The sequence below is a fragment of the Niabella ginsenosidivorans genome, from assembly GCF_001654455.1.
Taxonomy (GTDB): Bacteria; Bacteroidota; Bacteroidia; order Chitinophagales; family Chitinophagaceae; genus Niabella; species Niabella ginsenosidivorans.
Window position 1 is genome coordinate 4,498,075 of record NZ_CP015772.1, and the last position, 115,343, is coordinate 4,613,417.

The 115,343-nt window shown below is 44.4% G+C and carries 91 protein-coding genes (2 of these 91 only partly in view); 37 read left to right on the top strand and 54 right to left on the bottom strand.

Annotated features, from left to right (window positions below; translation table 11 throughout):
* The 6 genes from A8C56_RS19030 to A8C56_RS19055 all read left to right on the top strand — a co-directional run.
* On the top strand, positions 1 to 111 hold the end of the coding sequence (locus tag A8C56_RS19030) for a sulfate adenylyltransferase subunit 1 (RefSeq protein ID WP_067759594.1). The gene continues 1,131 nt to the left of window position 1, outside the view; the window shows 111 of its 1,242 coding nt (coding positions 1,132-1,242); its start codon lies off the left edge, out of view; the stop codon is at positions 109 to 111.
* A 116-nt stretch (positions 112 to 227) separates the two neighbouring features.
* Positions 228 to 1,103 (top strand): uroporphyrinogen-III C-methyltransferase, encoded by an 876-nt coding sequence (gene cobA / locus A8C56_RS19035; protein ID WP_067759597.1) that lies wholly within the window; start codon positions 228 to 230, stop codon positions 1,101 to 1,103.
* Positions 1,093 to 2,793 (top strand): diflavin oxidoreductase, encoded by a 1,701-nt coding sequence (locus tag A8C56_RS19040; RefSeq protein ID WP_067759599.1) that lies wholly within the window; start codon positions 1,093 to 1,095, stop codon positions 2,791 to 2,793. The genes cobA and A8C56_RS19040 overlap by 11 nt, the downstream gene beginning before the upstream one ends.
* 73 nt (positions 2,794 to 2,866) lie before the next feature.
* Positions 2,867 to 4,543, top strand: coding sequence for an assimilatory sulfite reductase (NADPH) hemoprotein subunit (cysI, locus tag A8C56_RS19045; protein WP_067759601.1), 1,677 nt, complete (start codon positions 2,867 to 2,869; stop codon positions 4,541 to 4,543).
* Between the two features lie 41 nt (positions 4,544 to 4,584).
* Positions 4,585 to 5,430, top strand: a complete 846-nt coding sequence (gene epsC, locus A8C56_RS19050; RefSeq protein WP_067762279.1) for a serine O-acetyltransferase EpsC — start codon at positions 4,585 to 4,587, stop codon at positions 5,428 to 5,430.
* Between the two features lie 20 nt (positions 5,431 to 5,450).
* Positions 5,451 to 7,025, top strand: coding sequence for a TSUP family transporter (locus tag A8C56_RS19055; RefSeq protein ID WP_067759604.1), 1,575 nt, complete (start codon positions 5,451 to 5,453; stop codon positions 7,023 to 7,025).
* Positions 7,026 to 7,419: 394 nt separating this feature from the next.
* On the opposite strand, the gene A8C56_RS19060 is transcribed toward A8C56_RS19055, so the two are convergent.
* Positions 7,420 to 7,611 carry a hypothetical protein gene (locus A8C56_RS19060; protein WP_067759606.1) on the bottom strand — a complete coding sequence of 64 codons (192 nt, stop codon included), beginning with the start codon at positions 7,609 to 7,611 and terminating at the stop codon, positions 7,420 to 7,422.
* A gap of 354 nt (positions 7,612 to 7,965) precedes the next feature.
* On the opposite strand from A8C56_RS19060, the gene A8C56_RS19065 reads away from it, so the two are divergent.
* From A8C56_RS19065 to A8C56_RS19075, 3 genes are all read left to right on the top strand, one after another.
* Positions 7,966 to 10,539: a TonB-dependent receptor gene (locus A8C56_RS19065; protein WP_067759608.1), complete on the top strand. Its 2,574-nt coding sequence runs from the start codon at positions 7,966 to 7,968 to the stop codon at positions 10,537 to 10,539.
* Between the two features lie 166 nt (positions 10,540 to 10,705).
* A complete protein-coding gene (locus A8C56_RS19070; protein ID WP_067759611.1) occupies positions 10,706 to 11,962 on the top strand; it encodes a 6-bladed beta-propeller in 1,257 nt (418 codons plus the stop codon).
* Positions 11,959 to 14,850, top strand: coding sequence for an outer membrane beta-barrel protein (locus A8C56_RS19075; protein WP_067759613.1), 2,892 nt, complete (start codon positions 11,959 to 11,961; stop codon positions 14,848 to 14,850). The genes A8C56_RS19070 and A8C56_RS19075 overlap by 4 nt, the downstream gene beginning before the upstream one ends.
* Positions 14,851 to 14,893: 43 nt before the next feature.
* Here the strand turns inward: A8C56_RS19075 and prfA are convergent, their stop codons facing one another.
* On the bottom strand, positions 14,894 to 15,958 hold the full coding sequence (prfA, locus tag A8C56_RS19080; protein WP_067759616.1) for a peptide chain release factor 1: 1,065 nt from the start codon (positions 15,956 to 15,958) through the stop codon (positions 14,894 to 14,896).
* A gap of 260 nt (positions 15,959 to 16,218) precedes the next feature.
* Between prfA and A8C56_RS19085 the strand changes: the two genes are divergently transcribed.
* Positions 16,219 to 17,415, top strand: a complete 1,197-nt coding sequence (locus A8C56_RS19085; RefSeq protein ID WP_245645581.1) for an amidohydrolase family protein — start codon at positions 16,219 to 16,221, stop codon at positions 17,413 to 17,415.
* A 35-nt stretch (positions 17,416 to 17,450) separates the two neighbouring features.
* Here A8C56_RS19085 and recO read toward each other — a convergent pair whose 3' ends face one another.
* On the bottom strand, positions 17,451 to 18,209 hold the full coding sequence (gene recO / locus A8C56_RS19090) for a DNA repair protein RecO (protein WP_067759619.1): 759 nt from the start codon (positions 18,207 to 18,209) through the stop codon (positions 17,451 to 17,453).
* A 214-nt stretch (positions 18,210 to 18,423) separates the two neighbouring features.
* On the opposite strand from recO, the gene A8C56_RS19095 reads away from it, so the two are divergent.
* The gene (locus A8C56_RS19095; RefSeq protein WP_245645583.1) at positions 18,424 to 20,811 is read left to right on the top strand and encodes an efflux RND transporter permease subunit; all 2,388 of its coding nucleotides are present in this window, start codon (positions 18,424 to 18,426) and stop codon (positions 20,809 to 20,811) included.
* 219 nt (positions 20,812 to 21,030) lie between these two features.
* On the opposite strand, the gene A8C56_RS19100 is transcribed toward A8C56_RS19095, so the two are convergent.
* The 4 genes from A8C56_RS19100 to A8C56_RS24770 all read right to left on the bottom strand — a co-directional run bounded on the left by A8C56_RS19100 (position 21,031) and on the right by A8C56_RS24770 (position 31,104).
* On the bottom strand, positions 21,031 to 23,949 hold the full coding sequence (locus A8C56_RS19100; protein WP_067759624.1) for a VIT domain-containing protein: 2,919 nt from the start codon (positions 23,947 to 23,949) through the stop codon (positions 21,031 to 21,033).
* Between the two features lie 538 nt (positions 23,950 to 24,487).
* Positions 24,488 to 26,527: a M13 family metallopeptidase gene (locus A8C56_RS19105; RefSeq protein WP_067759626.1), complete on the bottom strand. Its 2,040-nt coding sequence runs from the start codon at positions 26,525 to 26,527 to the stop codon at positions 24,488 to 24,490.
* A gap of 779 nt (positions 26,528 to 27,306) precedes the next feature.
* Positions 27,307 to 29,925: an MGH1-like glycoside hydrolase domain-containing protein gene (locus tag A8C56_RS19115; protein ID WP_067759631.1), complete on the bottom strand. Its 2,619-nt coding sequence runs from the start codon at positions 29,923 to 29,925 to the stop codon at positions 27,307 to 27,309.
* A gap of 90 nt (positions 29,926 to 30,015) precedes the next feature.
* On the bottom strand, positions 30,016 to 31,104 hold the full coding sequence (locus tag A8C56_RS24770) for an N-acetylmuramoyl-L-alanine amidase (protein WP_245645585.1): 1,089 nt from the start codon (positions 31,102 to 31,104) through the stop codon (positions 30,016 to 30,018).
* Positions 31,105 to 31,249: 145 nt separating this feature from the next.
* Here A8C56_RS24770 and gndA point away from each other — a divergent pair, with 145 nt between their 5' ends.
* The 4 genes from gndA to A8C56_RS19140 all read left to right on the top strand — a co-directional run bounded on the left by gndA (position 31,250) and on the right by A8C56_RS19140 (position 36,046).
* Complete coding sequence (gene gndA / locus A8C56_RS19125) at positions 31,250 to 32,671, top strand: NADP-dependent phosphogluconate dehydrogenase (protein ID WP_067759636.1); 1,422 nt, start codon at positions 31,250 to 31,252, stop codon at positions 32,669 to 32,671.
* A gap of 26 nt (positions 32,672 to 32,697) precedes the next feature.
* The gene (zwf, locus tag A8C56_RS19130; protein ID WP_067759638.1) at positions 32,698 to 34,233 is read left to right on the top strand and encodes a glucose-6-phosphate dehydrogenase; all 1,536 of its coding nucleotides are present in this window, start codon (positions 32,698 to 32,700) and stop codon (positions 34,231 to 34,233) included.
* Positions 34,230 to 34,952 (top strand): 6-phosphogluconolactonase, encoded by a 723-nt coding sequence (pgl, locus tag A8C56_RS19135; protein ID WP_067759641.1) that lies wholly within the window; start codon positions 34,230 to 34,232, stop codon positions 34,950 to 34,952. The genes zwf and pgl overlap by 4 nt, the downstream gene beginning before the upstream one ends.
* Positions 34,953 to 35,101: 149 nt before the next feature.
* Positions 35,102 to 36,046 carry a hypothetical protein gene (locus A8C56_RS19140; protein ID WP_067759644.1) on the top strand — a complete coding sequence of 315 codons (945 nt, stop codon included), beginning with the start codon at positions 35,102 to 35,104 and terminating at the stop codon, positions 36,044 to 36,046.
* Between the two features lie 286 nt (positions 36,047 to 36,332).
* On the opposite strand, the gene A8C56_RS19145 is transcribed toward A8C56_RS19140, so the two are convergent.
* From A8C56_RS19145 to A8C56_RS19185, 10 genes are all read right to left on the bottom strand, one after another.
* Positions 36,333 to 36,989, bottom strand: a complete 657-nt coding sequence (locus A8C56_RS19145; protein ID WP_067759646.1) for a DUF1579 domain-containing protein — start codon at positions 36,987 to 36,989, stop codon at positions 36,333 to 36,335.
* A 59-nt stretch (positions 36,990 to 37,048) separates the two neighbouring features.
* A complete protein-coding gene (locus A8C56_RS19150; RefSeq protein WP_067759649.1) occupies positions 37,049 to 37,399 on the bottom strand; it encodes a Rieske (2Fe-2S) protein in 351 nt (116 codons plus the stop codon).
* Positions 37,396 to 38,256 carry a hypothetical protein gene (locus A8C56_RS19155; RefSeq protein ID WP_067759652.1) on the bottom strand — a complete coding sequence of 287 codons (861 nt, stop codon included), beginning with the start codon at positions 38,254 to 38,256 and terminating at the stop codon, positions 37,396 to 37,398. The genes A8C56_RS19150 and A8C56_RS19155 overlap by 4 nt, the downstream gene beginning before the upstream one ends.
* Positions 38,257 to 38,339: 83 nt before the next feature.
* Complete coding sequence (locus A8C56_RS19160) at positions 38,340 to 38,651, bottom strand: DoxX family protein (protein WP_218917203.1); 312 nt, start codon at positions 38,649 to 38,651, stop codon at positions 38,340 to 38,342.
* A gap of 88 nt (positions 38,652 to 38,739) precedes the next feature.
* Positions 38,740 to 39,927, bottom strand: a complete 1,188-nt coding sequence (gene hflX / locus A8C56_RS19165) for a GTPase HflX (RefSeq protein WP_067759655.1) — start codon at positions 39,925 to 39,927, stop codon at positions 38,740 to 38,742.
* Positions 39,928 to 39,986: 59 nt separating this feature from the next.
* The gene (locus tag A8C56_RS19170) at positions 39,987 to 41,201 is read right to left on the bottom strand and encodes an alanine dehydrogenase (RefSeq protein WP_067759657.1); all 1,215 of its coding nucleotides are present in this window, start codon (positions 41,199 to 41,201) and stop codon (positions 39,987 to 39,989) included.
* A gap of 76 nt (positions 41,202 to 41,277) precedes the next feature.
* A complete protein-coding gene (gene tsaE, locus A8C56_RS19175) occupies positions 41,278 to 41,703 on the bottom strand; it encodes a tRNA (adenosine(37)-N6)-threonylcarbamoyltransferase complex ATPase subunit type 1 TsaE (protein ID WP_067759660.1) in 426 nt (141 codons plus the stop codon).
* Between the two features lie 202 nt (positions 41,704 to 41,905).
* Complete coding sequence (locus tag A8C56_RS19180; protein WP_245645587.1) at positions 41,906 to 43,876, bottom strand: outer membrane beta-barrel family protein; 1,971 nt, start codon at positions 43,874 to 43,876, stop codon at positions 41,906 to 41,908.
* A 23-nt stretch (positions 43,877 to 43,899) separates the two neighbouring features.
* Positions 43,900 to 44,358: a carboxypeptidase-like regulatory domain-containing protein gene (locus A8C56_RS25145; protein ID WP_245645589.1), complete on the bottom strand. Its 459-nt coding sequence runs from the start codon at positions 44,356 to 44,358 to the stop codon at positions 43,900 to 43,902.
* A gap of 157 nt (positions 44,359 to 44,515) precedes the next feature.
* Positions 44,516 to 46,948 (bottom strand): outer membrane beta-barrel family protein, encoded by a 2,433-nt coding sequence (locus A8C56_RS19185; RefSeq protein WP_067759662.1) that lies wholly within the window; start codon positions 46,946 to 46,948, stop codon positions 44,516 to 44,518.
* A 291-nt stretch (positions 46,949 to 47,239) separates the two neighbouring features.
* Between A8C56_RS19185 and gcvH the strand changes: the two genes are divergently transcribed.
* Entirely contained in the window at positions 47,240 to 47,617 is a 378-nt protein-coding gene (gene gcvH, locus A8C56_RS19190) for a glycine cleavage system protein GcvH (protein ID WP_067759665.1), read from the top strand.
* A gap of 84 nt (positions 47,618 to 47,701) precedes the next feature.
* Complete coding sequence (locus A8C56_RS19195; protein WP_067759667.1) at positions 47,702 to 48,091, top strand: VanZ family protein; 390 nt, start codon at positions 47,702 to 47,704, stop codon at positions 48,089 to 48,091.
* A gap of 272 nt (positions 48,092 to 48,363) precedes the next feature.
* Here A8C56_RS19195 and A8C56_RS19200 read toward each other — a convergent pair whose 3' ends face one another.
* The 3 genes from A8C56_RS19200 to typA all read right to left on the bottom strand — a co-directional run bounded on the left by A8C56_RS19200 (position 48,364) and on the right by typA (position 51,713).
* A complete protein-coding gene (locus tag A8C56_RS19200) occupies positions 48,364 to 48,585 on the bottom strand; it encodes a hypothetical protein (protein ID WP_067759670.1) in 222 nt (73 codons plus the stop codon).
* Between the two features lie 29 nt (positions 48,586 to 48,614).
* Positions 48,615 to 49,646 carry an ATP-binding protein gene (locus A8C56_RS19205; RefSeq protein WP_245645591.1) on the bottom strand — a complete coding sequence of 344 codons (1,032 nt, stop codon included), beginning with the start codon at positions 49,644 to 49,646 and terminating at the stop codon, positions 48,615 to 48,617.
* 261 nt (positions 49,647 to 49,907) lie between these two features.
* The gene (typA, locus tag A8C56_RS19210; protein ID WP_218917204.1) at positions 49,908 to 51,713 is read right to left on the bottom strand and encodes a translational GTPase TypA; all 1,806 of its coding nucleotides are present in this window, start codon (positions 51,711 to 51,713) and stop codon (positions 49,908 to 49,910) included.
* 307 nt (positions 51,714 to 52,020) lie between these two features.
* Here typA and A8C56_RS19215 point away from each other — a divergent pair, with 307 nt between their 5' ends.
* From A8C56_RS19215 to A8C56_RS19225, 3 genes are read left to right on the top strand one after another with little or no spacing between them, the layout of a single operon-like run.
* Entirely contained in the window at positions 52,021 to 53,070 is a 1,050-nt protein-coding gene (locus A8C56_RS19215; RefSeq protein WP_067759677.1) for a 3-oxoacyl-ACP synthase III family protein, read from the top strand.
* A gap of 16 nt (positions 53,071 to 53,086) precedes the next feature.
* A complete protein-coding gene (locus A8C56_RS19220) occupies positions 53,087 to 53,992 on the top strand; it encodes a diacylglycerol/lipid kinase family protein (protein WP_067759680.1) in 906 nt (301 codons plus the stop codon).
* Between the two features lie 17 nt (positions 53,993 to 54,009).
* The gene (locus tag A8C56_RS19225) at positions 54,010 to 54,615 is read left to right on the top strand and encodes a ribonuclease HII (protein ID WP_067762283.1); all 606 of its coding nucleotides are present in this window, start codon (positions 54,010 to 54,012) and stop codon (positions 54,613 to 54,615) included.
* Positions 54,616 to 54,715: 100 nt separating this feature from the next.
* Here the strand turns inward: A8C56_RS19225 and A8C56_RS24545 are convergent, their stop codons facing one another.
* Positions 54,716 to 54,955 carry a hypothetical protein gene (locus A8C56_RS24545; protein ID WP_067759682.1) on the bottom strand — a complete coding sequence of 80 codons (240 nt, stop codon included), beginning with the start codon at positions 54,953 to 54,955 and terminating at the stop codon, positions 54,716 to 54,718.
* A 54-nt stretch (positions 54,956 to 55,009) separates the two neighbouring features.
* On the opposite strand from A8C56_RS24545, the gene A8C56_RS19235 reads away from it, so the two are divergent.
* Both A8C56_RS19235 and A8C56_RS19240 read left to right on the top strand, forming a co-directional pair.
* The gene (locus A8C56_RS19235; RefSeq protein WP_067759685.1) at positions 55,010 to 55,480 is read left to right on the top strand and encodes a hypothetical protein; all 471 of its coding nucleotides are present in this window, start codon (positions 55,010 to 55,012) and stop codon (positions 55,478 to 55,480) included.
* Positions 55,481 to 55,539: 59 nt separating this feature from the next.
* A complete protein-coding gene (locus A8C56_RS19240; RefSeq protein WP_067759687.1) occupies positions 55,540 to 57,084 on the top strand; it encodes a sulfatase family protein in 1,545 nt (514 codons plus the stop codon).
* An 85-nt stretch (positions 57,085 to 57,169) separates the two neighbouring features.
* On the opposite strand, the gene A8C56_RS19245 is transcribed toward A8C56_RS19240, so the two are convergent.
* The 8 genes from A8C56_RS19245 to A8C56_RS19280 form a co-directional block, all read right to left on the bottom strand.
* Positions 57,170 to 58,057, bottom strand: coding sequence for an NAD kinase (locus tag A8C56_RS19245; protein ID WP_067759690.1), 888 nt, complete (start codon positions 58,055 to 58,057; stop codon positions 57,170 to 57,172).
* 2 nt (positions 58,058 to 58,059) lie between these two features.
* Positions 58,060 to 59,550: a POTRA domain-containing protein gene (locus A8C56_RS19250; protein WP_084490287.1), complete on the bottom strand. Its 1,491-nt coding sequence runs from the start codon at positions 59,548 to 59,550 to the stop codon at positions 58,060 to 58,062.
* 22 nt (positions 59,551 to 59,572) lie between these two features.
* On the bottom strand, positions 59,573 to 60,232 hold the full coding sequence (locus A8C56_RS19255) for a CBS domain-containing protein (protein WP_067759693.1): 660 nt from the start codon (positions 60,230 to 60,232) through the stop codon (positions 59,573 to 59,575).
* Between the two features lie 28 nt (positions 60,233 to 60,260).
* Positions 60,261 to 61,043, bottom strand: coding sequence for an alpha/beta fold hydrolase (locus tag A8C56_RS19260; protein WP_067759695.1), 783 nt, complete (start codon positions 61,041 to 61,043; stop codon positions 60,261 to 60,263).
* 127 nt (positions 61,044 to 61,170) lie between these two features.
* Positions 61,171 to 61,698 (bottom strand): CvpA family protein, encoded by a 528-nt coding sequence (locus A8C56_RS19265; RefSeq protein ID WP_067759698.1) that lies wholly within the window; start codon positions 61,696 to 61,698, stop codon positions 61,171 to 61,173.
* An 11-nt stretch (positions 61,699 to 61,709) separates the two neighbouring features.
* Positions 61,710 to 62,162: a GatB/YqeY domain-containing protein gene (locus A8C56_RS19270; protein ID WP_067759700.1), complete on the bottom strand. Its 453-nt coding sequence runs from the start codon at positions 62,160 to 62,162 to the stop codon at positions 61,710 to 61,712.
* 81 nt (positions 62,163 to 62,243) lie between these two features.
* On the bottom strand, positions 62,244 to 62,591 hold the full coding sequence (gene gldC, locus A8C56_RS19275; protein WP_067759702.1) for a gliding motility protein GldC: 348 nt from the start codon (positions 62,589 to 62,591) through the stop codon (positions 62,244 to 62,246).
* Positions 62,592 to 62,630: 39 nt separating this feature from the next.
* Positions 62,631 to 63,704, bottom strand: a complete 1,074-nt coding sequence (locus A8C56_RS19280; protein WP_067759704.1) for a glycosyltransferase family protein — start codon at positions 63,702 to 63,704, stop codon at positions 62,631 to 62,633.
* Positions 63,705 to 63,835: 131 nt separating this feature from the next.
* Here A8C56_RS19280 and A8C56_RS19285 point away from each other — a divergent pair, with 131 nt between their 5' ends.
* From A8C56_RS19285 to A8C56_RS19305, 4 genes are all read left to right on the top strand, one after another.
* Complete coding sequence (locus A8C56_RS19285) at positions 63,836 to 64,522, top strand: DUF4290 domain-containing protein (protein ID WP_067759706.1); 687 nt, start codon at positions 63,836 to 63,838, stop codon at positions 64,520 to 64,522.
* Positions 64,523 to 65,126: 604 nt separating this feature from the next.
* A complete protein-coding gene (locus A8C56_RS19295; protein ID WP_067759711.1) occupies positions 65,127 to 65,489 on the top strand; it encodes a hypothetical protein in 363 nt (120 codons plus the stop codon).
* A 248-nt stretch (positions 65,490 to 65,737) separates the two neighbouring features.
* Positions 65,738 to 67,093 (top strand): DNA polymerase Y family protein, encoded by a 1,356-nt coding sequence (locus A8C56_RS19300; protein WP_084490288.1) that lies wholly within the window; start codon positions 65,738 to 65,740, stop codon positions 67,091 to 67,093.
* Positions 67,094 to 67,239: 146 nt separating this feature from the next.
* Positions 67,240 to 68,670: an AAA family ATPase gene (locus A8C56_RS19305; protein WP_067759714.1), complete on the top strand. Its 1,431-nt coding sequence runs from the start codon at positions 67,240 to 67,242 to the stop codon at positions 68,668 to 68,670.
* A gap of 262 nt (positions 68,671 to 68,932) precedes the next feature.
* On the opposite strand, the gene tsf is transcribed toward A8C56_RS19305, so the two are convergent.
* From tsf to A8C56_RS19365, 11 genes are all read right to left on the bottom strand, one after another.
* On the bottom strand, positions 68,933 to 69,769 hold the full coding sequence (gene tsf, locus A8C56_RS19310) for a translation elongation factor Ts (RefSeq protein ID WP_067759715.1): 837 nt from the start codon (positions 69,767 to 69,769) through the stop codon (positions 68,933 to 68,935).
* 148 nt (positions 69,770 to 69,917) lie between these two features.
* Positions 69,918 to 70,811, bottom strand: coding sequence for a 30S ribosomal protein S2 (gene rpsB / locus A8C56_RS19315; protein WP_067759716.1), 894 nt, complete (start codon positions 70,809 to 70,811; stop codon positions 69,918 to 69,920).
* A gap of 81 nt (positions 70,812 to 70,892) precedes the next feature.
* Entirely contained in the window at positions 70,893 to 71,282 is a 390-nt protein-coding gene (gene rpsI / locus A8C56_RS19320; RefSeq protein ID WP_067759717.1) for a 30S ribosomal protein S9, read from the bottom strand.
* A gap of 43 nt (positions 71,283 to 71,325) precedes the next feature.
* Positions 71,326 to 71,769 (bottom strand): 50S ribosomal protein L13, encoded by a 444-nt coding sequence (rplM, locus tag A8C56_RS19325; protein ID WP_067759720.1) that lies wholly within the window; start codon positions 71,767 to 71,769, stop codon positions 71,326 to 71,328.
* Positions 71,770 to 71,981: 212 nt separating this feature from the next.
* A complete protein-coding gene (locus tag A8C56_RS19330; RefSeq protein ID WP_084490289.1) occupies positions 71,982 to 73,223 on the bottom strand; it encodes a YdcF family protein in 1,242 nt (413 codons plus the stop codon).
* A 56-nt stretch (positions 73,224 to 73,279) separates the two neighbouring features.
* Positions 73,280 to 74,245: a sugar phosphate isomerase/epimerase family protein gene (locus tag A8C56_RS19335; protein ID WP_067759725.1), complete on the bottom strand. Its 966-nt coding sequence runs from the start codon at positions 74,243 to 74,245 to the stop codon at positions 73,280 to 73,282.
* A 58-nt stretch (positions 74,246 to 74,303) separates the two neighbouring features.
* A complete protein-coding gene (locus A8C56_RS19340) occupies positions 74,304 to 76,421 on the bottom strand; it encodes a phosphodiester glycosidase family protein (RefSeq protein ID WP_084490290.1) in 2,118 nt (705 codons plus the stop codon).
* Positions 76,422 to 76,610: 189 nt separating this feature from the next.
* Positions 76,611 to 78,371 (bottom strand): RagB/SusD family nutrient uptake outer membrane protein, encoded by a 1,761-nt coding sequence (locus A8C56_RS19350; RefSeq protein WP_067759733.1) that lies wholly within the window; start codon positions 78,369 to 78,371, stop codon positions 76,611 to 76,613.
* Between the two features lie 29 nt (positions 78,372 to 78,400).
* The gene (locus A8C56_RS19355; RefSeq protein WP_084490458.1) at positions 78,401 to 81,907 is read right to left on the bottom strand and encodes a TonB-dependent receptor; all 3,507 of its coding nucleotides are present in this window, start codon (positions 81,905 to 81,907) and stop codon (positions 78,401 to 78,403) included.
* Positions 81,908 to 82,125: 218 nt separating this feature from the next.
* Positions 82,126 to 83,367: a FecR family protein gene (locus A8C56_RS19360; protein WP_067759735.1), complete on the bottom strand. Its 1,242-nt coding sequence runs from the start codon at positions 83,365 to 83,367 to the stop codon at positions 82,126 to 82,128.
* A 110-nt stretch (positions 83,368 to 83,477) separates the two neighbouring features.
* Positions 83,478 to 84,089 carry an RNA polymerase sigma factor gene (locus tag A8C56_RS19365; RefSeq protein ID WP_067759738.1) on the bottom strand — a complete coding sequence of 204 codons (612 nt, stop codon included), beginning with the start codon at positions 84,087 to 84,089 and terminating at the stop codon, positions 83,478 to 83,480.
* Between the two features lie 300 nt (positions 84,090 to 84,389).
* Between A8C56_RS19365 and A8C56_RS19370 the strand changes: the two genes are divergently transcribed.
* Positions 84,390 to 84,929, top strand: a complete 540-nt coding sequence (locus A8C56_RS19370) for a Uma2 family endonuclease (protein ID WP_067759740.1) — start codon at positions 84,390 to 84,392, stop codon at positions 84,927 to 84,929.
* 26 nt (positions 84,930 to 84,955) lie between these two features.
* On the opposite strand, the gene A8C56_RS19375 is transcribed toward A8C56_RS19370, so the two are convergent.
* From A8C56_RS19375 to A8C56_RS19400, 5 genes are all read right to left on the bottom strand, one after another.
* A complete protein-coding gene (locus A8C56_RS19375) occupies positions 84,956 to 85,261 on the bottom strand; it encodes a protease inhibitor I42 family protein (protein ID WP_067759742.1) in 306 nt (101 codons plus the stop codon).
* An 81-nt stretch (positions 85,262 to 85,342) separates the two neighbouring features.
* Positions 85,343 to 85,711: a hypothetical protein gene (locus A8C56_RS19380; RefSeq protein ID WP_067759745.1), complete on the bottom strand. Its 369-nt coding sequence runs from the start codon at positions 85,709 to 85,711 to the stop codon at positions 85,343 to 85,345.
* 26 nt (positions 85,712 to 85,737) lie between these two features.
* Positions 85,738 to 86,856 (bottom strand): C1 family peptidase, encoded by a 1,119-nt coding sequence (locus A8C56_RS19385; RefSeq protein ID WP_067759747.1) that lies wholly within the window; start codon positions 86,854 to 86,856, stop codon positions 85,738 to 85,740.
* Between the two features lie 277 nt (positions 86,857 to 87,133).
* A complete protein-coding gene (locus tag A8C56_RS19395; RefSeq protein WP_067759752.1) occupies positions 87,134 to 87,910 on the bottom strand; it encodes a C1 family peptidase in 777 nt (258 codons plus the stop codon).
* A gap of 128 nt (positions 87,911 to 88,038) precedes the next feature.
* Positions 88,039 to 88,896, bottom strand: a complete 858-nt coding sequence (locus tag A8C56_RS19400) for an AraC family transcriptional regulator (protein WP_067759755.1) — start codon at positions 88,894 to 88,896, stop codon at positions 88,039 to 88,041.
* 130 nt (positions 88,897 to 89,026) lie between these two features.
* Between A8C56_RS19400 and A8C56_RS19405 the strand changes: the two genes are divergently transcribed.
* Both A8C56_RS19405 and A8C56_RS19410 read left to right on the top strand, forming a co-directional pair.
* Complete coding sequence (locus A8C56_RS19405; RefSeq protein WP_067759757.1) at positions 89,027 to 89,860, top strand: phytanoyl-CoA dioxygenase family protein; 834 nt, start codon at positions 89,027 to 89,029, stop codon at positions 89,858 to 89,860.
* A 7-nt stretch (positions 89,861 to 89,867) separates the two neighbouring features.
* Complete coding sequence (locus tag A8C56_RS19410) at positions 89,868 to 90,704, top strand: hypothetical protein (RefSeq protein WP_067759760.1); 837 nt, start codon at positions 89,868 to 89,870, stop codon at positions 90,702 to 90,704.
* A 7-nt stretch (positions 90,705 to 90,711) separates the two neighbouring features.
* On the opposite strand, the gene A8C56_RS19415 is transcribed toward A8C56_RS19410, so the two are convergent.
* The 5 genes from A8C56_RS19415 to A8C56_RS19435 all read right to left on the bottom strand — a co-directional run bounded on the left by A8C56_RS19415 (position 90,712) and on the right by A8C56_RS19435 (position 99,352).
* Positions 90,712 to 92,637: a beta-L-arabinofuranosidase domain-containing protein gene (locus A8C56_RS19415; protein ID WP_067759762.1), complete on the bottom strand. Its 1,926-nt coding sequence runs from the start codon at positions 92,635 to 92,637 to the stop codon at positions 90,712 to 90,714.
* A gap of 256 nt (positions 92,638 to 92,893) precedes the next feature.
* Positions 92,894 to 93,898, bottom strand: a complete 1,005-nt coding sequence (locus A8C56_RS19420; RefSeq protein ID WP_067759764.1) for a SusE domain-containing protein — start codon at positions 93,896 to 93,898, stop codon at positions 92,894 to 92,896.
* A 17-nt stretch (positions 93,899 to 93,915) separates the two neighbouring features.
* A complete protein-coding gene (locus tag A8C56_RS19425; RefSeq protein ID WP_067759767.1) occupies positions 93,916 to 95,493 on the bottom strand; it encodes a RagB/SusD family nutrient uptake outer membrane protein in 1,578 nt (525 codons plus the stop codon).
* Positions 95,494 to 95,532: 39 nt separating this feature from the next.
* Positions 95,533 to 98,532, bottom strand: a complete 3,000-nt coding sequence (locus A8C56_RS19430; RefSeq protein ID WP_067759769.1) for a SusC/RagA family TonB-linked outer membrane protein — start codon at positions 98,530 to 98,532, stop codon at positions 95,533 to 95,535.
* Positions 98,533 to 98,653: 121 nt separating this feature from the next.
* Complete coding sequence (locus tag A8C56_RS19435; RefSeq protein WP_067759771.1) at positions 98,654 to 99,352, bottom strand: NUDIX hydrolase; 699 nt, start codon at positions 99,350 to 99,352, stop codon at positions 98,654 to 98,656.
* A gap of 264 nt (positions 99,353 to 99,616) precedes the next feature.
* Here A8C56_RS19435 and ligA point away from each other — a divergent pair, with 264 nt between their 5' ends.
* The 3 genes from ligA to A8C56_RS19450 all read left to right on the top strand — a co-directional run bounded on the left by ligA (position 99,617) and on the right by A8C56_RS19450 (position 104,534).
* A complete protein-coding gene (gene ligA / locus A8C56_RS19440; RefSeq protein WP_245645592.1) occupies positions 99,617 to 101,722 on the top strand; it encodes an NAD-dependent DNA ligase LigA in 2,106 nt (701 codons plus the stop codon).
* Between the two features lie 216 nt (positions 101,723 to 101,938).
* Positions 101,939 to 102,607 (top strand): DUF2461 domain-containing protein, encoded by a 669-nt coding sequence (locus A8C56_RS19445; RefSeq protein WP_067759773.1) that lies wholly within the window; start codon positions 101,939 to 101,941, stop codon positions 102,605 to 102,607.
* A gap of 79 nt (positions 102,608 to 102,686) precedes the next feature.
* Positions 102,687 to 104,534: an amidophosphoribosyltransferase gene (locus tag A8C56_RS19450; RefSeq protein ID WP_067759775.1), complete on the top strand. Its 1,848-nt coding sequence runs from the start codon at positions 102,687 to 102,689 to the stop codon at positions 104,532 to 104,534.
* Positions 104,535 to 104,848: 314 nt separating this feature from the next.
* On the opposite strand, the gene ispG is transcribed toward A8C56_RS19450, so the two are convergent.
* The gene (gene ispG, locus A8C56_RS19455; protein WP_067762290.1) at positions 104,849 to 106,903 is read right to left on the bottom strand and encodes a (E)-4-hydroxy-3-methylbut-2-enyl-diphosphate synthase; all 2,055 of its coding nucleotides are present in this window, start codon (positions 106,901 to 106,903) and stop codon (positions 104,849 to 104,851) included.
* 255 nt (positions 106,904 to 107,158) lie between these two features.
* On the opposite strand from ispG, the gene A8C56_RS19460 reads away from it, so the two are divergent.
* Positions 107,159 to 107,845 carry a lysoplasmalogenase gene (locus tag A8C56_RS19460; protein ID WP_067759776.1) on the top strand — a complete coding sequence of 229 codons (687 nt, stop codon included), beginning with the start codon at positions 107,159 to 107,161 and terminating at the stop codon, positions 107,843 to 107,845.
* Between the two features lie 30 nt (positions 107,846 to 107,875).
* Here A8C56_RS19460 and A8C56_RS19465 read toward each other — a convergent pair whose 3' ends face one another.
* Positions 107,876 to 108,220 carry a hypothetical protein gene (locus A8C56_RS19465; RefSeq protein ID WP_067759778.1) on the bottom strand — a complete coding sequence of 115 codons (345 nt, stop codon included), beginning with the start codon at positions 108,218 to 108,220 and terminating at the stop codon, positions 107,876 to 107,878.
* Between the two features lie 358 nt (positions 108,221 to 108,578).
* On the opposite strand from A8C56_RS19465, the gene nadB reads away from it, so the two are divergent.
* From nadB to A8C56_RS19485, 4 genes are all read left to right on the top strand, one after another.
* Complete coding sequence (nadB, locus tag A8C56_RS19475) at positions 108,579 to 110,195, top strand: L-aspartate oxidase (protein ID WP_067759783.1); 1,617 nt, start codon at positions 108,579 to 108,581, stop codon at positions 110,193 to 110,195.
* Between the two features lie 122 nt (positions 110,196 to 110,317).
* Positions 110,318 to 110,545: a DUF433 domain-containing protein gene (locus A8C56_RS19480; RefSeq protein WP_067759785.1), complete on the top strand. Its 228-nt coding sequence runs from the start codon at positions 110,318 to 110,320 to the stop codon at positions 110,543 to 110,545.
* Positions 110,546 to 110,647: 102 nt separating this feature from the next.
* Positions 110,648 to 110,869 (top strand): hypothetical protein, encoded by a 222-nt coding sequence (locus A8C56_RS25555; protein WP_394330804.1) that lies wholly within the window; start codon positions 110,648 to 110,650, stop codon positions 110,867 to 110,869.
* Positions 110,870 to 110,881: 12 nt separating this feature from the next.
* Positions 110,882 to 111,772, top strand: coding sequence for a lysophospholipid acyltransferase family protein (locus tag A8C56_RS19485; RefSeq protein WP_067759788.1), 891 nt, complete (start codon positions 110,882 to 110,884; stop codon positions 111,770 to 111,772).
* Positions 111,773 to 112,314: 542 nt separating this feature from the next.
* Here A8C56_RS19485 and A8C56_RS19490 read toward each other — a convergent pair.
* Both A8C56_RS19490 and A8C56_RS19495 read right to left on the bottom strand, forming a co-directional pair.
* Positions 112,315 to 113,640 carry a polysaccharide lyase 6 family protein gene (locus tag A8C56_RS19490; protein WP_067759790.1) on the bottom strand — a complete coding sequence of 442 codons (1,326 nt, stop codon included), beginning with the start codon at positions 113,638 to 113,640 and terminating at the stop codon, positions 112,315 to 112,317.
* Between the two features lie 10 nt (positions 113,641 to 113,650).
* On the bottom strand, positions 113,651 to 115,343 hold the 3' portion of the coding sequence (locus tag A8C56_RS19495) for a chondroitinase-B domain-containing protein (RefSeq protein ID WP_067759792.1). It continues 641 nt past the right edge of the window; the window shows 1,693 of its 2,334 coding nt (coding positions 642-2,334); the start codon falls outside the window, past its right edge; the stop codon is at positions 113,651 to 113,653.

Genomic DNA, 115,343 nt, shown 5'->3' on the forward strand with positions numbered 1-115,343 from the left:
ACAGCGGCACCGCTGGTATACGACGACTTTGTTGCATTACGTGATTATGGCAATGCCATTCTGGTAGATGAGACCAGCAACAGCACGGTGGCAGCAGTATTATTAAACTGATATAAAAAAACTTCAGGAACTGCCTGAAATACAGGACTCCTTTTTAAGCAGCTCCGTGGAATAAGATCATTTTTTATTAATAAGTCTACTTTTAAGTAGAATAGAAAATACAGAGGATGCTTCTTCAACATTCGCCGTCCACAAAAAAACAGCCAGGCAGAAATACCGGTAAAGTGATCCTTGCCGGTGCAGGGCCCGGAGACCCGGATCTGATCACGGTAAAAGCAGCAGACGCTTTACGAAAAGCGGACGTAGTGCTCACAGACCGCCTGGTGAGCGAAGTGATCCTGCACCGCTACGTTCCTGCCACTGCTGAAATCGTGTATGTAGGTAAGGAATGCAGCAAAAAAAGATCGGTACCGCAAAAAACCATCAATGAGCTGCTGGTGCATTATGCGTTGCAGGGAAAGGGAGTGGTTCGGTTAAAAGGAGGAGACGCGTCTATATTCTCCAATATCCTGGATGAGCTGCAAACACTTACAGAACATGCCATTTCCTATGAGATCATTCCGGGTGTGACAGCTGCACTGGGCGCTGCAGCCTGTGCCGGAATGCCTCTGACCGCAAGGGGGTACGCAACAGCCGTACGGTTCCTTACGTATTATAAATCGGATATGGTTACCGATGCTTACTGGAAAGAACTGGCCGGCACAGAAGATACGCTTGTATTTTATATGTCATCCGGAACACTGGATCAGGCCGTGCAGAAATTAATACAGTTCCGTATTTCAAAGGAAAAGCACCTGGCAGTTATTGAGCAGGCTACCACCTGCTTTCAGCAGGTGCATACCTGCAGCCTGTATGATTATGCCACTACATTAAAGGGCATAACCTTTGCATCGCCAAGCCTGGTGGTCATTGGAAAAGTAGTAGCGCTCCACCAGCAATTCAAATGGCTGGCAAACAGCCATAACCGGCAGTTGTATTTTAAACCGGTAACAGAAGAAATGATCAATGTTCATCAACAAAATAATTTAAAACATGCTATCTGATGTTAAATTAGGGGCCCTCAAAAGTCTTACGCCTACGCTTACACGGGATGAGCTGCTTTGGGCAAGCGGATATTTTGCCGGCCTGGCGCAGGGAATTGCAGGTGGGCAGGAGCCAATCGCAGCTGCACCGGCAGCCGTAAAAAAAATAGCACTGGTGTATGGCACAGAAACGGGGAACGCCAAAAAACTGGCTACACAATTAGCCGGCATTGCAAAGAAGAAAGGAATTACAGTAAAGCTTACCGGCCTGGATCAGTACCGGTTTGCCGATCTTCCGAAAGAAGAATATTTTTTTGTAGTGATCAGCACCCAGGGTGAAGGCGAACCGCCGGTTCAGGCAAAAAAATTTTATGAACATATTCATGAGAACCAGATCGACCTGAGCAAATTAAAATTTGGTGTACTGGGGCTGGGAGACAGTTCTTATCCGGAGTTTTGCAAAACCGGTGAAGACGTGGATGCACGGCTGGAAGCATTGGGTGGCCACCGGCTGCTGCCTTTAAAAAAATGTGATGTAGATTACGAGGAAGATGCGCTGCACTGGCTTGAAAATGTGATTGCAGTATTGCAGACGAGCGCTGCACATGCAGCTCCCATACCATCCCTGCCTACTGAAAAGAAGCCTTCCGGTAAAAAATATTACAACGGAAAGGTGATCACCAATATCAATTTAAACGACCGCGGCTCCAGGAAACAGACCTTTCATATTGAAATTGTAACGGAAGAGCCCATAGATTATGAGCCGGGAGATGCGCTGGGAATTGTACCTTCCAATAAACAGGATATGATCAATAAGATCATTGGCATTACAGGCATCGATCCTGATAAAGAAATTAAAACAGAAAAAATAACCGCCACTGTCCGCGATCTCTTAAGCCAGCATTTAAATATCTGCTACCTGCTAAAAGCTACCGTAAAGAAATTTGCAGAGCTTACGGGGCAGCAGATCCCGGATACCCGCATGAGCCTTTACGACCTTTTGCGCATTTATCCCGTAAAAGACGCAGCGCAATTTGAAGAGGTCATCAAAATATTAACAGCACAGTCGCCACGGCTGTATTCCATTTCTTCCTCCCCCAATGCGCACGGAGAAAATGAGATTCATATAACTGTTTCCAAAAACCAGTTCACCGTTGAAGATGAAGAACGGTATGGGGTATGCAGTGAATTCCTGTCAGACCTTGATGAAGGGCATGAGATCGAGTTTTTTATCCAGAAGGCCAGGCATTTTAAACTGCCGGAAGAAAGTAAGGATGTGATCATGATCGGACCCGGTACCGGCATAGCACCGTTCCGATCCTTCCTGGCCGAGCGCGATGCCACCGGCGCAAGCGGTAAGAACTGGCTTTTCTTCGGAGAACAGCATTTTGTGACCGACTTCCTGTACCAGACAGAGATACAGAGTTACCTGGCAACAGGCGTATTAAACAACATCGACCTGGCTTTTTCCCGGGACACTGATCAGAAAATATATGTACAACATCGCATAAAAGAAAAAGGGGACGAACTGATCCGCTGGCTGAATGACGGCGCCTATCTTTACATCTGTGGTGCAAAAGACCCTATGTGCAGTGATGTGGAGGCCACCTTTATTGAGCTGCTTCAGTCAAAAGGAAAATCAAAAGAAGAAGCACGCAGCTTTTTAACACAGCTGGAGGAAGAAGGAAGATATTCAAAGGATGTATATTAGTTAATAGCATATGGTTCATGGCTCATAGGGATACTATGAACTATGAACTATCAACCATGAACCCAATTAGATCATGAGCGGTAAAAATAATTTATCAGGAACAGAAAAAATTAAATTGGCCAGCCAGGGCCTGCGGGGCACTTTAAAGGAAAGCCTTAAAGATGACTATACAGGAGCCATCAGGGAAGACGATCAGGCACTGGTCAAATTCCATGGCATGTACATGCAGGACGACAGGGATCGCCGTGAGGAACGGAGCCGCAAAAAGCTGGAACCTCTTTATTCCTTTATGATCCGTTTACGTTTACCCGGTGGTCTTATGACGCCGGAGCAGTGGATAGGGCTATACCACATTGCAGGAAAGTATTCCACCGGCACTATAAAAATCACCACAAGGCAAACCATTCAGCTGCATGGCATTCTGAAATCGCATACCAAACCCACCATCAGTGCATTTAACACCCTGCACCTGGATTCCATTGCCGCCTGCGGCGATGTGAACAGGAATGTCACCTGCGCATCGCATCCAAAAGAATCTCCGTTACATGAAGAGATCTATCAGTTTGCCCGGGAAATCAGTGCTTATCATCTTCCCAAAACCCGCGGCTATTATGAAATATGGATGGATGCAGAGAAATTAGCAGAAACTACGGAAGAAGATCCGTTATACCAGGATCGCTACCTGCCCAGGAAATTCAAGATCGGTATTGCCATTCCTCCCAATAATGATATAGATGTATTTATCAACGATCTGGGACTGATTGCTATTATAGAGGACGGTATCCTGAAAGGGTACAACTTTGCTGCCGGAGGCGGGCTTGGTTCAACACACGGCAATCCGGCCACTTACGCACGCCTGGGGAGTATGCTGGGTTATGTGCCCAGGGAAAAGGCTTTAAAAGCCATTTATGAAGTGATAACAGTGCAACGCGACTTTGGAAACAGAAGCGACCGCAAACAGGCCCGTTTAAAATATACGATCGACAAAATGGGCGTTGATCAATACCGGGAAGAAGTGGAAAAACGCTGCGGCTTTCAGTTTGAGCCGGCCCGCCCCTATACATTTACCAGTCGCAAGGACGCCTATGGCTGGTCGCAAAACCATGAAGGAAAATGGTACTATACTCTGTTCGTTGAAAACGGGCGCGTGCTGGATGAAAAAGGATATCCTTTAAAAACCGGTTTATTAAAAGTAGCCGAAACCGGCAAGGCAAATTTCAGGTTCACCTGTAACCAGAATCTGATCCTCAGCGATATTGCGGATGAAGATAAAGCAGCAATAACGGATATTTTAACAGCGCACGGCATTATACAAAGCACCAGCGGGGCCAGCGCCATCCGCAAAAATGCAATGGCCTGTGTAGCTTTGAATACCTGCGGTCTTGCCCTGGCTGAAGCGCAGCGTTATTTGCCTACTCTTATCACAAAGCTGGAACCCGTTTTACAGAAGCACCAGCTGCAGGATGAAGATATTATTGTACGAATGACAGGCTGCCCTAACGGCTGCGGACGTTCGCCCAATGCTGAGATCGGGTTTGTAGGTACCGCTTTGGGCAAATACAATCTGCACCTGGGCGGCGACCGTTTAGGCAGCAGGCTGAACACAAAATATAAGGAAAGCCTCGATGAAAGGCAGATCATTGATACGCTGGATGAGCTCTTTGGCATTTATGTAAAAGAAAGGATGCCGGAAGAAACCTTTGGCGACTTTTCACAACGAAAATGGATCGACCCAACCCCAAACCTATAAGATTTATAAAACCTTATAGGTTTGTTCAAAAACAGAAAACAATGACCGAAAAAGATTTTTTGAGCCTGCTCCAGAAACACAATAAAAAGCACACAGGAAATATTCCTGATAAAGCTTTAAGCCACCAGTTCATCGACGACATTTTCGGGTTCCTTTTTGTGCCCAAAACAGGCGTTAACCAAAAGGAAAGTGATCTCGAAAAAGGATGGTATTCCTTAAAAAGTCATTTAACCACTCTTATTTACGATGTGGTGAACGACGGTGCAAAAGCGCAAAACCTGTCTGATAAATTCTTCAAGGAATTGCCCGGCATCTATGATACATTGCAAAAGGATGCTTCTTTTTTTATAGCCAATGATCCGGCTGCCTTAAATAAAGAAGAAGTGCTGCATGCATACCCCGGCTTTTATACAATTGCTGTTTACCGAATTTCCAATGAGCTGTGGAAGCTGGGCATACGCGTGCTGCCCCGCATCTTTACAGAATATGCGCATAGCAAAACCGGGATTGATATTCATCCCGGTGCCACCATTGGCGCTTCCTTTTTTATTGATCATGGTACAGGAGTTGTGATCGGCGAAACAGCAGTGATCGGCGAAAAAGTAAAGATCTATCAGGGGGTGACCATTGGCGCATTAAATTCCGCCAAATCAAGAAAAGACCAGCAAAGACATCCGACCATTGAAGACAATGTGGTTATCTATTCCGGGGCCACCATTTTAGGAGGCGATACCATTATTGGAAAAGACAGTATTATTGGCGGCAATGCCTGGATCACCTTCAGCGTACCGCCGGCTTCGCTGGTTTATCACAAAAGCGAAGTGATTGCCAAACAGCATTTTTCTTATAAGGATTCAGTAGAGCAAATACTGGAAAAGAAAAAATAAATACCCAGAATTCCCCCTGCATGAAAGAGCAACAAGCTATAGCCGGCACCAATGCTTCAAAAGATGTGAACCCGTTGTTTCCCGTTTTTCTGAAGCTGGAACAATTACGGCTATTGATCATCGGTGGCGGAAAAGTAGCCCTGGAAAAGCTGGAAGCTGTTTTGGGCAATGCACCGGGAACCTCCGTTACGCTTGTGGCAAAAGAAGTGGCACAGGACATTAAAACACTGGCATCAGCATACGCCGGCCTCCATATTGAAGAAAGAGGCTATGTTGCTGATGATATCCGTAACGCTGATCTGGTCATTGCAGCCGTGAACAATATAGCAACGGCCCAGGAAATAAGAGCCGTTGCTCTAAAAGAAAAAAAGCTGATCAATGTAGCGGATAAACCGGAATTATGCGATTTTTATCTGGGATCGATCGTAAAAAAAGGGCATCTGAAAATTGCCATTTCTACCAACGGTAAATCACCCACCATAGCAAAGCGCCTGCGCGAAACACTCAGCGCATCCATACCGGAAGAAATGGATGACCTGCTGAATAATATGCAGCACATCCGCAACCAGCTAACGGGAAGCTTTGACCAAAAAGTAAAAGTGCTGAACCAGATCACCAAAGAACTCGCGGTAAAAAGTGCTGACAGCAATGCTGCATTGCATCTGCAAACCCGGCCGGAAAATGAAATGATGGAAAGCTCCGTTTTAGTAGCCAGTGCAACAAGACGTAGCAAGCCTTACTTAATAGGCATTGGATTGTTCCTTATCATTGCCTTTGCCATATATATTATTTATGCTTTCGGGCTATCAGGAGATATTCTTCATTTCCTGAACAAAGATCATCACCTGTTCTACTGGATGCTGCTGATAGGCTTTCTGGCAGAGATCGTAGCAGGATCTATGGGAATGGGCTATGGTGTTATCTGCACCTCAATACTGCTGATGCTGAACGTGGCGCCTGCCGTGGTAAGTGCCAGTATCCATTCAGCAGAGTCCTTTACTACTGCTGCAGGAAGCATCAGTCATTTCAAATTAGGGAACGTTAATAAAAAGCTCACAAAAGCACTGGCCATCCCGGCCATTATTGGTGCCATTATCGGTGCTATCTCTCTTTCTTATCTTGGAGAAAAGGATGCCAAACTGCTGAAACCTTTTATTGGTGCTTACACCTTATACCTGGGAGTACGCATATTAATGAACGTCTTTAAGAAAAAGAACGTAAAGATCAAACCAAAATCCACCCGGTTAACCCCGTTAGGGCTTATTGGCGGCTTTATTGATTCCTTTGGCGGCGGGGGCTGGGGACCGTTGGTTACCGGTACACTGATTAAGAACGGGCGCACTCCCCGTTATGTGATCGGAAGCTCTACTGTTGCCAAATTCATTCTTACCCTTACAAGCGCTATTACTTTTGTATTTACCCTGGGCGTTCAGCACTGGAATATTGTATTGGGACTGCTGATAGGCGGGATTGTTACAGCGCCTTTTTCGGCCATGCTTACCTCTAAATTACCGGCAAAAAAGATGTTTGTAGTAGTAGGAGCGCTGGTCATTATTATGAGCCTTGTTACCATTTACAAAGCACTGTTTTTATAACATACTCCGGCAAATTTCCTGACATACCTGTTATAGGACGCCTGTTTTAAGCGCTTTAATGAGAATGGGAAAGTTGCAACGAATCAGACACAGAATAATTGGTAAAAGAATCAATAGTACCTCAAAATGGGCACTTTGATGAAAAAAAAGTAATCTGCAACCAGCAAATCTTCCTGAAACGAATATCTGCCTGTATTTTATATTATCGGGAAAATCCCGGATAAACAGGAATCCTTTAACTAAAAAAAAACACCCTCTTCCGCATTTTACGCGTTCCAAAGTTTCGCGGAACTGCGGGAAACCCAGAGCAATAACGGCAGCTGTTGCCGGGTTGAATCAACGTATACCTTCCCCCTTTATTGAAACACGGTCTGACGGCTATTACACAGGCAACTCACTCCTTCTGCTCCTCTTCATTCTCTTTATGCCCTTTTTCAGCGCCCTTTTCTTCAATAATTTCCTTTCCTCTCTGAAGCAGGGAGGAAACAGGCCCTTCCATTGTATCCTGGGGATCAGTAGTCTTTGGATCCGGCTCCGGTTGCGTTGGCTCCTTATCTTGTTTTTGTTGTTCTTTATCCGTTATCATAATCTGTTATTTATTAATTAATGGGGTCTGTTTTTAACTTAACAAGAATTATGCCCTTACTTAACCGAAAAACTAAAGGTTTCGTAATATGCAGAATCCCTGCATTGCTGAATACAGGTAATTGCTTTTAAATTTATTATTCTACTTTTTTGGTAGACTAATAAATTATACTATTTTTGCCGACTGAAAATATTCTTATGCGTATTGATCGATCTCTGCATGTACCCGTTAAAGCAAACGGTATTAATCCCGAAATTGAATTCCGATGTTGCTGCTTTTCTTACCTGTAAAAACAGTGTATTTTTTTAAACATATTCTCTATAAAATTAGTAGACTAAAAACCAGATAGATATAATGAGACTTCAAATCGCCTCTTATAGGCTTATTCTTACAGGTACTGTATGGCTGCTTTCCCACTCCTTAAGAGCGCAGCTGGCAGGACGTGTTATTAACGAGCAAAATGAAGGGATCCCCAATGCCAGTATTCAGGTAAAAGGAAAGGATATCGGAACTACTGCTGACGATGCCGGCATCTTTACACTGGATAATATACCTAAAATACCCTTTACCATAACAGTAACCTCTGTTAATTATGACCCCAGGAATATTGTTGTACGAACTACCCATGATTCACTGATCGTAAAGCTTTCAGTAACCTATCACCTGGATACGATTGTGGTTACCTCCCGCCGGCGGAACGAGCTGCTCCAGGAAGTGCCCATTGCTGTTTCCGTGATCGGCGGTGCTAAAATTGCTGAAGCAGGCGCCTTTAATGTAAACCGCATTAAGGAACTGGTGCCCTCTCTCCAATTATATACTTCCAACCCCAGGAACACCGGTGTGAATATACGAGGCCTCGGTTCTCCCTTTGGGCTTACGAACGACGGGCTGGACCCCGGTGTGGGTTATTATATTGATGGCGTTTATTATGCCCGGCCCGCTGCGGCTGTTCTGGACTTTATTGATGTAGACCATATAGAAGTGCTCCGGGGGCCGCAGGGAACATTGTTCGGGAAGAACACAACTGCAGGTGCCATTAATATCATCTCCAGGAAACCCAGCTTTCATCCAGGAGGAACCATAGAAGCCAGCTTTGGTAATTACGGCTATATACAGGCCAAGGCCTCCATTACAGGACCGCTTTCCAAACGGATTGCAGGAAGATTGTCCTTCTCCGGTACCCAGCGGGACGGGTTAATTTATAATACCCGTACCCAGCAGCATGTAAATGATATCAATAACCTGGGGTTCCGGGCTCAGCTGCTGTACAATGTTTCAGACAACACCGCTATCACCCTGAGCGGGGATGTGTCTTCCCAGAAACCCGTTGGATATGCCCAGGTCATTGCCGGCATTGTTAAAACAGAAAGGCCCGATTACCGGCAATTTGATGCCATCATTGCCGATCTGAATTATAAACTGCCTTCCTTAAACGCATTTGACCGGGTTATAGACCATGATACTCCGTGGAAATCGGACAATGAATTGGGCGGCGCATCGCTGAATATTGACAGCAAGATAGGTCCGGGCACATTCACTTCAACCACTGCCTGGCGGTATTGGAACTGGAATCCTTCCAATGACCGCGACTTTACAGGGCTGGAAGCGCTTTCCAAATCACAGAATCCATCTGAACATAAAAGCTTTTCACAGGAATTCCGGTACGCAGGTGATATTAACGACCGCCTCAGTGGTGTAGTAGGCCTGTTCTTTATTGACCAGGATGTGAAAACGCATGGAACAGAAGAATCCGGCAAAGATCAGTGGCGCTTTGCACAAAGTTCTACAAGCGAGCTGTGGAAAACTCCGGGCCTGCTTGACGGGTATGGGATCAAAACCGAATCCTCTATAAAATCGTTAAGCGCAGCAGCATTCGCTAATGTAGACTGGGAGTTTGTGGACCATTTCCATTTTTTACCCGGTATTCGTCTGAACTATGATGAAAAAAGCGCTGTTTACGACCGGAAAGCCTATGGTGGCCTGCAAACAGATGATCCGGATCTGCTTGCATTAAAAAATGCTGTCTATTCAAGCCAGTTCTATGAATCCAGCGCAGCAGAGCGTAATTTTACTTATCAGCTTACCCTGGCATACAAACCTTCCAGGCGTATTAATTCTTTTGCCACTTATTCCACCAGCTTTAAGCCCGTAGGGGTAAATGTGGCCGGTATTCCAACCGTTTCCGGGAAACCAGCTATTGACCTGGCTGTAATACGCCCGGAATATACCAAACATGAGGAAGTAGGAATTAAGACCAACCCGACCAACGACCTTACATTAAATTTAACCTTCCATAATTCTGACATCAGGGATTACCAGACCAACGTTCAAAGCCCGGAACTGGGAGTAAACCGCGGGTACATTGCCAATGCTGATAAAGTGAATGTTAAAGGCGTTGAATTTGACGGAAGCTTTCGTGCCAACACCCATTTTAATTTTAACGGGTCTTTTGCATATACAGATGGTAAATATGTGAAGTTTACCAATGCGCCCCTGCCTTTAGAAGAAACCGGCCATACCGAAAATGGCGTTCAGGTCGCATTTAAAGACATCTCCGGCAGTCAATTGCCGGGCATTTCCAAATGGGCCGGTTCATTAGGAGGTGAATACAGCACAGCAGCAGCGCTTTTTGGCAGACCCGGTCAGTTCTTTATTGCGCTTGACGGTTTCTATCGCTCTTCTTTTTCCTCAAGCCCCACTCCTTCCAGATATTTAAATATAGATGGTTACACCCTGGTTAATGGCCGGTTGGGCTTCCGGGCGCAGAAAGGACTGACCGCTTATATATGGAGCCGCAATATCCTGAACAAAGATTATTACGAGCAACTGCTGGTAGCCGGAGGCAATTCCGGTCAGTATGCCGCTGTGCTGGGTGATCAGCGAACATATGGCATAACACTCAGCTATACCTTCAACAGCCATAATTAGATTGGCAACATAGACGCAGAGAGACTCATCCATACAGAGCAATCAAACAAGCCCCGCCGTTTTTACGGTGGGGCATTTTTTAACAGCCGTTTATCATTAATATTAAACCTTATGCAGTTTTCCCCATCTAATATTTGTATTTTTGACAATACTGTTTGGATCGGCAATGAGGAAATTATTAGTTGTTTGCGGGGTAATGATCGGATGGCTTACTGCTTACGGCCAGTCCAAAACCCTGTACATTGATCCTGATAAAACAACAGGCGCCCCTGCTTCCCGCGTATTTGAAGAGATGCAGTTCATTCCTTTACAAACAACAAAAAAAAGCATTTTTGGCGCTATTAGGCAATTGGTGGTCACTAAGGATTATTTTGTTGTACTGGACGGAGATACGGATGCGTTGTATTTCTTCAGCAAAAAAGGAGCCTTCATCTACAAATACAAAATAAAAAGGTTTCGTATACAGAATATTCAGTTGGATCATTCAAAAAATGCGCTTCTCATTTTCAGTCAGAATAAAAATTACACAATTCCTTCTGTTAAAATACAGCAATACCTGGAACCGGATTCAAAAAAAGACGTATCCCGGTATGTGAAAGCAACCTATTTCTTCCTGGACAATGTACCCGCTGCAAAGACACAGGACATTAAAAACTTCCGGTATGCCTTTACCAACCCTGTTTTATTTGATACAGACAGGTTTGCCACCAGCTTTATAAAGGCAAAAAAAAACAGCAGGGACACACTGGACTATCAGCTGAAGATCATTAACCAAACAACACAGCTGCATAGCTATTTTCCTTATAACAAGCAATCCGAATCTGCTTTTTATTTTGCCGGAGCGGCCCAGTGCACCATTATGCCAACACACAATGACTCCGTATTATTTGTTACACGCCCCTTCCGTTACCAGATCTATACGCTTACACCTTCTGTGTTAAAAGAGAGTTATAAGCTTATATTGCCAATAGAGAACGCTATACCGGCTTCCTTTTTTTCAGCCAACTTCCAAAGCCGTGGAGAAATGGATACTTATAAAATGGAACATGCCTCTTATGCCAGCCAGATTGATAATGTGATCCGTTTCAACAACCTGATCTTCTTTAATCTCCGCCTGTTCAATGGGTACAAGCGGTACATTTTCAACAGCAAGCTGGATCTTATTTATGATTATAACAAAATATCCACGGACAGCGCTACCTGTTACCTGCCCCTGTATGGCACTACCATAAAAGGATTTGATGAAAACTATATTTACCTGAGCCTTTCTGCAAAAAGCGTATTGAACGCTAAAAAGAATATTCAGAACAGAACACCCCAATGCACCAACGGGGCATTGAATCAATTTCTGCAAACCGGTAAAGGAACGGACAATCCGGTATTGATCCGTTTAAAACCCAAAAAAGACCAGCAAGGCGAATGAACAAACGGTTACTGATCATACTATTCCTGATACCTGTTTTTGCATTTGCTCAAAAAGGGAACATAAAAGGATGGGTAGAAGACTCCCTGCATAAATACGCTCTGCAATCGGCTACCGTTACAGTTTATCAAAAAGCAGATTCAACGCTGCTCAATTATCAGATCACTAATGCCCAGGGAGAATTCAACATCGGAGACCTGCCCGTAAATACAGGAATGTTCGTTTCCATCAGTTTTTCGGGCTATATCAGTTTTTCAAAGGAAATACGGTTGGATTCTGCCAGCAAATTATACGACTTTAAAAAAATATACCTTCAAAGAGATACTGCTAAAAATTTAGAAGAAATTGTTGTAAAAGCAGTGGTGCCCGTTAAAATGAATGAGGATACATTGGAGATCAACCCGCGTGCGTTTAAGCTGGATTCTTCAGCAGTTGTGGAAGACATGCTGCTAAGAGTGCCCGGTGTTACCATGTGGAGCGATGGAACCATTACCGTCAACGGTAAGAAAGTAGATAACGTTTTTGTTGACGGCAAGCCTTTTTTTGGCGGAAGCCCGGAAATGGCAACGCAAAACCTGCCCAAAACAGCCATTGACAAGATCCAGGTTTACCAGGAAAAGGATTACAGCAAACAGGAAATAACCAATACGGACCTGGATTCTACGCTTACAATGAACATCAAACTACAGCCCGATAAAAAGAAAGGCTATTTTGGCAAGGCAACGGCAGGCATCGGATCCGATCACCGTTATGAAGGCGATCTTTCGTTGCAGGGTTATAATAAGACCTCAAAGCTGGGCGTTGTAGGCAACATCAATAATATCAACAAATCGATCGACAATGTACAATCGGCGCTTCAGAACAATACCTTCCGGTCCTATAACAGAAGGAACTACGGAGCACCGGACCTGAGCAGCTCCGGCGTAAACACTGTCCATTATTTCGGAGCAACCTTCCAGCATAACTTTAATGCATCAACCAGTACGCGCTTTGATAATTCCATTAACGGCACCTACGACTGGCGACAAACCAATAATGACCTGGTTACGGACCGCGTCAATGTGCAGAACCTTGAAGACACCTTAGGAGTTGCCTACAAGTTAACAACCTCTTCCAATAATACCAGCAATTCCAATGGTATTTATCAGTCCGCCAACGCAACCTATCAGAACCGGAAAAGAGCAAGATCCTTCAGCCTGAATACTGCCTATAACTGGAATGATGTCAACAGCGTTTCTCAGGGAAACTCAACTACCTATAAAAATGATACGCTGCTGGCCAGTAAAGGCGCCAATAGCTCGGAATCCCATTCAAAGTCAAATAACCTTAACCTGAGCGGGTATTTTAATAACAATGACTACGACGAAGGCATCAATAAGAAAAGCTTCTCCACTAACTACTCCTTATTGTATAACAGTGCCGAAAGCGATAGTAAACGCACCAGTGATTATGAATCATTTGTTGACAGTCTTTATACCCAAAAATACGACCGCAGGTATCATAATGAAAGCTCCAACCTCACCGCCAATGTAGGCCTGAATTATAACGGGCTGCGGTCATTGCTGTTTGGCAATTATAATTTCTGGAACATCAATATCGGGCTCAGAAACAACATTACCGTTAACAAATCGGATCTGCAGGCCAACGTTCAGGAACTGGATACCCTTACAAATACTTATAAAATCAATGAGCAGCTCACAAACACCAACTCTGTTATCAATATTCAGAATCGCCCCGGGATCAGCTTTTTTAAAACGTTTACCAAAATGCTTACAGACCGGTACTATCAATCACTTGTTGTAAGAACCGATCTGCAGGAGCAGATGCTTTATCAGAAAAATACGTCCACCTTAAGCTACAGGAATGTAGAGCGCTCGTATAATTTCTTTACGCCCGCCTCTTCTGTCAATTATAACTACAACCGGTTCAACAAGTATAATCTGAACCTGGGCCTGGCGCACAGCAGTTCAGCTACTGCACCTACCATTGACCAGTTATATCCCATAAAAGACAGCATTAATATATATAACGTTGTGGTAGGAAACCCCAATCTGAAGTCAGCTTTTGGAAACAGTTTTACTTTCAATGCAAATTACAACAGCCAGAAGTTCAGCGCCAACAACAGCTACAATGCAGGGTTAACCCTTACTTATAATACAATGAAGAACGGAATTTCGGATAGCAGCATTTACAGTGGAGGTGGCGGCCGTACCGCATACCTCATCAATATTGACCATACAAAATCCTTTAGCGGCAACTTCAATGCCAATGCTTCATTTAAACTTAAGAAAAACATGCTGCAGGTAGGATACAGGGGCGGTTATACCTCCGCTAATGCACCGCAGTATATAAACAGCCGTCTTTCTTCTTACAAAAATCACAGCCTCAACAACGCTGTAACCGCTTTTTACAGTATGCTGGATATTTTTAATATCACCCTTACCCAATCGGTTTCCAATACCGTTACCGAACAATCGGGGCAGGAGGACCAGCAACCGACGAAATCAAAAACCTACAGCACCCGCGCCAATTTTAATTTGACCGTGCCCAAAGATTTTATAGTAAGCAGTAATATTAATTTACTCAATAATACTTCCGCAAACGATCAATCCGTAAGCGCCGCCATCTGGAACGCTTCTGTCACCTATCGCTTTACAAAACAAAAACAGGCTGAAATAAAATTTTCTGCTTTTGATATTCTCCATCAGAACAAAAACATACAGAACACGGTTACGGCCAACTCCAACACCACCACCATTACCAATGGACTGCAGCAGTTTTATATGCTGACCCTGTCTTACTATCCAAGAAAATTTGGTGGTAAAGGGCGTGGCTCCGGCGGACATAACAGAACAGGCTCAGGACAAGGCAGAGGCAACAGGTCTTAGTTTTTGTTATTCCGGCAATTCCTGTTTTTGCCGCCGCCATTTCTTATTCCTGCCTGGCCAGCTTTTCTGAGTTTTCTGCAAATTGCAACTGATCAATAAACTCCTGTATATCCCCGTTCATAAAGGCGTCCAGGTTATAAGATGTCAAATTGATGCGGTGGTCCGTAACCCTTCCCTGGGGATAATTGTAGGTTCGGATCTTTGCACTCCGGTCGCCTGAGCTTACCAGGCTTTTGCGGTGACGGGAAATTTCTTCCTCCTGTTTGCGCACCTGCTCTTCATACAGCTTTGTACGCAACATCTGCATCGCTTTTTCCCGGTTGCCCAGCTGGGTGCGTTCTGTCTGGCAAATGACCACGGTGCCCGTTGGAATATGTGTCAGCATTACCTTGGTTTCCACTTTGTTTACGTTCTGCCCTCCGGCACCACCGCTTCGCGCGGTTTCCATTTTCACATCACTTTCCCGCAGCTCAAAATCAATTTCATCGGCTTCCGGCATTACCGCAACAGTTGCGGCAGAGGTATGCACACGGCCCTGCGTTTCCGTATCCGGCACCCGCTGTACCCGGTGCACACCACTTTCAAATTTCAGGGTACCATATACATCATCGCCGGTTACCTCTAACTGCACCTCCTTATAACCGCCTACAGTTCCCTCACTTTCGCTAAGCACGGCTGTTTTAAAACCATGCCGTTCACAGTATTTTATATACATGCGCAGCAGGTCGCCGGCAAACAGGCTTGCCTCATCACCACCGGTGCCTGCACGGATTTCCATAATCACATTCTTTTCATCCTGCGGGTCTTTGGGAATCAGCAACTGGCGGATATGTGCTTCTATTTTTTCTTTCTGTTCTTCCAGGCCGTCCAGCTCTTCCTTGGCCAGCTCACGCAATTCCTCATCATCCCCGTTCAGCGCTTCTTTATTAAATTCCAAATCATCCAGCAATCTTTTGTAATCGTTATAGGCATTAACAATCTTTTCAAGACTACGGTATTCTTTACTGGTTGCAGCAAATTTTTTATTATCACCCACGATCTCCGGGTTGGTCAATGCCACTGCCAGCTGGTCATATTTGGCTTTTATAGCCTCCAATTTATCTAACATCAGAAAAGTTTATTTTTTGATAAACAGGGCGCAAAGTTAACTAAATTGGCGGTATGGCACCCCCTGTAATTTTAACGCGGATATATCTCCTTTTACAACCGGATGCCCGTTTTTCTAAGTTAGAGCCTCAAACTGCTATTGTATGCCGGCGATGGACCCGCTATTCTTTTCTTCAACTAATAAACGGAGTTCTGTGTCACCACTCATAGCCACGGGGCATAAATGCGCATGAAAAAAATAACGTACTTTAGCGCGCGGCCATGGGGTCCGTTATTGTTATTATGACCACCATATCTCCCAAAAACCAAATAAAGATAAAACCCACACAGTTATTTGACGGGTATCGTATAACTGAAGAGGACGTTTTGATCCTGACGCAGGAAGGCACGGTTGAAGCTGTTGTGCACCAATCCGAAGCGGGCGACGATATTAAAAAGGTGGACGGCCTTCTTTCACCGGGCTTTATCAATTGTCATTGTCACCTGGAGCTCAGTCATATGCAGGGGATGATTCCGGAGCACACCGGGTTATTGCAATTTGTAAACCAGGTGGTGCGGCAAAGGGATGCCCCTGCTGATGAGATCGCTGCTGCCATTGAAAAAGCCGAAGCAGCAATGATCAAAAACGGAATCGTAGCCGTGGGGGACATCTGCAATACCGCTGACACGCTTTTTCAAAAGGAAAAAAACAACCTTTATTATCACAATTTTATAGAGGTCATCGGGTTTGAGCCGGGGCTTGCGGATGAAGCTTTTAAAACCTATAAAATGGTTTATGACGGGTATCAAAAGGTATTCCCGCCCCAACAGCTTTCCCTGACCCCGCATGCCCCCTATTCTGTTTCCACACCCCTGTGGAAATTACTGGCACAGTTTCCCGGAAATCATTTACTGAGCATTCACAACCAGGAAACACCTGATGAAAATGAATGGTTTATAAATGGCGGTGGTGGCTTTAAAGCATTATATGAACGGTTGCAGCTAAAGCAGAGCCCCATTGCCCCAACCGGTAAAACCAGTATTCAGACCTATGCTGACTATTTACAAAAAGAACAGCAGTTGCTGCTGATTCATAATACCTGTACGGATGCGGAGGATGTCCGGTATATCCAGGACCGTTTCCCTTTGGTCTTCTGGTGCCTTTGTCCTAACGCCAATTATTATATCAGCAACCGGTTACCGGATATTCCCATGATGCTGGAGCAGAACGCACAGCTTGTTTTGGGTACGGACAGCCTGGCTTCTAACTACGGGCTAAGCATCCGGGGTGAAATGCAGCGTATTCAGCAACATTTTCCGCAGATCACCGTTGAGCAAATGCTACCCTGGGCAACGCTTAATGGCGCCAGGGCATTGCAGATCGATGACCTGTACGGGAGTTTTGAAAAAGGCAAGAGGCCGGGTGCCGTGCTGATCAGTGGCGATACCGTTATGCTTCTTAGTAAAAGCAATGTATAGCCCTCGGAAGCACTGTGCATTAATGACCCTTTGTTTTATCGTAAGATTTCCTTTAAGACCGGCAGCGATTTCAGCCTGCCAAAATCCTGGATATGAAGGGAATAATACTGCTCCATGGCCTCCAGTATCTTTGAGCGCGCATGGGCGTTCGACTGTATTTCAGCCAGTTCACCGGGGTGCCGTACGCGTAATAACTCATCTACAACCCGGGCGTACCGGGCTTCCAGATAAAACGGATGAGCCGGCAGGTCTGCTGTAAAAATGCCTTCCTGCAGATCCAGCAGCAGCGCTCCTTCTTCATGATGACCGGCTACCGGGTATTTGGGCACAAACCCAAAAAAAACAGGCAAATGCACCGCAAAGAAAACAGGAAAATTTGCCATCACAGAATCCGTGCAATCATTTAAATGCTGCCAGCTGTCCTCAATAAATGCAAACAAGTCCGGGTTATTTTCGGGCTCTTTCAAACACCGGGTCAGCAATTCTGTCATATACAGCGTTACCCCGTTTTTCAGCACATCAGTAAGCAAATTAGAATGGATCACAGCCCATTTATATTCCTTAATACGGTTCAGCTGTTTAAACTCATTATGATAAACTACCAGCTCCAGCAGGGCCCCGGGCTGAAAGAAGCCGGCTTTGGAGCCTCCTTTTTTAGAAACCGAACGCACTCCGTTTACCAGGTAAGATTGCAGCCCCAATAATTCTGTATATATGGATACAATAACGCTCGTTTCCCGGTATTTTACCGTTTTCAGCACCAACCCTTTTGTTTTATGTAATAAATCTGCCAATTGTACAACCTGCCTGGTTGCAAGGTATGTTTTTTACAAATAATGGTTATTAACTTTTCAATAGTTAGTTTTGCACTGCATGAGAATGATCAAACAGCGTAATACAGGCCTGCATATTAACAGGCTCCTGCTGCCGGTAATTTACTGATTGATAAACGGCAATCCGGAACACCCTGTTTTTCGTTTCTTTGCAATCATTTAAACCTATCCAAAGATGATGTGGAAGCAAACCGGCCGTTTTATTCTTAAATACAGGGTCTTCTTATTAGTTATAACAGCCTTATTAACCACTGTTGCCGCTTATTGGGCAAGTAAGGTGGGTCTAAGCTATGAATTCTCCAGGGCCATACCTACCAATCATCCCGTAAATATTGCTTACCAGCAATTTAAAAAGAAATATGGAGAAGACGGGAATATGCTGGTCATTGGTATACGAACAGATCAGCTTTTTTCAGAAAAAATGTTCAACAGCTACCGTCAGCTCCAGGATGGCTTAAAAAAAATACCGGGAGTGGAAGATGTGATCAGCGTGCCAACAGCCATTAATCTTGTAAAGGATGCTACTTCAGAAAAACTTACGGTAAAAAGAATATTTCCTGATGAAGCAATGAACCAAACCCGGATCGATTCAGGCGCGGCTGTTTTTCAGCAGCTTCCCTTTTACCAGGGCTTACTGTACAACCCCCGAACCCATGCGTATCTGATGGGATTGCGCATGAACAAGGAAGTCATTAACTCCGCCAAAAGGGATGCCGCCATTGCTGCAGTAAAAAGAGAAGTAGCCGCTTTCCAGTCGGCCACAGGAATAGACGTAAAGCTGAGCGGACTGCCTTATATCCGTACGGTACTGGCTGCCCGCATTGCCCATGAAATGAGGTATTTCCTGGCAGCATCCATACTGCTCTCCGCGTTCATCCTCATCCTGTTCTTCCGTTCATTCAGTTCCATGCTGTTATCGCTATCCGTGGTGATCATTGGCGTGCTATTCAGCATGGGCACCATGCACCTGTTTGGATATAGCATTACCCTGCTCACAGCCTTAATTCCCCCTTTGATCGTAGTGATCGGTATCCCCAACTGCATTTATTTTCTGAACAAATTCCATACAAGCTGGAATGAGCTTACAGAGGGGCTTACAGAAGACATCGTCAAAGTGCGAAGCGCTGAGCTGAAACGACAGGCTTTGGAGCATATGGTAAGTAAAATGGGGGTTGTAACACTGTTTTGCAATCTTGCCGCCGCCGTTGGTTTTGCGGTATTTGCTTTTACCAGGAGCGAGATATTACAGGAGTTTGGTGCCGTTGCAGGCATTAATATTATGCTGCTGTTCTTTATTTCCCTGGTCCTCATCCCCTCCGTATTAAGTTTTTTACCACCGCCCAAACCCAAGCACACCAGATACCTGGATAACGCCCGGCTAAACCGCTGGTTAGACCGGTTGGAAAAGTGGTCTATGAACCACCGCAATGCTATTTATAGTGCCACCCTGGTCATCGTAGCCATAGCTGTTGCCGGTATTTTCCGGTTACAGGGCAATGCGCATATGGTAGATGATGTGCCGCACAATGATAAAATCTACACAGACCTTAAATTCTTTGAGAAGAATTTCAAAGGAGTAATGCCGCTGGAAATCTTAGTAAATACGAAAAAAAAATATGGCGTTACCCGTAACTTCGGCAACCTGGTTAAGATCGATTCCTTATCGCAATACCTTGCTGCAAAAAAAGAGATCGCCCGCCCACTGAGCATTACAGAAGGTTTAAAATTTGCAAAGCAGGCCTTTTACGAAGGCGATAGCAGCAACTACTCCATGCCTTCTGAATTTGACCTGCCCGGGCTGTCGCAATATCTTAATATGGGCAGCAGCCAGGACACAGCCGGGAAAGGCGCATCCACCTTTACCAGATTACTGTCCAGCTTTATGGACAGTGCAAAGCAGGAAGCGCGCATCAGCGTAAATATGGCCGATGTAGGATCGCACCAACTGCCGGCACTGATGAACGGCATTCAAAAAAGGATTCATGAACTGTTCCCGGCAAAAGATTATGACGTAACGCTTACGGGTACAACCATTACCTTCCTGGAAGGCGGGCAGTTTATTATTAACGGGCTTAAAGAAAGTATTTTCTGGGCCTTTTTATTGATCGCGTTGTGCATGCTCTACCTGTTCCGGTCGCTTCGCATCTTATTATGCTCACTGATCCCGAACATTATTCCGCTGGTGATTACCGCCGGGGTCATGGGTTGGGCAGGTATACCGCTGAAACCCAGTACGGTCCTCATTTTCAGCGTTGCTCTTGGTATTGCCATAGACATTACCATACGATTCCTGGTCAATTATAAACAGGAGCTGCCCGGTCATGATAATGAAGTAGCACCCACCGTTGTGCAAACCATCCATAGCACGGGCATCAGCATCCTCTATACTTCAATGGTATTGATTGCGGGGTTTGTCATTTTCTGTTTTAGTAATTTTGGCGGTACCCAGGCATTAGGATGGCTGACCTCTCTTACGCTCATTACGGCAACCTTTACCAACCTTATTTTACTACCGGCATTACTGATCAGTTTTTCTAAAAAGAAAACAAAAAAAAACAGATAGTCGTACGATACCGGGGCGAATGTAACATATAGAAATTCGCTAAATAAACATTAATGCCGCAAATGCACGAATAAGGTGTTATGCGAAGTTTCCGGTCAAAACAATACCCATAATATACCTTTAGCCCTATTCGCGTATCATTTATAATGATTTAATTGATTAGTGTATTCGTGACAGATCTACGCTGCATAGAACTGTTTTTGTTCCGGAAACCCTATCCTAAAACTCAAATTCGGCTATAAGCGTTTGGCCATCGGCGCTGTTTGCATTGCTTCCTTTTGCATCCTGGAATACAACGATCCTGCGTTCCTCCTCCCCGGTAGCGTATCGCAGGAATACTTCTGCCATCAATGTGGGAGGACCAGGATCTGTTAAGCTGCGTCCACCAAAAAAATTGGTTTTGATCTGGTATTTTCCTTTCACTGCTTTTTTTAACAGGAACTGCTCAGGGCCAAAACCATCTGTAAAATCATCGCTGAGGCGGCCTCCGATGGCGGTCTGTTTATTTTGATAATAGCACTCTTCCTTAAGCGGGTCAATGATATGCAGGTCCATATCCATGTTATCCCTGTTCCAGTTCAGCACTACGCGGATATCTACCGGCAGCCGGTATAAGAGCGCTTTATCTATTTTTACAGTATTCACCTGTGCATTATGCCGGCTGGCGATCTGATTGATCTCCATAAGCAATACTTCTTCAATACCATTATCGCGGTTGCGGCTTTCTTCTGTATACGGATGTGTTAATGCAGTGTACAGCGTATCCAGGGCTTCCTGGTATTTCCCGTTGTCCTGCAATGCCAGTGCATAATCGCGGTAACTTTGCGGATCCATAGGCCGCCAGTCCAGCACCCTTTTTGTAATGATCAGCTCTTTTTGATAGCTGCCATATTTCTTTAACAGGTAAGCCACAGTTTTGTATAGCGTTGCATCCTCCAATTCTAACTCCACCAGGTTGCTCAGGATGGTTACTGCCAATGCCTGTTCTTTATGATCATAGAACCAGTTCGCCACATCAAAATAAAATGACGGGGTAGTTGAGTAGGTTGCGCGCAGGCGTAAATAAATTTTATAGGCATCAGCGGAGGTAATGCTTTTCCCGAACTGCTGCATATATGCCGCATCGCTCCGGATATTGATCGTTTTTACTTTTCCGCGAGGGGCCATATCTGTTACTACTACTTCTTCCAGTTGCGGGTTACTTATAGCTAATCCTGCAACCCTTCCCTGTAGTGAGATAGCAGGCATGGCTGCAACCTCACGGTCTTCTTCCATTGTTGAAGATCCTAAAGATCGATCTCTGCCAAACCCCGTTCCCGTTATAAATATCTCACGCGTCCTTTGTTTTTTAGGAAGTTTTGAAAAATCGGTATTCCACCATTCCTTCAGCTCCCTGATCTGTTCCTTTGCTGCTGCAAGATAATTGCCCCAGGCAGCATCCTGTTCCTCTTTTTTTTGTTTTACAAGCATCCTGTATTCCTGCATCAGATCCGGAGGCGGTGTAATTTCATACTTTGCATAATCTGCCGCATTTTCCAGAACAAGGAGGCTGGTATTCCTTGTGGCAATGCCCATTCTTTTACCCAGGCGGGCAATGGCCTCTTTGTTCTGCTCATAAAACACCTCAAGCGCTGCAATTTTCTGTTGCGCCCAAAAGGTTTCAATATTCCAATCGATGGCCATTTCATTTGTATTCAGCTGCACAGGTATTTCTTTTTCCACTTTGTCCCCAAATCCGAACTGTAAGGTAACGGTAGCCGGCAGTTTATGGGCAATGCCCGTAACCAGCAGGTTACCGTTTACAGCAACAGGGTTTACCGGGTAAACCTCTGTTATATCATAGAGGTATTTGATGCCGAGGAACCGGTAAGGGCTTGTGGTCATCCGCTTCACAGCATCATCTATAGTTACCCGGTTCAGGTCAATCAATTGCCCACCGGTTATATTGCTGATGAATTGCAGCTTACTGTAATCTGCCACAGGTGTAGCAACCACTGTGTACACGGCCACTTTTGGCAGCCGGCTCCATTCGCCAAAATTAGAAAGCCCGTCTGTAAAGAACAGCACTTCCCCGTTACCGGTTATATCATCCGGAATTGTGCTGTAATCCGTGGCGCCATCGTAAACCAACGCATCAATTGCTTTCAATACCTTTTCGATGGCGCCATTGGAAATGGTGTAATCTCCTATTTTTTGTGTGGTGGTAGCAACGGCATACAGGGTTACATCTATTTTATTTTTGGTTGCAAGCAATTTTTGAAGCAATCCGGTTTCTTTACGGTGATCTCTTTTCTGACCACTGAGAGAACGATCCCAAAGAATAGTAATATGGTTGATTGTTTTTTTGACCGGATTAGGAGGGGTTATATGGATATTCGTAAGGAAATAATAGCCTCCCTCATTGTTCTTCTTTACCAGGGTTTCCGGCATTTCATCCGTTTGCGGAAACGCTATTGTTAACGGACTTCCGGGCATAAAGTCAGACCGGCGAAGGGATGCCTGCCATACATTGCCTTTCTGCTCAAACTCAAAGCTTCCGTCTGGTTTTTCCGTTAACTGCGGTACCGATACTTTATCATAAACACTCGCCGTTAATGTAAATGCCTTTATCCGTTCACTGGCCAGGGGCAGGTGGTAGATCAGTTTTCCTTTATCAGGCACCAGCTGCTGATTATACACAATTTCAATCGTTCTGATCCCGTGAGGATTTAAGGGATATACACGTGTTCTGAAATTGTTGCCTTCTGTTTTTTCTAACAGGCCCGGGTCTATAGTACGCCTTTCCACGCTTTCAAAAACAGCCGTAGCCTTCTCTTTTTCAACCGGAACCGCTTTGCGCATATACCCGTTTATATCCAGCGCAAAACCGCTTACACTTACATCTTCCGGCAGGGGGAAGGTCAACCGCCCTTCTTTAAGACGCCCGGAATTATTATAAAAACTTACACGCAGAGTTGTGGTAGCTACAAGGCCTATGATCTTAACATCGGCTGAAAGCTGCTGCAGTATTATGGTCTGATCCTTTTTATACTGACCTTTTTCGTGAATTTCCATAACGGGCACCTGAGCTGTGATCGTTATTGTAAGCAACAGTAACAGTGGTGTTATTACATACCGGTAAATTTGTTTTATACACATCTTATTGGGTTCATTTGGATTTAAGATGCAGAAACAAAAAGATTACACAAATGATCTGAAATTATTTTAAGCAGCTGATATATATATGTTTTCTTCAGGGAAAGATGATCGGCAATATTAAAATCATACGGTACCATAGCAGCATTGCTGTTACTTAATTGCAGGCTTTTAATTTATTTTACAGAAGTTGGTTACAATAACGGGGCCCTTAAGTCATCACCGTGAGCAGTCATAAAGGAGCAATTCAGTTTTTTGGAAGGATCAATAAAGGAGCGTCATGCTGCGGAACGGAGTACAGCCGAAGCATTTTTGAAAAATCGGTTAGCCATAATAATCGGAAGCTCCTTTTTCCGATAGTTATCGGAACGTGGGTTTTCTAACTTTTGCAGAAATTACTTTCGGTAAAATAGCGCTTCTTCTTGCACCAGCCTCCCGGCCGGTGCATAACCGTTACTTTATTGTTGCAACAACTTCACAAAAAAAGAGGCTGTTCTTTAAAAACAGCCTCTTTTTATTTTATGCCTGCCGGATATAAACCTTACCAGATGCGGATCCGGTCTTCCGGCTTCTTGTACAGTTTATCTCCGGGCTGTACATTAAAGGCCTTATACCATGCATCCATGTTTACAATGGGCCCGATGGTCCTGTACGGCCCGGGAGAGTGCGGGTCCGTTAAAATGGATTGCGCGGCAAACTCCGGCAAAATATTTCCACGCCAAACCTGTGCCCATGAAAGGAAGAAACGCTGATCCGGGGTAAACCCGTCTATTTTTTCATCAGACTGCCCCTCTTTGGTCATTTTAAAGGCCTCATAGGCTACATTTAATCCGCCAAGATCTCCTATGTTTTCTCCAAGTGTCAGCTTACCATTTACATGGATCGTATCCAAGACAGTGTAGCCGTCATATTGCTTTGCCAGCGCTGCTGTTTTGGCATCAAAATTCTTCCGGTCTTCATCCGTCCACCAGTTCCGTAATGTTCCGTCAGCGTCGTATTTGCTTCCGTTATCATCAAAGCCATGCGACATTTCATGCCCGATCACAGCGCCGATGCCCCCATAGTTCACCGCATCATCTGCATTCGGGTCAAAGAAGGGGAACTGTAAGATCCCCGCAGGGAACACAATTTCATTCAGTGTGGCATTATAGTAGGCATTCACAGTAGGCGGTGTCATACCCCAGCGGGTTCTGTCAACAGGCTTACCCAGCCGGCTGATCATAAAATTATATTTCCATGCATCAACATTCCTCACATTCTGAAAGAACGCATTCCGGCGGATCACCAGCCCGTCATAGTTTTCCCATTTATCCGGATAGGCGATCTTGGGATGAAAGGCTGCCAGCTTTGCCAGCGCTTTTTGCTTGGTAGAGTCCGACATCCAGTCCAGGTTCTTTATTCTTGCAGCAAACGCTTTTCTTAAATTCGCTACTAATTCTTCCATACGGGCCTTTGCAGCCGGTTTAAAATATTCTTTTACATACAGCTGGCCCAGTAATTCGCCAATGTTGTTATCTGTTAAGGAAGACATCCGCTGCCAGCGGGGCGTTTGAATCTTTTGTCCTGTAAGCGCCCGGGTGAATGCAAAATTTGCATTTACAAAGGGAGTGCTCAGATAAGCGGCTGAATTCTTCAGCACATTCCATTTTAAATAGACTTTCCAGTCTTTTAAGGGAACAGATTTTAACAGCTCAGACACTGTTACAAAAAATGCCGGGTTGTTTACCAATATACTGTCCTGCCCCTTTACATTCAGCGCTTCCAGGATGGTTCTCCAATCCAGCCCCGGTGTGGTTTTGGAAAAATCATCAATAAAAAACTTATTATAGGTTTTATAGGCATCGCGCATCTCAACACGACTCAACTGCGCTGTTGCCAGTTGCTTTTCAATGTTAAAGATGGTGGCTGCATTTGCAGCAGCGTCTGCTTCCTTTGAGCCGGTAAGACTGAAAAGTGTGCTAATATAACGGGCATAAGCATCTCTTATAGCTACGGACCGTTTATCTTCTTTTAAATAATTATCCCTGTCCGGAAGAGAGGTGCCACCCTGTGATAATTGCGGGATCATTACTTCCACATTCTTCCGGTCCTGTCCTACATAAAAACCATACAGCGGAGCGGCAATACCATTGCTTCTTAAATAGCTGATCTTCCTTAAAAGATCCGGAACCGACCGGATGGCATCAATAGCCGCCAGGTCAGCTTTTATGGGCATGTAGCCCGCTTTTTCAATAGCCACGCTGTCCATGCCCGCAGCATAAAAATCGCCTACGCGCTTTTCCACCGATCCGGCCGGTGCATGCTGATCTGCTGCGGCCTTTTCCAGGATCGATTTTACTGCGTTGATATTAAAATCGCGCAGTACATTAAAACTACCCCAGCGGGTTTCTTTTGCCGGCACCGGGTTGTTTTTAACCCAGGTACCGCTGGCATACTCATAAAAGTCATCGCCTGGTTTTACTGAAAGATCCATATTGGCGGGGTCAATAAAACGCTGCTGCTGTTGCGCAAATAACGTTGTGTTAAGCAATAGCAGGCAGGCCCCGGCACCCAACAGGCCTGTTTTTGACAATTTTTTCATTTTTACGACTTAATTTAGCATAAAAATAAATAATTTTTAATACAGAATCCATTGCTCTTTTTAAAATATCAAAATATGCCGGTTCTTTTCAACGGGATGGCGCTGGATCTTGTCTCCGATGTGCATTTTGTTGTTAATATATGAGGGTAAAATGTGATTTACGGTGGATAACTGCCCAAACCTGTGGATGAGCCTGTTTACAACAACTGTATAACAACCAGCCCGGAAATTTGGAAAAGGAGCTTTTCAAATAGTATCTTCAAATTGCAATTGATAAGAGCAACTATATTTTCTTAAATGATGGTATTGGAGTTTTTTTCAAAAATGCATTGACAGTTTCTTTGAAAAATTGATTTTCAAACACAATTATACCAGGTAAAGCGGTAAAACGTGGCGCCGGGTGTTGTTGTTGAACTTCAGAAACAGAGGGCTGTCTCCGCTTAACAAGGAAAGAAAAGATAGCCTTCCAAAAAGGGAATTGCCGGAATACAGCAATGTATGAGGCGCTCCGTTTGAGGAATGGCCAATCATCTGGAATTTTAAGCAACAGCGGAAGCCTTGCCAGTTGCTGTGAGTTGTGTAACATTATAAAGTACCGATCTTATTGAGAGCGGTGCCGGTGTTGCCCGATTAGAGCGGCGACAATGCAGAAGCTAATTAAAAAAGCATCGGGTTAGCAAGTAAAAAAAGGGAAACCGGATTTTACCCAGGAAACGCGATGCTTTTTTTTATGCCATAGGCACAATCATATTTTACGGCGCAAATTATGCGCCGGCTGGCTATTCCTTCTCTGTTAGTTCGCTGATCATTTCCGCAACCAGTGCAGACCAGCCTGTTTGATGACTTGCCCCAAGGCCACGACCTGAATCGCCGTTATAATATTCATAAAACAGGATGAGATCCTGGTTCTCCGGCAAACTGAAAAACCAGTTATATTCCCCGTAAATAGAGCGATTGCCTTTTTCATCTTTCCGGAAAAGACTAATGACCCTTTTTGACAACTCAGTGGAAATATTGAACAGGTTCATTTCGTTCCCGGAGCCCGTGGGGTATTCCATAAGGAACGAATCATGATAAAATTTGCCCAGCCGCCTTATCGACTGTATAATGATGAAATTAATTGGGATCCACACAGGACCTCTCCAGTTGGAATTACCACCAAACATATCGGAAGTGGAATCGCCCGGATCATATTGAATCGTATTTACCTCACCATTAATAGTAACAGAATAAGGATGCGCTTCATGATATTTTGACAAGGCCCTGATGCCCCCGTCTGACAGGAACTCGGTCTCGTCCAGTAATCTTGTCAGCAGGGCCTTTAGCCGGTTGCGTTGCACCAAAGACATCAGCATTTCTTCCCCGTTGCCCTTTTCTTCGTTGGGCCAGAACAGGCCATTCTTCAGCCGGTAATTTTTAAACCAGTCAAAGCGCTTTTTAAAATCAGGCAGCTTTTCAAATACATCCTTACTGATCGTATTTACGGCATACAGGGATGTCAGCCCAACAATAGACCGTATCTTTAGGGGTTGCGGAGGTGCATCGCGCATACAAAGCACATCATAGAAGAACTGGTCTTCATCATTCCATAAAACATGCGCGTTCAGGGCTTCGGCAATCAGCACAAAATGCTCAAAGAATTTCGTTACCATGTCTTCAAACGCCGGATCCACCACTGCAATTTCCAGCGCTATATCCATCATGTTCAGGGCATAAATGCCCATCCAGCTGGTACCGTCTGCCTGTTCCAGTTGTATCTCCCCTTTATCATGATAGCTGCGGTTGAACACGCCAATGTTATCCAGCCCCAGGAACCCGCCTTCAAAGATGTTATCACCTTTCAGATCTTTACGGTTGATCCACCAGGTAAAATTAATGGTCAGCTTGTTGAATACCTTCTTTAAAAAATCAATATCCCCAATGCCCGTTCTCTTCTTTTCGATCTGGTAAATTTCCATAGCTGCCCAGGCCTGCACCGGCGGGTTTACATCACTGAAATTCCATTCATAGGAAGGCAGCTGCCCATCGGGTTTCATAAACCATTCACGCATCAGCAGCAATAACTGGTTCTTGGCAAAAACAGGGTCTACCACGGCCATGGAAATACACTGGAACGACTGGTCCCATGCGGCATACCAGGGATATTCCCATTTTTCAGGCATTGAAATAATGTCCTGGTTTTTCAGGTGCGTCCATTCACTGTTCCTTCCCTGCAGTCTTGCAGGGATAATAGGGGTAATGCCGTCTGATTTTGTCAGCCAGCGCTCCACATCATAATGATAGTATTGTTTGCTCCAGAGCAGGCCTGCCAATGCCTGGCGCTGCACCTTTGCCAGGTGCGGGTCAGTGCCGCTGTGAAAAATATCCTCATAAAAATCATCCGCTTCTTCTTTTCGTTTGCTGAACAGCGTCATAAAAGCCTCATCAAAAGGCGCTTCCAGCTCATAATTAGCCAGCCTGCAATAAATGGAAATGGTTTCTCCGGCACCTACAACCCGCTTAAATACCGGTGCAAAGCGCGTTCCGTGCTTCCTGTTTCTCAGTGCCTCTGTATTTTTTCCGTTAATCACTGCATCATGAAAAGCATCTCTTACAAAAGCACTTTTATTGGGCTGTCCGAATAATTTTTCCATATTGGTTTCATTATCCGTAAACAGGGCATCATCGGCATCCTGAAAATAAAAATAATAATTGCCGATCCTGTTATGGCGGGCAATTACCGTATGATCATTTATAGAGGCAATATCCGGTATATTGGTATTAGAGCCGTTGGCCCACCTGTTATAAAACCATAGCAGCGGTAATACTGTTATGGGCGCAGGCTCATTGTAAAGATTGGTGATGTTGATACGGATCGCTATATCCGTACTGTTTGCTTTTGCATATGTAATATGCACATCAAAATACTTCCGGTTATTAAAAACACCGGTATCCAGCAGCTCATATTCGGTTTCATCTTTTCCTCTTTTGCGGTTCTCTGCTCTTAACTGCTCATAGGGAAACGCCTGCTGCGGGTATTTATACAGGTATTCCATATAATAATGCGTGGGCAGATTATCCAGGTAGAAATACAATTCCTTTACATCCTCACCATGGTTGCCCTCATGATTGCCCAGGCCAAATAAGCGTTCTTTCAGGATCGGGTCCTGTCCGTTCCAGAGCGCTACGGCAAAACACAAATTCTGGAAATAATCGGAAATGCCTGCCAGGCCATCCTCTCCCCACAAGTAAGCACGGCTATGTGCATGATCAAAAGGAAAATAATTCCAGGTATCACCATTCTGACTATAATCTTCCCTTACGGTTCCCCACTGGCGCTCACTCACATAAGGGCCCCACTGCTCCAGAGGGATCGGTTTCCGTGCATTCTCTGCTAAGCGTTTATGTTCTTCTGTCATTCAACTCTTTTATTTAGGCAACAAGCTCCTGTAAAAACAGGGCGATGCAAAAATATCCTTTTCTGTTTAAACGGGTGGTGGAGCCTTTTCTTACTGATAATTCAGGTATACATTATAAAGTATCTTTTTATCATAATCTGTAAGAACAGGTGTGGTATCTGTCTGAACAAAATGCAGTTTAAATGATTTGATCGCGTTTGCGGGGTTGCTGATATCATAGCCGATCACACGCAGCGCCAGCAGCGCATTAAAGTCTGCCGGGGGTTGCTGCAGGTTGGTGGAGTCATACCAGTAACCGAAACCAGCAGTTGCCAGCCGTTTCCAGGGGAAATAGCTGCTGGGGTCATCTTTGCGCCCGGGGGCAATATCGGCATGACCGATAAAATTAGCCTGCGGAATGCCGAATTTATTTTTCAGGTAGGTCAGCAGCTTCAAAAGCGACTGAATCTGTGGTTCTGTAAATGGCTCATTGCCGTTATTATCTATTTCTATTCCCAGGCTGCAGGAGTTCATGTCCGTAATAGCGCCCCACTTGCTTTTGCCGGCATGCCAGGCCCGCATATATTCGTTCAGCAGTTGGTACGCAGTTCCATCTCGCCCGATCACAAAATGAGCGCTGACGCTTGTACGTGCTATAGAAAAAGTAAACAGCGTTTGTTCAGCACTGTTCTGGGCAGTGTGGTGCAGAATTACAAAGTTAGGCTTGCGGGCATCAAAATTTACCGTTGTATACCATTGGGAGTTGATGGCCGGGTTCTGCGGATTGGGCACCACTGCCATTTGCTTAAACAGGTTCTCCGTGGATTTGTAATAGCTTGGTTTTGCTGAAGTACGCTGAATACTGTCCGTAATATATTTGTAATAAGCCGGTGTGCGGTAAGTTGCATTTGCATCAGGCGCCGATGCATTACCGGATACCGGTTCCTGTCTGCGTTCAACAGCCGTATTCAGTTTCTGCCTTTCTTCAGTTTTTGACGGCTGTTTGGTTATTTGCTCCGGTTTGGTAAATACAGTCTGCTCTGATGAATTGGGGTTGGCTGGTTTTTGGCCGGTAGACGGGCGCGTACCTGATAATACATTTCTCCGGGCCGGTTGGGAGGTGCCGCAGGAATACAACACTACCATCAACAATGCCATTTTAAATAATGCTTTGCTGCTAAACATTTCTGATCGTTTCATTCAATGAATCTGATTACTATAGCCGTTTCCTTATGTGAAAGTAACGAAAATCCTCGTAAAATAGGCTGCCCGTATTAAAATTGTGTTATACTGAAATTTCTTTTATGATTTTGTTAATGCCTTATTACCTTTAAGAAAAAATTTTATGGCAGCAAGATTTGGCATGGTGGGTTTAGGAACAATGGGCAGAAACCTGGTCCTGAACATTGCTGATCATGGTTTTGAAGTTTGTGGTTATGACCGTGATGAGCAACAGCGTAAAACAATGGAAGCAGCAGCAAAGGGCAAGCCGGTTACCACAGCGGCCTCCTCTGCTGAACTGATTGCAAAACTGGAATCTCCCAGGATCATTATGCTCCTGGTGCCGGCCGGTAAAATTGTGGATGCAGTGATTAATGAGCTGGTGCCGCAATTGCAAAAAGGCGATATTCTTATTGACGGAGGCAACTCTCATTTCACGGATACGGACAGAAGATACCAGGCGCTTCAGCATTCAGGTATTCATTTTATAGGTATGGGGGTGTCTGGTGGGGAAGACGGCGCACGCTTTGGCCCCAGCATGATGCCGGGTGGTAATATTGAAAGCTATAACCTGGTAAAAGACATACTGGAAGCTATTGCCGCTAAAGCGGAAGGAGAGCCCTGTGTGGCCTATATGGGGCATACCGCTGCAGGCCATTATGTAAAAATGGTGCACAACGGCATTGAATACGCCATTATGCAGTTGATCAGCGAAGTGTATGGCCTGCTGAAAAATGAAGGTATGACGAATACTGAGTTTGCGGAATTATTTGATGAGTGGAATAAAGGGGAGCTGCAATCTTTTCTAGTGGAGATCACTTCCGTTATCTTCAGGGAGAAAGATCCGGAAACGGGCAACGACCTCATTGATATGATCCTTGATAAAGCAGAGCAACTGGGAACAGGCTTGTGGACTTCCCAAAGTGCCCTGGAGCTAAATGTGCTGCTTTCCGTTATTGACATTGCTGTTTCCATGCGTTACCTTTCTTCGTTAAAAGAAAAACGGGTTGCTTATGCAAAGTTGTATGATCATCAAAACAAAAAGACCAACGTTAATATTGAGCAATTAAAAAATACCTGCAGGGATGCCCTGCATTTTGCCTTTATGATGGCCTATGGCCAGGGGCTGGAACTGATGAAAGTAGCATCAGCCCATTACCATTATGACACTGATATAAAAACCGTTGTTAAGGTGTGGAGGGGCGGGTGCATCATTCGCTCTGCACTGTTAAAAGACCTGTTTGAAGCATATGAAAAAGAGCCGGATCTCTCTAATATTATCGGTTCCGCACAGTTTGTAAATGAACTGAAAAATAAAAGGGCGGCTGTAGTTGATTTTCTGAAGACCGCTATGGACGCGGGTATGCCAGCAGCAGCTTTTGCAGCTGTATTAAATTATTTTGACGCTTATACCCTGGCGCAGCTCCCTGCCAACCTGATACAGGCACAGCGCGACCTGTTTGGGGCACATACTTATGAACGCATAGATAAACCGGGGCATTTTCATACCAACTGGAACTATACCCCTCCGGAAGCTAAACAATAACGCCATCCAAAAAAGTAAATACCAATATGAATTTTAAACAAACGCCCGCGAGTATTGTCATTTTCGGCGGCTCGGGCGATCTGTCCTGGAGAAAGCTTTTCCCTGCCTTTTACAATCTTTTTATCTATGATTATATGCCGCAGCAATTCAAAATTTACGCGGTAGACTTCCAGCATTTAAAAGAAACGGAATTTAAAAAACATATACAGGAAGGTATTAACCGTTTTTCCAGGAGCGGCAAAATAAAACCTGCTCAATGGAAGCAATTTTCAGAAAAGCTTCATTTTTTGCAGGGCGACTTTACAAAGGATGACACTTATACCCGGTTAAAAGCGGTTTTGGCACAGAATGATAAAGACTGGGGAAAACGTGCCACAAGGCTGTTTTACTACTCAGTGGCCCCACGCTTTATTGAGATCATTTCGCTGGCTCTTTCAAAATTCAAATTAGCGCCTTTACCCAACCGAGACCGGATCATTGTAGAAAAACCCTTTGGTACCGATCTGGCTTCAGCAAAAGCATTAAATCGTTTGCTGGAAAATAATTTTGAAGAAAAACAAATCTGCCGCATCGATCATTACCTGGGCAAGGAAGTGGTGCAAAATCTTTTAGCCTTCCGTTTTGCCAACTATATTTTTGAACCTTTGTGGAACCATAATTTTATCCAGGATGTTCAGATCACCGTCGCAGAAACCGTAGGTGTGGGCACCCGAGCAGACTATTACGATAAAAGCGGCGCCCTGCGCGATATGATCCAGAACCACCTGATGCAGCTATTGTCTGTAATTGCTATGGAAAGCCCGGTAGGTTTAAATGCAGAAGACCTCCGCGATGAAAAGGTAAAAGTTTTAAAAAGCGTGCGGCCGTTTACATCCAAAACCGTTGAAACAGATGTTGTACGCGGGCAGTACACCGCAGGGATCATTGATTGTGAAGCACAGTGCGGTTATTTGCAGGAGGAGCACATTCCCAAAAATTCAGCAACGGAAACTTATGTTGCCGCAAAAATATATATTGACAATGCCCGCTGGAAAGGCGTGCCCTTTTACCTGCGTACCGGTAAATGCCTGTCCAGGCAAAGCTCCATCATTGTGGTTACCTTTAAAGGCTCACCGCACAAAATATTTAAAGACGATGTAACGCCCAACCAGCTGATCATAAGCATTCAGCCGGAAGAAGAATTTTTATTCTTATTTGAAGGAAAAGTACCCGGTCCTTTTATGAAGTTAAAACCGCTTGAAATGAACTTTACTTATAAAACTGCGTTTGCCGGCACCTTCCCTGAAGCTTATGAAACGCTGCTGCTGGATGCTTTGGAAGGAGATGCTTCACAATTTATGCGGGCAGACCAGGTAGAAACAGCCTGGAGCATTGTTATGCCCGTTTTAGAGCATTGGGCTAAACTTGGAAAAAAAGGGCTGGAAAAATATCCCGCAGGATCCTGGGGGCCTAAAAAAGCTGATCAGCTGTTAAAAAAAGACGGGGTGAATTGGGTATTTTTGCCGGACTCCGGAGAAAAACCCACTCCTTGTTCAGAACGCAGAAAAATTATAGAATTATGAGTAATCCCGTTAAATTAATCTGGAAAGATAAGGAAGCGCTTAGCAGGGCTGCTGCTTATTATTTTGTTGAAGCCTGTGCCAAAAGCATTGCGGCCAGTGATCGTTTTACAGTAGCCTTTTCCGGCGGCAGTACCCCAAAGCGGCTGTTTGAAATACTGACCACGCCGGAGTTCAGTAATAATATTGAATGGAAAAAGGTCTTCATCTTCTGGAGCGATGAACGTTTTGTGCCACACACCAGTGATGACAGTAACTATAAAATGAGCAAACTGGCATTGCTCGATCACATAAAAATTCCAAAGAAAAATATTTTTGCAACGCCTACCAAAGGAGAGCCGGCGGCATGCGCGGCTGAATATGAAGCCGCCGTAAAAACGGTGCTGGGTAAAACGGCATCTTTTGATCTAACCCTGCTAGGCATGGGAGACGATGGCCACACGGCTTCCCTTTTCCCGGGCACTACTATTCTTACAGAAACAAAAAGGCTGGTAAAAGAGGTTTGGGTAGAAAGCAAACAAACCTGGCGTATCAGCTTTACCTACACGCTTATCAATAAAAGTAAAGAAGTGCTGCTGCTGGTAGGCGATGCCAACAAGTATCCCGTGCTAAAAAAGATATTTGCAAAGAACGCAAAGCCCGTTTACCCGGTACAGGGCATAAACCCGCAAAAAGGGCGGATAATCTGGCTGCTGGATGAAGCGGCGGTTACAGGGAAATAATGCCCGGGCCTAAAACTCAATTTTGCATTTTTGACCAAAGGCACATCATTATGGAATTAAGGGAACCAAATAGTACACATTAGCCCGCACTGGCAACAGACCATTTTTGTTTGTTGGATCAAAAGACTGTTAAATATCAATAACAAAATATGAACCGGAGCCGCCAATTGATTTTACTATTTCTACCGGTATTTTTATTACCAGGAGGATCACTGATTGCCCAGGTTGCCGATACATTAAAAAGCAGCAGACAAGATCTTATTGCAAATGGGCCGGTGTATTACAGCCCGGGAGGCACTTACAGTGATTGGTACTTCCCAACCACAGAAAACTATTCAAGCCTGGAATGGACCTTTGTTCCTGTTGCAGACCCGCCACCAAGTTTGGCAAAAGAGGGACTATTGCACTACTATGCCTATAACTTCTCCCTTGTTAATGCATCGAATAATATCGGAGGGGGCTATGCGGGCTTCCAAACAAATGGTATTTTCAAAGATTCGTCCCAGGGCAAAGTGATCAACTTCTCAATCTGGGGCTCTAATGGCGGCAAATCAAAAGGCATGATAAACGCTGCTAATGGAGAAAGCGGCGGTTATCAGATCATGTACAAATACAATTGGGCACCCCGGCAGCAATATAGGTTTGAACTGAAGCCGGGGCCCAGCGGCGAAGACAGCCTTGGTAAATGGTGGGGTTTATGGATAACAAATAAGGCTACAGGTGTTAGCGATTTTGTAGGAGAGCAACGTGTGCCATCGGTAATAAATGGTAAAAGCGCTTTATTCTGGAATGCTCATACCTCGATGTTTGGTGAGGATTTACATTGGTGGAAGTCTTTAAATGGTGCTACAAAATATAAAGACCCTTCCAGCTTTCAGCCTTCTGCAATGGCTGCTATGGACATTACTGCAAACGGTGGCACAGTTAAACCGGCTAAGTTCACCAATTTTGTCAATTCAGGAAAACCTGTGACGGGCAGCAATGGTTTCAAATCCGTAAGTGCCAAAGTTTCTATTTACCAGGATGCCAATTTTAACGTACAACATAATTTAGGGTACTGGGCTTCGCCAGCTCCCAATTTTCTTACTAAATAGCCCTCTGAAAATACTCTGTCTTAAAACAAGCTCCATAAGGGGTAGCCTGTTTTAAGCGCTTTAATGATCAGATAATATTGAAAAGCTTTAACGAATCCGACAAAGACACAATTGATAAAAAACCAGCACTGCCTCAAAATGAGGCATGTTATTGAAAAAAAGCACATTCTGCGATTATTGAATCTTTCTGAAATTGAACACATGCCTACGTTTCCTGTTTTCAGGGAAACATCATTTCAGAGTTACTCCGCATTTAAACAAATGAATCTTCTTCTGGTTACAGTGGCTATTTCTTCCTGGTAAACTTTATTTCCATAGTTTTATAGGATTTGCCTGTTTTAGGATCAGGACCAAACATTTCCATGGTCTGGTGATCCTTATCGGCAAAAGTGTATACTTCCTTCATGTCACACTTGCGGCCGGTAGCCGGGTCGATCATGGAGCCTGTAAGCGTAATGGTCTTTGCAACAGTATCAACAGGGCCTTCCATTTGCATAATACCAGTGCCCATGTTATCGATCCAGTTGCTAACAACCATCTTCTTTGTGTTATCGTACCCCATGGTGCTCATGCCTTCAAATGGCTGGCCCATAAAGCTTCCTTTAAAATTACCAATCTGGTAGCGGCCACCCATAATGGTTTTGTTGCTGGATGAGCCTTTAATGGTCATAGGTGGCGCATCCGGGGCCATCCATTGGGTAATTTCTCCATCCCAATCCCCGTCTGATGCCGCCAGCCATTTATGTACCGGGCCGGGTGTGGCAAAATCCATCCAGGCCTTCATGGCCGTAGCGCTATCCACAGGTACCCATTTTTCTTCTTTTGTTGTAGCAGCATTAGAATCGCTTTGATCAGTACTATCCTTTGCCGTTGTTCCGTTATTTGCAGGGTTATTACAGGCAAAGAGCGCTCCTGCAAGCGCAAGTATAATAATTGGTTTCATCTGGCAGTTTTTTAGTTAAAAAAGTTTACCTCCTAAAGGTAAAACAGTTTCAGATTAATTCAAAACCCCAGCCAGGAGCTTTTTTCAATACCCACATACCATCCGTCTTCCCGCTCCTCAACAGGATAAGTTTTCAAAAAATAGCCCTCCCCTGTAGTATTGCGGCCCGTTTGCAAATTAAATTTATAGCGATGCAGGGGGCAAACAATATCTCCCTGTACATTTACGTAACCACCTGCCAACGATGCAGCCGCATGCGGGCATTTGGCAGCACAAGCAAAAAGCTGGTCATTGAACCGGGCAATACATAAATGTTTTCCTGCTATCTTAATTTCTGCAAGGTCTTCTTCATTAAAATTCAGCTCATTAGGATGTAGGGCCAACAGGTGCCATTCTATCTTTTTGTTCATGAAGCCAAATTAAATCCTTCTATTTCTATGTCTTTCATATTCCAATAGCCGGCATCGTCTTTTATTAACCCCACTGTAAAATTGCCGGAGAAAGTCGTTTTGCTGTTTGCTGACTGTGCAACAGCTTTATAGTTGCCGGTCACACAACAATCATTTTCATTTACAGTACAACTGTTAACAGTACATTCTTCCAGCTCAATTTCATCAAATAACGATTTGAAGCGGTTTATTTTTTCGCTGTAATTTTTAAAAGTATTGTACCAGGTTCCATTGAAGTAAAAGCCTTCTTCTGTGTATTGCATCTCACAAAAAAGATCGTTTGTACTGAATAGGTCACCCAATAAATCCTGTTGCACCAATCTTGAATTATCATATACAGGATCAGGATAAAATTCATCATAAATAAAATTGGTTGTCCACCCTGGCAGGTTTATATCATCCATTTCGTACTCAAATAATTCTTCAATTGTAAAACGATATAATTCCCTTGTTGAAATGTTCGGGCTGCATACAGCAAGGTCAATACCATATTTATTCAAATAATTGCTCAATTCTTCCCAGGCATGCTTTATATCTTTACCGGGTATTGCTGCAACGGGTTTAAAATGCTGCGGACGGTCAATTTTATCAAACACTTTAATGGTCTTATGCTCTTTGGCAAATTGCTCTTCAAGAGCCATTACATTATTCAAAAGCTGGTTTTCCATTTCAGGAGAAAGATCATCGGGGTTGTCACTGATATCGCCGAAATGAGCGCCATGTTCCAGCATCAGCTTCATTTTAAGAAAATCATTTTCCGCCCTGAGCTTTTCATCATCGCTCATTTGTTCAAAGGTGTCCATAGTTTTATTTTTCATCTAAGTTAATACATTTTATCAACTGCCGAAAGCCCAATGAGGTCTTTATCTGGCGCAGAACAGACCTCATAGGTCTGCATATATTAACGGTTCTGTTTTACTGAAAATCCACCCGGGTATATGATCGTTAGCAACACGGCTATCAGCACAATATTATACTCCATACCGTTTCTGCCACCGCCTACTACAAACCACCCTTCCTTAAAGTGAACCATAATGATACCGGCTACCAGGATAAAGATGGTTATGATGGCTGCGGGTTTTACATACTTATTGAGTATAAAAAGCAGGGCGCAGGCTATATGCGATCCCTTTATTGCCCAGGCAAGATATAAACCAAATGGTGTAAAACCGGCAGGGTCAAGATAGTCAACACCAAACGAACATACCGCCATCAAATATTCCAAAAACGCTGTGCGTAAGAAGCACCAGCGCTATGGTGTAACGAAGGATCGCTGTTTGCATCTTGTGTTGGTTTATATATTAGTAAAACATTGTTTTATAGGGATAGCGTACCTGGTATAATTCCTTTACTTTATTCAGGATAGTGGCCCTCAAACCTTCTACATTGCGGCGTTCGGTGGCAGCAACAAATACGGCATTACCCCCGGTTTCGTGGTTCCAGCGATCGTAAAGATCCTGCAGGATCTCTTTTTTGGTATCAGCACCCAACCACTCATCAAACGTATGCTGCTCATAAAGGTCCATTTTGTTGAATACCGTAATAACGGGTTTATCAAAAGCCTTTAATTCCTGCAGCGTCTTATTCACTACCGCCATCTGGTCTTCATACTGTGGGTGTGAAATATCAATTACATGGATCAGTATATCTGCTTCCCGTACCTCATCCAGTGTACTCTTAAAGCTTTCTATCAGGTGATGCGGTAGTTTGCGGATAAACCCGACCGTATCACTTAATAAAAACGGCGTATTTTCAAAAACTACTTTGCTGGTAGTGGTATCCAGCGTGGCAAATAATTTATTTTCGGCAAACACCTCCCGTTTGCTTAACAAATTCATCAAGGTGCTTTTACCCACATTGGTATACCCTACCAATGCCACACGTATAAATTCTCCGCGGTTCTTTCGCTGAGTTGCCGACTGTTTGTCTATTTCCTTTAAACGGTTCCGCAACAGGGAGATCTTTTCACGAACGATACGGCGGTCGGTTTCTATTTCTGTTTCACCGGGGCCTCTTGTACCAATACCACCCCCCAGGCGTTCCAGGTGTTTCCACATCCCGCGCAAACGGGGCAAAATATATTGATATTGAGCCAGCTCTACCTGTGCTTTTGCTTCAGCTGTTTTGGCCCTGCGGGCAAAAATATCCAGGATCAGGTCAGAGCGGTCAATGGTCTTTGTATTCAGTACCTTCTCTATATTATTGATCTGTGCGCCGGAAAGCTCATCATCAAAAATGACCAGGTTGATGCCGTGTGTGATAATATACTGGTTAATTTCTTCCAGCTTTCCTTTACCCACAAAGGTGCGGGTATCCGGGTGCGGTAGTTTCTGGATAAAGCGCTTACGGGTTGTAGCTCCGGCTGTTTCCGCCAGGAAGGCTAATTCATCCAGGTATTCATTTACCTGCTGCTCTGTTTGCTCTTTGGTTACCACGCCAACAATAACGGCTGTCTCCGTTCCCTCTATAACATTCTTTTTATCAAGCATAGCGCAAAGTTAACAAAGACCTATGAGGTTTTATAAAACCTCATAGGTCTTTCCTTTGGCTATCGCTGGCTGGCGATCAGCAGGTTCAGATCCGTATATTTCAAGTCAAAGCGCTGACTCAGGTAAAAATTGGTAAGATGCCCTTTAAATAAGTAGATACCGTTACGCAGGTGCAGCTGGTGCCAGACCAGCTTTTCAATTCCTCCCTCATCACCCGCCTCAACCAAAAGAGGCGTCAATACGTTACTGATAGCCTGGGAAGCTGTGCGGGCAAAGCCGGAAGGGATATTGGGCACACAATAGTGAATGACCCCGTATTTCAGGAAAATGGGGCTTTCATGCGAGGTAACTTCAGAGGTTTCAAAGCAACCGCCCCTGTCAATGGTAGCATCTATAATCACAGAGCCCTGCCGCATGCCGCTTACCATTTCTTCTGTAACCACCAATGGCGTTCTGCCGGATTCATTGGCCAGCGCGCCCACCGCTACCTCACAGGTCTTTAGCTGCTTGGCCAGTAATTTAGGCTCCAGTACGGAAGTCCATAACCGGTGGCCTATGGTATTTTCCAGCCTTTTTAACCTTGACAGGTTGTTATCAAACAACTTTACGGAAGCGCCCAGCGCTAAGGCTGCGCGGGCAGCATATTCCCCAACAATGCCGGCGCCGATAATGATTACTTTAGTAGGGGCAATACCCGTAATACCTCCCAGCAGCACTCCTTTGCCATGATTGGCCGAGCCCAGGTATTGCGCTGCAATCAGCATCACCGCGCTACCGGCAATCTCGCTCATACTACGTACAATAGGGTAAGAATCGCTGTCGTCTTTCAGGTGCTCAAAAGACAAGGCCGTAATTTTTTTCAGCATCATTGCCTTTAGAATATCCCTTTTTAAAACGGATAAATGTAAGGGCGAAATAATGATCTGGTTATATTGCAGCAAAGGAAGGTCTTCTTCTATGACCGGTGCGCTTTTTACCAAAATGGGCGCCTTAAAAACATCTTCCCGGGTGTAAACAATTTTTGCGCCAGCCTCGCTGTATTCTGCATCACGATAATGCGCTGCATCCCCGGCATTGTGCTCTACTACAACGGAATGCCCGTTATTGACCAGCACAGCAACCGCATCCGGTGTTAATGAAACCCTGTTCTCCTGAAAAGCAATTTCCTTGGGAATGCCAATGGTCATGCCGCCACCTTTTACACGAATATCCAATGTTTCCTCCTGGGTTTCATAACTGAAGGAAGTGCTCACTATGGCTTTTACTTTACTCATAAAATGTTTTCAAAAAAACGTCGCCCGTTTCTCCTGATCATTTCAATCCTATGGCCGGGCTGCTGCCAAAATTACCTTATTTCTTTAGTATTTCAATCTTCCGGATTTGCGCATCCACTACAGAAATGGTCACATACAAAGTTTCTTCCGGAAATAACTCCGGCGCTTTTTCCGGCCATTCTACAAAACAATAATGCCCGCTGTACAAACAGTCTTCCACGCCGGCCCTTACAGCCTCTTCTTCATCCTGCAGGCGGTAAAGATCCATATGGTAAACAGAAGCGGGTTTGCCGTTGTTGGTAAACCGGTATTCGTTAATGATGGAAAAGGTAGGACTGCTTACTACATCTTCTACTTCCAGTATCTGGCACAGCGTGTAAATAAAGGTGGTCTTCCCTGCACCCATATCTCCATAAAAAGCAATTATTTTTTTATCATCCAGATTTTCCAGCAGCCAGCTGGCGGTTTGCACAATTTCATTTAATGAGAATAGCTTTTCCATTCTGCAAATATAGGCCCGTTTAAAAGTTTTTGATGGCCATAATTGCTGCTGTCTTTATGGTACTTCGTTGTTCCGAAGAGCCCCTTAAAAAGCAGGTCTGTGGACCAGGTTTACAGTCTATTGCCTATTTTTCATAAAAAAAGTCGCCGGAAAAATTCCGGCAACCTTTTACCTGTTCACTAACAAAACCAAGAACGTTTATTTATTGTCCCGGGGATTTCCCCCCGCCGCTTGCCCGTTTGGTTTCTTCTTCCAGGCCCGTTTTACGCTGGCGGGCAGATTTTACCTGCCGGTTACCAAAATTATAGGTGAAGTTCAGTTTAAACTGGCGACTGTCCCATTTTGCAACAACATTGGTATACACCCCGGCATAATTCATATCTCCTTTAAAACGCATGGTCTTAAAAATATCATCCACACTGGCCTTTATGGTACCGTTACCCTTAAGTATTGTTCTTTGCAGGCCTGCGCTCACAAAACCCATCGATTTTCCCTTGAAGGTTCCGGCCCATATAAATGGCGACAAATACAACCCGGTAACCTCTGCGGTCCATTTTTTGGCAAACTTTAAAGAATGCTGCATGTAGTATTGCAGGTTGAAATTCTTTGCGTTGATCTCTTTTCCTTCACCAAAATCGGCATCATATAATGAATAGTTGGCTGTAAGATTAGAGAAAAAAGTATAGGTTTTATAAGTGTACGGATAGGAAACATTCAGGCTGAAAACATCCTGGTTGGCCAGGTTTTCCGTTGTCTGGTAAGACTTGGTTTTGTCAATTGTATCTACCAGTTGTACAAACATTCCCTTTACATGGCTGTAGCTTAAGGAGGTGTTCAGTTTATATTTGTAGGTATTGGTTAAAGTGACCGAGTTCGTGTATTGCGGGTTCAGGTTTGTATTTCCTTTGCCATACAAATAGTCGTTCAAACGGAACTCAAAGGGGTTCAGATCACTGTAATCCGGGCGGTCGATACGGCGGCTATAACTGATGCTCCATTGGTTCATCGGGTTTTTATTATACGTAATTGACGCGCTCGGGAAAAAGTCGGTATAATCCTTTTTTACTGTGCCTACAAAAGGGGTACTGTAAGACTGGGTCTGGTCATTCCATTGCAGCCCTGTTGAGGTACCATTGGAATGCGTATTCTCTACCCTTAACCCTATCTGATAGGAAAAAGTCTTATAAGCACGGTTATAATTGGCGTATACCGCATTTACGTTCTCCTTATACTTAAAATAGTTATTCTTGGCTGTGTCCAGCACTTCCTGCGACCCGTTTGCATCATAATTGATAAAATTATTACCGGTACTTACAAAATTCAGCTTGCCGCCATACCCCAGCTTACCTTTTAAGAAAGGTTGTTCATAATCTAATTTTAAAGAATAGATATCAATATTAGTACCTGTAACGATCCGGTAAATATTACGGCCAACAGTTGAGCCGTCAGCTATCCGGGTATAAATATTGGGTACAAACTGGTTTCCGGAGATGTCGAAATAACCATAATCAAGGTCGATATTCAATTCCCTTCCTGATGTATCTGCATAGCGATAATTGATATTCCCGTTTATATTGTTTTGATCCCTTAAGGTATTCGTATTTGTATTCAGGTTCCTGTCTGGTGTATTGGTAGGGGCATATGCAATAAGCATATTGCTTGGGCTTTTGAAATTATTATCAGAAACAGTTCCATTAACCATAATCCCTACCGTATTCCTGGAGTCAATAAAATAATCTGCGCCCGCTTTAAAATTGTGGTTCCTGTTATGCATTTTTGTCTCTCCAAACTGGCTAAAGGTGCTGTCTGCCACTTCCCGGAAAATAGATTGTTTATTATAGCGCAATCCCTGGCTGTAATTATAGTTGCCAAAAATGTTCACCTTTTTTGTACGATGATTCAGGTTAAAGCCACCATTATACATTCCATAAGTAGCAGCATTAGCGCCTAAGGTAATATTACCATTGGTGCCAAAGGCTTTGTTTTTCTTTAGGCGGATATTGATGATCCCGGCATTACCCGCCGCTTCATATTTGGCAGACGGATTGGTAATCAGTTCTATGGCCTCAATATCTGAAGACTGCAGGGAACGCAGATAACTGGCAAGATCAGACCCTGTTAAAGGTGAGGGCTTGCCGTCGATATAGATGCGTACTCCGTTCTTACCTGCCATACTGATATTATCATCCTTGTCGATCAGTACCCCGGGGATTTCCGCAGCAGCTCCATTCCATCATTACCGGTAGCGTTAATGGTTCCCTCAACGTTTACCACCATTTTACCGGGCTTTACTTCCACCAATGGTTTTTTAGCTGTTACCACAACGCCGGCCAGTTGAGTGCTGGCTTTCTCCATCAGCAGGTCGTTTACTTTCAGATCACCACCGGCATAATCAAATACCGCTGAATAGGAAGATGCATATCCCACATTCGTTGCCATTATCAAATAAGAACCTGGTGTAATATGATCAAATTTATAAATGCCATTTGCATCTGTAGCATTTAATTTTACAACAGAAGAGTCTTTTGCTTTTAGCAGGGATACGGATGCCTTTTCGAGGGGTCTGGTGCCTTCTTTCACGGTTCCGGAAATCACCTGTGCCTGAGCGGCATTTTGCAGGGCCATGAACAAGGCTGTTGTTATTAATAGTTTCATAAATGTTTTGCTGGTTTGTAATTCAATCTATGCCGCAAATCTATAATCGATGGTTATTGTTACATACGGTATTCCGCCAAACAGCAACTAATACCGGCTAAACGGTTGCTTTTTACGGATAAGCACAGGATCTGGATGGTGTTTTGCATCAAAACGGTTAATTGCCACCGCTTTTTACACGGTTTTGCTCATCGCCGGCACCACTTCTCCGGTTACGTACCGGAGCAATATTGTTTTTGCCAAACTTATAGGTAAAGGAAATATTAAACCGGCGATTATCGCGGGTGTTTTTTATTTCGGTATCTACATTGGCATACCGGGCATACCCGCTGAATACCTGGGTCTTCAGCACATCCCGTACCCCGATTTTCAGCGTTGCTTTTTCTTTAAATAATTTGCGGGATAACGCGGTATTCATGGCGCCCATACTGTTGCCTACAGTTAAGTCATCCAATGATCTTGTACGGTACCAGCCGCTGATTTCAAAAGCCCAGAGCTTTGCAAAGGTCATTGTGGAGGTACCATTACCGGTAAAGGAGGTCATTTGCAGAGAAACGGGATAATTTTGTTGCCCGTCTGTATATAATCCGTCAAATTTATTGTGATATACATTGGTGTAAAGATTCAGGTTCCACCATTTGGTTACAGGGAAGTTTGCAGTAACAGCAATGCCCACCTGTTTCATTTTACTGAAATTTTCACGGGTTTCAAATGTTCGCTCCCCCTCTTGCTTTAAAAGCTGTGTAATAATATCATTGGTTACCGTATAATTCAATGTTGTGGTCAGGAACCGTTTGAAGGTATGGCTCAGCTCAATATTATTGGTAAACTGCGGCTTCAGATACGGGTTCCCTTTACCATAGGTCAGGGAGTCCAGGTAGTATACAAAAGGATTCAGATTATCATAATCGGGCCGTGTGATCCGCTTATTGTAGCTCAGGTTAAACTGGTTGTTATCATTTGCATTAAAGCCAACTGTTACCGTAGGGAACAGGTTGGTATAGCTCCTTTTAAAAACGGAATCTTTTGTGATCAGGTTTCCATCTGAGTTGGTGTTTTCCACACGCAAACCGCCTGTAAACTCCCATTTCTTTACGGATTTGGAAAGCGTGGCATACGCCGCGTTGATATTTTCTTTATAAATAAAATGATTGCTTCTTGATTCATCAACATACCAGCCGGTGGTGGTATCACGCTGGTACTCTACCCGGTTGTTGGTGTTTACAAAGCTGGTTTTCAAACCTGTTTCCAGCTTCGTGGTCTTATTGAACGGATGCACATAATCCATTTTGGCGCTGTAAATATTTATTTCAGAAGGCTGACTGCCCAGTAGGGACACCGTATTTCCTCTTTGAACATCATCGGGAGTATAGGCTCGGGTAACAAGGTCTATATGCCCTTTATTATTATAATAGGCCTGGTCAAGATCTACCGTCAGCTCTCTCCCGGCAGAGTCAAAACTGTGCTTATAGTTAATATTAGTGGTAAGATTGCTGAAATCACCGTTGTTTTTACCTACTGATCCTAATTTATAATTAACGTCTCCCGAAGGATATCTTATATTAGACAAGCCGTCCTGCAGTTCATTCCACTGTCCGAAACCGCCGTTTACAACGATTCCCGCAACATCTTTCTGGGAAAAGTTGTAATCCATGCCCAGTTTTATATTATTATAATTACCATAATTGCGCCGGTTGGTTTCCTGATCTGATGTGCCGGTAAGGTTACCGGTACTGCCGTCAATAAATTTCCGCTGCAGGGAAAGCACTCCAACCCCATCCCAGCGGCCACCTTCATAGCCGCCGAAAAGGTTCACTTTGTTATTACGGTAATTGATATTTAATCCTCCGTTGTAGCGGGGGTAAAAGCCCTGATCATACCCAATATTTGCCGTTCCGTTCATCCCCTTCACAGTTCCCTTCTTGGTTTTTATATTGATGATACCCGAGTTTCCGGCGGCATCATATTTTGCGGGCGGCGCCGTCATGATCTCGATCTGGTCCAGCTGGCTGCTTTGCATACTCCTTAAAAAGTTGGTCAGTTGCTGCCCCGACATATAGGTGGGCTTTCCATCAACAAGAATGACAACACCTCCTTTACCTTTTAAACTAATGTTACCATCATTATCTACAGCAACGCCTGGTGCTTTTTCAAGCAACTCAAGAGCGCTGAGCCCGGAATTAGTAGGTGAAGCATCTACATTCATTACTGTTTTACCCGCCTTTACCTCAAAGGGCGGACGTTTTGCAGTTACCACCACGCCTGCCAGTTGGGTGCTGGTTTTTTCCACCACTATTGAATCAACAAGTATATCCTGCCCTGAAAAACTGACAGGGCCTGCATATTCATTATCATAACCGACACTGGTAGCCAGCAACAGGTAGTTATTATTTGCAGGTTTAACAAACTCAAAAGAGCCATCCTTTCCGGTAGCCTTAATGGTTACTACAGATGAATCTTTTGCTTTTAATAGGGCTACAGAAGCTTTTTCCAATGGTTTATGTGCTGCATCCGTTACCGTTCCCGAAATAGTTTGTGCCTGGGTAAAAAAAGCCCACAGACAAGCCCCTGTTAAAATTATCTTTCTCATATTCTATTACTGTTACGGCAACAAAGCTATTCTTCCCATTTGCTCTTAACCAGCTATTTCCGGTAAATGGGGCAAAACACCCCTTAATTGGGATAAAACGTCATTTAAGCTGTGCCGGGTTCAGCAAAAAAAACAGATACTATCCGATAAAATGCAGTAAGTCGGAAAATCATAAATAATGTTACAGCAGTTAAAAAGCTTTTTGCAGAAATTAACAACTCCGCAAAAATTATTGTCATAAAACTGGAATTCTAAATTCCTTTACTCATATTTGTAATCTAAAATATTGTTATGAGTTATCCTGAAACATTACGTTATACCAAAGATCATGAATGGCTGCGCCTGGAGGGTGATGTGGCAACAATTGGCATTACCGATTTTGCCCAGAGGGAATTAGGCGATATTGTTTATGTGGAGGTAGAAACAATAGGAAAAACCTTAAAGGCCGGTGATGTTTTTGGTACCGTGGAAGCTGTGAAAACAGTATCAGATCTGTTCCTTCCGGTGGATGGCGAAATAACAGAGCTGAATGAAGCGCTGGCAAACGCTCCTGAATTAGTGAATACAGATCCTTATGGTGAAGGCTGGATGATTAAAATGAAAGTGGCTGATCCTGCGGACATTGAGCAGTTAATGACCGCAGCAGCCTATGAAACTTTAGTGGATTAAATAATATTTAACTTTAGTCTTCTTACAGGACATGGCCATTCACCCTGCTGGTGACTGGCTTTTTTGTTTTAAAAAAATCAGATTTTGAAAAAAGGATTTATCTTACTGTTCGCGTTGATCTATTTTATTATTACCCTTGTTCTTTTAACGCTGCCGGGATCAGCTTTTCCAAAAGAACGTTTTCTGGACAAGATCTTCTTTGATAAATGGGTGCATACAGGCATGTTTGCAATTCTTGTATTCCTGTGGAATTTTTGGCTGATCAAAAAACATACAGGCCTGACAGGGATTGCCTCAAAATTTATTATTGTAGGCGTACTGGCACTGGCTTATGGTATAGCAATGGAATTTGTTCAGAAATATTGGGTGCCTTACCGGTCTTTTGATGTTACAGATATGATTGCAGACGGAGCAGGTTGTTTAGCAGGTTTATTCTTAAGTTTTTATGTATACAAAAAAAATAGACCCCTGTAGAAACAGGGGTCGCAACCAAAACTAACTGCTTATGAGAAAATTGACTATCTTTTTTAAAACTCTTTATTTGCTTGTTCTTTCTATTATAAACGCAAGTTCCTTGCCAATATTATTTTCTAACTGTTAAAAAAATTTAAAAGAACCCGTTTTGTACCGATTTGTTTTTCATTAAAAGAACTACTGCATTGATAAAAAAGCAGAAATTATGCCAAACCGCTTTATAACTTAAAAACGATTAAATTTTATTCGCTCATACAACGCAGAAAAACAATTCAGGAATTTTTATTCTCATTACGCCACCAGCGTATACCTAAAAATGCGATCAGGCCCAAAGGCAGAAAGGCCAGATAAAGGATGCCCGTATTAAAACCCCGTGCCGGGCCATCACCCAGTTGCTGGGCTGTTTTAGTACAAATGGAGCACTGCGCAAAACTTTGTACCTCCCCCAAAAACCCCAGAACAAAAAGTGCTGCCATGCATATTTTCCGTTTCATAATGCAAAGATACTTTATTGTTGTTACAGCTATCCAACAATAAAGGAGGGGTAATTGTTTTGGTTCATAACCTCAAACACAGCGGCGGGGTAAGCTTTTGCAAAAGCAACCGGTATCCTAACCTGGGCAGCATTCCATTTAATTTCATATGCTGAAAGAATTCCTGCCTGTTCCTCAATCAGATCAATCTCCTGCTGATCATAAGTGCGCCAGAAATAGCTGTTTACAGAATGCCGGGTATAGGCATTATATTTCATCCGCTCGGATAACAAATAATTCTCCCAAAGCATTCCCACATCCTGCCGCAAGGGCAGTAAACTAAAATTATTAATAAGCGTATTGCGTACCCCGTTATCCGTAAAATACCACCTGCTGCTTTTTACTACTTCTTTGCGCAGGTTTTTACTGTAGCCACTACGCTTATACAGAACAAATACCTTACTTAATAAATCCAGATAGCGCTCAACCGTATTTTTGCTGATCCCTAAACCACGCCCCAGCTCTTCAAAAGACACCTCTCTGCCAATCTGGTAGGCCAGCAACACCAACAGGTCTTTTAGTTTTTGCGGGTTCCTTATGTCTTCAAATACCAAAAGATCTTTCAGCAGATAGGTATTAATCAGTTCTTTAAGATATTCTTCTTTTTCTGTAAGCGATGTAATGCCGAATATTTCCGGGTAACTGCCAAAAACCAATCGTTCCGGAAGATTTTGCCGGGTTGTTAAGCTGTTTTCCATAGGCGCCAGCTCCATTTGGGCTATAGGATACAACTGGCGGGTAATGGTGCGCCCTACTAGCGGCTCTCCGGCTGTTTGCTGCAGATCAAAACTGCTGGAACCCGTAATAATAATATGTAAAGGCTTTATTTCATCGATCATCAATTTTACTTTTCTGCCAATATCCTTAATATACTGGGCCTCATCAATGATCAATAGTTTTTTATTTTGCAGCAGGCGTTTATAATTAGCCACCGTTCTTTCCTCCAGGATGCGTTCCGTATCTTCATCCTCCCCGTTCAGCCAAAGGCATGCATCAGCAAGGTGATTTTTTACCCGAAGCAATAGTTCCGTTTTGCCTACACGCCTCGCACCTACTAGCAGGGTCACTTTCTGCCGCGAACAATCAGCGATTATTTGCTGGTATAACGCCCGGTTTATCATAGTTCAAAAATAATAAAACTGACGGAATTTATATAAATTTAGTCATTATACTGACGGAATTTATATAAATTTAGTCATTATACTGACGGGACTTACATATAGATAACATAAAAAATCCCGGCTTAAACCGGGATATTATGTAACAAATTCATTTATAAATGATTAAACTTCTGCAGCCATTTTCTTGGCAACCTTATTCCGCTCAATTTCGTCCAAAATTACTTTACGCATGCGGATGAAATTAGGCGTTACCTCAATACACTCATCCTGCTGAATGTATTCCATACATTCTTCCAGTGCCATCAGCGTTTTGGGCGCAATGCGGGTAGCATCATCACTGCCGCTGGCACGGTGGTTGGTCAGCTTCTTTTCTTCTGTAGCATTTACCACAAGATCACCAGGTTTAATATTTTCGGCAAGGATCTGGCCGGCATATACTTCCTCACCCGGGTCTACGAAAAACGTTCCGCGATCCTGTAATTTGTCGATAGAATAACCGGTTGTCCGGCCCTGGTTTTTAGAGATGAGCACACCGTTATTCCTGCCGGGAATAGCTCCTTTCCAGGGTTGGTAGGATGAAAAGCGGTGCGCCATAACTGCCTCACCCGTTGTTGCGGTCAGCATCTGCGTGCGCAAGCCGATCAGCCCGCGGGAAGGAATTTCAAATTCCAGGTGCTGCATTTCGCCCTTGGTTTCCATTACCAGCATTTCTCCTTTACGGCGCGTAACCAGGTCTATTACTTTACTGGCAAACTCTTCCGGTACATCAACTACTAATGTTTCAAAGGGCTCATGTTTTTTTCCATCGATCTCTTTGGTAATGACCTGCGGCTGACCAACCGTCAGCTCGTATCCTTCCCGGCGCATGGTTTCGATCAATACGCCCAGATGCAGAATGCCGCGGCCATATACCAGAAAGGCTTCTCCTCCTTCGCTTTCTTCCACGCGCAGCGCAAGGTTTTTTTCGGTTTCTTTTTCCAGGCGGTCGCGCAGGTGGCGGCTGGTCACAAACTTTCCGTCCTTACCAAAAAAAGGAGAATTATTAATGCCAAACAGCATGTTCATAGTAGGCTCATCCACGCTGATCCTTGGCAGTGCTTCGGGGTTTTCCGCATCGGCAATTGTATCTCCGATGTTAAAGTCTTCAATTCCAACCACTGCGCACAGGTCGCCTGCCTGCACTTCTGCTACCCTTTTCTTTCCCATTCCTTCAAACACATATAATTCCTTTACACGGGTTTTCTTAACGCCATCGGACTGCATCAGTGCCACCTGCTGGCCCTCTTTAATGCTGCCACGGCCTACTTTACCTACGGCAATACGGCCAAGGAAGGAAGAATAATCCAGCGATGTAATCTGCATCTGCAGCGGCCCTTCCTCCGCTTTGGGAGCTGGTACATATTTTAAAATGCCATCCAGCAGGGGTTGAATATTATCAATCGGTGTTAAAGAATCATTGAACCAGCCATTCTTGCCTGAACCATAGAAGGTAGGAAAATCCAACTGCTCTTCCGTAGCATCCAGGTTAAAGAAAAGATCAAATACCGCATCATGCACTTCCTCAGGACGGCAGTTGGGTTTATCTACTTTGTTGATTACCACAATAGGTTTTAACCCCAAAGCCAGTGCTTTCTGCAATACAAAACGGGTTTGCGGCATCGGCCCTTCAAACGCATCCACCAGCAGGATCACTCCATCCGCCATTTTTAAAACACGCTCTACCTCACCGCCAAAATCGGCGTGACCAGGCGTGTCGATCACATTAATTTTTGTATCCCTGTAAGTAACTGCTGCATTTTTACTAAAAATGGTAATGCCCCGTTCTCTTTCCAGATCATTATTGTCCATTATCAGCTCCCCGGTTGACTGGTTTTCACGAAAGACCTGGGTTGCATGTAAGATCTTGTCGACCAATGTGGTCTTACCATGGTCTACGTGCGCTATGATGGCTATATTTCTTAAATTCATAATTCTTTGTTGAAATGTTTACAAGTTAATATGCTAACAGGGGTAATACACCGGACCGGAAGTCTGTTGACTGGCAGGTTGTATCCTCATCAATCCCTGTCAAACATATCAGCCTGTTAACTCCTAGCTCTCTAAAAAGAGCGCAAAGGTAAGACAATTCCACGCGGCAGCCTAAATTTTTGAGGATTTTACCCACTGAAATAATCAAAAAATAACAACCTTAGTTAACTATTTTCAACTGTAATTGTTATAAATAACCCGCATTCACTGTAAATAATTAAATTGCTGTCTGCAAGCATCTTGTTTTATGAACAATACAATTATAGCCGGAATAGGCGGCTATGTTCCTGATAATGTAATAACTAATGATACGCTGACCCGATTTATGGACACCAGCGATGCCTGGATCTGGGAACGTACCGGCATCGAAGAAAGACGCTATGTAACGCGGTTTGAACAAACAACAGCTACCATTGGCGCTGAAGCGGCTAAACAGGCTATTGAAAGAGCCGGGATCAGCAAAGAAGAAATCGATTTTATCATTTTTGCCACTTTGAGCCCGGATTATTTCTTTCCCGGCTGTGGTGTATTGGTGCAGCGGATCCTTGGCTTAAAAGATATTGGAGCCCTGGATGTAAGAAACCAGTGCAGCGGATTCCTCTATGGCCTCAGCATTGCAGACCAGTTCATTAAAACCGGCATGTATAAAAACATTCTGCTGATTGGTGCAGAGGTTCATTCTTATGCAATGGACTTTTCTACAAAAGGCAGGAACGTATCTGTGATCTTTGGCGATGGCGCCGGAGCCGTAATACTACAACCATCCAAAGACCCCGCAAGGGGAATATTAAGCACCCACCTGCATAGCGACGGAGCAGATGCGGAAGCCCTGAGCATGCCCAACCCGGGATTTCATTGCGGTGTGCATAATCCTGACTGGAAACCGCCTGTTCCTGAACAAAAATACGGAGGTGTTTTTATTACACCGGATCTTTTGGCCAGAGAAGATTTTTATCCGTATATGGATGGCCAGGCCGTATTTAAAAAAGCGATCATTAAACTGCCGGAAGTGATTATGGAAGCGCTTACGGCCAACCAATACCAGCCGGAGGACCTGCAGCTCCTGATTCCACACCAGGCAAACCTGCGCATAGCGCAACTGGTGCAGCAAACCTTAAAGTTAAGGGATGATCAGGTTTTTAACAATATTCAAAAATACGGAAATACCACGGCTGCTTCTGTTCCCTTAGCTTTGTGCGAAGCCTGGGAAAAGGGAAAGGTGAAAGAAGAAGACCTGATTTGCCTGGCCGCCTTTGGCAGCGGCTTTACCTGGGGCAGTGCTTTATTAAAGTGGTAAAAGAACCAACTTGCTGATGAAAAGGAAAATCTGCTACATTCTTAACCCGATATCCGGTACAGGGTCAAAAGACATGCTTTCCAATGTGGTGGCAAAAGAAACATTGAAAGCGGGCATTGCATTTCAGTTTTTTCCCTCTGTTGCCAGTGGCGACTATTCCTTTTTATTTGATACGATCACGGAAGAAAGGTATACAGATGTGGTCATCATTGGTGGCGATGGCACCGTAAACCAGGTGATCGACAGCCTGAAACATCTTCCGGTGCGTTTTGGGATCATTCCCTCGGGCTCGGGCAATGGCCTTGCATTTGGCGCCGGCATTCCCAAAACGCCTGTAAAAGCGCTGAAGGTCATTTTTAAGAACCGTTGGATGCCTGTTGACGGCTTCCGGGTAAACGGGAAATTTGCCTGTATGCTCTGCGGTTTGGGTTTTGACGCAAAAGTGGCGCATGATTTTGCCAACGCCCCTCAGCGGGGATTAATGACCTATGTAAACCAGGTGTTTAAAAATTTCTTTGGAGCAAAGCCCTACCTGTTCAAAATAAAACTGGCAGAGACGCAGTTTGAAACCGGAGCTTATTTTATCAGTATTGCCAACAGCAACCAGTTTGGAAATCATTTTACCATTGCTCCCAAAGCCAGCCTGAATGACGGCTTGCTGGACGTGGTCATTGTAACCGAGCAATCAAAAATGGCCATGCTTTATAATACGCTGATACAAATAGGGGGAATGAATAAAGTGCAGGCTGTTGAGGCTGTTAGAAAAAAACGAGGCATCATTTATTTTCAAACCTCCTCTATACGTATCAGTAACCGCAATGAAGCACCCATGCATATTGACGGAGAACCGGTGGCTACAGAAAAAAAGCTGAATATTGAAATTGAAAAAAGTTGTTTTAATTTGCTTTCAGATTATTTGTGAAAAAGCAACAGATTAATATGCCCGACTTACTGGTTTCCTTCCAGCAGAAACTGCTGGAAGCGGGATGCGATGAAGCCGGCCGCGGTTGTTACGCAGGCCCGGTCTTTGCTGCCGCTGTAATTTTACCCCGGCATTTCCATCACCCCTTATTAAATGACAGCAAACTGCTGAAACCCTCTGTACGCCTTGAATTAAGAACATATATCGAAGCGCACGCCCTGGCCTTTTCTGTGGCCCAGGTAAGCGTAGAAGAAATTGATACGATCAATATCCTGAAAGCCTCTCAAAAAGCAATGCATATTGCCCTGGCCAGCCTGAAGCTGACACCTGAGTTCATTGCCGTAGACGGCAATTATTTCCTGAATTACAAAACAATACCGCACGCCTGTATTGTTAAAGGAGATGGAAAATTTTCAAATATTGCTGCTGCAAGCATCCTTGCAAAGACCTACAGGGATGAATACATGCAACGGATCCACTCAGAATTCCCTCAATATAACTGGGCATCCAATAAAGGATATGGCACCCAGGAACACAGAGATGCCATTAAAGAAAATGGCATTTGTATATATCATAGAAAAAGTTTTAACATTTTACCAGTTCAGGCAGCTTTATTTGAATAATTAAATGGCATTGATTTTGACTGGTATTGATCAGAGTAAAAAAAATCCGTTAATATGAAAAGAGCATTTCTTCTGGTAATGATCGTCATTTTTGGCGCTATTACTTCCGGCTATGCGCAGCCCCGCCCCCCGAGGCCGCCGCATCCACCCAGACCTTCACATCATCATTACAAAAAAAAGAAACGGCACCATCATGTGGCCCATTACAGGCACAGGAGGCCGGTGCACCCGCCAAGGCCACCAAGAAGACCGCCGCATCCGCCATTGCCACCACACCCGCCATTACCACCACATCCTTAATAAATACCAGAATGTAGGTATGTCTGAATAGAAATTTCATACTTAAATTTGAGATTCCTGTTCAGACATTTTTATTTTAAACAAAAACGTATTTATGAAAAAGCTATTCCTGTTACTGGCATTTTCGGTTGCTTTATACACAGCTCCTGTTTTTGCACAAAGCAAAAAAAAGGCGGATGATGACCAAAAAACCGAAGCAAAAAAAACGGATGCCGGGGAAACTGATAAACCGGAAGATCGTCATGCCCGGGAAAAAGCCTACTGGAAAAAAGTAGGAAATGACCAGAAAGAATTCTGGAAGGAAGAACACGAGCGGCATGTTAAGGGAGAAGGCCCGCGGAAACCGCCGCCACCGCCTAACCCGTTCAAAAGAAAAAAGAAAAAGGATATGGAAGAGGCCACAAACTCTTCAACCGGTGCTGAATCCGGCAGCGACGGCAAAAGCAATGTTCAGGAAGAACGCAGCGGCCCCCGTAAGCCTCCACCACCGCCGAATCCTTTTAAGAAGAAAAAGAAAAAAGATGCAGAAAAGGAGGAAGCAACCTCTGATTCAGGCTCAAAATAAACAACAAAAAATGCTCAAAAGCGCCGGGAGAACCCCGGTGCTTTTTTTATCTTTATTAAATGAAACAGTTCGTTTTTTTTGTTCTTTCTATTTTTATGGCGCATACGGCCTGTGTTGCGCAAACCAGTGAACAGCCTAATATTTTGGTCATTATCTCTGATGATCATGCCTATCAGACCATTGGGGCCTATGGCAGTCCGCTAACCCAGACCCCTGGCATTGACCGCCTTGCAAAAGAAGGCGCTTTATTTACCAATGCCTATGTTACCAACTCTCTTTGCGGGCCCAGCAGGGCCACATTCCTGTCGGGCAGGTACAGCCATATGAATGGTTTTAAAGACAACGATCATTCCACTTTTGATTTCAACCAGGACATTTTTGTAAAGCGCCTTCAGGCCGCAGGATACCAGACCGCCTGGATCGGTAAAATGCACCTGGGAGAAAATACCCCGCAGGGCTTCGATTATTATAATATTCTTCCGGGTCAGGGAGAATATTACAATCCGGATTTTATTGCAACAGGCGGCACCCGCACCCGCCATGAGGGTTATGTAACTAACATCATAACAACTCTGTCAGAAAACTGGCTTGACCAAAGAAACCCATCAAAACCCTTTTGTCTGGTGGTAGGGCATAAGGCCACGCACAGAACCTGGATGCCGGACCTGCAGGACCTTGGAGCTTTCGATAACCAGACTTTTCCCCTTCCGGCTACCTTTTATGATACCTATGCAACCCGGAAGGCTGCACAGCAACAGGATATGACGATTGCTAAAACCCTGCAAATGGATTACGACCTGAAAATATTCCCTTCCAGGGAAGAAGAAAGCAAAATGGGCGCTATTCAGCGGATGACCCCGGAACAAAGAGCTCAATGGGATGCTTATTATGACAATATCAAAAAAGACTTTGAGGCCCGAAAACTGAACGGGAACGCACTTACCGAATGGAAATACCAACGGTATATAAAAGACTATTTAGCTACTGCAAGATCTTTAGACCGGAACATCAGCGCCTTGCTGAAATATCTTGACGACCATGATCTTTCAAAAAATACCATTGTCATTTATATGTCGGACCAGGGATTTTATATGGGAGAGCACGGCTGGTTTGACAAAAGATGGATGTATGAAGAATCCTTCAGGACACCGATGGTAATGCGTTACCCCGGCATTATTAAACCGGGTACAAAAATCAACGACTATATCATGAACCTTGACCTGGCACCTACCCTGTTACAGGCCGGTAAGGCAACAGTACCGGCAGCAATGCAGGGAATGTCTTTTTTGCCCCTGCTAAAGGGGCAGGCTTATACCTCACGGAAGGCGATGTATTATCACTATTATGAAAATACCGTGCACCATGTTTCTCCGCAGTTTGGAATCAAAACCGGCCGTTATAAACTGATCCGCTATTATGAACGGGTGGAAGCCTGGGAGCTTTTTGATTTGCAGAAAGACCCGCAGGAGTTAAAAAACGTCTATCCGGATAAGCAGTATACAAAAATAGTTACCGGTTTAAAACGCCAGCTTCTGCAATTAATAGAGCAGTATAAAGATGCCGATGCCAAAAAGATATTCCTGAGCGCTGTGATTAAGAATTGAGTGCTGGGGTATCTGTTTTTGATGCCGGATACCCGATGTTGGATCAGGAATCGGGTATCAGGGATCCGGTATTCCCGGGCCAGATTCAGGCAGGTGTATTTCTCCTGTCAAGCCCCCATATCAGCTTGGTTTGGAGCGTATGCAAAAAATTGTTTTCCCCAAGGCGGATCAGGGAGATGGTAAAGCGTTCTTTCCGCACCGCCAGCGATACATTTTTGGTAACGATTTCTTTCCTGGAATCCAGGGCACAGATAATATCATCGGCCCGGCTTTCTATTTCAAAGGAAATGATGCTGTTGTCATTAACCACGAGGGATCTTGTATTAAGGTGGTGGGGTGCAACAGGGGTGATCACAAAATTTCCAGAATCCGGGAAAACGATAGGGCCGCCACAGCTAAGTGAATAACCGGTAGAGCCCGTAGGCGTTGATACTACCAGTCCATCAGCCCAGTATACATTTAAAAATTCCCCGTTAATGAAGGTATGTACTTTGATCATGGAAGCAGTGTCCCTTTTATGAATGGCAAATTCATTCAAACCAAAAGGCTTATCGCCAAACATCGGAATATCAGCATCCAGGTGCACCAGTGTTCTCTGTTCGGTAACGTAGGTCCGGAAGGCCAGTGACCGTATGGCCAGCTTTAAATTATCGCTGCCAATGCTGGCCAAAAAACCAAGACGGCCGAAATTGATGCCCATAATAGCAATGGGCTTATCGGAAATCAGCGCAACAGTATCCAGCAAGGTACCATCGCCGCCAAGGCTGATGATGCATTCCACCTCCTTTGAAAGGTCAGCAGTTTCCAGGAAAACACCGGTATCTTCTGCAAGCGGAATATGCTCTTTTATTTCATCAAAGAAGGGCTTAAAAACGATGATCTGAAGATCATAATACTGTACCTCGTTAAAAAATGTTTTTACATCTTCCAACTTCAGCTGGTCAATACCCCGGCTATAAACGGCAATTGTCATTTTTAAAATATATCCTTCTTTTGTAAATATATGCCGTTTTGTCCTAAATGGTTATAGGAAAACTCCACCTTCAAGGTAAAATCGTATGCTGTCAAAATATCGAACCCAACACCATAGCCGATCAGGAAACGGTTGGAGAGGCGATTGGTAGGCCCGGGGTCCGGGTCATAAGCGTATCCTGCATTGGCAAATATTTTACCATAGATTTTTAAGGGAATCGGGATGGGGGAGAACCACTTTGTTCTGGGAACACTAAAGCTGAAATTGGTCAGCTTTGTAGCCAGGGTTGCATTTACAATACCACCGGCAACACCATCCATAACAAAATATTCATACCCATGCAGGAACATGTCGCCATATCCTAAAAGCTGTTTATTATAATAAGGTTGTTTGAAAGGCGCTTTAATGGTTCCGGAAGCGCCCAAACTGTAAAAGGACAGTTTTCCCAGTTGCCAGTATCCCACTCCTTTTGCGGTGAGCTGCCAAACATTCATATCATTATTAAATCCTTGTTTGGACGCATAAATTTCACCGGCATAGCCCCGTGTAGGGTAGGCGTTGTAATCCAGGTTCTGGTACCTTACCCTGTAATAGATAAGCCCGTATTTCAGAAAATGCTGCGGATCGTTCAGGTAGCGCGGGTTCAGTACAAAAACTGTATCTCCAAACCGTACCGACTGGTAACCAATACCGAAGTAATGCGTGGTATAAAATTTCTTCCTGTAGGTAAATTCAAGGTTGGCATTGAAAAAGTTTTTCAGATAGTCATTGGTTTTTACAAACTGCTGCTGATCATTAATTGTGTTGTACATTACTTCATGATTCTTGCCAAGATTGATCTGAAAGTTCATTCCCCATTTCAATCCCTTATCTATATAAGGTCGCTGATAGCCTAATGATAATTGTTTGGTATAACCGGTTATAAAGTAAAACCTTATTTTATCATTGTTACCCGTTACATTGTCATAAAGCATTTTAACACCATAATCAATCCTGGAAACACTTGCTCCTTTTTGAAACAGCCATTGGTTCAGGTTCCTGTCAACCGGCTTAAAATAAGGAAAGGGCCAGATGTACCAGCGCTCCTTAACAGCGATCTTTATGTCTATAAAAGGAGGATCAAATTGCAGAACGGACAGGCTTACAGTATGAAATAAGCTCAGGTTCATCAATTGTGTTTTGCCGATATTAAAAAGCGTGGGAATTTCCTTTATAAGGATAGCATCACCTTCCTTAAAAGGCAATTCTCTGAGCATAATGTTCTCCTTTGTTTTTTTATTCCCTTCAAAAACAATATTACGGATCACAAAGGGGCTGTCCAGGTTATGCGGTAAACTATCCAGCTTATAATTATTAGCGCCGAAGGGCGATGCCTCGTTTGCATTTTTTAAACCGGCAATAGTTGTATCTATCTGCGCATAAATACCGGAGAAACACCCTGATGCCAAAAGGATAAAAAGCAGGAAACTATTTTTCAGGGTAAAGATTTTCACATTCGGATAACTTGTGTAACGCCTATATGCTTAAATAATTCATCAGGTTTTCATAATTCTCTTTCAGCTCATTTGTATACAGCTCCTCACCAAAGTAATACTTCACAACATAATCATACCGCTGAAAGCTAGCTACTATATCTGATACTTCCAATTTATTTATACGAACGGTTACTTCAATAATATCCCTTTCGTGAATGGGCTTTGTATTTAGCTGGGTAATTTGTGCATCATTGGCTTCCACAATTTTTGTGATCTCAGAAAAGGAGTATTGTCTTGATTCTGTTTCCAGCACAATCAATGCCCCCGGCTCCTGCAATTGTAAAAAATCGGACGCGTATCCTGCCAGTGCCGTGGCTTCTATAGCACCCGTAAAATTGTTTTCCCTATCTACAACGGGTACCACTGATAAATGGTGCATATTCGCAATAGCAAAAGCCCTTAAGAAATGATCATCATTCTTTACTGAAAACATACCCGGCGGGTTGGGCAGCTCTGCAAGAGCCAGCTCATCATTAACCTCCAGCAACGTATTTTCATTGACCATTCCAGCAAATTTTCCTCCATTGATTACAGGCAGATCTTCTACATGATGCTCCTGCATCAGGTTTAAAACCTGATAAACCCTATCCGACAATTTTAATTGCGGCAATGCTTCAAAAGATAAATCTCTAACTAACATAGCATTCCGTTTATTAATTAGACGCTATTTATGAGACCTTTGTTACAATAGCGCCCTGCCTCTGAAGGAAATTTAGTAAAATTTTATTGAATTCTTCCGGAACCTCCATCATAGGAGCATGCCCGCACTTGTCAATAAAATGGAGCTCACTATTGGGTAGCAGTTTTTTAAACTCTTCTGCAACAAAGGGTGGTGTAATATTGTCATTCTTTCCCCAGATCAGTAAAGCGGGGATTGTAATTTTGCCTAATTCTTCTTCCAGGTTATTGCGGATGGCGCTTTTGGCCAGTGCAATGATCTTGATCACCTTCAACCGGTTGTTGGTTATTTCAAATACTTCATCCACCAGTTCCTCTGTGGCCATTGCCGGATCAAAGAAAGTATAGGCTGTTTTCTTCCTTATATATTCACGGTCACCCCGTTTTGGATAGCTGTCGCCCATCCCGTTCTCAAAAAGGCCTGAACTTCCTGTAAGAATAATGGATTTTACCTGCCAGGGCTCATTGCGCAACAGATAAACCAGCCCTACATGGCCGCCCAGGGAGTTGCCCAGTAAATGCACGTCCTCATAACCCCGGGTTTCAATAAACTTGTTTACATACTTTGCCAGGCCGCTTACGCTGGTGTTCAATATATCCATATCCAGCAGCGGCAGCATAGGCACCACTACCTTCATGTAGTTTTTAAAGTAATCAATAAGGTCACTGAAATTACTTAAAGCCCCAAACAGCCCGTGCAACAAAACAAGCGTTTGTCCCCCGCCTTCCTCAATAAATCTGAACTTATCGTGCTGTTTTATTTCGTATTTCATTCTTTATTCTATAGCTATATTGCCGCTAATATATTGATTTTAATAATCGATCAGAATGTTTATTTATATAAAAGTATTAAATTCTGAAAAAAAAGATTAAAGAAAATAACCGTGAGTGTATTAATTTTTATTTAACAGAATTTTCGAAGAACTGTTCCAATTGCCCAAACATTCCTTTAAAAGCGGGTATAAGAGCGCCTACAAAATCAATGGCGCGTTTTCCAAACAGCTGCGTAAACTCAAATGTTGCAGATTTTGACCGGACCGTCTCCGGCAGCAGATTGAGTTGGTTCATATAAAACAGGAAAATGGAATACCCTGCCAGGTAAAGCATCACAAAAAACAATATACCACCCAGCCTGTTCACCCAACCCAGCATCACTTTTTCAAAAGTCAGCTGAATAAGCTTTGCCAGCCATCTTACCAGGAGAATGACCCCGATCAATACAACGGCAAAAGCTATGACCGGCAGCCATTTATCCGAAATCTTTACAATGGCACCAATCTTCCCTGCCACTACGGTTGAGAGCTTCATTGCAGCAGCCAGCCCGATGATAAAAGCCAGATAGGAGAAAACCCCAACAATGAGCCCTTTACGATATCCTTTAAAGACTGCCAGGCATAATAAAATGCCAAAAATGAGGTCCAGGATCATTTAAAAGCTGCTCATTGGGCCAACAACTCCTTTACTACAGCTGAAATAGCCTTTCCTTCTGCTTTTCCGGCCAATTCTTTTGTGGCTACTCCCATTACTTTTCCCATATCAGAGGGCCCCGAAGCACCTGTTTGCTCAATAATCTTCCGGATGATTGGCTTTAAGTCTTCAGCGCTTAACTGGGCAGGAAGGTATTTTTCCATTACCTCAATTTCTTCTTTTTCCTTTTTGGCAAGATCCGCTCGGTTTTGCTTTTCAAAAATCTCCAAAGAATCTTTCCGCTGCTTTACCAGCTTTTGAACCAGTTTTATTTCATCTTCTGCACTTAAGGCATCTTTTGCACCTTCAGCTGTTTTAGCCAGCAGGATTGCCGCTTTTATGGCACGTAAACTACGAAGGCCAGCTTCATCCCTGGCCAGCATTGCTTTCTTTATATCATCATTGACCGTTTGTTCTAAAGACATAGTTTTAAAATTTGAGATTCGAGAATTGAGAGTTGAGTCCGGATAGTTATAGGGACCGGAATGAGGATCCGGCTGTTCCTGTCAGGTAGCTTTTTGCTGTTCCAGTTGTTTCTGCTGAAATTTTTTATAAAAATCCCGTGCAAAGGTTTTCATATCGTTTACCTGGTCCTGATATTGAGTGGCCCGGCCATAAGCATCGGCCATCGTCATGATCGACTGATAAAAAAAATCGGCCATCTCATCCACCATCATCTCTTTTGTCCATAAATCAATCCGTAAAGCAGTTCTTTCTGCACCATCCCAAAGCGACAGCATTACAGCTTTTGCCCTCCTTGCCTGCTCAGCCGTGCTGGCGGTTGCATTCCAGGTAATATCCTGTGGCACTTTATTTTCATCCAGTTCCACATCAATGGTAATTGTAGACTTCATACATCAATACTTATAAAGCGCAAATGTAAGCATTCAATATCAGGCGGGCAACAAGTGCTTCAACAGCTCGTCCAAACCATTTCCGGGATAACTGATCACCGGCCTCTTTCTGAGGGCATCAGCATATTTATGACGCAACCCCTCATTTTTATACTGTTCCATCATTTTTTTTGCCAGAGGCTCCTCATCTTTTTCCGAATACGAAGGAAGTGAAAAGCCGGCGCTGTGCTCCAGCCCTTCCGGCACAATGACCGGGGTTCCGCAACAAAGCGCTTCCATGATACCGGCTGGATAACCGGGGCCTTCCTGCAAGGATACAGCCATGTAGGCAGCGGATAATGCCTGGGCATACTGTTCATTGCCGGAGCTTTGGAACAGTACAACGTCCTCCTTATACCTGTAATTCTTTAACGCTTCAAATACCGGGTTGAAAGACGCACGGGGGTCCTCTCCCCTTTGGGTAAGCAACAGCTTCCAACTGGTTTGCTGCATTTTCTTAAACCGGGAAAACGCTTTCAGAAGAACAACCAGCTTTTCCTTTGTCCACTGCTCATCATTACAGATAAAAAATTCTTTTCCGCCTGTTAAAGCATCTTTAAAAGCCATTGTTCCCAATACGTCTGCCGGTTTCAGGCTACGCCGCAAAAGGCCGGAGAGCACTATGATTTTTTCCGCAGGCGCTGCTGCATTTTCCAGCAAATATTCTTTAAGCAGAAGGGAACTGACAACGATTCTTTTTAGCTTCCGAAAGGCCGCAGCATCTTTTTTATGATACCGGTACTGATCATTCAAAATCAGAAACTGGTTTACCGGGGCTGAAAGCACATCCCCTGTATCAAAAATAATCAGCGTACTGATCTTTTCTTTCTTTAACAGCATGGGCATTGCAAAACCCCGCTCAGCAACGCTTCCCAAAAGCCCAAAAACGGAGCTTTTAACCGGTTTTACCGGAACAGTAATGTCAAAAAATGTCAGCTCTGTTAATTGTTCCCGGCAAAACGCCAGTAGTGATCCGGGGGGCAATAACCGGCCCACTTCGCTGATTAGCAACATATTAAAAACATTCTGGGTTATTGTTTTTTTTAGCGCGGCGCTATAAATTCCAATCTTCACTTTTAACAGGTATTAGCCGAAATTTCTTTTTAATTAAAAACTATTTCCTTTTATCTTTGTAGCCAGCTGCAAAGGTATAACGTATCCGAATATATTAGAACTGTTACATTTGAGCGATCCCAATTCATTTTATGGAGTATAATACAACAAGGAATAAGCTGATCATGCGGGAGTATGGCCGCAATGTGCAAAAAATGGTGGAATATATCCAAACCATTGAAGACCCGGAAAAAAGAAAGAAAAATGCCCAATCTATTATTGAGTTGATGGCCATTTTAAACCCGTCCCTGAAAAATGTGGAAGATTATAAACATAAGCTATGGGATCATCTTTTTGAAATATCCGATTTTAAACTGGAAGTGGATGCCCCTTACCCCAAGCCAACGCCGGAAGAGCTGAGGGCTAAGCCTGAACCTGTTCCCTACCCAACGCGCAGTTCCAAACTGGCGCACCTGGGCTCTAACCTGGAAGGCCTTATTGAAAAAGCCTTAGAGGAAACAGACCCTGAAAAAAAACAGGGATTTGCCAACAGCATTGCCTATTACATGAAGCTGGCTTACAGCAACTGGCACAAGGAGATTGTACATGATGATGCCATCCAGAGCGAATTAAGCGAAATCACAAACGGACAGCTTACATTTACCAATACGCCCAGTGTAAAAGTTTTCCGACAGGATAATGGCCGCGACAAAGGAAACTTTAACAGCAAACGCAATAAATTTCAACAGCGCAGCAACAATGGCAGTAACGGCAATGGCAATAATAATAACCGTCGTAATGGTAACGGAAACAACTTCAAAAAGAAGCGTTTTATTTAATGTAGCTGTTTAATTTTTTTAAATAGAAAAGTGGCCGTCTCAAAAAGGCAGCCCTTTTTTAGCAGCAGGTGGTGGTATTACAATGTAGGCAATCGGGAACAATCGCTTAAAAAAATATGCCGACAGGGTACATATAGACGTTGGCGGGAACTCTGCAAAAATTGCCTATACATTTTAATTGCATAAAACTGTAAAACGGTTGTATACCGGGCCCGCCTTACAGTTTCTTTACTTCATAGACAGTAAGCTCCTGATGGTAATATTGGCATCCTGCCAAACGCAACCCTATTACAACCTGTGGCATCTTTTACCGCTTTGTAACTATTTACCCCCGCTTTTCTTTTTTATCCTGTCCGTTTTAATTACTTCGCAGTCATTCAGTGCCTTATATCTTTCCTGCTCCCTTTTGCTGGCTCAAAAGGTACCTCCCGGAATAAAGCACACTTTTCCTGGTCAGATGGAATTTTTGATGCAGCGGTTTTTACCTACTCATAAACGGCTTCATGATCTTACCGGATTTACCCGTTATTTTTTCAAAAGACAGGACGAAAAACTTCCTTTGTTGCGCCCTACAAGACGTTTTAATTATTAAATCAGTCAACAAATGAAACACTTCCAGGTACTGCTGTATGGGGTTTTAACCTTAATACTCAACTGTTTTTTACATCATTTGCAGGCTCAGGATCGTATAGCCGGGTTATGGGCAAAAAAAGCTGTTTTCCAGCAAGAACCAGCTTTGAACCTGTCCTCAACCCAACCGAATGCGCAATGGAAAAAACTCCGGATCACCGGCATGATCTTAACAGCTGCCGGCGCTGCAGGAACGGCTATAGGAATAAAGCTTGCAAGGGATAATAGCCAGGTCGCTTATGAGAACAAAAGGCGGCATCAGAAATACTACACGGGCGCTACCCTGGCACCTGTTTGCGCCATTATTTGCCGGAGGCATTACGTTATGGGCCATTAGTAAACATAAGAAAAAGGAAAGCATTTCCCTGACAACAACAGGAACGACCATGGGGTTTGTATATAATTTCTAAAACCAGGGTACGGCAGAGCCTGCGTAAAAGCACCCGCGCCTTGTTGAGTGTCTTAAAGCTGCTTTCCTGCTCCGGGTCAGTTTTTTATGCTGTCTGCTAACCGGCAGCACAGGGCCGATTACAGATAAAAGCTTAAAATACTAAAAAATTTAGTATTTTTATTGCAGCAAATCTTATGTTCACTCGTTATAATGGAAATATTATAGCAAGGCAAAGGCCGGGATCACTGATCATGTACATCGACATGAACAGCTATTTCGCCAGTTGCGAGCAGCAATTAAGGGAAGAGCTGCGTCATAAACCGATTGGCGTTTGCCCCTATCCCGGTCCTAATGCCGTAGTCATTGCCGCATCAAAAGAGGCCAAAAAGGCTGGCATCAGAACAGGAATGCAGGTTTCCGAATGCAAGGCCCTCTGCCCCGGTTTTGTTATGGTACCTACGCGACCGGTAGCCTACCGCCGCATCCATGTAAAAATCATGAACATCCTGCTTTCTTACTGCAGCGATGTCATTCCCAAAAGCATTGATGAAGCCGTGGTAGACCTTACCCATTATGCCTATATACATAAAGATGTTATAGCGCTGGCAAAGAAGATCAAGAAAGATATTGCTGAACAGATAGGTTCTTATGTTACCTGCTCCATAGGCATAGCAGCCAATGTTTTCTTAGCCAAGCTGGCTACGGAGCTTCAAAAACCGGATGGCCTGATCTACCTTACACCGGAGAACCTTGATGCTTACCTTGCCCATATGCAGCTAACTGATCTTCCGGGCATTGCCCGTGCCAATGAACGCCGGTTGCACCGGGCAGGCATTACCACCCCGCTGCAAATGCGGAGCGCCTCAGAAGCCCTGCTGCGCAAAGCCTTTGGCGGAGTCACCGGCAATTACTGGTATTACCGGCTTCATTTCGGGGAAGTAGATCTGTATACCTGGGAATATAAAAGGATGAGCGCCATGCGCAGCCTGTCTGCCGCCACCCGCTCCAGCAGGGATGCCCTTATGTCCATGCTTGTTTCTTTGTGCACCCGGTTAGAGCAACGGATGGTTAAACAGGATGTATTTTGCCGTGAGATTTATTTTTTTGCCAGTTATTATAACGATGCTCCCTGGAAAACCTCTGTAAAACCGGGACAGCCCTTACAGGATGCATTAGAAATGATCCGCTACATTGAACTGCGGATGGCAGAGGCAGAAAAACAGTTTCCCTGCAAAAAGATCCTCCGTAAAAACATGATGGCAATGGGAGTGGTAATCGGCGATTTTATAAACGCCGCTCATTTGCAATACAACCTTTTTGACAACCGCATGCAAAAGGACAAGCTGCGCAAAGTGATGTATACGATAAAAGACCGTTACGGGAAAAATAGTGTACGCAAGGCCTCAGAGACCATACAGGCCGGGCAAATGAAAGATGCTATCGGCTTCGGTTCGGTAAAAGACCTTTATGAAAGCGATGTGGGCTCCGGCTTTAATGCCTTTTTACTGGAGGATGACCCTGAAATGGCCAACCCGACCGAAGGGTTTTAAACGTTTTAATAATCATGCCTTGCGCGCGCTTCAAGTTATTAGTCGCCAAATCTTATTATTATTTAGTATATTTGGCAGATAATTATTATAATTAGTTGCCAAATGTGTGTTTAATTTCATAGTTTTGGCAAATAATAATAGCGTTTATGAAACAGGTAATCATCGGGCGCAAAGAGGAAATAAAGCTGCTGGCGCAATTGCTGCAAAGTAACCAGGCAGAATTACTGGCTGTTTACGGCCGGCGGAGAGTTGGGAAAACTTATCTGATCAAAAATTTTTATGCAGATCAGCTGAGGTTCTCCTGCAGCGGGCAATCGGGCGGAAGCACGGATATTCAGCTTGTGAATTTCCAGCAACAGCTCAATACCTGGTTCCCGGCCCGGCAACAACTGCTGCCTCCGGCCAGTTGGCAGCAGGCATTCATACTGCTCCGGCAATGCCTGGATACTCTTGACAGAAAAGGCAAAAAGGTGCTCTTCTTTGATGAACTTCCCTGGCTCGACACGCATAAATCCGGCTTTCTATCCGCCTTTGGATATTTCTGGAACATGTATCTGTCAGAAAGGCCCGATCTGCTGGTTATCATATGCGGCTCAGCGGCTTCCTGGATGATCCGGAAAATTGTCAACAATAAAGGGGGCCTGCATAACCGGATTACACAGCACATACAACTGCAGCCTTTCACCCTGCAGGAAACCAGAACCTATCTCCGGCAGCGCAACATCCGCTTCAGTGATTACCAGGTTTTACAGTTGTATATGGTAACAGGAGGCATTCCCCATTATCTGAACGCGGTAAAGCGGGGCGAGAGTTTACAACAAACCATCAATCGCTGTTGCTTTGCTCCTAATGGCGCCCTGGTGAATGAATTTCAAAACCTGTATGCAGCCCTGTTCAGCCACCATGAGAAACATATACAGGTGATAGAAGCGCTGGCAAAGAAGAATAAAGGGCTCACCCGCAATGAATTGCTGGCTACGGGAAAGCTTTTATCCGGAGGCGGCCTGAGCGCTGTTCTGAAGGAGCTGATCGTTAGCGGGTTTGTGGAAAGGACAGAGCCCTATGATAAAAAAAAGAAAGAAAGCCTTTTTCGTCTGGCTGATGAATTTTCCCTGTTCTACCTGAAGTTTATGCAAGGCAACAAGCAGGAGAACGACTGGCTTTCGATCAGCCAGACACAAAAATATAGTGCCTGGTGTGGGTATGCCTTTGAAAATATATGCATCAAGCATGTGCCCCAGCTCAAAAAGGCCCTGGGCATATGGGGTATGCACACTTCTTATTCCTCCTGGTACCAGCCGGGCAATAAGGCTACAGATGGTGCCCAGATAGATCTCCTGTTAAACAGGAGTGATGATACCGTGCATATCTGTGAAATTAAGTTCAACATTCACCAGTTTATTATTGATAAACGGTACAGCCAGGTATTACAGCAAAAACTAAACGCTTTCCGCCAACAGCTTCCTCCCCGTAAAACAGTATTACTGACCTTTATAACGACTTACGGGGTGGCCGATAATGAGTATCGCCAGCAGTTTGCAGATAATGAGCTAACCATGGAAGCATTGTTTGAATAAAGCCGTGCGTTATAAAACTGATACTACCGGAATATTCCGGCCTAAGTAATACCTTTTAGATTAAAATCCGTTCAATAAGCAATGTTGTGGTGAGCTTGTCGAACCATAATTCATTTGACAAACTTCCTTCGCCAGGATGACAATACTTTTTCGTATAAACATTATAAAGCTTCATTAAAAGCAAAAGCGCCCCTTGCGGAGCGCTTTAAAGCTATTTCTTTTATAAACCTATAAGGTCATGGGGACCTTATAGGTTCAGGGTTTATCCTAAAGCTACTCTTTTAAATTCAGTAACTTTTACATCGCCGTTTTCTTTTAAATAATCTGCAACCGATTTACCGGCATCTTTTACAAAAGCCTGGGCGGTTAAGGTTTGCTCTTTAAAGAAAGCGCCTAATTTCCCTTCAGCAATTTTTGCAAGCATCTCTTCCGGCTTGCCGGCCATTTTGGGATCTTCTTTCATAATATCCATAATAACTGCCTTCTCGCGTGCAATCACATCAGCCGGAACGCTGGCTGCATCTACAGCTACAGGGCTTAATGCAGCCACCTGCATGGCAACATCCTTACCAACTTCAGGAGCAGCTTTATCCAAACCAACCAATACGCCTATACGGTAAGCACCATGAATATAGGAAGCTACGTAAGGAGCATCTACCCTTTCAAATTTGGTGATGCCGATCTTTTCGCCGATAGCAGCCAGTTTATCATTTACCAGATCTGCTACTTTGGCTCCATTAATTTCAGCAGCATTCAGCTCATCGATGCTTTTTACATTGTTAGCAACAGCTGCATCAGCAATGCTTTTTACAAAAGCAACGAAATCTTCGTTCTTGGATACAAAATCTGTTTCACAGCTCACACATACAACGATGCCTGATTGATTATCAGCAGTTGTCTGAGCGATCACCACGCCTTCTTTTGCCTCACGGTCGCTTCTTTTTGCAGCCACTTTCTGGCCTTGCTTACGCAACCAGTCAATAGCAGCTTCAAAATCGCCGTTTGTTTCTGTTAATGCTTTGCGGCAATCCATCATACCAGCGCCTGTAGCCTGGCGTAACTTATTAATGTCCTGTGCGGTTATTGTAACTGTACTCATTTTTGTTTGGGGTTTAAGCCCGCCTGACCAGACGGGCAGGTTTCACATTTGAGGTTTTGCCTTTTAAACAATGCCCTCTTCACAATACATCTTTCTGTTTATTTACCGGTATTTGACCAATGATCAGATACCATACCTTAAACTGATCTTATTTTCTCGGCGTTCCGCTTCTTGAACCACCGCCAGTGGTTGTTCTGCGGCGCTGACCTGTGGCACCTGTAGCACCTGTGCGGCTGCGACTGCCACGTCCGGCTTCTGCTTCAGCTTCAGCCTGTAATTTAGCAGCCTGTTTTTCTTTTTCGTCTGCAAAATTATCTTCCACATCCTCGTCTTTAGCAGCTTGTCTTTCGCTTAAGCCTTCAGCAATTGCCGCAGTAATATAATTTACAATGATCGCTATTGATTTTGTAGCATCATCATTGGCAGGAATTGCAAAATCCACTTTATTAGGATCTCCGTTGGTATCCACAACACCAAAAGTGGTGATGCCCAAACGTTTTGCTTCTGCCAGTGCAATATGCTCATGGCCTATATCAATAATGAATAAAGCAGCAGGTACACGGCCCAACTGGGCAATACCTCCCAATACTTTTTCCATTTTATCTTTATCGCGCGTTAATGTGAGGCGTTCTTTTTTAGTAATGCTGTCAAAAGAACCGTCGCTCAGCATTTTTTCAATGCTCTGCATTTTCTTTACAGACTTACGCACTGTATTGAAGTTGGTTAACATGCCACCCAGCCAGCGTTCTGTTACATAAGGCATGCTCACTCTTTGTGCGCACTCAGTAACAATATCCTTTGCCTGCTTCTTTGTACCTACAAAAAGGATCTTTTTACCGCTACGGGCAATTTGCTTCATAGCCGCGGCTGTTTCCTGCAGGCATTCCACTGTTTTATTCAGGTCGATGATGTGGATCCCTTTCTTTTCAGCAAAGATATAAGGCAGCATCTTGGGGTTCCATTTCTTTTTTAAGTGCCCAAAATGTACACCTGCTTCTAAAAGCTGCTGTTGTAATGATGTATTGTTCGTATTATTTTCCATCTTATAAAATTGAAAATTAATTTTAAATGTTCATAGTTCATGGTTAATAGCTCATAGCAATGAACTATGAACCATTTGCCATTATCGTTTACTGAACTGGTAGCTTTTCCTTGCTTTTTTGTGACCAAATTTCTTACGCTCAACAGAACGCGGATCTCTTTTTAACAGACCCGCCGCTTTTAAAGCAGGCCGATACTCAGCATTAACATCAACCAGTGCACGGGCTATACCCAGCATAGCAGCTTCCGCCTGGCCTTTAATACCACCACCTGTTGCAGTGATCTTTATATCAAATTTATCAGCCGCTTCAATAGTTTTCAGCGGGCGCTCTACCTGGTTTTGCAGATACACCAGGGAAAAGTAGGTCTTATAATCTTTGTTGTTAACAGTAATGGCACCAGTACCCTTTGATAAAAAAACACGGGTAATGGCTTCTTTACGGCGTCCTACAGCATTTTTTTGCTTTTCCATATTTATTGATTTGTTCCTTTAAAGGACTACTTTAGTTTAATTATTAGAATTTAAGTTCTTTAGGCTGTTGTGCAGTGTGCGGATGAACAGCTCCTGCATATACAAATAATTTTTTGTACATTTTACGGCCTAAACGGTTTTTAGGAAGCATTCCTTTTACGGCTCTTTCAATAATTACTTCCGGACGGCGTTTTTGAAGGTCAGCAGCTGCCTCTTCCTTGCGGCCACCGGGGTACCCGCTATAAGTGTCATATACTTTCTGATCTATTTTATTACCGGACAGTTTTACTTTTTCGCAGTTGATCACAATAATATAGTCGCCAGTATCCACGTGAGGAGTATAGCTGGCTTTGTGCTTTCCGCGTAAGATAGCGGCAATACGGGAACACATACGTCCTACGGTTTGATTAGTACCATCTACAACGTACCAGTTACGCTGCACGGTAGCCTCGTTCGCATGTTTTGTGGTGAAATGTTGTTTGCTCATTTTATTATTTAATTTTTTAAGTAATGCCGGGCTAACCCCCGGCCCTTTTTCTAAAGGACTGCAAAGGTAGTTGTGCCCATGCTAAAAACAATGAAAAAAAGGAACTATTTTTAATAGCAACCTTATAACTAATTGGTTTTCAGTAAAATTTTTGACCTGTTTTTTATTTACCAGCCCCGAGGGTTCCTTTTTCTTAGCAAAGGGGACGGATTTTACGGATCCAAAGGGTCTCCTGTATTGATCTGTAATGAAAGCGGAGACGGATAAAATGCCACCGTTTCATCCGTTAAATGTTTCATGCGTTTAAAAGGAAGGTATTTTAAATCCCTCCTGCATACCCGTTCAAAACTTTTCCCCGCGATGTACTGAATATGACTGGCGCTGCTTACACCCAAAACAGGTTTATCCGCCGGAATTTTGCACTCATATATAATACGGTTTGCGTTCCGGATATTGGTTGTGGTATGGCGGGCATGAGGTTCTATAATGATCGCAACATCCGGAATGGCCAGGCTGTCTGTTAGGTATTTTTTCATTTGCACGGCCTCACAGTATTTTGTCTGAAAGGGATGAACATACCCCCCACTAACCATTATAAAAGGAGCTTTACCGGCTCTGAACAACGCAGCAGCAGCGGCGCATCTTTCTTTATTGTGCATACTAATCGGCTCGTCAGTTTCCGGCCCCTCTCCAAAAACCAGAATGGTGCTAAAAGGAAAACGCTTCCATTGAACGGAACGGATCTGCTGATATGGCCGTTCATTTACCTTCTTCAGTGGAAGCAACCGTGCCGCTTCATCCCGGCCATTCAGCAGTAATATCTTCAGACAGATGTGAAGCAGCGGCTGAAAAAACAGGCTGTCTTCTTTTTCGCTTGCAAGTGTGGAGGTGATAAGATGCCTGACCGAATCCAAATAGCTGCTATTCTTTACATAAAAAGCGGCGGAGTCTACTTTAGGATACTGCAAGCCTTCGTTTTTAAGGTACGCGTTAATAATATAATTGATTCCCCCGGATGCCTCTTCCCATGCCCGGATGAATAAAGAGGCATCGGAAAGGGAATCGCCTAACCTGTAAAAACCCGTAGCCCGTATACGATCCCTGACCCATTGCCGGATCTGACTGTTTTTTTGATACAGGTTACTGAATTGCAGCGCTACCACTGAATCTTCTTCCGGCTTTATCAGAATTGCATTGGCAACGCAAGAGAGATGAGCACATGCATCTATTGCTTTTTGCAGCAGGGTGCATTTTTGTTTCATGAACCTTTGCAAAACAGTATCAGAATAAAAGGCTTTATATACTGAAGGGCACTCTTCTATTGCATCCAGGCAATAAAAGATCCGTTTTTGTAAGATCTTCGTTTCCTCCTGATAACTGCCCTTCTGGCAATAGGACATAAGTGACGAGGAAACAAGACAGAGCACAACTGCAATAACAGAAAAGGGTTTCATTTTATGAATAACTATTTTGTTTCCTTAAAAAAAATTCAAATCCTGTTGTCATTATTCTATTGATATTCCGGCCGTATATATTTGTTCAGGATGTATTGCTGATACAGGAACCGGTAACAGACCGTAAGATCACGCAGTTCCTTATAATGGCATTCATACATAAAAGGCCCTGTATAGCCAACAGTATACAGTGCATCAATAATGGCGGTCCAGTTATTCATTCCCTTACCGGAACAGGGGTAATAATGCAACTCATGAGCCCCGTCACCATCTGCAACATGGATGAACTTCAACCGGTGGTCCAAAGCCAGGATCAATTGCTCCGGATGCAAAATATGGTTCATATCAACCGCGCCGTAAATATCCGGAGGCAACCGGTTCAGTATACCGGTCATTTCTTCAACGGTTCTGCAAAGCGGCCGTTCATATTTTATACCTTTCCGTTCCGCATACAGTTCCGGTCCTGTCATATTTTCTATAACGCAGGTGGCGCTGATGTCCTTTACCGGCTTTTCCAGTTCCCGTACCGATTTTATAAGCTGCAGAATATGTTCCTCCCGGTGGTTCAAATCGAGGTACCAACTGGGGTGAAATAATACCACTTCCGGTTGCAGCACCCGGCAGAGCTGCAACACTTTTTTATGAGCAGCCACCACTTTTTTCCGCACCGCTTCATCAATAAGGGATAGATCCATCCATTGCCCATAGGCCATATGAATGGCGGCTATTTTTATTCCTGCCGCCTCTGCTGCTTTTTTTGCGCTTGCTGCTTCAGCAATCATTTTATTATCATCCCATTTAAAGTTGCCCTTTGCATCAAACCACTCATTTACGCCTACCTGCAGGCAGGAAATTCCTGCAGCTTTTGCATTGCGCATACTTTCCGGGGTGATCTTTGACACCGATATGGTATAGCCAACCGCCAGCGGGCCGGGAAGAGAATCCGGCAAAAGGGAACTGCCTAAAGCCCGTACGGCTATACACCATGTGATCAACAGAACTGTATATTTTATTTTTTTCATTATTTTTTGATTTTTGTTTTCGGAAAAAACGTATCTGCCCCAGTGGCAAACAGTATGGTTAATTTGCCACCACGGCAATGGCTTCACCTACTGTACGCTGCTGACCATAAGCTGTATTATCCGTAAGTCCGGAACAGGGTGAATCATAATCAGGATAATTGATAATTCCCAGGTACCCGCTGTGAGATCCATTGTCGCCATAACCCCTCATTGCCATAGCAGAGGTACCGCCCCCGTCAAAATTCAGCGCGGCTCTGGCATGGAAAAATTGCTGTATAAACTGGGTAAGGTCCGCCGTGGTCATACCATAATAGCTGAGCGGCGGGGTGTAGCAACTGCCATCATTAAGAATCGTGCCGTCTTCTTTACGCTCGATGCCATCGACGCAGATTAACAATACATGGTTGTTTACAACCGGCAGTGCTATCGCAGTACGGGCTGCAATTATAATACGCAATTTCTGGGGCGTAGGCTGCCATGGAGTACCGGGATCGGTGATTTCAACAGGAACGCTGTTTTCGATTAACAGCGGTGCGCCGGACATCATATCTTTCCGGTTTACTGTTGCCGGATTAAAGGGTACCTGGGCCAGATCGCATCTCTCAATGCCAACGGACCCGTCACTGGCAACATAAAACATGCCCGAATGATAGGGCCAGTATTTATCCGAACTGGGGAGATCTGAATTCCAGAGCGTGGTACCGTTTACCCGAAGGTAGGAAGCATGGCTGCGCGGTGGCGTGGGCTCTGTTTCATATGTTGCAAAGGTACCGGTTGATGCAGCCAGCACGGAAAGATCAGCGCCAACAATATCTGTTAGCTTATGCCTTGCGCCCAGCGTAATGTCTGACTCCCTGAAATCAAGGTGGTTAACAGAAAGGTCAATATCCAGCACATTCACATTCTGTTTTTTGTTGTAAGGTGCGCTGCCCGCAGTAAAGGCTGATGGAAGCCAGAACCGGTTGCCATGGTATTTATACCAGGTAATGCCGGGGTAAGGTGTTGTCTGCGACCACCCATGCGTGATCTGCAGCACCCGTGTTTCCGGCACCATTTTCCGGATATTATGATTGGCACAATCTGCCACATAAAAATTACCTGAATGATCAATTGCTATTGAGGTGGGGAGATTAAAACCTGAATAATTACCGATGGCATTTCCTATACTGCCGCTACCGGCCACTGTAGAAACAAAAAGGTCCTGATTGCTGATTCGGCGGATATTGTGATAACCGATGTCCGTTACATAGATACAGCCGTCATTGGCTACGGTAACCCCAAACGGCTCTCCAAATGTAGCTTCTCCATTAGGCGCATCCACATCATAATAGGTGCCGGCAATACCAGCCAGCCGGTAAACATTTTTTGCTGTGGTGATTTTGCGGATGCAGTTATTACCGCGGTCGGCCACAATAACATTCCCATTCCGGTCAATAGCCACCCCTGATGGATTGTTAAACTTTGCGGCTGCACCATTGCCGCCCGCAAAGCCTGCTGTTGTTTGGCCCGCCAGCAAGGATGTGGTATAGGTTCCGTTGCTGCAGGTAATTTGCTGTATGCGGTTATTATGTGCATCTGCCACATATATTTTGGTGCCATCACCGGTAACTGCCACATCAAGGGGCCAGTTGAACTGGGTGGCGCCGCTGCCGGCCGTTGAACCGGCAATGGTGGTAACTACTGCCGATGGCGTAATCTTACGGATACGGGCATTGTTGCGGTCGGCTACATAAATATTATCAGCGCCGTCTATTGCCAGCCTTATGGGGTAATCAAATTTAGCAGCCGTGCCCGTACCATTGGCATACCCTGCGGTGCCTGGTGTGCCCGCAAAAACGGAAACAACACCTGCGGGTGTAATTTTACGGATCACCGCGTTATTGCGGTCGGCCACAAACAAATTGCCATGTGAGTCAAAAGCAATTCCTTCCGGGGCATTAAACTGCGCCGTTTGCGGATTGCCGGCAGTTCCGTCAGAAGTACCTGCCGTGCCCGATCCTGCATACGCTGTAACATTAAAGGCCGAGTCGTTTGCAGCAACGATCCCTGCAAGCGTCTGTGCCGGAAGCCTGTCTGAATGGGACAGCTGTTGCGGTGCATTGGATACAAATGTTTTTTTGCAAGCTGGCATAACGCTTACTGCCAGCAGCAGGATCATGATTATTATTGTTTTCATTACTTGCTTTTTTATCGTTTGTCCGAATAGTGCTTTAACCAAAGTGCCGCGCCGGATCGTATGGTTTTACCTTCACCTTATCATCTGTTTTTATTTACGCTTCCCGCGGCTTCTCTTTTTTTGCGGCTGCCCGGTTGCCGGACTGCCGCATAGTTATCTGCGGGTAATGAGCAGGATATCTTCACTGTTTTACCAGCCCGGATTTTGAACAAGACTTTTATTTAACGTAAGATCCTCTAAAGGAATAGGATAATAGTAATCTTTCGGCTCCTGGAACAGGATTTTATTCCTGTAGGGATAAAAATTTCCCGAGGTGCCGTTGGTTAACGGCCGCTGACGGATATTGATTTTGGAGGTCACTCCTGCGGGCGCTCCGGAGGCATCTCCATCGTAAAGATACACATCCGGTTTGCCATCGTTATTGAAGTCAAATGCTCCCAAACGCGGGAAATAGATGCCCAGCATCGGTTGCTCCAGCTTTTTACCGTTTTTCCATCGCATCAGGTCGTCCCACCGCTGGCCTTCATTGAACATTTCAATCCTGCGCTCTCTGCGTATTTCCAGTAATATCCCTTTATTGGCGCCGGTAACATTGGCATATTCCGCACCGAGGTAAGCATCAGGATCGGCATTGTCGTGAGCCAGGTTTGCAGGGGGCATGCCTGCCCGGCTCCTCAACTGGTTAATGGTATTATCGAGATCGGTTTGGGTTAATGTGCCCAGCTCTGCTTTTGCTTCGGCGTCGATAAGGAGCGCCTCCGCATAGCGGAATAAGATAATATCATTATAGGCACTGCTGGCACCCCATTGATCCCTGGTGGCCAGCGCTTTTATTACGCGATACCCGGTTGTGGTGATATTCAGGTTAACCGGTTCCACAATTGTTTCGCCATAGACTTTAAAATCGGGGCCTGCCACAATCTGGGTCAGGCGTGGATCACGGTGCTGCATCTCTCCGTAAAAACCCAGCGTGTCGTAGCCGGCAATATCTGTAAACCGGCTGCCATCAGCCATCAGAAAGCCGTTTACAAAATCTTTGGTAGCGCCCCATGATCCCTGCGTAGGAGAGGTCATTAAATAAGACAGGGTATGATGTGCAAAAGTAGGATTGTAATCCCTGGCCAGAATGGTTTCTGTTGCATCCTGGTCGTTCCGCGCAAAAAGAGTGCGGTAGGCAGCATCTGTCCCTCCGGTTGTAAACAGTTTATACGCATGGGAGCTGATCAGCTGCCCTGCTGCATCAGCAGCGTCCTGCAGCCATTTATTTGCCGAGCCCTGTAAATTCAGCTCCGTATGGTATTTCCGGAATGTGCCTTCATATAAACAGATACGCGCTTTTAAGAGCAATGCTGTGTACTTTGTAATCCTGTTGAGCTGCACTTCTGCCGGCAGATACTCTACTGCATCATTGATATCGGCAAGCACGGAATCCATAACCACAGTTCTGGGATCCCTGGCCTTGTACAGGTCAGCATCCCCGGCTTCGAGCACCTTGTTATACCAGGGCACATCACCAAACATTTTAACCTTGTCAAAATAGAAAAAAGCCCTGAAGAACCGGGCAATACTGCCATATTTATGCCTGGCTGCTTCATCCGGGCACTTCTGATAATTCTGCAGAAAAAAGTTAATGGCCCGCAGATCAGACCATGTCCAGCCACCGGAGCCTCTTTGTACCGGCACCAGCCTTGTACCTGTAATCTGGGCAGGCTCGATCAGGGATACAACGTCATCTGAAGCAGAAAGGCCATAAGTGGCATCATAAAGATGGTAATCCGGCAGCATATCATAAAAATCATTGGTATAAACCTCCAGATCTGTGGCGGTATTAAAGAACTGGTCCGCATCCAGCCGGTCTCTGGGAGGCTGCTCCAGATAGCCTTTATTACAACTGCATAACAATAAAACCGCCCCCGTAAAAAATAATAGTATATTCAGTAAATTCTTCATTTCACTCCGTTTTAAAAAGTTCAGGTACCTTAAAGTTGTAAATTCACCCCGAATGAGAAGGTCTTTCCAATGGGATAATCCTGCAGATCCGTTCTGCTGACCGCAGTGCCGGGATCAGAAAAATTGGTTCCTGACCCTGCCTGCTCGGGATCCACATATCTGGTCAGCTTACCGAACCGCCATGTCAGTATATTTTCCCCGCTGAAATAGATCCGTAGCTGTTTTATATTAATTTTCCTTAACAGCGACTGGGGAAGGGTATAACCCACCGTAAGATTTTTAACCCGCAGGTATCCGACATTTGTGAGGTAATAATCATTGAGCTCATACAAATCCCTGTTGGCGCCTAATGCATCATATCCCCTGTAAATTTGCGGGTAATAGCCATCCGGATTTTCAGGGCTCCAGGCATTTGCTACAAGATCTTTCCGGATAAAGGAAGAATAAGGCCGGTCATAGGTGCCCCAGTAAATAAACCCTGTCGGGTACCAGTCCTGATGCATGATTCCTGCACCTGCAACCAGGATATCAAAACTCTTCCAGTCTGCCCCCAGCGTAAACCCGAATGGGAACTGCGGCATGGCATTCCCGATTGGCTTCAGATCCCCGTGATCTGCCAGGGTATAATTTCCATTATCGATCATCCCATCCCCGTCAAGATCAACATATTTAATATCTCCTGCCCTGAGCTTTTTCCATTCGGTATTGGTTACTACATTGAATATATAGTTATACACTTTGCCCAGATCCTTGGATGGATTGCTAAACTGACTTTGATAGGCGGCCGCTTCCTCATCCGATTTAAACTGACCGTCTATATGATACCCCCAGATCTCTCCCAGCCTTTGACCGTTCCAGTAGGTGCTCATAAGGCCATTAGGATTCGGATAACTGGTAATGACCCCTTTAAAGTTGTACACGCTAAGGGTGGCATTTATGTGCATAGGAGAATGGCTGATCATAAACTGATCGTTATAGCCCAGGCTTAATTCAAAGCCCCTGTTTCTGAGGCTGGCAATATTTTCCCTGGGCTCGGATGCGCCAAAAACACCCGGTAAGGGAGATCCGGGCACATACATACCGGAAGTGTTTTTCTGGTACCAGTCAAATGACGCAGTAAGTTTGTTTCTTAAAAAGCCAAGATCTATTCCGTAATCAATGGTACGGGTACTTTCCCAGCTTACCACACCGGGCAGGGGCGCTGGTGGTCCCACATAGTTCAGCTTACTGCCGCTAACCAGCCAGTTGGTCTGGCCAAGGCCCAATATCCGGGAAAACGTATAGAGCCCGACATTCTGGTTGCCCAGTTTACCATAAGAGGCTCTTAATTTCATGGTGCTGACGGCATCCTTTAATGGTTCCCAGAACTTTTCATTACTCATCAGCCAGCCACCGGAAACGGAAGGGAAAAAGCCCCATCTGCTTATGGCTGGGAACCGGGAAGAGCCATCGTACCGGGCGTTTACTTCCAGCAGGTATCTGTTTTTGTAGTCATAGTTAAACCGTCCGAAATACCCCTGCACGGCCCAAACACTTGCAGCCCCGTCTGCCTGCAGCAGATTGGTGCCCAGGTTGAGGTTGGATAAGCTGCTGATGAGCAGATCACCCTGCCGGGCTGTAATGTCATCAGAATTGTATTTTTCCTGGTTGTAGCCCAGCATTAGCTTGAAATGATGGTCAAGAGCCACATTTTTTGTGTAAGTACCGTATATATTCAGCACATTGTAGTAATTCCGGTTGCGTACTTCCGTAAGGCTGTTTACCCCATCCGTTTGCAGCAACATTTTGGGGCCTGTCAGGTATTCAAACTTATTCAGACGCGTGGAGTTGGCAATATGATTGATCGTATTGCTATAATCAAAATTAAACACCAGCCCCTTTGCGGGAGTAAGCGCCCCGCTGAATGTATTTATAAACTGTTCAGAATAATTCCGGATCCAGTTACTGCCTGCCTCCAAAGCGGCCTGGGCACCTACCCCATAGTAATCGAAAGGAATGCCGTTTATTTTATTGGGCTGAAAGGGAAACAAATAGTACCAGGTGGTATTGCTCCAGATGCCACCGAAGCCGGTTTTGTACCCTCCGTACTCGATCTGGTTATCTGTACTGAACTGGATATTGTCAGAAAGCCGCAACCATTCTGTTGCCTTGAAGCTGACGTTGGCTTTCAGGTTATACTTTACCAGGTCAGCATCTACAATGTTCTGTATGCTGGATGTTTTGTAGTACCTGCCGGAAACATAGGCCTGGATCCTGTCATTGCCACCGGAAACAGATATAGTGTGGTTCTGGAACGGCTGCCATTTGCGGAACAGGTAATCATACCAGTCTGTATTGTAGAAGAATTTATTTTCTCCATTTGGCTGGGTCCTGTAAAACGGGGCCAGCTTACCCTGGGATACCAGTTGTATCGTATCCCAGTCAGCGCCTGTATAACCGGTGTAAGTGGTGCCATTATATCCCAAAAGGGCTGCATCCACGGTTTTCCCGAATTCATAGGGATCGTCAATAAAATCGGTGCGGGTGGTGGGTGTGGTCCAACCCAGGTTATTGGTATAGTTAACAGCCAGTTTACCTTCCTTTCCCTTTTTGGTTGTTATCAGCATCACTCCGAAAGCGCCCCGGGCGCCATAAATGGCAGCGGAAGCAGCATCCTTTAAAACGGTCACGCTTTCCACATCAGCAGGGTTAATCCGGTCTATATCTCCCTCGATACCGTCTACCAGGATCAGGGGGCCGCCTCCGTTAATGGAATTAAAACCACGGATATTGATATCAGGCTGAGCTCCGGGATCGCCGTTATTCGACTGTATATTTAATCCGGGCAGCAATCCCTGTAATGATGTTGCCAGGTTGGGAACCGGGCGCGAGGTAATATACGTGGATCCGATCTGACTGACAGCACCGGTCAGGTCTTCTTTTTTTTGCGTGCCATATCCTACAATGACCACATCGTCTAACCCGGTTACCAGTTCCTCCAGGGTGATACCGATCTCTGTTTCGTTATTCACTCTTATTTTTTTTGACTGATAACCAACACAGGTAATTTCCAGCTCTGCCGGCTGGCCGGGAAGCCGGAGAACAAACCGGCCGAAGCTGTCTGTTGTAGTTCCAATGGAAGTACCAATGATCAGAACGGAAACTCCCGGCAGCGGCTGGCCATCCTTTTTAAGCACTCTTCCGTGAATGACCACAGGAGGTGGTGGCGGTGGTGGCAAGACTTCCGGATTTGAAACATTGTTATCCTTACGGGGCTTGATAACGATTGTTTTACCAATAATCTCATAGGAAAGCTTTTTTCCCCTGAGGGTTTCTGTAAGCGCTTGCTGAAGGGACACGTTCTTTACCTGGACCGTGATCCTGCCTGCCTCATTTAAAATTTCAGAGGTACATACCAGTTCGTACCCGCTTTGCTGCCTGATCTTTTTCAGCACCACCTGCAGTGGGGCATTGGTTTCAGCAAGTGTGATCTGGGAGTAACCCCGTGCGCTTACATGAATGCAAGCCATCAATAACATAAAGGGAATCAGCTTCATAATCTTCAGCGTTTGGTTTGAGCATTCCGGTGAAAAATGCCGCTGGTAAGCAAGTAAAAGAGCTTTTAAATCCATAACTTCGTTTGGCCTGTCTGACCGGCAGGGAGGTTTTAGTTAATACAATAATTGTCTGAAAGCGATTTTTATTAGCTTAGCCTGAATTCAAACCGGGTTGTGCCGCAAACACTTCCCGGTTTTTTATTCCGCATGCATAAAGTTTAGGTTTTGGCTGGCATAATGATGATTTTATTTCCGTTTAGTTGAAAGCGAACGCCTCCTGTGGCCTCCAATATCTTTAATACCTGTGAAAGATCTGCTTCTTTTGAAATGGAGCCCCAAAAGCGCTGCCTGATAGTACCCCTGTATTCTACCTGAACATCATACCACCTGGCAATCTGCTGCATAATCGTTTCAATGTCTGTATCCTTATTAAAAACAAATTTTCCGTTCTTCCAGGCTATCACTTCCTCCAGGTCTACATTGTTCACAATCCGGATATCGTTACTAACCTGCGCCTGCTGCCCTGGTTTTAATACCCTGGAAGCACCCCCTTTTATCACCTGCACCGCCCCTTCCAGCAAGGTGATCCGGTCTGCCGCGTCATCCTTATAGGTATTAATATTGAACCGGGTTCCCAGGTCAACCGTTTCTATACCATTGGCCACCACTTTAAATGGCGATGAAGAGTTATGCACTACTTCAAAATAAGCTTCCCCGGCAACTTCTACTTTTCGTTCCCCGTCTGAAAAGGCAGTGGGAAAACGCAGGGAGGACAGTGCGTTCAGCCAAACCTTTGTACCATCTGCTAATGTAACCTGGTATTGCCCTCCCCTGGGTGTGGTTATTGTATTATAAAGCAATGCTTCCTGTTTTTCTTTTCCATTGTCATAGGCCAGCGCACCATTGTTCAGCTTTATAATACGGGTAGTTCCCTGCATTCCCAATGTGCCGTTTTGTGCACTGTCCAGCACAACTACATCGCCGTTTGCAAGGATCAGCGACGCCCTGTTCCCACCCGGCCGGATTATGATTTGTTCCCGGTTTGCCGTATGCGGTTCTTTCATCATCCTGCCTTCTTTTCTAAAATGCAATGCAATAAAATAGCCGGCCAGTATAAAGACTATAAAAACAGCAGCCACCGAAAGCATGGGCTTTAAAAATTTTTGAGCAACAGACCGGCGTCTGATAACAGTCAGCGCCCTGCCCTCATTACTTATATGGTTTTCAATCTTTTTCCAGACCCCTGCTGCCACTGTTTCCTGAACGGCAATTTTTTCCGCGGAAAAAATTGCCCTCAATTGCAGTTCTGCCTCCCGCATCTGGTCAAGATTAGGGGGAACAGTACGTATCCATTCATTCCAGAACACAGATGCACTATCCCTGTTATCCTTTACCCATTCGATAAAAAAAGGGTCTTCCAGAAACTCCGCCGCAGTGTATGTGCTATAGTTCTTATTCATTTCAGTCAACCGTTTACATGCATCCGCATATAAAGGACAGCAGGATTGTTTTTTTTACCCCAGCCAAAAAGAATTTTTTAATTTTTTTCTGCTTTTATGTTACAGCAGTGCTAAGCGCATATTTCGCAACAGCAGGATGCCAGTAAAACAATCAACAGGATATCGGACAGATGTAATAACTGCTTCAGAGCATCAAGCCCTCTTGCTTTTAGCTTGTATACAGCTTTGAGAGAACTGTTCATGACCCTTACTATTTCTTCATAGTCCAGTTCTTCAAAATAACGCAGATAGATGATTTCCTTCTGTTTGGGTGTCAGCTGGTTCAGTGCCGCTAATAATTTTTGCGTTTGTAAGGAGCGGGCTTCCCCGGCAATATATTTTGATTCAGCAGAAAAGACCATTTCAAATTCATCTTTTGTATTCAGTGCACGTACAGGCCTTTTCCCGTTTTGCTGTATTTTATTGTATAATGCAGACCGGAGCGATACCAGTAAATAGGGCCTTATTTTTGAGATGTTCTCAAAATTGGACCGGTTTGTCCATATTTTTATAAACAGATCCTGTATAGTGTCCTTCACCAGTTCCTCATCCCCTGTAATGCGCAAACCATATTCATACAGGCTTTTGAAATGATTAAAATAGATACTGGCAAGCGCCTCCTGTTTTCCTTCTTTTAAGGACTGCCATAAATGATAGTCATCCTTTATGTCTTTTACCGGCATACAGCTTTTAAGTACCGCAGGAAGATACATCTTTTATTGAAAGAAAAATAACGTGTGCATTGTTTCTTAATCAAAACATAATAAAACTATTAGCTCCGGCAGAAGACTATTTTTTGTCTTTATCAGGAAGATGATATCAGGCGGCAGGTTTGTTCCCTTATACTACAATAATAATTGGCTGATTTCCAGTTAAATTTTTGAATGCCGCTTTTTTACCGGTAAAACCAAGCCCTGTAGCGCACAGGCTCCTTTAACAAGAAGGCGGACTTATACAACATAAAAACGTATCTTTATTCAGTAATGAGCGGCGCTTATAAAATATTACCCCATTATACCTATAAAGAATGGTGCCTTTGGGAAGGCAAATGGGAGCTGATTGATGGCATTCCTTATGCCATGAGCCCCTCACCTGTGCCTAAACACCAAAAGATATCCGCAGAATTAAGATATGAGTTGTCTTCGGCTTTAAAAAAGAGCAAATGTGAAAAATGCAGCGCATATGATCCGGTAGATTATAAAATTTCTGAGGACACTATTTTAATTCCCGACATACTTATTGTATGCGGTGAAATTAAAAAACCTTACCTGGATTTTGCACCCGCATTAGTAGTGGAAATCTTATCACCTTCAACCGCTTTAAAGGACCGCAATACAAAATACCAGCTCTATGAGCAGGAAAAAGTAAAGTATTACCTTATTGCTGACCCGGATACCAAAGGTATAGAAATATACCAGCTCACTAATGACCAATATACATTGCAACCCTTCAGCCGGAATTTTACATTTGAGCTACAGGACGATTGCAGTATTGCAGTTGATTTAGGTAGTCTGTTTTCATAGGAAAAATAGCAACAGATATTTAGTGCTTATTCTGTTACCGTTACATTATAGATATAAGTGTTTAGGGGTGGCACTCCTTCTTCCCATATTCTTTTTTGTACCAGCTGAATACGGGAGGTTCCTTTTGTTAGCCCGCGGATCGTAAGTACAACGATGCTGCTGCCTCCAACCGGTTTTTTCCCGGGCACCTCACCGCTGTCTGCCATTGCAGTGGTAACACGGGTAACTTTCTCATTATTGGCCTCCACAACCCAGCTGTACCCTGCTCCTCCCCGGTTTTCTAACCGGAACGATCTTTCCTTGTTTACCTTCAGAATAACTGTAGTTTCCATGGTACTGCAAAGTTAAAAACGAATTGCCCTTACCCGGAAAATTTCCGGATGAGGGCAGTTCCTGCCAACTAAATAAAACAATCACCAGGCGTACAGCTCGTAAACCTTATTATCCGCCTCTGTACGCACATTAACAATACTGTTTTTATCGCGCGCGTGAGCGCCAATCATCAGCAGGGCTAATAAGGCCTGGCTATTGGTTTCCCTGATCTTCCTGAAGCCCATACCACTTATATTCAGCCAGGCATTATTGTTCTCTGCAATACCCCAGGTGCCTACAATTTTTACATTATTATTCCAGGCGGTCAGTCCGTCCTGCCCGGGTGGCAGCAATGTAGGCGCATTTATTTTTTTTACTTCGGCTATGGCTATAGAAGCCGATGTTGCTATGGGAGCAGATATTGTTCTCTGTACTGCTTTCCTTGCGGACGCCTTTTTTATTGCGTTCATTGCATTATATTTTTAGGGTTAAAGATTTAATTATAGATCTGGTCGATGATCCCATTGGTCAGGTGAATACTTACCGCTGCGCCCCTGCTCTTGGCAGAAATACATTGGGTAAGCAAATTCAGGTGTATATTATCACTGGCTGGAGAGATCTTTCTCCATCCAAAACTGTTAATATAGGCCCAGGCATTATTGGCCGCCTCATTGGACCATAACCCGATGATCTTTTGAGCGCCGGTCCATAATGTTTCAATAATGCTGTTAATAGCATACATTTCCGCATCAATACCACACTGGCCGTAACCTATCCTGAAAAAACCTGATTCGCCGAAACCGGCTCCCCAGCTGTTCTTGCAGATCCAGCACTGGCTTACGTCATCATACCCCACAATACTCACACAATGGCCTCCAATAAAGGTGGCAGCAGCCGTTTTGCGGTAGACCCCTGAACGGTAAGAATAAAAGTCGTTATATACGGAAAAACAGGCCACCAATGCCCCACGGGTACTGATCCAGTCCTTCATGGCTGCCGTGGTTGTCAGTTTTGTAAAGCCAGAAATCTTCAGCAGCCGGTCTGCCGCATTGCTGCAGGTACTACAGGCCTGGTCGCCCGGTGTGTAGGGAAAGCAGGCTTCATCCACCAGTCCTTTATCCCTGAAAGCAATCAGAGCCCTATCCGGCCACCACCCATTGGCACAATTGCGCCCTTCACTTCTGGCATAACAATAAAACAATTGCGCTTCTGAAAAATCAATGGCCAGGCTGGCATTGCCTCTTTGAATACGATAGGCCGTTTCCGCGGTTGCAACGGTACCAAAGGCCACGCAGGAGCCACAGGAACTCTGATTTTTAATGGGCGTAACATAATTGGCGCCGCCCCTGTTGCGCCAGTCAAAAAGAGCGGGGTATCCAAATGCTTTTTTCTTTCTGATGCCTTTCCCTGCAGCAGAAAGCAGGAAGGTTTTCAGGGTTTTCTCAGCTATCTTTTCTCTTGCGCTCAGGGAAAGCTCTTTAGGACCGGGCGTATATCCCAGAAAATATTTCAATTCCGCCTCCGTCAGCGCGGTAAATTCATTACTGGCGGCCTGCCAGGTTAAGCCGGACTCATCGATGGATGATTGAATGGCGGCTACGTTAATCTTTGACATGTGTTTGATTTTGTCTGTTAAAAATGGTTTTTTAAAAAAGGGGGACAGTTGCCTGCCTCGCTTTCCGGCGGGTATTTAATTTATACCGGGCATACCTTATCTGTTACGACCATTTGCCGTTTGAAAACAATTGCAGATCCATCCCATACCACCGGGTACATTTTACAGATCCCCGGGTATAAAGGTGTATACCGCTTTTTGTTTGTTGATTTTTTACCACGAGGGCTGCAGAGCAGGCGGTAAGCGAAACAGTTCGGGGAGGAAATATTATTTCTGCTTATTCCACATCTCTTATCGTCCAGAAGTCCTGACAGTAAGCGGTATTGGAAATATAGGCATAGGGCATCCAGAAATACCCCCTGATGCCCCAGGCAGTATTCCAGGAGTTCCTTACAAGCACCGCCTGCCGCGCGTCATCATATCCTACAGCAAGAACAGCATGGCCGCCCAGGACACTTTCTTTTGCAATATCAGGCATCGGCATCACTCCTTTATTGGCCACTTTTTTTGTCATGAAACTTTCGTATACGGTAAAACCGAATGCAAAGGGATAACCGTCTGCCAGGCACCCTTTAACGGACAGAAGGTTTACCGGTACCCTCCAATAAGATAATACCTGGTTCTTCAGCGCAGCCTTATAACAGGATGCAGGAGGCTTTTGCGTAAACCGGCTTTCTATATAAGGCCAGTCTTTCTCCGGGCAGATGCCCTGCTTATTTAAGGATTTTATTCCATCCCTCAGGTAGGCGCCGCTGTCGGCACTAACTGTATTCATCATTACCCGCTCGTTGTAATACAGGAACAAACGGGATGGGCGGAATGTTTTTTTCCGTTTTTTCTTTTTCCCAAATTCAACCGCTGCACCCAGCGCATTGGCGGTGCAACTGCCCAGGCTCCCCTGGTCATAAACGGGGGGACAGGTTTTTCGCAAATCAATTTTTGCGGGTATCTTCAGCAGCACTTTTAAAGGAGCTGCATAAATAAAATCCCTTGCATCGGGAATGTCTGGAATCCACCCCAGCGCTCTTGGAACTTCTTTGGATACTTTTGCCATATGCAGCAATTATTAATTATGTAATGTAGTTAACAATACAATATTACTTCCTATATAAAGCCCTGACAATACCTAATATGAGCGAATCTCCTGCATAAATACCTATACTGTCATATGGCCTAAGCAGGCTATAAAATGAGGTGCTCTTTTAGCCGGCGGCGGAAGGCGCCTGGCGTTATACTCTTTTTATTATAAAAAACACGGTTAAAATAAGAGAGGCTTTCAAACCCTACTTTGCAGGCAATCGTTGCTATGGCGTCATCTGATTCCAGCAGCAGTGCACAGGCTTTTCCAATACGCACATCGTTTACATAGTCCGAAAAAGTTTTGCCGGTTGCCTTTTTAAAGAAATTGCAGAAGGCACCGGGAGAAAGATGCAGCAGCCTTGCTACATCATGTAACTGCAATGACCTTTTATAATGTTGATAGATATAGTGTGATACTTTATTGATGCGTTCTTCTGCAGCAGCAGATCCCGGGTAAGCGCTGACCGTTGCACTTAATATGCGTGGCGAAAGCTTACTGAGCTCATTCAGAATATGAATAAGACTGAGCAATTTATCCAGTTCATCAATATCCGGTAATCGTTTTATTGTTGTAATGATATCTTTTGCATGTATTCTTTTAAAGAGCAATCCTTTTTTTGATTTTTTCAGCAGGGAGAAAACATTTTTGCATTCAGCATATTGCAGGAACGGTTGTATAAATGTTTCCGAGAACTGGATAACAACAGCAGCCACCCGTTTCCCGGAAGGCTCGCTTACCCATGTATGCGGCAGGCCGGGACCCAGCAGTACCAGGTCTTCCTGTAAAAAATCTTCATAGCTATCGCCCACCAGGCGCTTGCCTGCTCCGCAGGTGATCAGCGTAAGCTCATACTCCGGGTGGTAGTGCCACTTAAAAGGAAAATAGCCGGCTTCATAGTTATATACAACAAAGCTTGCATTGCCTTTTATGTGCTCAATATGCTCCAGCTCCGGCTTCATTAGTACAATATTTTCTTGAAAATAAGATAAAAATAATAATTATGAAATATAGTATCAGTTTTAGAAATATAGTGATGCTGCTAACCGCAAACAGGCAGTAATTTTACTGCTCAACATTAAAACTATAACGATGGCAGTACCGGAAACTATTTTAAAAGAATTAGAACAGCCTTATGAGGTTACAAAAGAAAATATTGACAGCTATAATAAAAACCGTTTTATAAAGCTAAAGCAGGTATTATCGCCGGAGGCGGTTGCCTTCTTTAATAAGGTAATTGATGAGCAGGTGCATAAAATGAATCAGGTGCGTACGGACCTTTCTGAAAGAGACACTTACGGCAAGGCTTTTCTGCAACTGTTCAATTTATGGCGTGAGAACGAGGATGTGAAGGCACTTGTGTTCAGCAAAAGGCTGGGAAAAATTGCAGCAGACCTGATGCAGGTGGAAGGCGTACGGATGTATCATGATCAAGCGCTTTTTAAGGAAGGAGGCGGTGGCATTACGCCCTGGCATGCTGATCAATATTACTGGCCGCTGGAAACAGACAAAACAATTACCGCCTGGATCCCTTTACAGGCAACACCTTTGGAAATGGGGCCACTGGAATTCAGCGCCGGCAGCCACCAGATCGTGGAAGGAAGGGAGCTGGCTATTGGTGATGAAAGCGAAACCATTATACAGCAACGCTTAAAGGTTACGGATTTTAAACACGTTGTTGAACCTTTTGAAATTGGGGAAATAAGTTTTCATTCCGGGTGGGTTTTTCACAGGGCGGGAGCAAATTTAACCAATGAGATGCGCCGGGTAATGACCATCATTTATATGGACCGGGACATGAAACTGAAGGCGCCGGAAAATAAAAATCAGCAGAACGATTGGGATACCTGGTGCCCGGGCGCAACAATCGGTGAGATCATCAATACCCCTATTAACCCGGTCTTATACGAACCCTCCCGTTCATAAAGCTTTAATGAAGATCCGTTATATATGCCCGCATTGGGGACAGGAATATTTAGCTCCTGAGCAGTTTATAGAAAATGTTATTGACGCAGGATACAGCGGCATTGAAATCAATATAGGCGCCTTAAGGAACAGGGTGCATTGGATGAATGTGCTCCAAGAAACCAGGGAGCAATACCCTGAGTTTATAGTCATCGGACAAATGGTGCCTGAAGAACGCTATAACCGCTTCAATCTCTTTTATAAAGAAATGCAGCAGCGGCTGGCATTGATTGCTGACTTCAATCCTGTATTTATCAACTCGCACACCGGTAAAGATTTTTTCTCTTTTAATGAAAACTGTTTATTACTGGAGCTGGCAACCACCTTTTCCAAACAATCCGGTATTCCCGTATATCATGAAACACACAGGGGGCGGTTTTCCTATGCATTGCACCTGATGCCCCCGTACCTGAAGCAATTTCCGGGTCTGGGCCTGGTGGCCGATTACTCGCATTGGTGCAATGTATCCGAGAGCCTGCTTCATGACCAATCAGAAACGCTCCGCTCCGTTATACCCCATATCAGGCACATCCATGCGCGTATCGGTTATGAGCAGAGTCCGCAACTGGCAGATCCCTTTGTTCCGCACTATAAAAACTATCTGGATACATTTACCAATTGGTGGAAGGATATTTTATTGCATTATCAAAAGAAGGAGCTTCAGTTTACAATATGCACTGAAGCCGGTCCTGCTCCCTATATGCCTGTAAACCCAGCAACCGGTCGGCCCCTGGCTAACCAGTGGCAGATCAATACCGCAATGCTGCGGTATTTAAAAGAAACATTTGCAGGTTTTACAGCATAAAATCCTGCTACAATGGCTTAAAGGCGGCCTGGCGCAAGATGGTCTTGCCTATCGGTATCAGGCTGATCGTTTCAATCGCATTGCTTTCTTTCTCTTTTGCTTTTAACCGGATGGTACCGTTTTTGTAAACCGCATCGTTATTACGGATATACCCATACTCTTTTCTTTTAACGGGTATGTACAAATAATCTTTGAAAACCGGTGTATATTCTTTCCCGATGCCTGAAGTGGCCTGTATTGGCAAAGCATAAGCCAGGGGGCCATAGAAAAAATAATGCTCTCCGTTCTGGTCTTGCCGGTCAGCTACGCTGGCTTTAAAATCCAGGTGAACCGTTTCATTCTTTTTAAATAATTTCCGGATCACAATAAACTCATCAGCAATCGTATAAGGTTGATCCGTTTGCAATGCTTTTACCCATCCCGGTTTCCGTATCTTCAGTGTAAAGAACCGTGGAGCGCTTACGAAAATTGTAAAGTCAAAGGACAGATCATAGGGATAGCCTGTTTTTTCCTGTATATGCACTGCTGTTCCGTTCACTTTTGTATGCACCTCTGAAGGGCCTAACAGGGTAGCTGCCAAAACAGAGTCGCCTTCTTTCATCCACATATGCTGTACATAATAAGGCGTTATTCTTCCTGCGTTTGGCACACAACAAACGGCAGCATCTTTATGAGCCGGAGAATATTTATAGCGCACCTGTTTCATATCTCCGTTTGTTCCTCCATTTAGAGTACCTGTCATCTGGTAGGAATTATCCGTTTTCAGATAGGCAATACAGGAATGATCCGGGTTCCTTGCGCCCTGTGCAGCGTTAAAGAAAATCGTTTCTGCCCTGTCTGCAAAGAAGTTCATGCCGGTCTTCTGCAGCAAGCCGGCATAGCTATCCATGAGCTCCTGCATAGAACAATATTCATACCCCGTGTTTGTTGCATTTGCCTTACGGCCGCCGATCCATTCATCCCCAATGGGGCCGCCAGCGGGTGTAGTAGCCTCCTGTATCCTTTTTAAATAGATCTTCAATGCTTTCTTATACAGCGGGTTGCCAGTGCTGAAAGCTGCAACCGTTAAGGGCCGCAGGTGCTCATAAGCATGTACCCCATGATCCGTCATTTTATAACCGGGGTTAAAAAGACTGCTCCACTGAACATCTTTTTCGAATGAGAAATTGGAAGAAAAATTCTGATAAAGAAACAATGCGTACCGGCGGTACCGGGCCTGTTTTGTAAGCCGGTACAGCTCATCACAAACATCCGTAAACGTTAACCCATGCGCCACGCCTCCGGAAAACTCTTTTCCTGCAAAAAAGGGATTGGAGTTATTAACCGGGTAGTGCTTCATTACATCATCAACTGCGCTTACAATACTATTCCAGGCCTTTTTATCGTTCGTGGCCTCATAGTATGCCAGCAGCCCTCTCAGCAGCGTTGTCTTTGCCCACAATTCCCCGTTCTCTGCCGTAAACCGGTAGCGAAGCTCTTTATCATAAATTCCCAGATAGCCGTCTTTATCCTGTGTAGCAATTATTTTATATATATAATCTTTTACCTTCTGCTTATCTGCCGCATTATCCAGCAGTAATGCGTTGCGTATATACCCGTCTCTCCAGTTGGACTGGGTTTCTGAGTTCCACCATTTATACTGGTCGTCTCCGGCTACATCCCCTTCTTTTAAGTTGCCAAGATCTTTCGCTTTGCTATGCCTGTGCAGGCGGTCGGCATAAATAGGATCACTGATCAGGTCCGGCACAATCCCATCCAGGTGGCCTACAAAACCCTTCATATCTTTTTCCATTTGCTCTTTAATCCATCCAGCGGGCTTTACAGCGCCAAAGGGCAGCTTCTCAAGCTGCTCCTGTTGCAGCTGAAATGCAGCCTGCTGCCCTGTTACTGCCATTGGCAGCAACAAGAAAAAAAACCTGATTAAAATCTTCATTCAATACTATTATTCCGCAAGCACTTACAATGGTACAAGCTCTTTTATTATAATGCCCATTGTTTTCTGTTTGTTATAGGATCCAATATAAAGTTTTTTGTAACAAAGCAGAACTAATTTATTAAAATCATCTGCAACAGGCCCATATTCCCTTCAAATAGTCTGGACGGGCACAAAGCATAGCTGCAGTGACCAGTAATTTTCTGTTAAACGCTCATTGCCCTTTATTTGTTGTACAGGGCAATAAGCGTATTTTTTATTGCTTTGTGATCGTATATTTCAGATGTGGCAGATCCATTTTAATGGAATAGGTTCCGGTTGTTGTTATCGGAATATTATCTCCGTTTAGTTTCAGAGTACCTGCTGAACCTCCATAATTTACCCCCCAATCGTGGTTATACCTGAATTTAACACTGCCACCCGCCGTTAATGCCGCAACCACGCTCCAGGTAGAATCTCCATTATTAAATTTCATATCTGTATCTGCATTCCAGCCTCCGGCTGTAGCATCACCAATAATACTCCATTGATTGTATTGTATTGAATAAGTATTGTCATTAAAATTGGCTGTTATCTGATAAGAGCCGGCGCCCGGAGCCACCAGATTTGCACTTGCCGATGTGCTGATATTCCCGTCCCCTGCATCTCCATAGGCGATGTCCCATGATTTTGCCGGCGTAATCTTAAATTCAAGATTACCTGGTGTAAATAAAATCGTGCCTGTGTAGATCCCGTTACCTGTTGCAGAAATAAGGCTATCCGCAGTTGAAGGCTCCCATCCCTGGTAGGCACCGGGAACATATGCCCAGGCTATTGCCTGATAAGTAGTAATGGTTAATGGCACTACATTTGAATATACATTGCCTGCGGAAGTTCTGATTCTAAATTCATAATTGCCCGTTTTGCCGGGAGGTAAAAATTCCTTCAACAATAATAAATTCAGTTCCTGTGCAGTAAAGGTTTTTTTAAGCGCCTTCCTGTCCAGATCTAACTCTATCAGCGAATCCGACTTAAAATCATGGCCGGCTACAGATATTTGCAGTATATATGAAAGAGCATCTTTAAAACCAAGGTCAATATCATCATAAGTAAAAGTAAGCGCCGGCTGATCCTTATTATCCTGTAAAAGGACTAAAGGCTTATCCAAATCGCTGCTTAATACCGGTGTATTCGAATTCATGATCACTTTTGTTTCATCTTTTTTACAGGAGGAAACAAGAAACAGTACAGAAGCCATTATAACTATTGATAAGTATTTCATCTGATCGCGTTTAAGAATTAATAGTTCGGATTTTGCTGTAACTGCGGATTGGCGGCTTTATCCGCTGCCGGAATCGGGTAGATGTTCCGCCAGTCTTCAACGGATTTTCCATTTGTTGTACCGCCTTTCCAGGGCCACAAATAACCCGCAGTGGTAAACTTATTGTAACGTACCAGATCCGTACGCCGGAATCCTTCCCAGTACAATTCCCGTCCCCGTTCATCCAGTATAAAATCAGTGGTCAGTTGTGACGCGGTTATGGGTGCTGCACCGGCCCTTGCTCTTAAAAGATTGATGTAGATTAAAGCAGTAGCCGCATCTCCGCCGGATCCGCCACGCAACACAGCTTCCGCGTAAATCAGGTACTGTTCTGCCAGCCTGAAAACAGGAAAATCCATGTCAGCAAAATCCAGGCTTGCTCCGGATTTGTTTGCAGTTCCGATCTCAATATTTTTAAATTTAGTAATGCCATAGCCCTGTACAAATTTTGTCTGATCGTCTATATTCAGCGATTGTCCGTCTGTCCAGAACTGTGCCCGTTTGTCTGTATTACCACTTATATCCGGAAAAAGGTTTACCAGTGCTTTTGTGGTTCTGATGCCGGCCCAGCCGCCGCCGATGCCAAAAGCAGCAGCAGGCATTGTACCGCCCACAGGAGCGTGTGTCAAAAAGGTGGTACCGCCATAGTTCTGGGTTTTATTGCCGTCATAGTTAATGGTTAGGATAAATTCACTTTTATTCTTATCATTATCTGCACGCATCAGGTTTCTGTAGTCGCTGATCAAACTATATCCGGCATCAATCACTTTTTTTGAGTAGATCACGGCATTGTTATAATCCGCTGTTCCTGTATAAATACCGGCGTTCAGGTACAGGCGCGCTAATAAGGCCCACACGGCTGCTTTATCAGCCCTGCCGTATTCATTGGCCCTGGAATCAGGCAGCAAGGTTTCAAGATCCTTTAGTTCCGATTCAATATATTGGTACAGGGCCTCTTTGCCAATCTGTTCTGGCAGTTCAGTGGAGCCCATAACAAAATCTTCCGTAACAAAAGGCGGGTTCCCGAAAAGATCCAGCAAAACCCAGTATTGGTAGGCTCTCAAAAAACGGGCTTCGTTCCTGAAGCTTACAATATTTGCCGCTGTTGCGCCTGTAATACCTTTTGCTGCAAGCTGGTCATCAGCTGCGTGTTTTATAAAATCATTCGCCAATGTAATCTGGTACATGCTTCTATAATACAGCCCTGTAAGGAAGGGGTTGCTGGCGGACCAGTTCATATTATGGAAGTCCTGTATACCTGCATCCCCCCAGGATACAACAGATTCATCGGTACTTAATTCCTGCGCGCACCAGAACAACCTTAAAAAATCGGAAGTGCCTTCATCAATCCCAAGTATATCAGGATCACCGGCAGGTCCTTTATTACCGGTAAGCGCAAAGGCTCCATACACTTTTGCTGCGGCTTCAATATATCCCTGCGGGGTGCTGTAGGCCTGTTCAGCGGTAACATCATTCAGCGGCAAACGATCCAGCTTTTTACTGCAACCGTACAGGAGCAGGACCAACAATAATACAACCAATATCTTTTTCATCATCTGTTTTATTTTATAGTTGAATACAGTGAATTTGCTTGTCTAAAAATTCAGGTTTAATCCCATACCGTATATACGCGGGCGGGGATAAAAATTATTATCAATGCCATTGGGCACTTCCGGATCCAGCCCTTTATACTTTGTAATCACAAACAGGTTCTGAACATTCAGGTTCAGCTTCAGGTCGCCTGTATTCCGGAAGAGCTTCCCAAAACTGTAAGCCACATAAACATTATCCATCCTGAGGAAGGAGGCGTTTTCGATAAAATAATCAGTCAGGGCAAACTTATCGCTGCCGCCTTTAAAATTCGTATATAAAACATCGCTGGAACCGTTGTTGATAATACCCAGCGGGTTCAGGATATTTACCTGAAACCCTGTAGCAGAAGCTACATTATTATATACATAATTACCTACATTGGCTCTTGCGCTAAATCCTGCGCTCAGCTTTTTATAGGTCACATTGGAACTCAGACCAAAGAAGTATTGCGGGTCGGGGCTTTTATAACGATACAGATCACTCTCATTGATCACGCCATCACCATTACGGTCAACAAACACATTTTCCACCGGTTTGCCCTGCTGATCATACACCTGCTGATAGACGTAAAATGAACTGCGCGGAAAACCAATGGACTGTATCTGAATGTAATTGCCGGTAGCACCGGTTATGCCGCCAGTCAATGACCCTGCAAAATTCGGATCATCCACAATAGTAAGCTTTGTGATCTTGTTCTTATTATAAGTGGCATTAAAATTCACATCCCATTTTACGTTCTTTGTCTGCACCGGAACAACCGTTAACAGGAATTCAATGCCCCGGTTTTCCATGCTCCCGATGTTTGCAACAATCTTATTGGTAAAATTGGTACCTGCCGGCTGATTGATCTCGTTAAGCAGGTCCTTGGTGCTCCGGTAATAAACATCAATGCTACCATTGATGCGGTTATTTAAGAACCCATAGTCTATACCAATGTTATAGTTGCTGGTCTGCTCCCATTTCCTGTTATAATAATAGCCGCCTGGACGGTACATCTGGTAAAAATCATTGCCCAGCTGGTATTGTGCATTGTTACCGCTCAATTTAAAATATGAAATATAATCATAGTCATTAATTCCGTCCTGCTGGCCTGTAATACCATACCCCAGGCGCAGCTTCAGGTCGCTGAGCACAGCTGCACTTTTCAGGAAGGGCTCTTCTTTTATTTTCCAGGCCAAGGCCCCGGACGGGAAAACACCCCAGCGGTTGTCCGGGTTAAATTTTGAAGAGCCGTCCGTTCTTAAGGTAGCTGTGAGCAGGTATTTATTTTTAAAGCTGTAATTGGCTCTTCCATAATAAGAAATGAGCGTATAACGGGGCTTGTCCATTGCATACGCAGGAACAGATTCCGGAATTACGGTTCCATCATAAGTAACATCCGGATAATTCATAGTGCGGGATATGAAATCATAAAATCCATAGCCCGCCGTTACATCGATCCGGTGATCGCCTATGTTCTTCAGATAATTCAAATAAAATTCAATAATGCCGTTATCCCTCCAGCCGGAGTATTTATTGTTTTGCCCGCCATGAAAAACATTATTGGGGTCTTTATACCGGTTATAGCCCTGGGCGGCGCTATCATCTACCAAAATTCCACCAATCCCATGCGCCTCATCAAAGCCCATATTCAGGTTGGCCTTCAGTTCAGGAAGAAAATGGAATTTATAGTCCACCTGTATATTACCGATCCCTCTCAGCACTCTCCCCCGGTTGTTATATTGCATGAGCAGGGCAAGCGGGTTAAGGGTAGCAAGCGATTTTAAACCGGAAACGGATGCGGGGTCCAGCCATTCATAATATCCGTCAAACCGGTTACTGCCGGAATAAATGGGCTGTGTAGGATCAAAACTTACCGCTGCCCCGATAGCCCCTGTGTTGGCAAACCGGGTATCGGTATGGGCTACCTTTAAATTTACATCAATCTTCAGATGATCATCCAGAAAGGAAGGGCTTAAATTGAACCCAAAATATTTCCGCTCCATTTCGCTGGTTTTTACAATTCCGTTCTGCTTAAGATACCCCACAGAAACGCGGTAAGGCAGCCTGCCGTTGGCCGCCACCCCCGAAAGGCTCAGGTTATTGTCCGTAGTAACCGCTGCCTGATAAACCTCTTTCTGCCAGTTAGTACCGGCATTGCCCATCAAAGCGATCTGAGCCGCGTCGCCATTGCTCTGAACATAATTCCTGAATTCCGCTGGCGACAGCACATCCAGGTATTTGGGGATCTGGGAAACGGTAAACTGCGTGTTGAAGTTTATAACCGGCTTACCAGGCTTGCCTTTTTTGGTAGTAACAATAATGACCCCATTGGAAGCACGGGAGCCGTAAATGGCAGAGGCTGATGCATCTTTAAGAATAGTAAACGATTCAATATCAGCCGGATTGATCATTGACAAAGGATTGGGAGATCCCGGCAGCGCATCATTACTCAGCGCCACCCCGTCTATCACAATCAACGGGTCGTTGCTGGCGTTTAATGAGGCGCCCCCCCTGATGCGGATAGTGCTTCCGCTGCCCGGGGCCCCGCTGTTTGACATGATCTGCACGCCGGCTACTTTTCCTGCAATCAGCTGCTCCGGGGTGGTTACCGGCACCTGGTTGAAATCCTTTGAAGAAAGCATGGTTACAGAACCGGTCAGGTCTTTTTTCTTAACAGCACCATAACCAATGACCACTACATTATCAAGGTTGGCCGCTTCTGCAACCAACTGAACATCTACCACCTCACCTGTTATTGCTGCCGTTTGCGTGGCATAACCGATGAAGGAAAACTCAAGCGTTTTTACTGAATCTGCTATTGCTAACCGATAATGGCCCTTATCGTCTGTTTGGGTGGCGGTGGACGTGCCGGAAACCAAAACGGTTACACCAAACAAAAGCTGATGGGTCTTTGCATCAGAAACAGTGCCACTGATTATTCTTGACTGAGCACTGGCGGAAGCGGACATAAGCAGTAATAGCACAATAAAAGGCGCTGCAAACAATCTTCTCACATACATAGACAAACAATTAAATTGTTTTAAATTATTTCGTGTACTTAATACACGTTAGTCAATCTGAAAAACAAAAATAATGTATTATGTGTACAAAGTACACATAAGCCAGAAAATATTTTTTACGTTATTTACGGGACTTCATTAACCGGGGCCGGAATTTGTAGAGTTTGCCCGGCCGGTGGGGCACGTTTTCCTCCATTTCGTTCAGATCAATGAGCCAGTTCTTAAGAGTGATCTTTTTCCGGAAATTCCTGCGGTCGAGCGGTTCATTCATAATTGCCTCATACAGTTCCTGTAAAGCGCGTAAGGAGAATTTCTCATCCAGCAGATTGTGCGCTACAGGGTATTCTTCAATTTTGCCGCGCAGGTGTTCCAGACAGGTATCCAGGATCTCTTTATGGTCAAAGGCCAGCTTCTGGATATTTTTTACCGGGTGCCAGTGCAGGTCGTTATTGTCGATCTTTAGTTTATGGCTGTTGATATTTACCAGGGAATAATAGGCAGTGGAGATCACGCGTCCTGAAGGGTGACGGTGAACAGCTCCAAATGTGTGCACCTGTTGCAGGAACACATCATCCAGGTCTGTGCGCTCCTTTAAAACCCTATAGGAGGCTTCATTCAGGTCTTCATCCGGCCGAACCAGGTCTCCGAGCAATGAATAAAGGCCGGCAAATTCTTTAAGATCCGATTTTATCAGCAACACTTTCAGTTCTTTATCTTCATATCCGAAAATGACACAATCCACAGACACTGCAATCTTAAAATATTCCAGGTGGCTGCTTTTTTCTACTGCCGCCGTTTTCAGGTTCAATTTTTTTGCCATAGCCGATTGATAGGTTAGCAAATGTACCAATTACAATTATTAAATGCACACCTTTCGCGGGTATTGAACAATCGTTTTCACAAAAAACGGTCTTATGGTTGCCTGATTTTATGCCTGCGTTAAAGGACGGGGTGCCTGCCGCAATGCCGGTTCATTAATTTCAAACGGTTAAAAAAATGAGCAGGAACTATGCGGGGATCTGCCTAATTTTTCAATAACCGGTTTTTTGTAGGGTATATTTAATATTTTTAAGCCCTGGAACCAATGATCATGTATACTAAGGAACAAACCATACAGCTACAAAATGAAACCCGCTCTTTCTTAAAGGAACACAACAACCCGCCCGCAACCTTTGAAGAACTGGAAGCGCTCAGGGCGGTTTTGCGGTTTCATGAATACCGCTATTACGTGGAAAATGATCCTTTGCTGGCGGATGGCGAGTATGATCAGCTTTTTAAACTGCTGGAGGCAACAGAAAAGATCCACCCGGACTGGATTACAAAAGACTCCCCCACCCAGCGTGTGGGCAAAAGCCTGAATGGCAATTTCATAACGGTACAGCACCTGGTGCCCATGCTATCGCTGGACAACTCTTATGACAGTGAGGACCTGAAAGATTTTGACCGGAAAGTGTTGCAGCTTTCCAAAAAGAAAGAAGTTACTTATTGTGTTGAGCCCAAGTTTGACGGGGGCAGCATTTCCCTGGTTTATGAGAACGACCAGCTTACGTTGGGCGCAACCCGGGGCAATGGCGTTGCCGGTGATGATATTACCACCAATATACGGCAGATACGAACCGTGCCTTTATCGGCTGCTTTCAGTCGATATGGGATACAGACAATAGAAATAAGAGGCGAAGTGCTGATCAATAAAAACAACTTCAAAAAATATAATGATGAATTGGTTGAAAAAGGTCTCGCTCCCCTGGCCAATCCGCGCAACGCTGCTTCAGGAACCCTGCGCATAAAAGACCCGGCAGAAGTGCGGCGGCGGCATCTGGAAGCCTTTGTGTACAGCATCAGCTACTATACATTGCTGCCCGGCCACGAACTTCCGGAAGCCTTAAAAACACATGAAGGATCGCTGAAATTATTGTGGAATCTTGGTTTCAGAAGTCCTGTAAAAGAGTCAAAGACCTTCAGCCATATTGATGCCGTCATTGATTACTGCCTGAAATTTGAAGAAAGCAGGGACAATCTGCCTTATGAGATTGACGGTATGGTGATAAAAGTAAACGACTTTTTGATCCAGGAACAGCTGGGCATGACCTCTCATCATCCCCGCTGGGCAATTGCATTCAAGTTCAAAGCAAGACAGGCTACCAGCAAATTGCTGGAAGTCCGGTTCCAGGTGGGCCGTACAGGCTCCATTACACCGGTTGCCAAAATTGAGCCGGTATTCATTGGCGGTGTTACGGTAAGCTCCATTTCTTTATTTAATGAAGAGATCATCAAAGAAAAAAAACTGAAGATCGGTGATATGGTACTGGTCGAACGCGCCGGCGATGTGATTCCCTATATTGTAAAATCGCTGGAAGAGCTGAGGACCGGGGAGGAAAAAGAGATCACGTTCCCAAAAAATTGCCCCGTTTGTAACAGTCACCTGTTCAAAGAAGAAGGAGAAGCCGTCTGGCGGTGCATTAATATTGAATGCCCTGCGCAGGTAGTGGAACGTATGATCCATTTTGTAAGTAAGGACGCCCTGGATATCCGCGGATTTGGAGAAGCCAATGTCCGGAAATTTTTTGAATTAGGCTGGCTGAAAGACATTCCGGGAATCTATAAGCTGGATTTTGAACGGATAGCAACGCTGGAAGGTTTTGGGAAGAAATCGATCGATAATCTGAAACAGGCGATTGAAAAAAGCAAAGAGCAACCCCTGCACCGCATCATTTTTGGACTGGGGATCCGTTTTGTTGGCGAAACAACGGCAAAGGTACTGGCTAACAAGATCCACCATTTACTGGATCTGCAGCAGCTATCACAGGAAGAGCTGCAAAGCCTGGAAGACATCGGCCCTAAAGTGGCAGGAAGCATCGTCCATTTCTTTAGTAATGCATCGAATATTGCGATGATCAGAGAACTGGAAGCCCTGGGTGTACGGCTGACGAATACCCATAAACAGCTGGCCGCCAAAGGAACTCTTTCAGGCCAGACCTTTTTATTTACCGGCACGTTGCCTACCTTAAAGCGAAGCGATGCAGAAGCTATGGCAGAAGCCCGGGGCGGCAAAATCCTGAGCGGTGTAAGCTCCAAGCTCAATTATCTTGTAGTAGGAGAAGACGCGGGCAGCAAATTAGAAAAAGCCAAAAAAATCAATACCGTCAGGATCATTTCAGAAGCGGATTTTCTAAAAATGATCGGGGAATAAATAAAGCCAGATCTGTTTCCCCCTGAAGTTGCTAACGGACGCAGTTTTTTTCATTTACCCCTTCTGCGGGATCTTCTAAAACCTTATTTCCCGCAGATTCTGCGCTGACGGGCGCAGAATTTCCCATTTACCCTTCTGCGAAATTCCGCGGGGCCTGCGGGTCATAAACTCTTCTGTATTTTCTCCTGAAAGAAAATACCTGTAACTTTATTGCCTATGATTCAACCTTCTACCCTGAAATTCCTTGAGGAACTTAAGCTGAACAATAATAAGCCCTGGTTTGATGCACACCGCAAAGAATATGAGGCGGCACGGGAAAATTTTGCCGGTTTTATAAATGAGCTGATCCGGGAATTTGGCAAATATGAGCCGTCAATTATGCATTTAACAGCCAAAGACTGTATGTTCCGCATCAACAGGGATGTGCGTTTTTCAAAAGACAAAAGCCCGTACAAAACCAATTTTGGCGCCAGCATCAATGCAGAGGGTAAAAAATCCATGAAAGCAGGCTATTATTTTCATCTTTCGCCCGGAGAAAGCTTTATCGGCGGCGGGCTGTGGCATCCTTTACCGGCAGACCTGAATAAACTCCGCCAGGAAATAGACTATAACCTGCCTGAGTTTCAAAAGATCCTGTCTGCAAAAAAGTTTAAAACCACCTATAGCGGATTATATGCCGAAGAAGGGCAGCTGCTTTCCAGGGTGCCCAAAGGTTATGAACCGGACAACCCGGCAGCAGCCTACCTGAAATACAAAAGCTACACCGCCCTGTCTGATATCCCGGATGCTGAGATATTGTCTAAATCATTGCCGGGCAATTCCATAAAAGCTTTTCAGGCCCTGCAGCCATTGATCATTTTTATTAATAAAGGGATTGACGAATAAATAAACGTTTTTAATTAACCTATATTAATTCGTCTTTAAGCTTCAAAATCGTAACTTTGCGTTTCTTTTTTGAAATAGTATGAGCGATCCGATCAAACATGAATGCGGCCTGGCGTTTATAAGGCTCCGCAAGCCTTTCTCTCATTATTTAAAACAACATGGTACCGTTATGTGGGGGCTGAACAAGCTTTACCTCTTAATGGAAAAACAGCACAACCGCGGACAGGACGGCGCAGGCATCGCCGCAGTAAAATTAAACGTGGAAGCAGGCTACCCGTTTATGCACCGTATGCGCAGCGCAGAGCCTCAGGCGATCTCTGCTCTGTTTAAAAATATAGCAGATGAAGTAGATGAGGTTTGCCGCTATAACCCAGATGCGCTCAAGCATCCCGGTTTAATGAAAGGGCATATCAAGTTCCTGGGAGAACTGTTGTTAGGTCATCTGAGGTATGGTACCCAGGGAAAGAACAATGCTGATTTTTGCCACCCCTTTGTAAAACGCAATACCGTTCCGGCCAGGAACCTGGCGTTAGCCGGCAATTTTAACCTGGTGAATACCAATGAACTCTTTGAAAAACTGGGCATCATTCCCGGTACCTTTCAAAAACAGAGCGACCTGGCAGCTATGATGGAAATGGTGCATCATTACCTTGTGGAGGCAGATAAAAAAAGCCCGGAGAATGTTGATATAAAAGCAGTGCTGCAGGAGGTCCTACCCCAGTTTGACGGAGGTTTTACCGTGGGTGGATTGACCGGGGACGGATTGGGATTTGTTTTCAGGGATCGTAATGGCATTCGCCCCTGTTATTATTATATTGATGATGAAGTGATCGTTGCCGCCTCTGAAAGGGCCGCGATCCGCACTACGTTCAACGTAGCTGAAAATGAGGTAAAAGAACTGATGCCGGGCAATGCATTGATCGTTCAGCCGGATGGCCATTATGAAATAGCTGAGGTCATTGTACCCGGGGAACGCAGGGCCTGCAGCTTTGAACGCATTTATTTTTCACGCGGAAGCGACGAAAAAATTTATAAAGAACGGAAAGCGCTGGGGCTGAACCTTAGCGAACAGGTATTGAAAGCAATTGATTTTGATTTAAAGAATACCATTTTTTCTTACATTCCTAATACGGCAGAGGTAGCATTTCTTGGGTTGCATAAAGGAATGCAGCTGTACCTGAACAAAATTAAAACAGAACGCATTTTAAGCTGGGGAAAGGATTATGATGAAGAGAAGCTGAGCGAAATGATCAACCGCCGGATCCGCGTTGATAAAATTGCTATTAAAGATGTAAAAATGCGCACGTTTATTACGGAAGATGCCAGCCGTAATGAAATGGTACAGCACGTTTACGATATTACTTATGGCACGGTACGCCCCGGTATTGACACGATTGTGGTCATTGATGATTCTATTGTACGGGGCACAACGCTAAAGGAAAGTATTATTAAAATGCTTTCCCGCCTCAAACCTAAAAAGATCATCGTGGTTTCCTCCTGTCCGCAGATCCGTTATCCTGACTGTTATGGAATCGATATGAGCAAGATGGGCGATTTTATTGCCTTTAATGCGGCCGTCAACGTTTTAAAAGACAAAGGCCAGGAATCTTTGCTGGATGAGCTTTGGGAGAAATGTAAAGAGCTCAAAGAAAAAAATTTACTGCATACAGAAAATGTGGTAAAACAATTATATAAAAGCAGCACCATTGAAGAGATCACCAATAAGATCGCTGAAATGATCACTCCTGCTGACCTGGGCATTCCGGTACAGGTCATTTTCCAAAGCATTGAAGACTTACATAAGGCATGCCCCAATAACCTGGGCGACTGGTATTTTACCGGCAACTATCCTACACCGGGCGGTAACCGTGTGGTGAACCAGGCCTTTATGAATTATATGGAGGGAAAGAATGAAAGAGGGTATTAAGCCGTTTGTGTATCGCTGTCAGAAACGTTTTCTATTGCTAAGAATTGCATCGTACCGATAGCACTCAAAGTTTCGTACGACTCCTGTAGCCCGGAATGAATTCCGGAGTTGTTCTATAAAATCAGGCTGCCGGCCTTCCGGGCCCGAAAACTACGTCAGTGTACGCTAAGACTCTAATTGAGCATAGAGGAATAAACCCGGCTGAATGCAATAGGGAAGTTTCGTTCATTGTTGACATGGCAATAATGAAAGCAGAGAACGGTTGGCTCAGATCATAAGTTGATTAACCACAGTTTCACCCCGGTCAGGAGCGGCTATGGCTCAATCCATACGTCGTTCTCCTTTAGCAGGTTGATGAGCTCTTCCACCGCAATATCACTATTTACATTGCGCTTTACCACATCCTTTCCTTTGTACAGAGTAATCTTTCCGGGGCCGCTGCCTACATACCCAAAATCAGCATCGGCCATTTCGCCCGGTCCGTTTACAATACAGCCCATAATGGCAATTTTAACACCTTTGAGGTGGTTGGTAACCGAACGGATCTTTGTAGTGGTTTCCTGCAGATCAAACAGGGTACGTCCGCAGGAAGGACAGGAAATGTACTCTGTTTTGGAAATACGGGTTCGGGTGGCCTGTAAAATGCTGAAGGCCGTATTGTTCATAAACTGTTCTGCTGCGCCGGTATCCGTTGCAGAAGTATAACGGCGACCGCTCAATTGTGCATCATTAAACTCATTATAAGCCTGTTTACTCATGCCCAGGCAAATACCGTTGCCAAAACCGTCTAAAAACAGTGCGCCGGTTTCTGTAGCAAAATGGATCAGGTGCTCATCTGCCGTGCTCCAGTTGCTGCCTGTAATAAAGATCAGCGGGTGCTCAATACCATGCTCTTCTAATGCAATGCACATACGGCGTACCGATTGCAGGGCATTTTTACGGGCACTGCTTAAACAAAGCACCACATTTTCCCTACCAGCTAAAGCGTCCAGATATTGCAAATCATCTGCATCCAGCAGCACAAAGTTTATTGCCGCATTTGTATTTGTTGCATTAATAAATGCTCCGGCTTCGTATATCGGAAAATATTTTGTTTTATCGGCTGCGCCGGTCCAATGCTCCGGCGTGGTAATCACTTTTAAGGTACCAGGCAGGGGAAAGCCCAGTTCCGCATTATCCGTATAGATATAATCTGCTGCCGCATCGGCAATATGCCATTTATCATTCTCCGCATCATAGGTATAGCCTATTGCTTTTAAGGAGGCAGGGGTTATGCTCTGTAATCTGCTAAGGTCTGCTACTACTACGGGCACCTGCTCTCCCCCAATGTTCCCAACACTGATGGTCTTATGTTTCCGGGATTGAAAGGGATTGTACCGGGTAGTTGAAAAGCTGATCTCCTTCCCGGATGATCCGGCCGGGGGAAACTGATCGGTTGATAAGAGATTGATTGCGTTTTTTTCAGCCTTTGAACCCGTTAACGGATCTCCCTCATACCGTTTTACAATATCCCGGCATACCGGTATCTCCAGTTCCGGGTCTTCGGTAAGAGAAACACGGATTGTATCTCCTATACCGTCTTCCATTAAAGTGCCGATACCAACAGCCGATTTGATGCGGCCATCTTCTCCGTCACCAGCTTCCGTAACGCCCAGGTGCAGGGGATAGATCTCACCAAATTCCTCATCCATGGTCTTGATCAGCAGCCGGTAGGCCTGTACCATCACAATCGGGTTACTCGCTTTCATGCTCAGTACGATCTGGTGGTAATTCTCATCCCGCGCAATGCGTAGAAACTCCATAGCGCTTTCCACCATTCCCATGGGCGTGTCGCCATAGCGGCTCATGATGCGATCGCTGAGGCTGCCGTGGTTGGTACCGATGCGCATGGCTGTTCCATATTCTTTACATACTTTGATCAGCGGGGTAAAGCGCTCGCGGATGCGATCGATCTCTTCCGCATATTCGGCATCCGTATATTCAATTTGCTCAAATTTCTTTTTATCAACATAATTGCCCGGGTTTACCCGCACTTTCTCCACGATGCGCGCAGCAATTTCAGCAGCATTAGGTGTAAAGTGAATATCGGCCACCAGGGGGGTATGATAGCCCCGCCTGTGCAATTCATTTTTGATATTCAGCAGGTTCTCTGCCTCTTTTTTGGAAGGTGCGGTAATGCGCACCAGTTCAGAACCGGCCTCAATACAGCGGATGGATTGTTCCACAGTAGCCAGCGTGTCCATCGTATCTGTAGTGGTCATCGTTTGCACACGAATAGGATGGTTGTTGCCCAATAACAGATCTCCAATCCTTACCTCTTTGGTTAACAGCCTTTTATATGAGGTGAGCGTTGCTGCATATAGTTCCATGCTGCAAAGATAGCCAATGTTTGGGTGTGAGCTCGTCAATCTGATGTATAACATTTTCCGGCAGGTGCAGACAGGAGATGCTCTCAGATTGACAAGGAAAGTTTTGTACTCCTACGTCGTCTGCCAAATCTGTAAGACTAAGTGCACGCACATTATACAGACTGCACAGAAAGTTTTGCATTTCTGCGTGGCAAGGCATATGAAATCAGTCAGAGATCGCTTACTCTTTTTTTTATTCCTTATTTTTAATATTAAATGAAGCCGACCGCCTGGAATCTTCTCTTTATTTGTGCAACGATTGCTTATTTTACCGGCATGGCCCTGCAAAAGGATGCATTGCAGTTTGCCTGTAAGCCCCTGCTGGTCAGCTCCCTGCTGGGATATTTTATTGCTGCAACAAAGGGGGTGCCCTCCTCTTTTAAAAAATGGACCATCGGGGCATTGCTCTTTTCAGTGGGTGGAGATGCATTGCTGTTGCCGGCTAATGGAAATGAGCTGTATTTTATACTGGGATTGGTTTCCTTTCTTATCGCCCATATCTTTTACATCCTCTGTTTTCACCGGATGAAGGTACAAGCATCTATTCCCGGCAAATGGTATACTGCCATTATTGTAGGCGTGTATTATTTCTTTATAATGAGCTTTTTACTTCCCCACCTCGGTGCGCTTAAAATACCTGTTGTAGTATATGGTATTGTTATTAGTTTTATGCTGTTGCTGGCCATGCATTTGTATGACCTGTCCGATAATACAACCGCACGTATGCTTTTAACAGGAGCAATCTTTTTTGTTATATCTGATTCTGCCCTGGCCATCAATAAATTTTACCACCCGGTGGCCTGGGGTGGATGGGCTATCATGAGCACCTACATACTTGCCCAATGGCTTTTGGTAAAGGGAATGACCCGGTTTATTATAACAGGCAGCAAACCGGCAACATAAATGGCTGCCCGTTACGAATGAAAAGCTTTATCAGGCAAAGGGCCTTTCTGTTGCGCCCCTGTCATTAATAACCGCATGGTCCGCCACGATTGAGGCGCTTTTTACAGAATAGCCTTCCAGTTCAGCTTCAATATGCACCGGCGTCCTGTTGCTTAATACATCAATTAACGGCAATAAAGAGGAATAACGTAAGCAAAGGGCCGGTACACCATTTTCATCCCAGCAGCTGGCAGGCAGCTGCTTTGAATCCGGTGCCAGGTAAATAACGCCCACTACATTTATATAGTTTTCATCAAACAGTAAAATGGAGTCAGCACCGGCATTTAAAGGATCATTTCTATAGTAATAGCCCTTAATATTTTTTGAGTAAATCATTTTAGAGGTTTTATCGATTTAAAGGTCATTATTGTTATACAACACCATTCCGCATATGGAAATCAAACCAACTGTTCATTTCATATAACAAAACTAAGAGTCTGTTTATTTCAAAAGAATCGTAAAAATACGGTTTTTGAATGTTGAATATCGCAAATCTTCCTGTAGCTGCATTGGCTAAAAATACAAATTCTATCCTAATCCCATCCCTCATACCAATGTACCTGTTTTCACACTTTGTTAAGGTTTCCGAACCCGGCCTCTTCTATAGAAACCCATAACTTAAACAAAGTCAATGCCAATTCAGCGCCATTTAAGCAAAACCCGATAAATTTGTCATTTACACATCTTTGGTATTATGCATCAAACAGATTTTTTAGTAATTGGTACCGGTATTGCAGGCCTTACTTATGCCTATAAAATGGCGCAGGAATTTCCTGACAAAAAAATACTGGTGCTTACCAAAGCCGCGGCGGATGAAACCAATACAAAATATGCGCAGGGAGGGGTAGCCGTGGTCAACGACCTGGAACATGATAGCTTTGAAAAGCATATTGAAGATACCCTGATCGCTGGTGACGGGCTATGCAATAAAAAAATTGTGGAGATCGTTGTAAAGGAGGGCCCGGAGCGCATCAATGAAATGATTGAGCTGGGCACACATTTTGATAAGGATGATGACGGCGAATATAAACGCGGCAAAGAGGGTGGCCACAGCGAATTCCGCATCCTGCATCATAAAGATATTACCGGCTGGGAAATGGAGCGGGCATTGCTGGAAGCTGTGGAAAAATATCCCAATATTGAGATATTGAAGCACTGCCTCGTTATTGATATCATTACCCAGCACCACCTGGGCTATCTGGTAACAAAATCGACCCCGGATATTGAATGTTACGGGGTATATGTGCTCAATTTAGTAACCAATGACATTGAGACCATTCTTGCCAAAACCACCTACCTGGCATCCGGTGGTAACGGGCAGGTATACCGTACCACCACCAACCCGGGCATTGCTACCGGCGATGGTGTGGCAATGGTATACCGCGCAAAGGGAAGGATCGAGAACATGGAGTTCATCCAGTTTCACCCAACCGCTTTATTTGAAGCGGGCCTGACGGGCCAGGCCTTTTTAATAACCGAGGCCGTGCGTGGCGACGGCGGCATCCTGCGCAACAAAGACGGAGAGGCATTTATGGAACGTTATGATGAGCGCAGGGATCTTGCTCCCCGGGATATTGTTGCCCGCGCTATTGACAATGAAATGAAGCGGACGGGCACAGAACATGTGTGGCTGGACTGCCGTCATCTTCAGCTGGAGAAATTCCTGGAGCATTTTCCCAATATTTATGAAAAGTGCAAAAGCATCGGCATTGATATTACAAAAGATATGATCCCGGTTTCGCCGGCGGCACATTACAGCTGCGGCGGCATTAAGGTAGACGAGTGGGGGCAGACCTCCATCCGTAACCTGTATGCTGTAGGAGAGTGCAGCAGCACCGGGTTGCATGGGGCCAACCGGCTGGCAAGCAATTCTCTTTTAGAAGCAATGGTCTTTGCGCATCGCTGTTTTGAGCATGTTTCAACAAAAGCGCAAAACGGCGAGCTGAACGATCATCATTATACCGGCCAGATCCCGGAATGGAATGCCCGGGGCACCATGCAGCCAAAGGAAATGATCCTGATCACACAAAGCCTGAAAGAGCTGCGCCAGATAATGACCGATTACGTAGGCATTGTACGTAACAACATCCGCTTACAGCGTGCTTCCCGCAGGCTGGATCTTCTTTGGGAAGAAACCGAACAATTGTACAGATCCAGCAGGGTTTCCCCACAGTTGCTGGAATTGCGGAACCTGATAACAATAGGATACCTCATCGTAAAAGGCGCCATGTTCCGCAAGGAAAGCCGTGGGCTGAACTATAATACCGACTATCCGGAAAAGAGTTCCATTGTTCAGAATGTTGTTTTGTAGTTGGTCATAAAAAAAGGGAACTGATTTAATTAAATCAGTTTAAGCACAGAAAAACGAATACAGTTCTTAAACGCCTGCGCATTGCTATTTGTTTAGTAACTTTACAGAAATAATCGTTTTCAATGAACCATTCGGGATTTATAGAATCAGATGCTGCTGTTTTACTGGGAAAGCCCCATATAAAAGGCGATCGTATCTCTGTTGAACAGATTATACAGCGCTTATCGGAAGGGGCCGCGACAGAACAATTGCAGGAAGCCTACCCGATCCTTTCACGCGAAGCAGTTTTCCCTGCCCTGGCTTATGCATCAGACGTAATTTCCAATGAACAGGTCATAGCTGTAGCATGATCCTTGCTGATGAAAATATTTATTCAATATTAAAATGCTTGGGCGGAAGGGTTCAATATTATTGCCGTAGGTGAACAGGCAAAGGGTATAAAAGATGAACAGGTGATACAATGGGCATTGGAAAATAATTGTCTTTTATTAACGGAAAACAAAGACTTTGGAGAATGGGTATTCGCCCATCCTATAAAAGACCTCAGCGTTCTATCGTTAAGATATCGGTTTACGGAATTGGCAGTGAGAGCTGCAACCGTATGTGCCGCAATCGTTGCCACATCCTGTATTTGTAACGATCACAACAATAAAATAAGGGTTCGGCAGTTATAAGTTAGCAAAAAAATGTACTATCTCGTTTACGGATTTTTGTATTTGTGTTCCTTATTGCCGTTACCGGTGCTGTACCTGCTTTCCGATTTTTTTTATTTTGTTATTTATTACGTCATCGGCTACCGGAAACAAGTAGTGCTGGATAATATTACCATTGCTTTCCCTGAAAAGTCCGTTAAAGAACGCAAGCGCATTGCCAAAGATTTTTATCATAAGTTCATCGATTCATTAGTTGAAACCATAAAAGTGCTTTCGGCCTCGGATGCTTTTTTTGAAAAACGTTTTACGGGTAACTGGCAAATGATCAATCAATACTATGATCAGCACCGGAGCGTGCAGCTGCATCTGGGCCACACCTTTAACTGGGAATGGGGAAACATACAGGTAGTACGAAAAATAAAACATACTTTTTTAGGGGTGTATATTCCTATTCATAATAAATCCATCAATCGTGTTTTTAAAAAGCTACGCTCGCGGAGCGGCGCTGTTTTGCTGGACGCAGGCCGGATGGCACGGGAGTTTTTACCTTACCGCAAAAGCATGTATTGCCTGGGCCTGATTGCTGACCAAAGCCCGGGACGGATAGACAAAGCCAAATGGTTTACTTTTTTTAACCGCAAAACAGCGTTTACCGCAGGACCGGCTAAAAGTGCTATTACCAATAATGCAGTAGTGCTGTTTGCTTCCATTGAACGGGTAAAACGGGGATATTACCACGTAACCTTTACCCTTGCAGAAGAAAACCCTAAAACCAACAGCAACGAGGATGCACTTACAAAAAAATTTGTCCGCTTTCTGGAAGCAACCATCCGCCAGCATCCGGACATGTGGCTCTGGAGCCACCGGAGGTGGAAGCATGAGTGGAAAGAAGGGGATATGGATGGGGATAATGGAGCGCAATAACGGACATAAAAATTATATAAAGGACCTGTGCCATAGTACTATCATCCTGAGCTTATTATTTGCGCTGCCCGCCCTCCGGAAGCTATGCTGTACACACAACTTTTTTCTCCTATTGCCTGGGCTATTCAGTAATTGTTATTGTGACTTGCCTTTATTGAGTTGCAGAGTTATGAAACAATGATAAAAAAATGCCGTTATCCTGAGTTTTCCATTTGTAAAAACAAAATCATCCGAAAGTTCGGATGAGGCAATGACAATCCTTCTTACGGGTCACCCTGAAGAGGTCATCCCGGACCTGTTCCGGGATCTGTTTTTATTTCAGGGTCCAAATTAGCGATCAAATAGATGCCGAAACAAGTGCCAATGACAGATGGAATTATGCATTGAGGATCAATGATACTTTCGTCATCCGAATGTTCGGATCCGAGCGAAGCCGGGGAGGCTCTGAAATATTGAAGTGTTCGATGATTGAGAGATCCTCCGACTGGCAATCAAACATAAAAGGGGAAAATCAAGTTCATTGATATAACTCGTAACGGCAATCATTTACCCGACCGGATCGTAAATACAGGCAGCGCTTTTTTCCATTGGGGGCCAACGGTTGTCCTTAACCAGAAAGGGATTCTTTTATTTTCCGGCAGCACCCAAATTCCATATTTATTTATCTGCAGGCTTTTATTTTTTACAGTAGTAAACCCATCCATGCCGGGTGTTCCCAAAACCTTATTGCCCGTTATCAGGGAGTTCAGCGGCTTTTCTTTCTTATCTAACAACAACTGCGGCATAACTATATAATTATTTTTAATAGTTATGCTTTCCGGGGCTACCGTTCTTTTATCATTTTTCCCCGCACCGATCACAAAGGCATTCTTACAATGAATGATATAATTATTTTCAATAACTGCGTCTTTCACCTGCCAGTATTCATTCAGCTTTGGATCTTTAAAAGTGTTCATGATGGAAATAGCTGCCCGCAGATCGGTTCCTGTTGTTTTATACAGATAATTGCCGGCAACTGTATGACGCTCTCCTATGATCCGTATACCGCCGGTATTGGGTTGATCATTCCCTATAAAATAATTACTATCCACCGTATTATCATTCCCGTGCCGCAGCGTTACTGTTCCATCACATTCATAAAAAAGGTTTTCCCCGATCCGGTTATGACAGGATTTCACGGAAATAACTTCTATTTCTCCATCACATCTGTCAAAAATATTCTGTTGCACCAATGTATAGGAATCGTGCATCGACCATTCACTGGTACCGATCCGGATGCTCTCACCGCCATTAGCTCCTAAAGGAGGCCTTGGCCCAAAATAATTGTTCTGTATGATATGATGATTAGGCGTATCGGACAGCCAAACGACCAGTGTTGTGCCCTGGTGCTCCTTCCCGGTCAGCTCACAATGATCTACACTATTATAGCTGCCATAGAGCGATACCCATTTGTAATCCGTTTTTTTATCAGGCGGGTTATAATTTACGATAGCGGTATTGGTCAGCCTGCAATGGGATGCCGTTTTTGAAAAGATGATCACATCGTCATTTAATGAATAGCCATTGGTAAAATACAGCCCGTTCACAACCAGCCAATGCCCGTCAATTTTTAAATTGGAATTTCCGGAGAGGATGAGCTTGCCGGGTTGACCTGCCATTAATACAACCGGTTTTGCTTCCGTTCCTGTTCCTTTAAAATTGATCTGCGCATCCTTCCAACTGGTGCCCAGCATCAGTACCGTATCACCGGGCAATAATACAAGGCGGTTTATTTCAGCAGCATTATTAACAGGATACGTTTTAGCCTTTACATATAATCCTGTAAAAAGAAAGGCTAAAAGACAAATTACAATGCGGAAATGCATCATTCAATTGTATTTATTCAATGACCAGGGATGCGCCCAAAGGCTTCCTGTCTGATGATTTTGCAGGTGCGGGCAAATCTTCTTTTAAATTGAAATCATATAGCGGCGGGTTTACAAAAACCGGAGCTACGTTGTAAATATCCTTACCCGGGGCCTTTCCATAGAATGACTCAATTTTACCGGAACGGTAAAAATCGCAATAGTTCACATGAATATTATCCCACCGGTATTCCCGGAACTCAATGCTTCTGCCACCCCTGCCACTTGATGAAAAAATACTATTCGTTATCCGTGCATTTTGCACGCCGATCAGTTTTACCACACTCCCCTGCTCCATATTGTTCACCTCGCTAAAGGTACAATGGTCAATAAACACAGCAGGGCCGGTAGTGCTTTCATCATTCCCTCCGCGGTATACATTAATAGCTGACCCTAATACCTCGGAAAATACACAGTTTTGTATGACAACGTTCTCCGCACCATACAAGCCCTTGTCTTCTTTTTCTTCGGCAATATTTACTGCTATGCCTGAAATATTCCGGAATAACGAATTACGGATGATCACAGAATCCGCATAAGTGGCTTTTGTTGCCCTGAAGCCGGCATAGCTGCCCTCATTATAATTATAAAAGGCACAGCTATTTATAACCAATTTGTAGTGCCTGTTCATAGGCGCTGATGTGCTCCTGATACCGGACCGTACATCCGCATAACTTTCAAAAGCCCCGTTAAAGCTGATGTTCCTGGCGGTTAATGCGCCGCCGTTCTCAATGATCATAAAGGCATCCAAAGACTGATAAGAGGTGTTGATCAGCACCGGATTTTTATGGAACGGATTGCTGCCTTCAATCGTTATTGGTTTATTGATTAAAATCTCTTTATCCAGCTTATAATAACCCGTATCACTTAAAACGATCCGGTCTCCGGGCAATGCCTGTTGTATCAGTTCATTGATCTTACCGGCCTCAGCGGCCTTTACTTTAAAAACCTTAGGGTTTCGGGCTGCTGCCTTTTCAGCAGGATGATACCATAGGGCGCCTGCATCAGACCTGTTGATCAGCTGTATCTTATTCACATCGGCCCCGTAATTGGGGCTATACGGTAACAGCACACCATTTTTCCGGACAGTGTCAACTGTTGCAGCGGTAAAACCCGCTGTAACAGGGAATTGAGTTTTTGCTGCAACCGCATTATCCTTAAACAGGATGCCACCATCCCTGTTTTCATCTGTATACGGCTTTCCTTGTGGATCAACCACCAGGTTCTTATTAAATAATACACGCTCCGGTGCAAGTATGCGCTCTTCATCCTTGGCGGCGCCAAATAAAACAGATGCGCAGTTAATAAATGTATTGTTGGAAATGCGGACATCCGTAACCTGGTAATACCGGTTGATCAATGAATGGGGCACTCCGTTCAATACAGCCAGCGCCGAACGGAAATTAACGCCTGTAAGGTCTTTAAAAATATTATTGGTTACCGTATGGCCGGGATTAATGACCCTTACACCACCGGTAAAGGGCTGATCATTTCCCAAAAAAATATTTCCACTGACAAGGTTTTTAGAGCCGTGACGCAATACCAATCCACCCTCGCACTCGTAAAAAACATTATGGCTTACATTATTTTCTCCAGATTTTATGGAAACAACTTCCACCTCGCCATTACAACGCTCAAAATAATTATGAACGATCTGCGTATGGGAG

What these genes read in the sequence shown, in the direction of transcription:
- cobA (WP_067759597.1), top strand. Translation starts at nt 228, where the DNA reads ATGCTTCTTCAACATTCGCCGTCCACAAAAAAACAGCCAGGCAGAAAT.
- A8C56_RS19040 (WP_067759599.1), top strand. Translation starts at nt 1,093, where the DNA reads ATGCTATCTGATGTTAAATTAGGGGCCCTCAAAAGTCTTACGCCTACG.
- cysI (WP_067759601.1), top strand. Translation starts at nt 2,867, where the DNA reads ATGAGCGGTAAAAATAATTTATCAGGAACAGAAAAAATTAAATTGGCC.
- epsC (WP_067762279.1), top strand. Translation starts at nt 4,585, where the DNA reads ATGACCGAAAAAGATTTTTTGAGCCTGCTCCAGAAACACAATAAAAAG.
- A8C56_RS19055 (WP_067759604.1), top strand. Translation starts at nt 5,451, where the DNA reads ATGAAAGAGCAACAAGCTATAGCCGGCACCAATGCTTCAAAAGATGTG.
- A8C56_RS19060 (WP_067759606.1), bottom strand. Translation starts at nt 7,611, where the DNA reads ATGATAACGGATAAAGAACAACAAAAACAAGATAAGGAGCCAACGCAA.
- A8C56_RS19065 (WP_067759608.1), top strand. Translation starts at nt 7,966, where the DNA reads ATGAGACTTCAAATCGCCTCTTATAGGCTTATTCTTACAGGTACTGTA.
- A8C56_RS19070 (WP_067759611.1), top strand. Translation starts at nt 10,706, where the DNA reads ATGAGGAAATTATTAGTTGTTTGCGGGGTAATGATCGGATGGCTTACT.
- A8C56_RS19075 (WP_067759613.1), top strand. Translation starts at nt 11,959, where the DNA reads ATGAACAAACGGTTACTGATCATACTATTCCTGATACCTGTTTTTGCA.
- prfA (WP_067759616.1), bottom strand. Translation starts at nt 15,958, where the DNA reads ATGTTAGATAAATTGGAGGCTATAAAAGCCAAATATGACCAGCTGGCA.
- A8C56_RS19085 (WP_245645581.1), top strand. Translation starts at nt 16,219, where the DNA reads ATGGGGTCCGTTATTGTTATTATGACCACCATATCTCCCAAAAACCAA.
- A8C56_RS19095 (WP_245645583.1), top strand. Translation starts at nt 18,424, where the DNA reads ATGATGTGGAAGCAAACCGGCCGTTTTATTCTTAAATACAGGGTCTTC.
- A8C56_RS19100 (WP_067759624.1), bottom strand. Translation starts at nt 23,949, where the DNA reads ATGTGTATAAAACAAATTTACCGGTATGTAATAACACCACTGTTACTG.
- A8C56_RS19105 (WP_067759626.1), bottom strand. Translation starts at nt 26,527, where the DNA reads ATGAAAAAATTGTCAAAAACAGGCCTGTTGGGTGCCGGGGCCTGCCTG.
- A8C56_RS19115 (WP_067759631.1), bottom strand. Translation starts at nt 29,925, where the DNA reads ATGACAGAAGAACATAAACGCTTAGCAGAGAATGCACGGAAACCGATC.
- A8C56_RS24770 (WP_245645585.1), bottom strand. Translation starts at nt 31,104, where the DNA reads ATGAAACGATCAGAAATGTTTAGCAGCAAAGCATTATTTAAAATGGCA.
- gndA (WP_067759636.1), top strand. Translation starts at nt 31,250, where the DNA reads ATGGCAGCAAGATTTGGCATGGTGGGTTTAGGAACAATGGGCAGAAAC.
- zwf (WP_067759638.1), top strand. Translation starts at nt 32,698, where the DNA reads ATGAATTTTAAACAAACGCCCGCGAGTATTGTCATTTTCGGCGGCTCG.
- pgl (WP_067759641.1), top strand. Translation starts at nt 34,230, where the DNA reads ATGAGTAATCCCGTTAAATTAATCTGGAAAGATAAGGAAGCGCTTAGC.
- A8C56_RS19140 (WP_067759644.1), top strand. Translation starts at nt 35,102, where the DNA reads ATGAACCGGAGCCGCCAATTGATTTTACTATTTCTACCGGTATTTTTA.
- A8C56_RS19145 (WP_067759646.1), bottom strand. Translation starts at nt 36,989, where the DNA reads ATGAAACCAATTATTATACTTGCGCTTGCAGGAGCGCTCTTTGCCTGT.
- A8C56_RS19150 (WP_067759649.1), bottom strand. Translation starts at nt 37,399, where the DNA reads ATGAACAAAAAGATAGAATGGCACCTGTTGGCCCTACATCCTAATGAG.
- A8C56_RS19155 (WP_067759652.1), bottom strand. Translation starts at nt 38,256, where the DNA reads ATGAAAAATAAAACTATGGACACCTTTGAACAAATGAGCGATGATGAA.
- A8C56_RS19160 (WP_218917203.1), bottom strand. Translation starts at nt 38,651, where the DNA reads ATGGCGGTATGTTCGTTTGGTGTTGACTATCTTGACCCTGCCGGTTTT.
- hflX (WP_067759655.1), bottom strand. Translation starts at nt 39,927, where the DNA reads ATGCTTGATAAAAAGAATGTTATAGAGGGAACGGAGACAGCCGTTATT.
- A8C56_RS19170 (WP_067759657.1), bottom strand. Translation starts at nt 41,201, where the DNA reads ATGAGTAAAGTAAAAGCCATAGTGAGCACTTCCTTCAGTTATGAAACC.
- tsaE (WP_067759660.1), bottom strand. Translation starts at nt 41,703, where the DNA reads ATGGAAAAGCTATTCTCATTAAATGAAATTGTGCAAACCGCCAGCTGG.
- A8C56_RS19180 (WP_245645587.1), bottom strand. Translation starts at nt 43,876, where the DNA reads ATGGCAGGTAAGAACGGAGTACGCATCTATATCGACGGCAAGCCCTCA.
- A8C56_RS25145 (WP_245645589.1), bottom strand. Translation starts at nt 44,358, where the DNA reads ATGAAACTATTAATAACAACAGCCTTGTTCATGGCCCTGCAAAATGCC.
- A8C56_RS19185 (WP_067759662.1), bottom strand. Translation starts at nt 46,948, where the DNA reads ATGAGAAAGATAATTTTAACAGGGGCTTGTCTGTGGGCTTTTTTTACC.
- gcvH (WP_067759665.1), top strand. Translation starts at nt 47,240, where the DNA reads ATGAGTTATCCTGAAACATTACGTTATACCAAAGATCATGAATGGCTG.
- A8C56_RS19200 (WP_067759670.1), bottom strand. Translation starts at nt 48,585, where the DNA reads ATGAAACGGAAAATATGCATGGCAGCACTTTTTGTTCTGGGGTTTTTG.
- typA (WP_218917204.1), bottom strand. Translation starts at nt 51,713, where the DNA reads ATGAATTTAAGAAATATAGCCATCATAGCGCACGTAGACCATGGTAAG.
- A8C56_RS19215 (WP_067759677.1), top strand. Translation starts at nt 52,021, where the DNA reads ATGAACAATACAATTATAGCCGGAATAGGCGGCTATGTTCCTGATAAT.
- A8C56_RS19220 (WP_067759680.1), top strand. Translation starts at nt 53,087, where the DNA reads ATGAAAAGGAAAATCTGCTACATTCTTAACCCGATATCCGGTACAGGG.
- A8C56_RS19225 (WP_067762283.1), top strand. Translation starts at nt 54,010, where the DNA reads ATGCCCGACTTACTGGTTTCCTTCCAGCAGAAACTGCTGGAAGCGGGA.
- A8C56_RS24545 (WP_067759682.1), bottom strand. Translation starts at nt 54,955, where the DNA reads ATGAAATTTCTATTCAGACATACCTACATTCTGGTATTTATTAAGGAT.
- A8C56_RS19235 (WP_067759685.1), top strand. Translation starts at nt 55,010, where the DNA reads ATGAAAAAGCTATTCCTGTTACTGGCATTTTCGGTTGCTTTATACACA.
- A8C56_RS19240 (WP_067759687.1), top strand. Translation starts at nt 55,540, where the DNA reads ATGAAACAGTTCGTTTTTTTTGTTCTTTCTATTTTTATGGCGCATACG.
- A8C56_RS19245 (WP_067759690.1), bottom strand. Translation starts at nt 58,057, where the DNA reads ATGACAATTGCCGTTTATAGCCGGGGTATTGACCAGCTGAAGTTGGAA.
- A8C56_RS19255 (WP_067759693.1), bottom strand. Translation starts at nt 60,232, where the DNA reads ATGTTAGTTAGAGATTTATCTTTTGAAGCATTGCCGCAATTAAAATTG.
- A8C56_RS19260 (WP_067759695.1), bottom strand. Translation starts at nt 61,043, where the DNA reads ATGAAATACGAAATAAAACAGCACGATAAGTTCAGATTTATTGAGGAA.
- A8C56_RS19265 (WP_067759698.1), bottom strand. Translation starts at nt 61,698, where the DNA reads ATGATCCTGGACCTCATTTTTGGCATTTTATTATGCCTGGCAGTCTTT.
- A8C56_RS19270 (WP_067759700.1), bottom strand. Translation starts at nt 62,162, where the DNA reads ATGTCTTTAGAACAAACGGTCAATGATGATATAAAGAAAGCAATGCTG.
- gldC (WP_067759702.1), bottom strand. Translation starts at nt 62,591, where the DNA reads ATGAAGTCTACAATTACCATTGATGTGGAACTGGATGAAAATAAAGTG.
- A8C56_RS19285 (WP_067759706.1), top strand. Translation starts at nt 63,836, where the DNA reads ATGGAGTATAATACAACAAGGAATAAGCTGATCATGCGGGAGTATGGC.
- A8C56_RS19295 (WP_067759711.1), top strand. Translation starts at nt 65,127, where the DNA reads ATGAAACACTTCCAGGTACTGCTGTATGGGGTTTTAACCTTAATACTC.
- A8C56_RS19300 (WP_084490288.1), top strand. Translation starts at nt 65,738, where the DNA reads ATGTTCACTCGTTATAATGGAAATATTATAGCAAGGCAAAGGCCGGGA.
- A8C56_RS19305 (WP_067759714.1), top strand. Translation starts at nt 67,240, where the DNA reads ATGAAACAGGTAATCATCGGGCGCAAAGAGGAAATAAAGCTGCTGGCG.
- tsf (WP_067759715.1), bottom strand. Translation starts at nt 69,769, where the DNA reads ATGAGTACAGTTACAATAACCGCACAGGACATTAATAAGTTACGCCAG.
- rpsB (WP_067759716.1), bottom strand. Translation starts at nt 70,811, where the DNA reads ATGGAAAATAATACGAACAATACATCATTACAACAGCAGCTTTTAGAA.
- rpsI (WP_067759717.1), bottom strand. Translation starts at nt 71,282, where the DNA reads ATGGAAAAGCAAAAAAATGCTGTAGGACGCCGTAAAGAAGCCATTACC.
- rplM (WP_067759720.1), bottom strand. Translation starts at nt 71,769, where the DNA reads ATGAGCAAACAACATTTCACCACAAAACATGCGAACGAGGCTACCGTG.
- A8C56_RS19330 (WP_084490289.1), bottom strand. Translation starts at nt 73,223, where the DNA reads ATGAAACCCTTTTCTGTTATTGCAGTTGTGCTCTGTCTTGTTTCCTCG.
- A8C56_RS19335 (WP_067759725.1), bottom strand. Translation starts at nt 74,245, where the DNA reads ATGAAAAAAATAAAATATACAGTTCTGTTGATCACATGGTGTATAGCC.
- A8C56_RS19340 (WP_084490290.1), bottom strand. Translation starts at nt 76,421, where the DNA reads ATGAAAACAATAATAATCATGATCCTGCTGCTGGCAGTAAGCGTTATG.
- A8C56_RS19350 (WP_067759733.1), bottom strand. Translation starts at nt 78,371, where the DNA reads ATGAAGAATTTACTGAATATACTATTATTTTTTACGGGGGCGGTTTTA.
- A8C56_RS19355 (WP_084490458.1), bottom strand. Translation starts at nt 81,907, where the DNA reads ATGAAGCTGATTCCCTTTATGTTATTGATGGCTTGCATTCATGTAAGC.
- A8C56_RS19360 (WP_067759735.1), bottom strand. Translation starts at nt 83,367, where the DNA reads ATGAATAAGAACTATAGCACATACACTGCGGCGGAGTTTCTGGAAGAC.
- A8C56_RS19365 (WP_067759738.1), bottom strand. Translation starts at nt 84,089, where the DNA reads ATGCCGGTAAAAGACATAAAGGATGACTATCATTTATGGCAGTCCTTA.
- A8C56_RS19370 (WP_067759740.1), top strand. Translation starts at nt 84,390, where the DNA reads ATGAGCGGCGCTTATAAAATATTACCCCATTATACCTATAAAGAATGG.
- A8C56_RS19375 (WP_067759742.1), bottom strand. Translation starts at nt 85,261, where the DNA reads ATGGAAACTACAGTTATTCTGAAGGTAAACAAGGAAAGATCGTTCCGG.
- A8C56_RS19380 (WP_067759745.1), bottom strand. Translation starts at nt 85,711, where the DNA reads ATGAACGCAATAAAAAAGGCGTCCGCAAGGAAAGCAGTACAGAGAACA.
- A8C56_RS19385 (WP_067759747.1), bottom strand. Translation starts at nt 86,856, where the DNA reads ATGTCAAAGATTAACGTAGCCGCCATTCAATCATCCATCGATGAGTCC.
- A8C56_RS19395 (WP_067759752.1), bottom strand. Translation starts at nt 87,910, where the DNA reads ATGGCAAAAGTATCCAAAGAAGTTCCAAGAGCGCTGGGGTGGATTCCA.
- A8C56_RS19400 (WP_067759755.1), bottom strand. Translation starts at nt 88,896, where the DNA reads ATGAAGCCGGAGCTGGAGCATATTGAGCACATAAAAGGCAATGCAAGC.
- A8C56_RS19405 (WP_067759757.1), top strand. Translation starts at nt 89,027, where the DNA reads ATGGCAGTACCGGAAACTATTTTAAAAGAATTAGAACAGCCTTATGAG.
- A8C56_RS19410 (WP_067759760.1), top strand. Translation starts at nt 89,868, where the DNA reads ATGAAGATCCGTTATATATGCCCGCATTGGGGACAGGAATATTTAGCT.
- A8C56_RS19415 (WP_067759762.1), bottom strand. Translation starts at nt 92,637, where the DNA reads ATGAAGATTTTAATCAGGTTTTTTTTCTTGTTGCTGCCAATGGCAGTA.
- A8C56_RS19420 (WP_067759764.1), bottom strand. Translation starts at nt 93,898, where the DNA reads ATGAAATACTTATCAATAGTTATAATGGCTTCTGTACTGTTTCTTGTT.
- A8C56_RS19425 (WP_067759767.1), bottom strand. Translation starts at nt 95,493, where the DNA reads ATGATGAAAAAGATATTGGTTGTATTATTGTTGGTCCTGCTCCTGTAC.
- A8C56_RS19430 (WP_067759769.1), bottom strand. Translation starts at nt 98,532, where the DNA reads ATGTATGTGAGAAGATTGTTTGCAGCGCCTTTTATTGTGCTATTACTG.
- A8C56_RS19435 (WP_067759771.1), bottom strand. Translation starts at nt 99,352, where the DNA reads ATGGCAAAAAAATTGAACCTGAAAACGGCGGCAGTAGAAAAAAGCAGC.
- ligA (WP_245645592.1), top strand. Translation starts at nt 99,617, where the DNA reads ATGATCATGTATACTAAGGAACAAACCATACAGCTACAAAATGAAACC.
- A8C56_RS19445 (WP_067759773.1), top strand. Translation starts at nt 101,939, where the DNA reads ATGATTCAACCTTCTACCCTGAAATTCCTTGAGGAACTTAAGCTGAAC.
- A8C56_RS19450 (WP_067759775.1), top strand. Translation starts at nt 102,687, where the DNA reads ATGAGCGATCCGATCAAACATGAATGCGGCCTGGCGTTTATAAGGCTC.
- ispG (WP_067762290.1), bottom strand. Translation starts at nt 106,903, where the DNA reads ATGGAACTATATGCAGCAACGCTCACCTCATATAAAAGGCTGTTAACC.
- A8C56_RS19460 (WP_067759776.1), top strand. Translation starts at nt 107,159, where the DNA reads ATGAAGCCGACCGCCTGGAATCTTCTCTTTATTTGTGCAACGATTGCT.
- A8C56_RS19465 (WP_067759778.1), bottom strand. Translation starts at nt 108,220, where the DNA reads ATGATTTACTCAAAAAATATTAAGGGCTATTACTATAGAAATGATCCT.
- nadB (WP_067759783.1), top strand. Translation starts at nt 108,579, where the DNA reads ATGCATCAAACAGATTTTTTAGTAATTGGTACCGGTATTGCAGGCCTT.
- A8C56_RS19480 (WP_067759785.1), top strand. Translation starts at nt 110,318, where the DNA reads ATGAACCATTCGGGATTTATAGAATCAGATGCTGCTGTTTTACTGGGA.
- A8C56_RS19485 (WP_067759788.1), top strand. Translation starts at nt 110,882, where the DNA reads ATGTACTATCTCGTTTACGGATTTTTGTATTTGTGTTCCTTATTGCCG.
- A8C56_RS19490 (WP_067759790.1), bottom strand. Translation starts at nt 113,640, where the DNA reads ATGATGCATTTCCGCATTGTAATTTGTCTTTTAGCCTTTCTTTTTACA.